Consider the following 115011-nt stretch of genomic DNA (forward strand, 5'->3'; position numbering starts at 1 on the left):
TGGGTCAAACCGATATTCATCGAAGAAAAATAGAGCCCAATCAGGTCCTTATCGCGCCAGCGCAGCGGCACGTGGCTGCGCATTTGTGCGCGATGCAGGTCGATAACCGAAATCTTCAGGTTCTCTTCGTGGCCATCAAACGGCAGATGCAGCAGGAAGTGGCAGATGTAGCAGTCTCGGTGATTAATCCCCGCCAGGTGCATCTTTCTCACCATCGTCGCGACACGGTTGATGATCATCCGTTTTACGCGCGGCTGCGGCGGATTGTTGACCCAATCTGCACAGTAATCTTCCAGACTGATGGTCGGGGTCAGATCTTCGGTGATGATAAACGACACTTTGCGCACCGGGTTCAGACCTTTTTCGCCATAACCCACACCGCACATGGTATCCACGCCGACATCGCGCAATTTATGAATCGCGTTCCACTCTCTGTCTGCGCCGAGCACCGGCATACGCAGGGAAAGCAGGTTTTTCACCACTTCTTTCATCGCGGTGCCGCGGTGCCACTTCAGGAAGTAGCTTTTCCCGGCCAGTTCAAAACGCAGCGTACGGCGCGTTTCCAGCTCTCTGAAAACTTCCCCCTGCAATTTTTTCACCTCTTCAAACGGATCTTTTCCGCGCCAGAGGGTCGCAAGAGGTTCTTTCAACTCAACCATGAACATCACCAATTATGATATCAGCCGCCTTCTCAGGCAGGCTGTAGAGATCCTGCGTATCCGCGTAATGGCGGGCATTTTCAGCCCATGCCTGGCGGAGTTGCGGATTCGTCAATGCATTGCGTAGCGCATCATTTAGCGCCGACTGCTTCCAGGGCTCACCCAGTACCTCGCCGCAGTTTGCCGCCGCGATGTAGTGCGCGTAGCCGCAAACTTCACTTACCAGCACCGGCAGCCCGCCGGTAATCGCCTCGAGCAGCACAATCCCGGCCGCTTCCTGATAGGCCGGATGCAGTAAAACATCGGCGGCGGCCATCAGTTCAGAGACGTCGTTACGCCCCGAGAAAAAGTGGACGTTCTCACGCACGCCTCGCTTTGTTGCCAGCGCCTCAAATCGCCCAGGTTTATCCTGACCCACAACATACAGCGTGGTTTTGCAGCGAAGGGCATCCGGTAACGCCGCGAGCGCTTCAATCGAGCGATCCACGCCTTTTCGGCTGAAATCGGAACCGACCTGAAGCAGCAGGAAATCGTGTTCGCCAATACCGTTTTTCGCGCGATAAACCGCGCGGGCGTCGGGAATTTGCTGACTATATTTACGATCCGGGTAAATCCCCGGCGGCAAAATATGAAAGCGCTCAGGTTCGGTTTGATAATGCTTCTGGAAATCGGCGATTTGCTTATTCGTCAGCATCAATAGTTGCGTTGGTTCGCCTTTCTCAAACGTGGCGCGTTCAAACGCCGCATAGTGACGATAGCGGGCCGTCAGGCGATAGAAAAAGCCTTTCTCCTGCGCCACTTTCTCGGCATAACAAACGTCGGCGGCGTAATACACATCCAGACCCGGCATTTTATTGAAACCAATAATACGATCCGCCGGATGCGCTTTCAGATGCGCCTGCACCCACGCGTAATACTCAGCGTTGCGCCCGTGGTTGGTCCGCGATTTCACCGGAACGGTGATCAGTTCAAACTCAGCCGGGCAGTCGCCCTGCCAGGATTGCGTATAAACGCGTACGTGATGACCGCGCGCCGCCACGGTTTGAGCAATGCGCAAAAAATCGCGCTGCAGGCCACCGAACGGAAAATATTTATAGAGACAGAAGGCGACAATCATAGCGCCTCTCCCGACGGCAACATTTTCTCCGTTGCCGCAATCACATCGGCAGCAGGAATAACGGACATATACTTTTTATTGCGATCGAGCTGCGAGCGCGGCGGCATCGCCTGATAATTCCCGGCCCAGAACTGAATAATGTCTTCGGTCCACGGACGCCAGAAAACATGGTCAGTCGCGCCAAACAGACAAATCACCGGCGTTTTTACCGCAGCGGCAATGTGACCGGGTGCCGAATCGACACCAATAAACAGTACGGCATGGTCGATTAACGCGCCCAGTTCGGGAAAGCGCGTTTTACCCGCAAGGCCCGTCACCGGGCGAGATGCACACTGTGCCGCGATATCTTCTACACAGGCGAGGTCTTCCGCGCCGGGCCCGGAGGTCAACACCACCTGATAGCCACGCTGCTGGAGCGAATCGATGACCTGCGCGAATTTATCGTTATCCCAGCACTTGAACGGCTGGCGCGCGGTCGGCTGAATGACGACATAGTTGTCACCCACTCCGAAAGCATCCAGTTGCTGTCGCATACGCTCCCAATGTTCCGGCGCATAGGGCATGGATGTTTCCTGACAGGTTTGGGTTAACCCCAGCGGTGCCAGCGCAGAAAGGTTGCGTAGCACGCAGTGTTCGCCCTGAAACGGCGCAAGATGGGTAAAGCTTTTTTTCCAGAATGCCGACTGGCGATGGGCGAAATCCTGGGAGATTTTGACATTGGCGTTCAACAAACGCACCAGCACCGCAATCATCCATTGATCGGTCAGATTGACAATCAGGTCATACTGATTCGCTCGCAGGGTTTTCACCAATCCGTAAAAATTCGCTATTTTCGCGGTTGCCGCTGTGCCTTTATTGCTGATGCCATATAACGCATTGATTTCCGGATTTTCCGAAATAATGGGGATCGTATCCTGATACAGCAGCATATCGATTTTCGCATCAGGGTAATTACGTTTCAGCGTGCTGATAACTGGCGTAGTCAGCAACATATCCCCATGAAAACGCATTTTAATAACCAGAATTCGGGTGAACGTTTTTTCCACAAGCGGCTCTTTATGATGATAATAACCAGTCGGAATTGAAAAAAAGGCACGCTACCGCCCCAGGCTCACAGTTACCTGAATACTGACGTCGTGCTCTAATTGCGGCTTAGTGTATCACTTATTCCTAAGCAAACCGAATTGAATATTTTTTAACCTTGCTTAAGTATATTCTCTGTTAAAACAATGAGTAATATGATTGCATAAGTGATTTTGTTTAAGGGCAAGACCGTTGGGTCGCACCGGAACAACCTCAATTAATCATATAAAAAAGCAAATATAGTTTAACGTTTAATGGCGCAAAGGCATTTTTCCCGCTAAATCAGCTCAAATCGGCAAAAATGATGGTAAAGGTTGGGCTAAATACTTAGAATCCTCAGCACATTCCTAAGCCAGCTGCGTACTATGCTCCAATTGCTCTACACATCACTCCTCTACCTTATTCAGCCTTTGATCTGGATACGGCTTTGGGTGCGTGGACGTAAAGCGCCGGCATACCGCAAACGTTGGGGCGAGCGCTACGGTTTTTATCGTAAGCCGCTGACGCCGGGCGGCATTATGCTGCACTCGGTTTCCGTCGGCGAAACGCTGGCCGCCATTCCGCTGGTGCGCGCACTGCGCCATCGCTATCCCGACCTGCCGATTACCGTGACCACTATGACGCCAACCGGCTCTGAGCGCGTCCTTTCCGCCTTCGGCAGCGACGTACAGCACGTTTATCTTCCTTACGATCTCCCGGACGCCATCAGCCGTTTTCTCGATAAAGTCGACCCCAAGCTGGTGCTGATCATGGAGACCGAGCTGTGGCCGAACCTGATTGCCGCACTGCATAAACGTAAAATCCCGCTGGTGATTGCCAACGCACGCCTGTCTGCGCGCTCTGCGGCGGGTTATGCCAAACTCGGCAAGTTTGTGCAGACGCTGTTGCGCCGTATAACGCTCATTGCCGCGCAAAACGAAGAAGACGGCGAACGGTTTATTGCGCTGGGTGCAAAACGCAATCAGCTCTCGGTTACCGGCAGCCTGAAGTTTGATATCTCCGTGACGCCACAGCTGGCGACGAAAGCCATTACCCTGCGCCGCCAGTGGGCGCCGCATCGGCCGGTATGGATTGCCACCAGCACGCACGAAGGCGAAGAGAGCATCATGCTGGAAGCGCATCAGCAACTGCTGAAAACCTTCCCCGACCTGCTGTTGATTCTGGTCCCGCGCCATCCGGAACGTTTCCCGGACACCATCAATCTGGTGCGCCAGGCAGGTTTAAGCTTTATCACTCGCTCCTCTGGCGAAGTTCCTTCGGCGGGCACCCAGGTTGTGGTGGGCGACACGATGGGCGAACTGATGCTGCTTTACGGTATTGCAGACCTCGCTTTTGTGGGCGGATCGCTGGTTGAGCGTGGTGGTCATAACCCGCTGGAAGCGGCGGCGCACGCCATTCCGGTGCTCATGGGGCCACACACGTTCAACTTTAAAGACATCTGCGCGCGTCTCGATCAGGCCAGCGGTCTGATCACGGTGACCGACGCCGCGTCGCTGGCGAAAGAGATTTCCTCTTTACTGACCGACGAAGATTATCGTAACTTCTACGGTCGACACGCAGTTGAAGTGCTCTACCAAAACCAGGGCGCGTTACAGCGCATGCTGCAACTGCTGGAACCTTATCTGCCACCCAGAGCGCACTGAGGCTGTCATGCAAAAACGGGCGATTTATCCAGGCACGTTCGATCCCATCACTAACGGACATATCGATATCATTACCCGCGCGAGCAAAATGTTCGATCGGGTGATTCTGGCAATTGCCGCCAGCCCCAGCAAGAAACCGATGTTTGATCTCAATGAACGCGTCGCGCTGGCACAACAGGCGATTGCGCATCTGGATAACGTAGAAGTTGTCGGTTTCAGCGATTTGATGGCCAACTTTGCTCGCGATCGGCAGGCCACTATTTTGATTCGCGGCCTGCGTGCGGTGGCGGATTTTGAATATGAAATGCAGCTGGCGCACATGAACCGTCATCTGATGCCGGCACTGGAAAGCGTGTTTTTGATGCCGTCAAAAGAGTGGTCGTTTATCTCCTCTTCTTTAGTCAAAGAGGTGGCGCGTCATCAGGGCGATGTCACCGACTTTCTGCCGCCTAACGTCCATCAGGCGTTAATGGAAAAACTCAAATAGCCGTTTGCCGGATGACGTCATCCGGCTCGCAACCCACTCATTTCTGACACTGACGACAATAAAATGTCGCGCGCTGTGCGTGTTTGGTGGCGATAATCGGCGTTCCGCAAACCCGACACGACTCTCCCTTGCGACCGTACACCTGCAACTCCTGGGCAAAGTAGCCCGGCTTACCATCGCTTTGCAGAAAGTCTTTCAGAGTGGTTCCGCCCTGTTCAATCGAACGCAACAAGACCGCCTTAATGGTGCTTACCAGCAGCGTGCACTCCTGCGGCGACAGCGACGAGGCGAGTCGGTCAGGATGAATCCCCGCCGCAAACAGCGATTCACTGGCATAGATGTTCCCCACCCCAACGACCAGCTTGTTATCCATTAGCCAGGGCTTAATCGCCGTTTTCTTCTTCGCGCACCTCTGTTGCAGGTACTCTGCGTTGAATTCGTCGCTCAGCGGCTCAGGACCGAGATGCGCCAGTACGTTGTGCCCTTCCAGCTCTTTGGTCCATAACCAGGCGCCAAAGCGGCGTGGGTCCGTATATCGCAGCACTTTGCCGTTGCTCATCACCAGGTCAACGTGGTCGTGTTTCTCTGCCGGGAGTTCTTCCGTCAATATGCGCAGGCTACCCGACATACCAAGGTGGATGATAATCCAGCCATCCGGCAGCTCCAGCAGCAGATATTTGGCGCGACGCTGGACGCTGAGAACGGGTTTGTCGCTCAGGCGGTGAATTTCATCGGAGACGGGCCAGCGCAGGCGTCCGTTGCGGATAATCGCATACTGGATGGTTGCGCCAACCAGATGCGGTTCAATCCCGCGGCGGCTGGTTTCAACTTCGGGTAATTCAGGCATAGCGTCTCCGACTGTTTAACTGATGTCTTCAATATGGGGACGGCCAGAAAACAAAAAACCCCGCCGAGGCGAGGTTTTTCGTGACATCGAATCTAAAATTATTTGATTTTAGCTTCTTTGTACAGAACGTGCTGACGGACAACTGGATCGAATTTTTTCAGTTCCAGTTTTTCCGGTTTAGTACGTTTGTTCTTCGTGGTGGTATAGAAGTGACCAGTACCAGCAGAAGAAACCAGCTTGATTTTCTCACGAATACCTTTAGCCATGATTTATTTCCTCTAAGTACTTAGTACTTTTCGCCACGGGCACGCAGTTCAGAAAGAACTGTATCAATGCCTTTTTTATCGATTACACGCATACCTTTAGCAGATACGCGCAGGGTGACAAAACGCTTCTCGCTCTCAACCCAGAAACGGTGAGAGTGCAGGTTCGGCAGGAAACGGCGTTTAGTCGCGTTCAGTGCGTGGGAACGGTTGTTACCGGTCACCGGACGCTTGCCAGTAACTTGGCAGACTCGGGACATGTCTATTCTCCAAAAATCAAATTAGCTCGAGCTTCGTATGGGGTATCGGCGCCTCGTCAGGCTTTACAGCCCGGTCATCGCATAGTTCTAAGTGAACTCTCGATTGCCAGGCCCAAATGCCAAACCCGAGATTCTCAAAGGTGGCGTAGTATACGCTGACCCGGCGTTATGCTCAAGTCCCGAACAGACAAAGATCCCGGTGGATCGCGTAATAATCGGCTAAATCCAGCCGCGTTCGGCAAAAGAGACATACTCACCACGCCCAATAACGAGGTGGTCAAGGACGCGTATATCCATGAATTGGCATGATTTTACCACCCTTTCGGTGATAAGTCTGTCTGATTTACTGGGTTCAGCACTTCCTGAAGGATGATTATGCGCCAGGATCACCGCCGCAGCGTTCACTTTGATGGCTTCTCGTACAATTTCGCGCGGATGCACTTCCACGTGGCTGAGTGTGCCGGCAAAAAGTCGGCTGTGTTTCAGCACCCGATTCTGGTTGTCGAGAAAGATCACGATAAAGATCTCGCGCATTTCGTCGCTGAGCTGACTTTGCAAAAATTCACGCGTCATCTCCGGGCTGAGTAACGCATTCTTCGCCAGTACCCGCAGGCTAAAATAGCGCCGCGCCAGCTCAGCAATGCCTTTTAGCTGCGCACACTTCGCCAGCCCCATACCGTATTGTTCGGTGATTTCCTGCTCCGAAGCCGAAAGCAGCTCATACAGCGAGCCAAAATGATGCAGTAAATCACGCGACCAGGTCATGACGTCTTTGTCCCGCGTGCCGGTGCGCAAAAACAGCGCCAGCAACTCCACATCGGACAGTGATTCGATGCCCATTTTCTGCATTTTTTCGCGCGGCATCAGCGTATCTGAGCTATCCATATCTCCTCCTCCCTGACAATGTTCGCCATCCTGCCACAGCAAAGCGCGGCCTGCGCGGGTCACTTTTTACTCTTGCGTAGCCCCTCGCAAAGTGGATACTCCCTAACCGCACGACCCCGAAAATATTGTGATAAAATCCCACTTTCAGATGAACTCGACAGGAAAGAATCATGATGAGCCTGGCCGGAAAAAAAATTGTTCTCGGCGTGAGCGGCGGTATCGCGGCCTATAAAGCCCCCGAACTGGTGCGCCGTTTGCGCGACCGTGGCGCCGAAGTGCGCGTTGCCATGACCGAGGCGGCGAAAGCTTTCATCACCCCGCTAAGCCTGCAAGCCGTCTCCGGTTATCCGGTATCCGACAGCCTGCTCGACCCGGCGGCAGAAGCGGCAATGGGCCACATCGAGCTGGGAAAATGGGCGGATCTCGTGATTCTCGCCCCCGCCACGGCGGATCTCATCGCTCGCGTAGCGGCCGGTATGGCTAACGACCTGGTTTCCACCATTTGCCTGGCGACGCCATCGCCGGTTGCCGTAGTGCCCGCGATGAATCAACAGATGTATCGTGCGGCAGCCACGCAGCATAACCTGTCAGTTCTGGCATCTCGTGACCTGCTTATCTGGGGCCCGGACAGCGGAAGCCAGGCCTGTGGCGATATCGGTCCAGGCCGCATGCTCGACCCGTTAACCATCGTCGATATGGCTGCGGCGCATTTTTCGCCTGTCAAAGATCTGCAACATCTGAACATCATGATTACGGCGGGCCCCACCCGCGAGCCGTTAGATCCCGTTCGCTATATCAGCAATCACAGCTCCGGCAAGATGGGCTTTGCTATTGCGGAGGCTGCCGCTCAGCGCGGCGCAAATGTCACCCTGGTGAGCGGTCCGGTGTCGCTCGCAACGCCCGCTTTTGTGCAGCGCATTGACGTGACAACCGCGCAGGAAATGGACGCAGCCGTGCAGGCTGGCGCGCAAAAGCAGCATATTTTCATTGGCTGTGCCGCCGTCGCAGATTATCGAGCCGCCATCATTGCCGATGAAAAAATTAAAAAGCAGGACACGCAGGGCGATGAATTTATTATCAAAATGGTGAAAAACCCGGACATCGTGGCAGGCGTTGCAGCGCTGAAAACGCACCGCCCTTACGTCGTCGGATTTGCCGCCGAAACGAATAATGTGGAAGAATATGCGCGGCAAAAACGCGCCCGCAAAAACCTCGATCTGATCTGCGCTAACGATGTATCACAGGCAAATCAAGGCTTTAATAGCGATAACAATGCATTACACCTTTTCTGGCAGGACGGCGATAAACGCTTACCGTTAAGCAGCAAAGCGCTGCTGGGCCAACTTTTACTGAACGAGATCGTTACCCGTTATGATGAAAAAAATCGACGTTAAGATTCTGGACCCACGTATTGGTCAGGAATTCCCGCTGCCGACCTATGCAACCCCTGGCTCTGCCGGGCTTGATTTGCGTGCCTGCCTTGATAGCGCAATCGTGCTGGAACCGGGTCAAACGACACTGCTGCCGACCGGTCTGGCGATTCACATCGCCGATCCTTCTCTGGCGGCGATGATGCTGCCGCGCTCGGGTCTGGGCCATAAACACGGTATCGTTCTGGGCAACCTGGTCGGTCTTATTGATTCTGATTATCAGGGGCAACTGATGGTCTCTATCTGGAACCGTGGGCAAACCACCTTCACCATCGAACCTGGTGAACGCGTCGCACAAATGATTATTGTCCCGGTCGTGCAGGCCGAGTTTAATCTGGTTGAAGATTTCGATGCCACCGAACGTGGCGAAGGCGGCTTCGGCCACTCCGGGCGTCAGTAACCGGTCCTGTCTCTGTCCGGCTTCATGCGGGGCAGAGACATTTAAACGCATCCCACAGCGTCATAATGCAATAACATCACTGCAAATTCGGATTTGCGGTCACTGTGTGGATGTCTGCCTGACGAGCATTTATTTTCAGGGGTATTTTAGAACATGGCAGAAAAGCAAACTGCGAAACGGAATCGTCGCGAAGAAATACTTCAATCTCTGGCGCTGATGCTTGAATCCAGTGATGGTAGCCAACGCATTACCACGGCAAAACTGGCAGCTTCAGTTGGCGTTTCCGAAGCGGCGCTCTATCGTCACTTTCCCAGCAAAACACGCATGTTCGATAGCCTTATCGAGTTTATCGAAGATAGCCTGATTACCCGCATCAACCTGATTTTAAAAGATGAAAAGGACACCACCGCGCGTCTGCGCCTGATTGTTCTGCTGATCCTCGGGTTTGGTGAGCGTAATCCTGGCCTGACTCGAATTCTCACCGGACACGCGTTGATGTTCGAGCAGGACCGCCTGCAGGGGCGCATCAATCAGCTTTTTGAACGCATTGAAGCCCAGCTGCGTCAGGTGCTGCGCGAGCGAAAAATGCGTGAAGGTGAAGGCTACGAGACGGATGAAACCCTGCTGGCAAGCCAGCTGCTCGCCTTCTGTGAAGGAATGCTCTCTCGCTTTGTCCGCAGCGAATTCAAATATCGCCCCACCGACGATTTTGACGCCCGCTGGCCGCTCATGGCCACGCAGCTTCGCTAACGTGTCTCAGGCAGAGCAATCTGCCTTATCATTTGCTGCACATCATGTAGCGCCTGCCTGAACGCGCGATCGTCCGGGTTAATCTGTAGCAGCCAGGCTATTTTCCCCTGCAAACGCTGAAGATAACGCAGCGCCGATTCTGTCGGCTGTCCGCTGCGGCTAAGGTGCGACGCAACACCAAATTTCCGGCAGAAATGCACTTCCTGACGCAACAATCGCCGCTGTTCGCGGGAAAGTTGCAGCTTTTCGTTCACCACGATACCCGTCACCGTCTGTTGTTTATGCGCGGGTATCTGCGCTGTTTTGCGTTGATTCAGCCGTAACCCCCTTTCAGCCAACAGCGCAGCGACTTTAATGCGCACCTGCCGGGCGGAAAACTCGCCGGAAAAGGTCATATCGTCGCAGTAACGCGTGTAGGCAATGTGGCGCTCCTGGCACCAGCGACCCATCCGTTCATCAAAACTCCGCATGACCAGGTTCGAGATCGCCGGCGAGGTGGCCGCCCCCTGCGGTAACGCATCGCGATAACAACAAAGGTGGGTCAGCATCGTCACCACCGCGTTGGGTAATGTGGTCTGCCGGAAAACCCGCCACACCTGTAACCCACTGATATTGTCGAAAAAACCTTCAATGTCGAGCTTCAGAATCTGCGATTGAGAAAGGTGAGGCCGCGCGTTGTGCACCACAGTACTGCCGGGGCGATAAGCCGTTGCAAAGGGGGAAACAGGGAAATGCGCGAGGACGTTCTTCAGGATATTACGCTGCACCGTTTTCAACAAATAATCGGGCGCCAGGATCTGCCGCTCGCCACCGTCGCGCTTCGACAACACGATAGCCCGGTAATGCTTCGACGTGCTGTTGCTGAGTGCATACAGCCTGCGTATCTCCTCGTTCGCGCTCCAGCCCGGAGAGCTAAATAAGTCCAGCGCCAGAAGGCAAACCCGGGTCGCATCCATTCAACGCTCCACATCGCTGAGAAAAGTGGGTGCCAACAGCGGCGATACTCGAAAACCATCCCGAAGGCGTGGAAATGTACTTCGCGCGACAGCGCGCGCACGTGAAACGTGCCGAGGTACAATGGAACGACTTTGGGTATATGAGTGAACTGCGGGCGTTAAGTCGGCGACTCGCCGACCCTTCTGGATAACTCCAGAAACGCTATCGCCACTGCTGACAAAGAAAGCATAGCATGGGCATTGCGGGGAAAACTATTCGGCACATCACGCTGCGGGCGGATACCCGCAGCGTGATGGATCAGACGCCGTACGCTTCGCGATAGGCGCGAACGGCGGCAAGATGCTCCGCCATTTCTGGTTTTTCTTCCAGATACGCAATCAGGTCTTTCAGGGTGATGATGGAGATAACTTTGCAACCGTAGTCGCGCTCCACTTCCTGAATCGCCGAAATCTCGCCACGGCCACGTTCCTGACGATCGAGAGAGATCAGCACACCAGCAAGCGTTGCGCCGTTGGCCTGAATGATTTCCATTGATTCACGGATCGCCGTTCCGGCGGTGATCACATCATCCACCAGCATCACACGCCCCTGGAGCGGGCTACCTACCAGGCTGCCGCCCTCGCCGTGATCTTTCGCTTCTTTGCGGTTAAAGCAGTACGGCAGATCGCGGTCGTGATGTTCCGCCAGAGCAACCGCGGTGGTGGTGGCAATTGGAATACCTTTGTAGGCCGGGCCAAACAGCAGGTCGAAATCAATCGCGGAATCGACCAACGCTTCGGCATAGAAGCGGCCTAACAACGCCAGATCGCGCCCGGTATTAAACAGCCCGGCGTTGAAGAAATAGGGGCTCTTGCGCCCGGATTTCAGCGTAAATTCGCCAAACTTCAGTACCTGCTTGCTAAGCGCAAATTCAATAAACTGGCGCTGATACGGTTTCATGGATTCGCTCCTTACTTACTTTTCTACGGACAAAAAAAAGGCGACTCATCAGTCGCCTTAATAATCAATTTTCCAGCGCCGCCTTCTGCGTCGCTACAATGGATTCGATACCCCCTCGGGCCAACGCCAGCAAGGTAAGTAGCTCTTCGTGGCTGAACGGTTCGCCTTCTGCGGTGCCCTGCACCTCAATCATGCGACCATCTTCCATCATTACTACGTTCATGTCGGTTTCTGCTGCCGAGTCTTCAACATATTCAAGGTCGCATACTGCTTCACCACCAACAATCCCGACGGAAACCGCGGCCACCATCCCTTTCATTGGGTTGGTTTTCAGTTTACCGGCAGCGACCAGCTTGTTCAGCGCATCGGCCAGTGCCACACAAGCGCCGGTGATAGACGCAGTACGGGTGCCGCCATCGGCCTGGATTACGTCGCAGTCGAGGGTAATGGTGAACTCGCCCAGTGCTTTCAGATCAACCGCCGCACGCAGCGCTCGCGCGATCAGACGCTGAATTTCCATGGTACGGCCGCCCTGCTTGCCCTTCGCCGCTTCACGCGCGTTACGGGTGTGCGTGGCGCGCGGCAGCATGCCATATTCTGCGGTGATCCAACCCTGGCCCTGACCTTTCAGGAAACGTGGCACGCTCTCTTCAACAGAGGCGGTGCACAGGACTTTGGTTTCACCGAATTCGACGAGCACGGAGCCTTCAGCGTGTTTTGTGTAATTACGGGTCAGGGTGACGGGACGCACCTGGTTAGCGCTACGGCCTGCTGGACGCATGATAAAATCTCCGGCTTGAAACGAATGTGGCTGCGCATTATACGGACTTCCGGCGGTTATTCCTATCCTGGCAGGTGAGGGATAGCTATAATCCCTCCATCACTCCTTTAAAAACAGGAACGTCTATGATCCGCAGTATGACCGCCTACGCCCGCCATGAAATCAAGGGCCAGTGGGGCAGCGCCGCCTGGGAACTGCGCTCAGTGAACCAGCGTTATCTTGAAACCTATTTCCGTCTGCCGGAACAGTTCCGCAGCCTGGAACCGGTGGTCCGCGAACGTCTGCGCACGCGTCTGACGCGCGGTAAAGTCGAATGCACCCTGCGTTTTGAGCCTGACGCCAGCGCGCAGGGCGAGCTGATCCTCAACGAGAAACTGGCTAAACAGCTGGTTAACGCGGCAAACTGGGTCAAAATGCAGAGCGATGAAGGCGAGATTAACCCGGTCGATATTCTGCGCTGGCCAGGCGTGATGGCAGCACAGGAACAGGATCTGGACGCCATTACCACTGAAATTCTTTCGGCGCTGGATAAAGCCCTCGATTCCTTCATCATCGCCCGTGAAACGGAAGGTCAGGCGCTGAAAGCGCTGATCGAGCAGCGACTGGAAGGCGTCAGCAATGAAGTCGCCAAAGTGCGCGCCCACATGCCGGAAATTCTGCAATGGCAGCGTGAACGCCTGGTCGCCAAACTGGAAGATGCCGAAGTTCAGCTGGAAAATAACCGCCTCGAGCAAGAACTGGTGCTGATGGCGCAGCGCATCGACGTTGCCGAAGAGCTCGACCGTCTGGAAGCGCACGTTAAAGAAACCTATAACATCCTGAAGAAGAAAGAGGCCGTGGGCCGTCGTCTCGACTTTATGATGCAGGAATTTAACCGCGAGTCGAATACCCTGGCGTCGAAATCCATCAATGCGGAAGTAACGAATTCTGCAATTGAGCTTAAAGTTCTGATCGAGCAAATGCGCGAGCAGATTCAGAATATCGAGTAAACTATCAGCAAGATTCAAGACGACGCATAAATCACATCAAGCCCGCAAACCAGCGGGCTTTTTTGTTATCATGGGCTATCATAACGACGCAACAAAGCGCATGATTGCCGTGTACACCTGGGTGTACCTACGGCGTTAGGTGTACTCAACTAGGTGTACACCCCTTATTAAACTTTTGGATATTCGCAAAATGCCAAAACTTACAGACATGCAGATCCGCGCATGGATAAAGGCCGGGGAGCGATTCGAGGGGCGATCTGATGGTAACGGGCTTTATCTTTCATACCGCGAAAACTACCAGACCCCCGTCTGGCGATTCCGCTATAAATTCGCTGGGAAACCCCGCGCAATGATGATCGGCTCATATGCTGAGCTATCACTATCAAAAGCCAGAGAGACAGCCAAAGAGCTATCGGCGCGTGTTGCGCTGGGTTATGACGTCGCGGGAGAGAAGCAGGAACGGAAAGCCGAAGCGCTGGCGAAGATGGAAGCAGAGAGAAACGCCATGCGCGTTTCAGAACTTGCCGCTGAATACTTTGAGCGTCAGATCCTGCCGCGCTGGAAGCACCCCGATATACTCCGCCGCCGTATCGACAAAGATATAAACCCCTGCATTGGCAGCATGAAGGTAGAGGACGTGAAGCCGCGCCATATCGACGACATGCTGAAAGGTATTGTTGACCGTGGAGCGCCGACCATAGCAACGGACGTGCTGAGATGGACACGCCGCATATTCGATTATGGGATTAAACGACACGCGCTGGAGATAAACCCCTGTTCTGCGTTTGAGGTTGCCGACGCTGGAGGGAAAGAGGTTGCCCGTGACCGATGGTTAACCCGTGAAGAACTGATCAGGCTGTTTCAGGCCATGCGTATGGCGAAGGGATTCAGCCGCCAGAACGAGCTTACCTTCAAGCTACTACTGACCTTATGCGTGCGTAAGATGGAATTGTGCGCTGCCCGCTGGGAAGAGTTCGACCTAGACCGGGCAATCTGGCACTTACCCGAAGAACGCAGCAAAAACGGCGATGCTATCGACATACCGTTACCCCCACCAGCAGTTGCATGGCTACGGGAGCTTCACACGTTCTCATGCAATACAGCATGGGTGCTGCCAGCCAGAAAGATGCAAAGCCGGATGATTCCCCATATTCAGGAAAGTACCCTGCCCGTTGCGCTGGCAAAGGTTCGCCATGAAATGCCGGACGTTCCTAACTTCACCATTCACGACTTCCGACGCACTGCCCGCACCCATTTAGCCGCGCTGGGCGTTGATCCGGTAGTCGCAGAAAGATGCCTCAACCACAAAATTAAAGGCGTGGAGGGTATCTATAACCGTCACCAGTATTTTGACGAACGGCGGGCAGCGCTGGCGCAGTGGTGTGATTTGCTGGTGGCACTGGAGAAGGGTGAGGATTACAACGTTACGCCATTTGACTTAGAGCGAAGGAAAGTATGAAAGATATCCTTAGAAAATCACCAATTGAAAGGCTTTGTGTATCTGTCTCAATAACCCCACAAGAGATGGCCTTAGCTCTTGCTGGGCTAAACCCTTTGACCAGAATAAGTGATGTTCCTGAAGAATATTATGATTACGTTGACCATACGAGAAGGGCAATTGCTAGAGCATTAAAGGTGTACAGAGATAAAAAGATATCTACAGATGAAGCATGTAACGCACTAGATATTCTTTTAGCCGCTTTCCCATTTGTGGAAGAGAGCACGCCAGAAATAATCACCCAAAAAGTGACTGAGGCTATCGACGATTTACGCGGAACCAAAGGATGGGAAGAGAAAGCCCGTAATTTAGGCGGCCTACATCTTGTGAACTACATTAAAGAGACGAACCGAAGCGGACGTGGGCAACACCGCAAACAGGATGAAGAAGACGGAACAATGAAAATGATGGGCCTACTTATCCAGTTACTGGTAAAAAAAACTGGCGCATCTTCATACATTAACTCAGGGAAACCGAATGTAACGGCTATCTATAAGGATGTGATCGATTTATTGGACTCAGAACGCATTTCCAAAAAAGGCATTAGTAGGGCAGCTTTTGCGGCAAAGGCCAGGCAGGCTCTCTTAGCTTTACACAATCCTGAGTAAAAATAAGCTGTACCTTAATAAATTGCATGCGCTCATTAGGGGCGCAAGCTCATATATTCGTTTTTCACTCTACTGGCATTACCTCGCCTTACCCGAGGTTACCACGACATAAATTCACCTTAGTTCATCTTAAAACGTCTCATTATAGTTCGTGGGAAGCCGTCTCATTCCGTCCCATTCTGTACCTTTTAACAATGATTGATTTCGCGTTGATGCGTGCTGTTATGCGTCGTTGCGTGTCGTTAAGTGCGGTTCACTGACACTCATATAACATCACTGCTATTAACCAGCGTTCAAAAAAACACTCCAAATCAATACATAACTAAAGATGCAAACACATGCCAAAACTTCGAAAAAGATGCAAAAACATGAGAAATCATAAATTTATGATTTGTGATAAGTCCTTGTTTATAAGCGTAACAGCAACCCATTCACCAAAGGCAATCTTTTAATGGAATATTAATCTTTCAAAAGAAATATCGTTTCTTTCAAAAGAATCCATTTTCACTGGAATAACTGGATAAATAGTCACTAAACTGCCCATAACTTCACCAGCTATCACGGGAGTTAATGAGCACATGACAGCACATCAAGCAGCACAATCAGCACTTCCCACCACTGGCTATATTCGCCGCTTCCGTATGCCGGAATTGCTGGGCGTTTCCATGCCTACTATTGATCGCTGGGTGAAGAACGGCACACTGCCGCGCCCGGTGAAACTCACCGATAACGTGACCGCCTTTGATGCGGTAGAGATTAATAACTGGCTGGCAGAACGTCGCGGGAAGGTGGCGTAATGGAAAAGAAAAACCGCCCCGTACAGCAGGCGGCTAACATAGATATTCGCGGATCTGATGTTACGCCACCAGCGCCCACCACACAAGCGCCACGCCGCACACCGAAGAAGCACCGCGCCCGCGTCTACATGCTACGCACTGGCGTAGAGGGATGGACAGAAAACGACATTCTTCGCTATTGCCGCCTTTCGTCCGGGCGTAATTATGCGTCTGAACTGGAGCGCCAGCTTGATATTCAACTGGAGCGTATCGACGAGAAAAACCCGGATGGTATCGGCGCACACCTGCGCTACCGCTTTTCCTGCCGTGGCGATGTTCTCAAGGTGATCCAGCTTGTGAACCATAACGCCGCAATTAATGAACATCACGGGTTATCTCAGCAGGATATTACCGACATTCTGAACCTCTACCCGGACGCGTTTAACGCCGCATAACGGAGCCGAAAATATGACTATCGAAAAAAGCCGATTCAATTCGGAGGCCGCCCCACAATCCAACGCTTGCCAGGGCGAACATAGCAATAATGACTTTGCCGCGATTGTTCCCGTTATTTCCGGTCAAATTGGCGGGCGTGAGGCCAGTATTGTTAGCGCTAAGGCACTGCATAAAGCGCTCGGAGTAGGTAACGACTTTTCAACCTGGATCAAACTACGCATTGATGAATATGGCTTTAGCCTGAGTGCTGATTACGTGGTTTTTGATTCCTCAGATTTCAGGAATCAAAGTTCAAATTTTGAACAGGGTAGCCCCGGATGGGTGACAAAGCGTGGCGGCGACCGTCGCAGTAAAGATTATGGCCTTTCTCTGGGAATGGCTAAAGAACTGGCAATGGTTGAGCGAAACGAACAAGGTCGCGCCGTTCGCCGTTACTTTATTCAGTGTGAAGAAGCCCTACAGCGCAGCGTGCCAGAGATTGCCGCTCAGTATCGCCGCCAGCTCAAAGCCCGTATCGGTGCCGCCAACCTGTTTAAACCGATGTGCGTAGCACTGGAAAGCGCCCGCGCAGAACAGGGTAAACAGACGCAGGCTCGCCACTACAGCAACGAGAGTAATATGATCGCCCGCATTGTTTTGGGTGGCATGACGGCGAAGCAGTGGGCGCAGGCGAATAGCATTATTGGCGAACCACGGGACAGCATGAACGCCGGGCAACTGGAGCACCTTACCTATCTGGAGAGTACCAACATTACGCTGATTGATATGGGCATGGGATATGACCAGCGTAAAGCCGAACTAATCCGCCTTTCTCAGCGCTGGTTAGCTAAGCATTTGGGGGCTAATCATGCTTAATGCCGCCGTCCAGAATAAAGTCTTTCCCTTGGCTGACCTGATATACGCCTTACGCGGGATCGCACATACGTGTGAGGGTAAAGCTGGCATAACAGTGCCAGCTAATGCCAGCTCCTCATTTTCTCGTCGTGGTGACGAGGAGAGTTTCGAGACCAGTACGCGCGCGAAGATTTTTGCGGGGTCACTACGCGAGGAAGATTTTTCCAACATCACAACACGAGGCGGGAAGATTTTTCTGACATCACCACTAGATGCAGGGAATTTATGCAACAGTACGCGCACGCGCGAAGGTGAGTTTCTGGAGTCCATAAAAAAGGGCTTGCTGACTATCGCCAACCCGGTTTATGGTTATAGCGCACCAGCAAAATCTGGTGCCGGGATTGGCGTCCCGATAACCTGTATAGTGCCGACACGCACTAAGCGTGTTTTTTTGTCGGCAAAATTCCTGCGCACCCAAATTATGGTGGGCTGGATGAGGCTTCCGAAAGGAAGGCCGGTGTCTATACAGGCCGGTTACGCCAACCTTGTTCAGCTCACCACCAGTCTGAGATTGGCGTCTCTTGGTGGTGAATTCAAAATTCACTGTATAGAGGCTGCCATCATGGCTACTACCCCTACCCAAAATTCTCAATTTATCTGGTTAATCGCAGCCGTTCGCCGCGATATGCCGACAATTACCGCCAAAATCCATCACATTGCTGCTGAAACTGAGCGCGAAGCCCGCCGCACTCTGGCGCGGGATCACGTCTGTTTCTTTGCAGGCCGCATCCGTCTGGAGGTGGCAGCATGAGCCAGTTACCTGACCAGATTGAGGAAGCAACAGCAGTAAGTAACCGCATTCGTGCCGCGCTGGGTTGCGGTGAAATCACCGAACTACACACCCCGGAGAATGTTTCACGCGCCCGCCTTTTGCGTGTACGTGCTGGCCTTTGCCATGTGCTGACGGAGATTATGCCCGGAATAACAGCGAGTGCGGAACGTGACGAGCTGTATGCGTGGTTGTTTGAGATTCACTCCGTGACAAGAGCTGAAGAGTGCCAGGCGAGACTGGAGGCGGACAAATGAAACAGTTCCGAATTACCGCAACCTGTTTTGATGGTTCAGGAGCGTCGATCCCGGTCACATGGTACGGCAATGCCGTCAGTTCGAGTGATGCCAAATTGCAAATGACCCACGAAGCACAGCGCAACGGCTGGAGCGTTGGGGCAATTATTTGTGTACAGCAGCGAAAAATCAGCAAGAGCATAGAGGTGGTGGCATGAATTATCGCGCAGAAGCCACACCGCACGGCGTCAATATCATGACCCGCAATGATGCCGGAATGTATGAGCATGTTTGCCTTGTTCCCTATTCAGACGCGGTAACTCATCTCGATAGCGGCAGGTATGACGAAATCCCCGATGAAGGATTTGCCCTGCATTTGGCAGTGGCTGACGGCGGGGCGCGTGGCTGGTTCGACTTCACCGCGCAGCATAACGTCACTATGTGGCGCTGGCTGATTGCTGCGACGTTCGTTTCTGAGATGAAGCGCGAGAACGGCACCACCTCCGTCACTGAACCTGACGGCACATCATCGCAGGTGGCGATTTACTCCAATGGTAATGCGGGCATGGTGATTTATCCGTTTGCTGAACGGCTGGCGATGGCAAACAACATCGAGGGCGCACTGATTGAACGCTACGGCACTGAGCAGGGGACGGAGAACGCCATTGTGTTCTATCAGGCCATGCTGGATACGGAGCGCGGAGAGCTGACCCCGTTCGGACGTGAAACGCTGGCAGAGCTACATGATGGATTCATTGCTGATCTGGATGAAAACGGCTGGCCTGAAATGCCAGCGGCGCACTGAGGGAGGTAACACGAATGCGTAATATCGACCTTATCCGCGAAGTGACCACCGCCGCCGCTGGTAACTGGCCTTATGTGCTGGCTGGCCTGTCTATCGACGTGCCTGATTCATCACGCCGTCATGCCCCCTGCCCTGCATGTGGCGGTACGGATCGCTTCCGGTTCGACGACAACGGTCGCGGTAGCTTTATCTGTAACCAATGCGGCGCGGGCGACGGCTTAGACCTGATTAAGAAGGTGAACAACTGCGACACCACAGAGGCGGCACAGCTTGCCGCTGATGTGCTGGGTATTGATTACCGGGCAGCGCAAACCGACCCGGCGGCAGCGAGCCAGAGAAGGGAGCAACTGGAAGCTGACCGCCAGCAGCGTGAGCAGGAGCGCCAGCAACAGGCAGCAGACGACGCAGAGCAGCGAAGGGCTACGTTTGCCCGTCTGTATGCCGGAATGCGCCAGAGTGTCGCACAGGGCGAATCTGAATATCTGATGGCTAAGGGGCTGGACGGATTCACTTTCCCGCTATTGCCTGATGGTTCAGTCCTGCTTGAGCTGGTGGATGAGTCCGGCGCAGTGGCAGCCGCACAGACCATCACCCCACAGGGAGAAAAGCGCCTCCTGACAGGTTCAGCAAAGCGCGGGGCATACCATGCCGTAAACGCGGCAGAATCGCCGCAGAGCGTTTTAATTGCCGAGGGGCTGGCTACCGCCCTGTCCGTTCACCTGATGCGCCATGACGCGCTCACAGTGGCGGCAATTGACGCCGGGAACCTGATCCACGTTGCCGGAGTAATGCGCCGGAAATACCCGCAGTCGCAAATTATTATCGCCGCAGATAACGACCACCCTACAGCAGCCTCCGAAACCGGAGCCACCAACATCGGGAAGGAGGCCGCAGAGAAAGCAGCTTTATCCGTGGCTGGCTGGGTATCGCTGCCACCGACTGACAGCAAAGCTGACTGGAACGACTACCACCAGCAACACGGGCTGGAAGTCGCTACGGCTGCGATTAACGATTCGATGTACCAGCCGCAGGGGGAATGCGTGAAACCACAACTACAGGCCATTGAGGGCGGTAAAACTGACCAGCCAGAGAAAGACCCGCTAAAACCCCGCATTGAGAGCCGCAAAGATGGCGTTTTCTGGGTGACTCCGAAGGTGGACAAGGAAAGCGGGAAGGTTATCAACGCTGAAAGCTGGCTGGCCTCACCGATGGAGGTTATCGGTACGGGACGCGACGACAAAGATCAGTATCTTATTATCTCATGGCTGGCATTCGGCGCAGGCATACCGACAACAGCAGCTATCCCGCTGGCTGATATTGGCGAGCGTGAAGGCTGGCGTACCCTGAAAGCGGGCGGCGTCAACGTCACCACGAAAAACAGTTTACGGGCGATTCTTGCAGACTGGCTACAGCGGAGCGGCTCGCGTGAATTGTGGCGCGTTGCTCATGCTACAGGCTGGCAGTGCGGGGCATACATCATGCCGGACGGGGAGATTATCGGCGCACCTGCACAACCCGTTTTATTCAGTGGCCGCAGTTCTGCCGCTGCCGGGTACACCGTGGCGGGAACCTCAGAGAGCTGGCGTAAGAGTGTTGCGCGTCTGGCATACGGTAACTACGCGATGATGACAGGCATTGCCGCCGCACTTGCAGCACCGTTAATCGGGCTGGCTGGCGCTGACGGATTCGGCATTCACTTCTATGAGCAATCGAGCGCGGGTAAAACCACCACAGCAAACGTTGCCAGCAGTCTGTACGGCAACCCGGACTTGCTACGCCTGACGTGGTACGGCACGGCGCTGGGGCTGGCGAACGAAGCCGCCGCACACAATGACGGGCTGATGCCACTGGATGAAGTCGGACAGGGCGCAGACCCGATAAGCGTTTCTCAGTCTGCCTATGCCCTGTTTAATGGCGTTGGGAAATTGCAGGGGGCGAAGGAAGGGGGAAACCGGGATTTAAAACGCTGGCGCACCGTGGCGATCAGTACCGGGGAAATGGACTTAGAAACCTTCATCGCCACCGCCGGACGCAAGACCAAAGCCGGGCAACTGGTGCGCCTGCTGAATATCCCGCTGAGTAAGGCGGTGCGCTTCCACGACCACCAGAACGGCAAACAGCACGCCGACGCGCTGAAAGACGCTTACCAGCACCATCACGGCGCTGCCGGGCGGGAGTGGATCGGGTGGCTGGCAGACCACCAGCAGCAGGCCATTGATACCGTTCGTGACTGTGAAACCCGCTGGCGCAGCCTTATTCCTGCTGACTATGGCGAGCAGGTACACCGCGTGGCCGCACGTTTTGCCATTCTGGAGGCGGCTTTATTGCTGGGTGAGGTTGTTACCGGATGGGACGATCAGACGTGCCGTGATGCGATACAGCACAGCTACAATGCCTGGCTGCGCGAGTTCGGCACGGGCAACAAAGAGCACCAGCAGATAATTGAGCAGACGGAGGCGTTTTTGAATGCTCATGGCCTGAGCCGCTACGCGCCGCTGGGTTATGACCCCCGTGATTTACCGATCCGTGATTTAGCCGGGTACAGGAAGAAGGGGAACCACGACAGCGACCCGATAATTTTTTACACCTTCCCGGCGACCTTCGAGCAGGAGATCGCACGGGGATTCAATGCCAGGCAGTTTGCCGAAGTTCTCAAGAATGCAGGAATGCTAACACCACCAACGAGCGGGCGAGGTTATCAGGGACGTGTGCGCGAGGATGGCAGGCAAATCCGCGTTTATGTGCTCAACTTCATGGCAGAGGAAACCAGCCAGCCAGAGGAGTGATCTTTTTTCACATACGTAGTTTTAGTGTTGTCTCAGTTGTCTTTGTTGTCTCAATTTGTAAATTTAATTGATTTATAAGGATTTTATTTCATTTTCTGAGACAACAGCGAGACAACATTTAGCTGTTTTGAGACAACATAGTGAAAGTGTGATTTTTTGCCTGGCTGGCAGTGAGACAACATTGACCCTGCGTGAGACAACACAAAACCATCAATGTTGTCTCAGCAAAACCCAGACGTGGCGCGGCCTGTAGCGCCGTGAGACAACAAAGACAACTGAGACAACACTATTTCTGCTTACTATGAAAAAAAATCGGCAGGTGTCTCACGTTAAGAAATCGTTATTAGCAAAACTAATAATCCAGTGAGGAGAAAATGACAGCACATATTTCAGCATACGGGCGGCTGGTGGCAGATCCCCAGACCAGCACCACAACGAACGGTAACAACATGGCTATGGCGCGGATGGCGGTGTCGCTCCCCTGTAATGCGGCAGAGGCGGGAGAGTCAACCTTCTGGCTGGGCGTTATTGCTTTTGGGAAGCAGGCCGATGCGCTGGCAAAGCACCAGAAAGGCGACCTTGTGAGCGTGGCAGGCAATATGCAACTCAACCAGTGGACAGGGCAGGACGGCGGTACACAGCAGGGGTATCAGGTAGTAGCCGACAGTGTGATCAGCGCCAGAACGGTACGCCCCGGCGGGAAGGCAGGACAGCAGGGACAGGCAACGGACGCGCTGAGACGTGCGCAGCAGCCATCCCGTGATGAATACGACCAGCGCCCACCATTCGACGATGAAACGCCATTATGAGGGAGATAAGCATGGTCAACGATAGTAAAGCAGAGGCTCTGGAAGCAAAGGGGCTGTATCGCAGGGCTGCGACGCGCTGGCAGGAAGTCATGATGCTTTGTGCTGAGGACGATGATCGGGAATGGGTAAAGCAGCGACGTGATACGTGTCTGACGAACGTGAAGCGCCCGCCAGTGAAAACCGATGATTACGGCGATCTGCATAAAGCAGTCACTGAGACACAACACCGCATGGGAATTGCCAGACCGAACGGCGAAGCATTCAGGCTGAAGGGCAAGGCTGTTTAGGCAATGGTAATGGAACGGGAAGCCAGTAAGTACGGGCTGTTTCCCGTTTAGCAAAACGCTGGTAGGCTTTATTCACATTTACATTGGGGGATAAGGACATGAAGGGGATTTGGGCTATATGCGCTATCGCTCTGACGCTTACTGGCTGCGGTGAGAAGACCGATGAACAATTAATAAAGAGTGCGCAAGAAGCTGTAAAAAAAGAACTAACGAGTAAATATAAGCCGGGCGAATGTGATAACTGGACATTCATGGCTTCCGGCGGTGCGGTCTCGAAGAGAGCGGCAATAGCCGTGTGCGATGATAACTTCAATGTCAGCAAGGGCCTCACGTTTTCTGACGTTAAGGTATATCGCCATGAAAGTGGGGGGGCGGTCTGCGGTATTGTTTCAGGCCACACAGACATTAGCCGTATTGGCGCTAGGTTTGTTTATCAGGATGGTGACAGCGAAAGCGTGGCAATAAAAAAATCAAAACATCCTATGCGTGAGCAGGAGAAAGACTCCAAAAGCCTTGAGCTTATTAAACTAGAAAACAAACTATTCGAATCGTGGTCAACCCTATGCCAGTAACGAAGAACCCCGCTCAGTCGGGGTTTTTTATTGTCTACGCATTAATAAATTCGATCGTGAGCATTAAATAATCATTTCAAAATACGCAATATAGCCATTAGATGTTGCTGATTATGCAAGTATAATTACTGTATAAATATCAGGAGGAACTAAAATGGCAACACCATCAGTAAAACCAGTCCTGCTCAGTCGTAATCAAATCGATAAGCTTAAAGCGCTACAGGAGCAGGAGCGAAGAAAATCCCCACTAGGCCTTGCCCCATCAATCCATGTTATCGCGCGTCAGATTATGGATCGCGCCCTGAATATGCCGAAGGAGGCTTAATGGAACAGTTAACGCGACTGGCGGATACAATTGCAGAAACGTATACCCGTGATTTGAAGCGAGAGACTGGCGGCAATACCGTTGAATATAACGGTGTATCGGGGCAGGTAGTACCACACCGTCTGTCATCCGGGCTGGTGGACAATGTTATCTCTGCTGTGCGTGATGACGCCGACAAAGAGGCAGCGGCTTATAAATTGCTGCTACGACTAATTGATATTACCGGACGTGAATATCGCTTGACGGAGCGTGGTGTTCTGGTGATGGAAAGTATGATCAGGAATGGCCTGATGGGTAGCAATAAACGTGTGGTTCACTAAGGGGAAATAATGGACGCCGGATCAGTTGTATACATCATCAAAGCCGAAACAGACCAACTGCTTAAGGCCAATAAGCAGGTCGATAAATTCCTTTCACAACTACAGTCATCTTTTGACGGCGCGGACAAAGCAGCGGATAACCTTGGCGATACGCTCAAGCAGGCTGGATCGGCTATTGATGATACCAGTAGCGCCGCTGGTGGTATGGCTAAGAATGTTGCCGCCGTAGAGGGTGCCATTGGCAAGCTAAATACCAATATCAACTCACTGACGCGGGCTATCCTTGAGTCTCGTTCTGGCGTCAGTGGGGCCAGTTCTGAATTTAGCCGGGCGGAGTCCATAATTGAATCGCTGGGTAATCAACTGGCAATTCTGGAAGAACAACAGGAAGGTAGCGCCAGAGGTGCTGCTATTCTTGCCGCCCAGCTTCGTGCCGGTTCCAACGCTACGGAAGCAGAGAAAAAGACCATCGCCGATCTGACTGGCCGTCTGTATGACATGAAGAACGGTACTGAAGCAGGTGCAAAGGGTACTAAAAACTGGAAATCCACCATGCAGCAGGCGGGTTATCAGGTACAGGATTTTATTGTGCAGGTTCAGGGTGGGCAATCCGCGTTGGTGGCATTTAGTCAGCAGGGTTCTCAACTGGCCGGCGCATTTGGTCCGGGCGGTGCTGTACTGGGTGCTGTGTTGGCCTTAAGCACTGTAGTAGCTGGCACGTTTATTACTTCTTTGAAGGGTGGGAAAAACTCAGTTGATGCCCTCAAGGATGCTATATCGGCCACGGATAAGGTTATTGCAACGTCTCAGAATGGCGTTAGTGCGCTATCCGATGACTTCGCCGCTCTTGCAAGAAACAATATAAAAGCTGCTACGCTCATGCGTAAATTAGCTGAATTAGAAGTACAGTCGGCTTTGTCGGAGGTCTCAAAGGAAGTACAAAAAACATCAAAGGACATCATATCTTTTGGTGACTCTCTGGTTTCCTCTTTAGGCGGGGGCTACGCAAGCGTCAAGCTGTTTAGCGGCTACCTTTCCACGCTAAATATAACGACAAATGATTTTAGCGAAGCCATGAAGCAAGCGGCCGCTTCGGGGGAAGGCGGGAAGACTGCAATGAATTCCATGATTGCGACAGTAGGCGCTCTTGCCAATAAATTCGACATTAGCGATCAGCAGGCCTATGAGTTTGCCAAGCAGTTGTCCGACATCGCCAACAATCCCACTGATGAAAAACTTAATCAGCTTATTGCCACGCTCGTGAGGGTGGGGCAAGGTCATTCTGAAGGGGCTAAGGCTGCCAGGGTGCAGGCAAAATCTCTTCTTGAGATAGTAGAGTCAGCCTCAAACGCTACTGATAGACTAAAGAGACTAAAAGAGATTACGGACAGCCTGACCTCCAGCCAGGATAGAGCGCTACAGCTGGCAAGGCAGGAGCTGTTTATTGCCAAGCAGACCGGTGACGAAAAGCTCAAAGCTCAGGCTTGGCGTGACGCCGAAACACAGGGGCTTAAAGCTGGCACCCAGGCATTTCGCGATTATTACAATGTTAGGCTGCAAACCTATCAGCAGCAGAAAGCTAATGCCGAGTCTGCAAAAAATGAACGAAAAGAGCAGAGTGCGTCTCTATCTGCTGCTAAAAAGGCCGAGTCTCAGGCGGAACGCAATGCAAGAGTGCTTAATGAATATCGACAGAAAGCAGATATATCGGCAGATTCAACCAGCGATCTATCCAGAGAACAGGCGATTCTTGCCGCTCGCCAGAAGTTAGCGAACCCCACCACTCAGCAAATTGCCCAGGTAGAAAAGGATGCCGCAGCAGCATGGGATAAAGCCGCCGCTCTCAAAGCTCAGAATGCTGTCCCTGAGCTAAAAGAGAACGCCAGTTATAATGCCCAGCGCAAGGCGCTGGATAGTCTCAAAGACCAGAAGGACGCCAACGGGAAGCTGATTCTATCGCAACAGCAATATAGCCAAGCGAGTGAGCAGCTTGAGCAGCAGCACAAGGTTAATTTAGCCAAAATCAGAGCAGAGCAGGCATCTGTTAATCCCATTGCCGAGGCTAGAGGACAGGTTGACCCGGTTCAACAACTGGCTAATGAGAATACTCAAAAACTGAAGCTCATGCAGCAGTACCAGCAGCAGGAGCAGGCCGTGCTAAGCCAGTCGTATAAAAACGGCCAAATGACTTATGCGGAATACATCGCTGCCAAACAGACAACAGACGCTCAGTATCTCGCGCTCAGAACCGCACAGGAAACACAGTACGAACAGCAGCGAATTGAAGCTCAATGGGAAATATTCCGCAATCAGAGCCAGGCTAACGAATTGCTGGCCGCATCGCTGGAAGGCCTGCAGAGCAGCACGTCAAGCGCTCTTACTGGCTTAATAAATGGGACTCAAAGCCTGCAAGAATCATTCGCAAATATTGGCTCGACAATCCTCAACAGTGTTGTAAGCGCCATTGTGGATATGGGTGTTCAGTATGTTAAGAGCCTGATTATTGGTAAGGCCATGTCATCTGCCGCAACTGCCGCACAAATTGCTGAGGCTGGCGCTCTAGCAACAGCTTGGGCTCCTGCAGCCATGGCGGCGTCTATTGCGACTCAGGGTAAAGCATCTGCTATCGGTTTGGCTGCTTATAGTTCATCTATGGCTGCAGGACAGGCGCTTTCTATTGCCGGGGCTCGTTATAACGGCGGGCCGGTTTCCGCTAACTCAATGTATCGTGTAGGTGAGCACGGAAAGCCTGAGATATTCCAGGCGGCCAATGGCAGCCAGTACATGATACCGGGCGACAACGGACGGGTGATAAGTAACAAGGATATGCAGGGAGGCGGTGGCGCAGTCATTCACCAGCAGATGAATGTGACTATTCACACGACAAATGGCATTACAGAGGAAAATTTACGGCAGATTGAATCCCGAATGTATAAAGTTGGGAGAAAAGCGGCCCTGGATGAGATGTTTAACCAACAGAGGCCGAAAGGGATATTGCCTCCAAGGAGATAGTTAAAAAAGCTGGCAGGGATGTTACCGCCAGCTTTTTTATTGCTTTACGCCTCCTGCCCCATGAAAGGGCTACAAAATATTAGACTGTTCTTGACGGATTGGACCGCCGAATAAATAGAGATCCGCACCAGCGGCGGGCTAGACGCCTGATCGTGATTTAGGCCGTCCAAAATATTCAGGTTCGCGCCACTGGTTCGCAGTACGCAGTCAGGTACGCGGCAAAACTGCGCATTCAGCGTGCGCACCACCTGATGATTTCTAACGTGGCATTGCGAATTGCGCAGTTAACAAAAAACCGCGCAAAACAAAACGGTTACCAATTAGCAAACCAGCCCACAGCCCGTACTATTGCTGGGCTTATTGGCGTGAAGTGCGCAAAAACGTGCGCAGTTTACAGTAAAATACGCTTATTATTTCGTATTCATTTTGCGCCGCGCTGGTCAGATTCGCACTTTCAGTGCTAAGAAAAGCTAAGTCTTTTCACAGGCGCAGTAATTCGCAGGAGGCCAGCCAGTGAGAGGCAGAACGCGCAGCTATACAACGGACTTACCCCGCATAGGATTGCCATTCCTTGCGAACATGCGTAGCAGACTGGCAGACGCTGAACCGGGGACGCAGCTTTATACCCAGACCGAAAGCGGAACGCTGTACACCTTCCGGCAAGACGACAGCTACGCCATGACAATCAACGGCGTGACGCGGGCGATTCGCTCCACGACCACACAGGCAGGGTATGGTGTGCGGGAATGGTACGTTTGCCCCCACTGTATGAATCGGGCTGCAAAGCTGTATATCGGCAGAAAAGATATTGGCTGCCGGGCGTGCTGGAAACTTCACTATAAAAGCCAGAGTGCCGACAGACTGGACAGGATGCGCATGAAGATACGCCAGCAGCGATACGCGATTTGGGGCAACAATGACCTTGCCAATAATCTGTTTAATGACATTCGCATGTTCCCGAAGCCAAAGGGGATGCGCTGGGCTACGTTTGACAGGAAGCGGGCAGAGTTGTCAGCAATGGAGGTGGCTTACTGGCAGGCATTCAGTCCGGTAGTAGATAGAATCACGGGCGTGATTGAGCGTAAGGCGGGGAAAGCGGCGCGAGCTATAGGGCTGGAGTTGTAGCGATATTCTGGTTTTCTGACATAATTATGTAAAATCAGCCAGTTACCCACCATAGCAGGAGCTGCCATAGTGACACCACAGGAGATAGCAGCACTGACAGCCGCTAAACTGGAGCATGAAGGCCGCCAGCTTACCCCGGCAGAGGTTCGGGAAATGGAGCGCATTATTGAAGCTGATACAGCCCGGCGCAAACGGTTCGGGGAGATGATGCGATCACCCGCCTACCAGTGGAGGAAGCCAGCGCCGCGCAGGTAGATACGGGATTATTCCGCATGTAACTTATGCGTATTAAGCAAATTTCCTTTATTCACCTTTACAGAATTGTGAGTGCGTCAGTATCGTTATCCTTCCGATTCGCATTTATTCAGGATTTGCATGTACCAGCTAAAGATAACCATCCGAGACAGCAAACCACCTATATGGCGGCGTGTGCTGGTTCCAGAGCAAATCCCCTTTAGTGAACTTCACACGGTGATCCAGTTGGCTTTTGGCTGGAATGACGAACATCTGTATATGTTCGAGAAAGGCCGTAAAGGTGATCTAGGTAGCGAGTATCGCGTATGGGGTGAGGGTGAAAGCATGGGTAATGCGGCAATCACGCCACTATGGGCGGCGATCCAGAATGAGGGTGACAAGCTGGTTTACACGTATGACTTTGGCGACTGGTGGGATTGTCTTATTGTGCTGGAGAAGCAAACCCATGATACCAGTATCCAGCCTGTTAGCTGTTTGCGTGGGAGGGGGACTACCCCGGCGGAAAATTCGGGGGGATTGCATGGTTACAATGAATTGCTCTTACAGGCCAGAGAATCTGATAATCCTGAACAAGCCGAGATCCGCAATTTCCTGATGCTGGATATTGAACGCCGGGTTTACGACCTGAACAACATTAACGACAGATTGCAGGCTCTTAACTGACCCGCATGTATTCGCCTGATATTGCGTTATCAGCGCCGCCAGTATCGCGCATAACAGCACAATGACCGGGTAAACCGTAACGCACGACCGTTGCGTTAGTCTCACCGCCGCGCCGTACCTGACGAGACTCATACACCGCCACACGCTCAAGCAACCCACCAGCAACCATACTTTCAAGAGTTCGCCGGGTTGATTCGAGCTGGTGGCGCTTATCGAACGACGCCATGCCATGAAGAAGGTAGGCCACGCCCGACACATCGAACGGCGGCGCACCAATCTCACCAGTAACCCAATCGAGGCTATCAGGTTCAAAATAGCTGAGTATATCTTTTTTGCGGCTGGTCATTCTCATGGCTGGCTGATTCCTTATTGTGGGATAGAGGTATCATACAATAATGCCCAAAAGACAAGAGCACGCAACAGGCAGCGTGAGAGCATAAAATGAGCAGACAAAGGCAGCACCTCAAAATACCGTGTACACAAGGGTGTACCCATTGAAAAAAGGCATTATCAAAAACACAGTAACCACGCGGCTTTAAGTCACATACTCAATAAACAGATCCAACATTGAGTGATTTTTGCCGCTCCTGAATGCTGCCAGGCCCACAGATTCTGTGGGCCTTTTTGTTATGCTTCAACTGTTCCAGGGAAGATTCTGGAGAGGTCTCTTATACAACACGCATATCAAGGAGTGAGCGATGAACGAACATCAGCCGTTTGAAGAAATAAAGCAGGTCGATCAGAATGGCGCAGAATTCTGGTCTGCACGGGCATTATCCAAATTACTGGACTACTCGGAGTACCGACACTTCACGCCGGTGCTCACGCGAGCCAAAGAGGCTTGTAAGCAAAGTGGACATGCCATTTCGGACCATTTCGAGGATGTGCTCGAAATGGTCCAAATCGGTTCAGGGGCTCAGCGAGAAATAAAGGATATTATCCTTTCCCGCTACGCATGCTACCTGGTCGTACAAAATGGCGATCCAACTAAGCCCGTTATTGCCGCCGGGCAGACCTACTTCGCTATCCAGACTCGCCGCCAGGAGCTGGCGGACGACGAGGCATTTAAACAACTCCGCGAAGATGAAAAACGTCTGTTTCTACGCAACGAATTGAAAGAACACAATAAACATTTGGTTGAAGCTGCGCAGCAGGCCGGTGTAGAAACTACTCTCGATTTTGCCGTATTCCAGAACCATGGTTATCAGGGGCTCTATGGCGGGTTGGATCAGAAAGCCATTCATCAACGCAAAGGGCTAAAAAAGAGCCAAAAAATACTCGACCATATGGGTTCAACCGAGCTTGCCGCGAATCTGTTCCGCGCAACCCAGACGGAAGAGAAGTTGCGCCGAGACCAGGTAAGTTCGAAGAAGCAAGCCAATGAAACCCATTTCGAGGTGGGCAAAAAAGTGCGTCAAACCATCAAGGAACTGGGTGGTACAATGCCTGAAAGCCTTCCCGTACCGAACAAAAGCATCAAGCAGCTGGAAACTGTGGCAAAGAAGCTGGATAAAAAGTAACAGCATGATGCCGATGTGGTTCATCCAAACCCGAACGTGAACCACATTTAAATATTCTAATCTGAATTTCAAGATTATTGACCAGCATGTCACATCAAACCTAATATTTATCACATTCACTCATTACTTTTTCTAAGCCAAAGCCCTTCACCTTAGAAAATCTCAATCGTGACGTCGCGCACAAATCGCTACCCTTCCGCCATCGATTTCGGGGGCTCATATGTTATTGCACGTTCTTTACCTTATCGGCATTACCGCCGAAGCCATGACCGGCGCTTTAGCCGCAGGGCGTCGACGCATGGATACCTTTGGCGTCATTATTATCGCGACGGCCACCGCGCTGGGCGGCGGTTCGGTGCGCGATATCCTGTTAGGTCATTATCCGCTGGGCTGGGTAAAGCACCCGGAATACGTGATTATCGTGGCGACAGCGGCAGTTTTGACTACCATCGTGGCCCCGGTAATGCCCTATTTGCGTAAACTGTTTCTGGTACTGGATGCACTCGGTCTGGTGGTGTTCTCTATCATCGGTGCGCAAATCGCGCTGGATATGGGCGAAGGCCCGGTTATTGCGACCATCGCTGCCGTCGTCACCGGCGTATTTGGCGGTGTGCTGCGCGATATGTTCTGCAAACGCATTCCTCTGGTGTTCCAGAAAGAGCTTTACGCGGGCGTGTCGTTTTCCGCCGCCGTGCTCTATGTTGCGTTGCAACACTATGTCAGCAACCAGGATATCGTGGTGATCGCCACCCTGCTGTTTGGCTTCACGGCCCGCCTGCTGGCACTGCGTCTGAAGCTGGGTCTACCGGTGTTTTATTACAAACACAACGCGCACTGAGATTAAAATCCGGGAATTTTCTGGCTGGTGAGCCACTGCGCCAGCCGGGAAATATCCGGATGATGCACCGCCTCCACCATCCGCTGCGCACGCAGGTTTCCCATCCCCGGCAGGCGTTGCCAGTCCTGAGCACTTCTCGACACCAACGTCTCCCAGCGGTTATCCGCCAGCGCATCCAGCGCAGCTCTGCTCAGCGGTAAACCGAACGCCGTCACCCAACGCTTAAACGGCTGCTGACGTACCAGATTGAACTGATGCCACAGCTGAGTCGCGCGAGACGGCGTGAACCCAGGCGTGCCGCGTAGCTGCTCCGGCGTCAGCGCCAGCCACGAGAAAAGATGATCCAGAGGTTGTGCCTGATGCAGCGTCTTCCAGCCCGCGCGGCCCAGGCCATCAATGTCAAAAACCGCCTTTGAACTCAGCCATTCCAGCCGCGCCATAAACTGTTCTTCGCAGCCCGTCGTGGCATAAAAGCAGGTGAGTGCATTGTATTTCTGCGCAGGCGGCGTGGGCTTGATACGCTGCGTACTGCGCCAGACCACGCTATCAATGCGTGGGATCCCCTGCCCGGCCAGGCTGACCAGCACCTGATCGCCCTCGGCGATATCCAGCGTTTGCCAGCGGGCGACTGAACCGATATTCACCCGCTGAACCTGTTTATCATCCAGCTTCACCGGAAAAAGCTGCGCGACGACGGCAATCTTTCCTGTGCGCCCCACCGTGAAACTTACGGTTTTGACCTCAGCCACCTGCTCCGCCGGAACATATTTCCAGGCGGCAACCCAACTCCCCTGCGTGGGCAGCCAGTGTTTGCCTTCTGGCTCATCGGCTGAGCGAATCACTACGCCATCGGTCACAAACGGCAGCGGCGTGGTAAACCAGCGATCGCGCCAGCTTGCGATATCGTCAACCCGCGTCACGGCTTTCGAATAGCGCTGCACTAACGAAAACCCAGCCTGGCTCAGCAAGGTCAGTCGCTCTTCCATAGGTTGTGGCCCATCGGGCCACGCCCAGATAAACGCACCCAGGTTCGCCAGCGTTTTGCTTTCACCCTGTTGCATCAGGGCGCCAGCGACCTTAGCACGGGCGTTCATGCCGCCCATCTGCTTTTGAATATGGTCGCTGCGTTGCAGGAATATTTCCCCCTGCAGCACGCTTTCCGCCAGCCTGCCCGTTACCGTTTTGGGGATAGCCGGAATGTGCCGCGCTTTCTCAGTCCAGTCCTCCCCTTTCAGGCCATCGCCACGGCTGATGGCCTGCTGCAAGCGCCCCTGGTGATAAACCAGCGTCACCGCGACACCATCCACCTTAGGCTGCACCCAGAGATGACGTTTGCCCGCCATCCACTGACTCACCGCCCGCGCATCCGCCAGCTTCTGCACACCCGTATGGGCGACCGGATGCATAACGCCGGAAGCCAGGCGCGGCGGCGCACTCTCGCCGCTCTCAGCATAACCAAAACAGCGCTGCCACTGCGCCAGTCGCGCCGAGAGCTGATCGTAAACAACATCGTTCACTTCGCTCGCGCCCTGCCGCCAGTATTCGTCGTTCCAGCGTGCGATTTGTGCCGTGAGCTGTGTAATTTCCCGTTCCGCTCGTGCGGGAGCCCAGGCAGGGCAAGTTGCCTGAGCCCCCGTTACGGTCGCGATGAACAGCAGTAGTATCCTTTTCACTTTCGCCCCTCCATTTGCGCTGTAGCGGTGTTTTACCGCCCGGCGAAAAAGATTGCGAACGCCTGATGCGAAATCCCCGAGGAGGCTTCCAGGGAAATTGATTTGTTGCAGCAACAGGTAAGGAAATCAGGAAAGTGACACGCAAAATGAAAGAAAGCAGCGCAAAAAGTGTGACAAAGACTACGTCACGATGCGCCGACGTGTATAATAAGCCCGTATGTAGAACTTCATTGCTGGCAACATACACAAATACTCATGGCTCAAGGCACGCTTTATATTGTTTCTGCCCCCAGTGGCGCAGGTAAATCCAGCCTGATTCAGGCTTTATTGAAAACCCAACCGTTATACGACACTCAGGTTTCTGTTTCGCATACCACGCGCGCGCCGCGTCCGGGTGAAGTGCACGGTGAACATTATTACTTTGTGAATCATGACGAATTCAAAACCATGATTGGCAGAGACGCGTTTCTTGAACATGCGGAAGTGTTCGGTAATTACTACGGCACCTCGCGTGAAACCATTGAGCAAGTGCTGGCAACGGGCGTCGATGTTTTCCTTGATATCGACTGGCAGGGCGCGCAGCAAATTCGTACTAAAATGCCGCACGCGCGCAGTATCTTTATCCTGCCGCCGTCCAAAATTGAACTGGATCGCCGCCTGCGTGGCCGCGGCCAGGACAGCGAAGAGGTGATCACCAAACGAATGGCGCAGGCAGTTGCAGAAATGAGCCATTACGCGGAATATGATTACCTGATCGTGAACGACGATTTCGATACCGCTTTAGGCGATCTGAAAACGATTATCCGTGCTGAACGTCTGCGCATGAGCCGCCAAAAGCAGCGACATGACGCTTTAATCAGCAAACTATTGGCAGACTGAACCCACTTTCAGTATCATGCCCAGTCATTTCTTCACCTGTGGAGCATTAAAGTATGGCACGCGTAACTGTTCAGGACGCTGTAGAGAAAATTGGTAACCGTTTTGACCTGGTACTGGTCGCCGCGCGTCGCGCTCGTCAGATGCAGGTAGGCGGAAAGGATCCGCTGGTACCGGAAGAAAACGATAAAACCACAGTAATCGCACTGCGCGAAATCGAAGAAGGTCTGATCAACAACCAGATCCTCGACGTGCGCGAGCGCCAGGAACAGCAAGAGCAGGAAGCCGCTGAATTACAGGCCGTTACCGCTATTGCTGAAGGTCGTCGTTAATTACAGAGCGGGTCGCCCTTGTATCTGTTTGAAAGCCTGAATCAGCTGATTCAAAACTACCTGCCGGAAGATCAAATCAAACGTCTGCGGCAGGCGTACCTCGTTGCACGTGACGCTCACGAGGGCCAGACACGTTCAAGCGGTGAACCCTATATCACGCATCCCGTCGCGGTTGCCTGTATTCTGGCCGAGATGAAGCTCGACCATGAAACACTAATGGCAGCACTGCTGCATGACGTGATTGAAGATACCCCTGCCACCTACCAGGACATGGAACAGCTTTTTGGCAAAAGCGTCGCCGAACTGGTAGAGGGGGTGTCGAAACTTGATAAACTCAAGTTCCGCGATAAGAAAGAGGCGCAGGCCGAAAACTTTCGCAAGATGATTATGGCGATGGTGCAGGATATCCGCGTCATCCTCATCAAACTCGCAGACCGTACCCACAACATGCGCACGCTGGGCTCACTTCGCCCGGATAAACGTCGCCGCATCGCCCGTGAAACCCTCGAAATCTACAGCCCGCTGGCACACCGTTTAGGTATCCACCACATTAAAACCGAACTCGAAGAGTTGGGTTTTGAAGCGCTGTATCCCAACCGTTATCGCGTAATTAAAGAAGTGGTGAAAGCCGCGCGCGGCAACCGTAAAGAGATGATCCAAAAAATCCTCTCGGAAATCGAAGGGCGTTTGCAGGAAGCGGGAATACCGTGCCGCGTCAGTGGTCGCGAGAAACATCTTTATTCGATTTACTGCAAAATGGTGCTCAAAGAGCAGCGTTTTCACTCGATCATGGATATCTACGCCTTCCGCGTGATCGTCAATGATTCCGACACCTGTTATCGCGTGCTCGGCCAGATGCACAGCCTGTATAAGCCGCGTCCAGGTCGTGTGAAAGACTATATCGCCATTCCAAAAGCGAACGGCTATCAATCTTTGCACACCTCGATGATCGGCCCGCACGGCGTGCCGGTTGAGGTCCAGATCCGCACCGAAGATATGGACCAGATGGCGGAGATGGGTGTTGCCGCACACTGGGCTTATAAAGAGCACGGCGAAACCAGCACGACTGCACAAATCCGCGCTCAGCGCTGGATGCAAAGCCTGCTGGAGCTGCAACAGAGCGCCGGTAGCTCGTTTGAATTTATCGAGAGCGTTAAATCCGATCTCTTCCCGGATGAGATTTACGTTTTCACACCGGAAGGGCGCATTGTCGAACTGCCTGCCGGTGCAACGCCCGTCGACTTCGCATATGCGGTGCATACCGATATCGGTCATGCCTGCGTGGGCGCACGTGTCGACAGGCAGCCTTACCCGCTGTCGCAGCCGCTCTCCAGCGGCCAGACCGTTGAAATCATTACCGCACCTGGCGCTCGCCCGAATGCCGCGTGGCTGAACTTTGTCGTCAGCTCAAAAGCGCGCGCCAAAATTCGTCAGTTGCTGAAAAACCTCAAGCGTGATGATTCCGTAAGCCTGGGGCGTCGCCTGCTCAACCACGCGTTGGGTGGCAGCCGTAAGCTCGCAGAGATTCCGCCAGAGCATATCCAGCGCGAACTTGAGCGCATGAAACTCACCTCGCTTGACGATCTGCTGGCTGAAATCGGCCTCGGCAATGCCATGAGCGTGGTCGTGGCGAAAAACCTGCAACAGGGCGAAGCCACACCTTCCGCACCGGGTGCTTCCGGCCATGCGCATCTGCCTATCAAAGGCGCAGATGGCGTGCTGATCACCTTCGCAAAATGCTGCCGTCCAATTCCTGGCGATCCGATTATCGCTCACGTCAGCCCAGGCAAAGGCCTGGTTATCCACCATGAATCCTGCCGTAACATCCGTGGCTATCAGAAAGAGCCAGAGAAGTTCATGGCCGTAGAGTGGGATAAAGAGACTGAGCAGGAATTTATCACCGAAATTAAGGTGGATATGTTCAATCATCAGGGTGCGCTGGCTAACCTGACGGCGGCAATCAATACAGCGACGTCTAATATTCAGAGTCTGAATACTGAAGAGAAGGATGGCCGCGTTTACAGCGCCTTTATTCGCCTGACGGCGCGCGACCGCGTGCATCTGGCGAATATCATGCGCAAAATCCGCGTAATGCCGGACGTCATTAAAGTCACACGTAACCGAAACTAGTTTTATGAATTCTAAACGTTATGCGCGTATCCGCGAGATGCTCGCCAGGCGACAGCCTGACCTGACCGTCTGCATGGAGCAGGTCCACAAACCTCATAACGTTTCAGCGATTGTGCGCACCGCTGACGCCGTGGGCGTACATGAAGTTCACGCCGTCTGGCCAGGCAGCCGCATGCGCACCATGGCTTCAACGGCGGCGGGCAGCAACAGCTGGGTTTCGGTTAAAACGCACCCGACGATTGGCGAGGCGGTTTCGCATCTGAAAGGGCGCGGTATGCAGGTGCTGGCGACCAATCTCTCTGATAAAGCCGTCGATTTTCGCGAAATCGATTATACCCGCCCAACCTGTATTTTAATGGGTCAGGAGAAAACCGGCATCACTCAGGAAGCGTTAGCACTCGCAGACCAGGACATCATCATTCCGATGATCGGCATGGTGCAGTCGCTCAACGTCTCCGTGGCCTCCGCGCTTATTCTGTATGAAGCGCAGCGCCAGCGGCAGAACGCCGGTATGTATCAGCGTGAAAACAGTATGCTGCCGGACGACGAACAACAGCGTCTGCTGTTTGAAGGCGGATATCCAGTGCTGGCAAACGTCGCGAAGCGCAAAGGCCTTCCCTACCCGCACGTCAACGATCGCGGCGAGATTGAAGCCGACGCGACCTGGTGGGCCACCATGCAGGCCACGAGGTAATCCATGCAAAGTCGCCTGTTAGATGCTGTTCCGCTCAGTTCGCTAACGGGCGTTGGTGCAGCGCAAAGTCAGAAGCTCGCTAAAATTGGTCTGCACACGGTGCAGGACTTATTGCTTCATCTGCCGTTGCGCTACGAAGACCGCACTCAACTCTATCCCATTGGCGAACTACTGCCCGGTATCTATGCCACGGTAGAAGGCGAAGTTCTCAACTCAAACATTACGTTCGGTGGACGGCGAATGATGACCTGCCAGATTAGCGACGGCACGGGCATCCTCACCATGCGCTTCTTCAACTTCAACGCGGCAATGAAAAACAGCCTCGCAACCGGACGTCGCGTGCTGGCCTACGGCGAAGCGAAGCGCGGCAAATTTGGCGCGGAGATGATCCACCCGGAATACCGCGTACAGGGCGATTTGAGCACGCCGGAATTGCAGGAGACGCTTACGCCGATTTATCCAACCACCGAAGGCATCAAGCAGGCGACGCTACGCAAGCTGACCGACCAGGCGCTGGATCTCCTCGATACCTGCGCCATCGCCGAGCTGTTGCCGCCAGAATTAGCCTCCGGCATGATGAGCCTGCCGGAAGCGCTACGCACCCTGCACCGCCCACCGCCATCGCTGCAACTCAGCGACCTGGAAACCGGCAAGCATCCGGCCCAGCGGCGCTTAATTCTGGAAGAGTTACTCGCCCATAACCTGAGCATGCTGGCGCTCCGTGCCGGGGCGCAGCGCTACCATGCCCTGCCGCTGAATGAACAGGGCGAGCTGAAAAATCAGTTCCTCGATTCGCTGCCGTTCAAACCCACCGGGGCGCAAACCCGCGTGGTCGCTGAAATTGAACGCGATATGACGCTCGACGTGCCGATGATGCGTCTGGTGCAGGGCGATGTGGGTTCCGGTAAAACGCTGGTCGCCGCACTGGCAGCATTAAGGGCGATTGCCCACGGCAAGCAGGTGGCGCTGATGGCACCCACCGAACTGCTCGCTGAACAACACGCCAATAACTTCCGCACCTGGTTTGAACCGCTCGGTATCGAAGTGGGCTGGCTTGCCGGGAAGCAAAAAGGGAAAGCGCGGCTGGCGCAGCAGGAAGCCATCGCCAGCGGCCAGGTGCAGATGATTGTCGGCACCCATGCTATTTTCCAGGAGCAGGTGCAGTTTAACGGCCTCGCGCTGGTGATTATCGATGAACAGCACCGCTTTGGTGTCCACCAGCGTCTGGCGCTGTGGGAGAAAGGCCAGCAGCAGGGCTTCCATCCGCATCAGCTGATTATGACCGCGACACCAATTCCGCGAACGCTGGCAATGACTGCCTATGCCGATCTCGATACTTCGGTGATTGACGAACTGCCGCCAGGCCGAACGCCGGTCACCACCGTCGCGATTCCGGACACGCGTCGCAGCGACATCATCAATCGCGTGCGTCACGCTTGTACCGAAGAGGGTCGTCAGGCGTATTGGGTCTGTACGCTGATTGAGGAGTCAGAGCTACTGGAAGCACAGGCGGCAGAAGCCACGTGGGAAGAGTTAAAGCTGGCGCTGCCGGAACTCAACGTCGGCCTCGTTCACGGGCGTATGAAACCTGCCGAAAAGCAGGCGGTAATGCAATCCTTCAAGCAGGGTGAGCTGCATCTGCTGATTGCCACCACGGTGATTGAAGTCGGTGTCGATGTGCCCAACGCCAGCCTGATGATTATCGAAAACCCGGAACGTCTGGGTCTTGCGCAACTCCATCAGCTGCGTGGCCGTGTGGGCCGTGGCGCGGTGGCCTCGCACTGTGTGCTGCTCTACAAATCGCCGCTGTCGAAAACCGCGCAAATGCGCCTGCAGGTGCTGCGCGACAGCAACGACGGCTTTGTGATTGCGCAAAAAGATCTCGAAATTCGCGGTCCTGGCGAGCTGCTTGGTACACGCCAGACGGGCAATGCTGAGTTCAAAGTGGCGGACTTACTGCGCGATCAGGCGATGATCCCCGAAGTTCAGCGCATCGCTCGCCATGTTCACGAACGTTATCCGCAGCAGGCCACCGCGCTGATTGAGCGCTGGATGCCGGAAACGGAACGTTATTCCAACGCGTGACCCGACTCGTCACGCGACAAATCCAGCAGCAAGTCTTCAATTTGAATGGTGATGATATCGTGGGCATTCAGCGCATCGCTCGCGATACGCGCCGCCATTGCGCCTTCCGGTTCGCCACGCAATCTTTCGGCGGCGGCCTGAACACCCGCCAGTAGAGCATCGGTAGTTAGCACTCCGCGTAAAAACGCGCGATTTTCCGCGGTCCACGCATGCTCATCGCTTAACGGGTGATACCACAAGCGCGGCTCATCCGGCCAAAGCGGATTATCACCTTGCGGGTAGATCAGATAAGCGGCGTACTGAAGCGCACAAATGGCTCTGCCCGGTGTTTCCAGCGCCCACCACTGCGTCCAGATAGCGCGTATCACCGTAGCCGCGCCGCCCAGGCCATTGAAAGTGGTTAGCCATCCGCAGGGATGCCTGTCAAAGCTGCGTCCGTTATCCATCTGCACCAGCATCGTCTCAATTAAAAAGTGACGAACGTTTTGGCGCTGTTGACTATCCATCATCTCCTGCCACAGATAAGGCCGTCGCAGCGCTTTCAATAACGACTCTTCAAAATAATCACCGTAGCCGTCATACAGCAGCGCTTCATGCCACTCGGCAAGACACAGGGGAAAGAGATAGCGAAACAGCTCTGGCTGCATCGGTTCGTGATAAACCAGATTTAATACGTAATAGCAGCCTAGTTGATGCCCCGTAATCTGCTGCCACGGCGTCTTTGCCAGCTTACGCAACGATTCCGTATCGTAATCAAACTCTGGCTCCCAGACGTACTGCACCGGTGGCTCATTCTGAAAGATGGCCCGGCATCGTTCACGCAGCGTTGGCTCCAGCACTTTTCCCCGTTTCATAAAGCCTCCCTGATTTTTCCACACAGGATACACCCGTCATTAATAGGGCTGTCTGGTGCCGCTGTGCTAAACTTCGCGCAATTTTTCTTCTGAAACGAGTTTGCTATGAGACGAGAACTGGCTATCGAATTTTCGCGCGTCACGGAAGCGGCGGCGCTGGCAGGTTACAAATGGCTGGGCCGGGGCGATAAAAATGTCGCTGACGGCGCGGCGGTAAATGCGATGCGCATCATGCTCAACAAGGTCAACATTGATGGCACCATCGTCATTGGCGAAGGCGAAATTGATGAAGCGCCGATGCTCTACATTGGCGAAAGCGTCGGGACCGGAAAAGGTGATGCGGTAGATATTGCCGTCGACCCGATTGAAGGCACCCGCATGACCGCAATGGGCCAGGCAAATGCGCTGGCGGTGCTGGCGGTGGGCGATAAAGGCTGCTTCCTGAACGCGCCGGACATGTACATGGAGAAGCTGATTGTCGGGCCGGGCGCGAAAGGTGTTATCGACCTCAACAAGCCGCTGGAAGAAAACCTGCGCAATATTGCAAGCGCGCTGAATAAACCGTTTGAAGAGCTGACGGTCACTATTCTGGCGAAACCGCGCCACGATGCGGTGATTGCCGAGTTGCAGAAACTGGGCGTGCGCGTGTTCGCCATTCCTGATGGTGATGTCGCGGCGTCCATTCTGACCTGCATGCCGGACAGCGAAGTTGATGTGCTTTACGGTATCGGCGGCGCGCCGGAAGGCGTGGTCTCTGCGGCAGTGATCCGCGCGCTGGATGGCGATATGCATGGCCGCCTGCTGGCGCGTCATCACGTGAAAGGCGATAGCGAAGAGAACCGCCGCATTGGCGAAGACGAACTGCGCCGTTGTCATGAGATGGGTATCGAAGCCGGGAAAGTGCTGACGCTGGATGATATGGCACGCAGCGACAACGTTATCTTCTCCGCCACCGGGATCACCAAAGGCGACCTGCTGGACGGCATCAGCCGCAAAGGCAATATCGCCACCACCGAGACGCTGCTGATTCGCGGAAAATCGCGCACCATTCGTCGCATTCAGTCGATTCATTATCTCGATCGTAAAGACCCTGAGATCCAGAATCACATCCTGTAAATCATTTGTTCAATTGAGCTTTCCGGCCCCATGGGGCTGGAAATCTTCTCCTGACACAGCGAAGATAGGGTAACAACGCGCAGAGGAGACGATCATGGCCGATTGGGTAACAGGTAAAGTCACAAAGGTGCATTTCTGGACCGATGCACTGTTTAGCCTCACCGTTCACGCCCCCGTTAATCCTTTCACCGCCGGGCAGTTTGCCAAGCTGGGTCTGGATGTTGACGGCGAGCGCGTGCAGCGCGCGTACTCCTACGTTAACGCACCCAGCAATCCCGATCTTGAGTTCTATCTGGTCACCGTACCAGAGGGAAAACTGAGCCCGCGCCTTGCCGCGCTGAAGCCGGGTGATGATGTACAAATTGTCAGCGAAGCGGCGGGCTTCTTTGTGCTGGATGAAGTACCTGACTGCGAAACCCTGTGGATGCTGGCAACCGGTACCGCGATTGGCCCGTATCTGTCGATTTTGCAGGAAGGGAAAGATTTAGAGCGCTTTAAGAATATCGTACTGGTTCACGCCGCGCGCTTTGCCGCGGACTTAAGTTATCTGCCGTTGATGCAGGAGCTTGAGAAACGCTACGAAGGGAAGTTGCGCATTAAAACCGTTGTCAGTCGCGAAACGGTGGCTGATTCCCTGACCGGACGCGTGCCCGCATTGATTGAAAGCGGTGCGCTGGAAGAGGCGGTTGGCCTGCCAATGAATGCCGAAACCAGCCACGTGATGCTGTGTGGTAATCCGCAGATGGTGCGCGATACCCAGCAGTTGCTGAAAGATACCCGCCAGATGACCAAACATCTGCGCCGCCGTCCAGGCCATATGACGGCGGAACATTACTGGTAATCAGCGGTATTTCACGTCCTGCGTATCTTTACCGTACTTGTTTTCCCCCTGGGTGCCGACAAACGCGCCCAGGTCAATCAGCATCATCACGATAATCAGAGTCGGAATAAACCGCCCTACGCCCCACTGCCAGACACCCGGCAACATCGCCCAGTTACCGGCCAACAGCATCCACGCCAGCACCATCAGCAGGGCCCAGATGCCAGATTTACCGCGATCGTGCAGACGTTTCACCGTGACCGCCGCCGTTGGCCACAGCAGACAAACCAGGATAAACGCCGCGGTCTGAATACTTAGCATCTCACCGCCAGCCAGCGTAAACAGAATCACCATCGCCAGCAGCCAGATCCCCATCCAGATCCAGAAATCACGGCGACCAATGCGGCCCTTAATTGAAAACAACCATTGTTGTAGGGTCATGTCTGATTCCTTATTCTCATCATGCGGCGTAGTGTACCCTGAAACGCTCTCTTTTTGACAAGCGAGGCCGTTCCCGTTTTAATCGTCTGCTGGAGAATATGAGGACGACAAACATGAAGAAGTGGATCGCTGTGTGTCTTGCAGGCGTCATCGCCCTGAGCGCTGGCCGCTTCGCGTTTGCCGTTGAGTCTCCGGATACCACCGCGCCCTATTTGCTTTCCGGCGCGCCCACGTTCGATCTCTCCATCAGCCAGTTTCGCGAGCGGTTTAATATTGATAATCCGTCGCTGCCACTTAATGAATTTCGTTCAATTTCCTCCAGCCGCGACAAGCTGAATCTGACGCGCGCAGCGAGCAAAATTAACGAGAATCTGTATGCGTCCACCGCACTCGAGCGCGGAACGCTGAAAATCAAGTCGATACAGATAACCTGGCTGCCCATTCCAGGCCCTGAACAGAAAGCGGCGAAAGCCAAAGCGCTGGAGTACATGACGGCGGTGCTGCGTCTGTTCACGCCCACGCTCACCAAAGCGCAAAGCCAGCAGAAGCTGCAAAAACTGTTGGCTCAGGGAAAAGGAAAGCACTACTTCACCACCAGCGAAGGCGCGATTCGTTATGTTGTCGCCGATAATGGCGAAAAAGGGCTGACCTTCGCTGTTGAACCGATTAAGCTGGCGCTATCTGAAAATCTTGAAGGAGGCGAATAAATGATAAAAAGCAAAGCCTTCAGGATGAACACTCTCTATACTGATTCACAGACCATGCTGCCCTTACGGGCGGCCATATTCCTTAATTCGCTAACAAGCGTGGAGAATTAAAATGCGACATCCTTTAGTGATGGGTAACTGGAAACTGAACGGCAGCCGCCACATGGTAAACGAGCTGGTTGCTAACCTGCGTAAAGAGCTGGCTGGCGTTGCTGGTTGTGGCGTAGCGATCGCGCCGCCGGAAATGTACATCGACATGGCGAAACACGCTGCTGCCGGTAGCCACATTGCTCTGGGCGCGCAGAACGTTGACCTGAACCTGTCTGGCGCATTCACCGGTGAAACCTCCGCAGAAATGCTGAAAGATGTCGGCGCGCAGTACATCATTATCGGTCACTCTGAGCGTCGTACTTACCACAAAGAGTCTGACGAACTGATCGCGAAAAAATTCGCTGTGCTGAAAGAGCAGGGTCTGACTCCGGTTCTGTGCATCGGTGAAACCGAAGCAGAAAATGAAGCGGGCAAAACTGAAGAAGTTTGCGCACGTCAGATCGACGCGGTCCTGAAAACTCAGGGCGCTGCGGCATTCGAAGGCGTGGTTATCGCTTACGAACCCGTATGGGCAATCGGTACTGGTAAATCTGCGACCCCAGCTCAGGCTCAGGCGGTTCACAAATTCATCCGTGACCACATTGCTAAAGCTGACGCGAAAATCGCTGAACAGGTTATCATCCAGTACGGCGGTTCCGTTAACGCAAGCAACGCAGCAGAACTGTTCACCCAGCCGGACATCGACGGCGCGCTGGTTGGCGGCGCATCCCTGAAAGCAGACGCTTTCGCGGTGATCGTTAAAGCAGCAGAAGCGGCTAAACAGGCTTAATCCTGTTTACGCGCCGGATGGCGGCTTCGCCTTATCCGACCTACAGTCCTGACGATGTAGGCCGGATAAGCGCAGCGCATCCGGCAAAAACTCACAACTTTCCCAACACCTGATACCAAAGATAATCCAGCGGCAACAACAGCAGATAACTCGCCGCCGCCAGCGCCAGACACAGCATCATCCCCGCCCTTGCAGGCACTTTCCCTAACGCCATCGCCACCACAATCGGCGACGCCTGATACGGCAGAAGCGGCGTGGAATAGCCTAATACCTGAATCATAATCACGCTCAACAGCGGGAAATTTGTCGCCTCAGCAAAACTTTGCGCAAAGGTGGTGTAGAGCGCCGGCACGCCGTTGGCGGTCATAATGAAGTTGAGCGCGGTCGTGATCCCCGTCAACGCCACAAAACTGGTGAACGGGCGTTCCGGGTCGAGCGGCATCACGCGCAGCAGCGCCTCGCCTACCGCATCGCCAATCCCCGTCTGGGTCACGGTGATAGCCAGCCCCAGAATCCCGGCGACGTAAATACAGGTACGAATGTTCACGCCCGCCGAGAACTCCTCGCCGCTGATAAACCCAACACGCGGTAGCAGCGTCACGCACGCCGCCGCCAGTCCTGTCCACGCCGGGCCGATGCCGTGCCAGCTCTCCGTCACCCACAGGGTTAACACTATTGCCAGCAACCAGGCCAGGCGCTTCTCTGCCGCGCTCATAGGCGGCGCCGCCTGTACCGATTTCGGCGGCTGCGGTTTTCCGGGGAAGAGCCAGCAAATCAGCCCGATAAGCAGTGCGCCTTTCAACCAGCCGAGCACCGGCGTATGCAGCAGCAGATAGGGCAAATAGTTCAGATGAATGCCCCATGCCCCCTCCGCTGCGCCGCTCATCACCAGGTTAGGCACGTTGGCAGGCAGGATGGTGGCGGAAAGCTGGAACGTACCGAAACCGACCGCCAGCGCCAGCCCGTACCACGGTCGCGTGCCCTCTTTAATGCCTGCACGCGAGGCCATCGCCGCGACAATCGGCATCAGCAACGCGATTCGCCCCATATTTGAGGGCATCACAAATGCCAGCGCATAACTCAGCAGCACCACGCTCGCCACCATGCGCAGCCACGAATCAGTTAGCCTTGCCGACAGCGCCCTCGCCGCCCGGTCGGCAAGCCCCGTTTTGCGGATCGCCACGCCGAGCACAAACCCGCTGAACACCAGCCAGAAGGCTGATGAGGCAAAGCCGCCGAAAATGACCTCCGGCGGGGCGATTTTCGCCGCCATCGCAACGGTAAAGAATAAAAGCGCAGTGATAAATTCAGGCAGCAGCGAAGTCGCCCAGAGGATGATGGTGATGCCAACAACCAGCGATGGAAGGAACAGAGGATGGGAAAACCAGAGCGTCATACCTGACTCCTGTCGTTTTTTTCAGCAAGAATACGACGGCAGGCAAGTCAGGTAAACGCCAGAACGGGTAGGGTTACTTCAGAATATCACATTGATGATCCTGAATTTCCTCGGCCGACGCGCGGTTCAGCGCCAGTAAATTACGCTGCGTTGCCAGCAGGACAAAGCTTTCATCGCTTAAGCGAACCATCGCCAGAGCGTAGCTTCCCATGTGGTCGCGCGCGTCGGGCACCTCTTCCGCCAGCATCATAAACGGGCTGCTTTTCACCATTTCGCTTTCGGTGACACGGCGCGCCAGATACTCATTCCCTCGCAGGCCACCCGGCAGTGGCAACCAGCGGGTGCTGATTTTCGCCATATTCGTATCCAGTTGATGACGCACGTCCGTGCGCAGACAAGAGATGTGAATGTGGAAGTGATTTTGCGTACGCCCAGTGCGTGAATTAATCGCCAGCGACACGGCGCTGTCCGGGATCTCTTTGCCATATTTCTGGCTCATAAAGCTGCGCGCCTGCCAGGCCAGCCAGAAGAAATTCGGCGTATAAGGCTCCAGCAGCATCGGGCTTTCAGTACCGTTGATACGATAAGTGGGCATCAGAAGATATTGCAGCGGGCCGTTGCGGTCTTTGAAAACCACGTATCCGGCATCCGGTTTCACATCCGCACACGGCGCGGGATTCTGGTGTTGGAGCTGACCAGGAAGGCACTGTTCGAAGACGATGGTGCGCAGCGCGTTCGGGTTTCCGGCCCACTTCCAGTAGCCTGCGCCCGCCGCGAGAGCCATGACGATCATCGCCAGAATAAGATAGCCAGCTTTTTTCATTGTGCGTTCCCTGTAATTCGATGACTGGCAAGGGTACCGCATAATCGTGACAAATAAAAAAGCCCGGTATGATTACCGGGCCATCTCGCGCTAACCGTGATTAACGCTTGCTAATCTGATCGAAGGTACCGCCGTTAGAGAAGTGCGTCTGTTGCGCTTTCGCCCAACCGCCAAACTCTTCGTCGATAGTGAACAGTTTCAGTTTCGGGAACGCGCTTTCATACTTCTTCGCCACTTCCGGGTCACGTGGGCGATAGAAGTTTTTCGCCGCAATCTCCTGGCCTTCTGGCGAGTACAGGTACTTCAGATAGGCTTCAGCGACTTCTTTAGTGCCTTTTTTATCAACCACTTTGTCGACTACAGAAACGGTTGGCTCTGCCAGAATCGACTCGCTCGGCGTGACGATTTCAAATTTATCTTTACCCAGCTCATTTGTCGCCAACAGCGCTTCGTTCTCCCACGCAATCAGCACATCGCCAATGCCGCGTTCAACGAAGGTATTGGTTGCACCGCGTGCGCCAGAATCAAGCACTTCAACGTTTTTAAACAGCGATTTCACGAAATCCTGCGCTTTGGCCTGGTCACCATTATTGTGGTGCAGCGCATAACCCCATGCAGCAAGGTAGTTCCAGCGAGCGCCGCCAGAGCTTTTCGGGTTCGGCGTGATGACAGACACACCCGGTTTCACCAGGTCGTTCCAGTCATGAATCTGTTTAGGGTTGCCTTTACGCACCAGGAAAACGATGGTGGAGGTGTACGGCGCGGAGTTATCCGGCAGGCGTTTAATCCAGTTTTTATCGATGCGCCCGCGCTCAGCAATCGCGTCAACGTCATAGGCCAGCGCCAGCGTCACCACGTCGGCTTCGATACCATTGATAACCGATGTCGCCTGTTTTCCGGACCCGCCGTGTGACTGACGAATCACCACGTTATCGCCCGTCTCTTTTTTCCAGTGCGCGCTGAAGGCTTTATTGTACTGATCGTACAGTTCGCGCGTCGGATCGTAAGAAACGTTAAGTAATTGAATATCCTTAGCCAGTACGCTGGTGGAAGCCAGCAAAAGAGTTAAACCCACGCCCCACTTGTTCATCGCCCGCTCTCTTATGTTGTGTCGTTGATGAGGCTAGCGTGCCAGAAAGCAAATCGAACATTAAAGAATAAAAAAAGATTGATTATGTGATTTTGAAATATACAGCGGGGAAATAATGCGAAGAGAAGTCGCTGCCTTCCTGGCATAACGCCCGATGAAGGCAGCAAACTTAATGGAAGATTAAACTTCTTCCATACGGCCCAGCAGCGCCTGCAGACGATCCTGCCAGCCGTTCTGCTGTTCTTTCAGCTGGTTGTTTTCGCGTTCCAGCTCTTCACGGCTGTGCTGTGCAGACTGAACGTCCTGCGCCAGCGCGTTGTTCTTTTCTTTCAGTTCTTCGATTTCCATCTGCAACAGGGTGATGGTATCAATCGCCTGCTGAACTTTTGCTTCCAGTTTCTCAAATACTTCTAATGACATCGTCATACCTCTCCTGATCTTGCAAGGCGTTGATATCGTCCCGGGAACCCGGCGACGCCTTAACGAAAATAAGCGCACTTCTGACCTTCGATTGTATGGAGCCCCGCTCCCCCTGTCCAGCGCCAGGGCACGTAGATTGCGGTTTGCAACAATTTTCAGTCTAGACCTGGAGCTTTCGGCGCATTTACCCCTTATTTGTTAACACGGAAGGTTCATGAAATGATTCAGCTCTCTTTTTTTAGTTCCGTAAAGACACACAATGTAGCGCGAAATCGCTCATTTTATGACGCAGTACACACATTTTGATTTCGATATTTCTCGTTTATGTTCGTTAACGATAAATTAACACCATGCCTACATGGCAGCGTGGGTGTCTTCGACCACCACGACACTATAACTAGCAAACTGTCTTCAGGAACCGATTATGAGCCAAACTTCAACCCTAAAAGGCCAGTGCATTGCAGAGTTTCTTGGTACCGGGCTGTTGATCTTTTTCGGCGTGGGATGTGTTGCGGCATTAAAAGTCGCAGGGGCCAGCTTTGGCCAGTGGGAAATCAGCATCATTTGGGGTCTGGGCGTGGCGATGGCCATCTACCTGACCGCAGGGGTTTCCGGCGCACATCTTAACCCGGCGGTCACCGTTGCGCTGTGGCTGTTCGCCTGTTTCGAACGCCGTAAAGTGGTCCCTTTCATTCTTTCTCAGTTTGCCGGTGCGTTTTGCGCAGCGGCGTTGGTTTACGGGCTTTACTACAATCTTTTCTACGACTACGAATTAACCCATCATATGGTGCGCGGCAGTGTAGAAAGTCTTGATCTTGCTGGAATATTCTCCACTTACCCGAACCCACATATCAATTTTGTGCAGGCCTTCGCGGTAGAAATGGTGATAACCGCTATTCTGATGGGCGTGATCATGGCGCTCGGCGATGATGGCAACGGCATTCCGCGCGGGCCTCTGGCACCGCTGCTGATTGGCCTGTTAATCGCCGTTATCGGCGCATCGATGGGGCCGCTGACCGGCTTTGCGATGAACCCGGCGCGTGATATTGGACCAAAAACCTTCGCCTGGCTGGCAGGCTGGGGCGACGTTGCCTTCACCGGCGGCAAAGATATTCCTTATTTCGTGGTGCCGATGTTCGCACCCGTGGTGGGCGCGGCGCTGGGTGCATTCAGCTATCGCAAACTGATTGGCCGCCATTTGCCGTGTGATACCTGTGTGGTTGAAGAGAAAGAAACCACCTCCGGTAGCGCTCAACACAATGCTTCGCTGTAATCTGACTATGGAACACGCATTATGACTGACAAAAAATATATCGTTGCGCTCGACCAGGGCACCACCAGTTCCCGCGCCGTGGTGATGGATCACGATGCCAATATCATCAGTGTTTCACAGCGCGAGTTTGAACAAATTTATCCTAAGCCAGGCTGGGTTGAGCACGACCCGATGGAAATCTGGGCGACCCAGAGCTCCACGCTGGTCGAAGTGCTGGCAAAAGCCGATATCAATTCCGATCAGATTGCCGCGATTGGTATCACCAACCAGCGCGAAACCACCGTGGTATGGGAACGTGAAACCGGGAAACCGATTTATAACGCGATTGTCTGGCAGTGCCGCCGTACCGCTGATATCTGTGAGCAGTTGAAACGCGACGGCATGGAAGAGTACGTGCGCAGCGCGACGGGTCTGGTGGTAGACCCGTACTTCTCCGGCACCAAAGTGAAATGGATCCTGGACCACGTTGAAGGCTCCCGTGAACGCGCGAAGCGTGGCGAACTGCTGTTCGGTACCGTCGATACCTGGCTTATCTGGAAAATGACCCAGGGACGCGTGCACGTCACCGACTACACCAACGCCTCACGTACCATGCTGTTCAACATCAACGAGCTGGACTGGGATGACAAAATGCTGGACGCTCTGGATATCCCGCGCGCCATGCTGCCAGAAGTACGCAAATCCTCGGAAGTGTATGGCCAGACTAACATCGGCGGGAAAGGCGGTACGCGTATTCCGATCGCCGGGATCGCAGGCGATCAGCAGGCCGCACTGTTCGGCCAGCTGTGCGTGAAGGAAGGGATGGCGAAAAATACCTACGGCACCGGCTGCTTTATGCTGATGAACACCGGCGAAAAAGCGGTGAAATCCGAGCATGGCCTGCTGACCACCATTGCCTGCGGCCCGCGCGGCGAAGTGAACTATGCGCTGGAAGGCGCAGTGTTTATGGCTGGCGCGTCTATTCAGTGGCTGCGTGATGAGATGAAACTCATCAGCGACGCGTTCGATTCCGAATATTTCGCCACCAAAGTAAAAGATACCAACGGTGTGTATGTGGTTCCGGCGTTTACCGGCCTCGGCGCGCCATACTGGGACCCGTATGCGCGCGGCGCGATTTTCGGCCTGACGCGCGGCGTCAACTCGAACCATATTATTCGCGCCACGCTGGAATCCATTGCTTATCAAACGCGCGACGTGCTGGAAGCGATGCAGGCTGACTCCGGCATTCGTCTGCACGCCCTGCGCGTTGACGGCGGCGCGGTTGCCAATAATTTCCTGATGCAGTTCCAGTCAGACATTCTGGGTACCCGCGTAGAGCGCCCGGAAGTGCGTGAAGTCACCGCGTTAGGGGCTGCGTATCTTGCAGGCCTGGCGGTAGGCTTCTGGCAGAATCTGGATGAGTTGCAGGAGAAAGCGGTGATTGAGCGTGAATTCCGTCCGGGGATCGAAACGACCGAGCGTAATTATCGTTACAGCGGCTGGAAAAAAGCAGTGAAACGCGCGCTGGCGTGGGAAGATCACGGAGAGTAAAAAACGATGGCGGGGGCGCTTCGCTTGCCCGCCCTACAAAGAATTGCGATCGATGTAGGGCGGGCAAGCGAAGCGCCCCCGCCACATCCGCCACATTCCCCGCACTGATTAGCCAAACATCGGCAACATCAAATAGAGCTTAATCACCAGCGCATTGACGATATCGAGGAAGAACGCCCCCACCATCGGTACCACCAGAAACGCCGTATGCGACGGGCCGAAACGTTCGGTAATCGCCTGCATATTGGCAATCGCCGTTGGCGTCGCACCCAGCCCAAAGCCACAGTGACCCGCCGCCAGCACCGCCGCATCGTAGTTTTTACCCATCATCCGGTAGGTGACAAAAATGGCGTACAGCGCCATTGCCAGCGTCTGCGCGCCCAGAATCGCCAGCATCGGCAGCGCCAGTGAAGCCAGCTCCCACAGTTTCAGGCTCATCAAGGCCATCGCCAGGAATAACGACAAGCTGACGTTGCCAAGCACCGACACCGCACGTTCAAAGACGCGATAGAATCCCACCAGCGCCAGGCCGTTACTCAGGATAACGCCAATAAACAGCACGCATACAAAGGTTGGCAATTCAAACATGGTGCCGGTAATCAGTTGCGCAACGACTCGCCCGACCGTCAGACAAATCGCAATCAATGCGATGGTTTCAATCAACACCAGCGAGGTGATAACGCGCCCAACGTCCGGCTTTTCAAATGCCGTCGGCACTTCCTGATCCTCCGGCGTACCGTCCGGCGAGGAAGAGTGTTTAACCAGATAACGCGCCACTGGCCCGCCAATCAGGCCGCCCAGCACCAGGCCAAACGTTGCGCAGGCCATCGCGACTTCCGTTGCGCTGGTAAAACCGTAGCGTTCGGTAAACAGTTTGCCCCACGCCGCCCCGGTGCCGTGGCCGCCAGAGAGCGTAATCGAGCCTGCCAGAAGGCCCATCAACGGGTCCAGTCCCAGCATTTTCGCCATGCCAATGCCGATGGCGTTCTGCATCAGCAGCAGCCCCACCACCACAATCAGAAAGGTGCCTAATACTTTACCGCCCGCACGCAGGCTGGCGAGATTGGCATTCAGGCCAATCGTGGCGAAGAAGGCCAGCATCAGCGGGTCTTTCAGACTCATATCGAAGTCGATTTCCCAGCCCATGCTTTTTTTCAGCACCAGCAACGCCAGCGCGACCAGCAGCCCACCGGCGACCGGTTCAGGAATGGTATATTTTTTAAAGAAGGGAACGGAGTGAACCAGTTTGCGCCCTAACAGCAGCACCATTGTCGCCGCGACCAGCGTAGATAACGTATCGAGATGAAACATATTTAAAGCTCCTTACCAGACGCATGATTCATTCATACGCGACGTATTTCCTGTGTCGTTGAGATCTCATCGTAAGATCAGGGAGCAGATTGTAATCAATAAATGCGCAAAAATGACAGAAAAAGGTTAATCACGCTGATAAACCATTTATGCAATGAATAATTGATAAAAATTAAGGTCCGGTAATTTTTTAACGCCATCACAAAGCAACCGTTTGCTTTTACCCACCAGTCCGATAAAATCGCCACTTTTCCACCACGAGATCGCCCCTGATGTCCGCCAACACCCTTGAGTCAGAAAATGCGCAACCGGTTGCGCACACTCAAAACAGCGAATTGATTTACCGCTTAGAAGACCGCCCGCCGCTGCCACAAACCCTTTTTGCCGCACTGCAACACCTGCTGGCGATGTTTGTCGCGGTGATCACGCCCGCCCTGCTGATTTGTCAGGCGCTGGGTCTGCCGGCGGCCGATACTCAGCACATCATCAGCATGTCGCTGTTTGCATCCGGTGTGGCATCCATTATCCAGATTAAAGCCTGGGGCCCGGTGGGTTCAGGTCTGCTGTCGATTCAGGGCACCAGTTTCAATTTCGTTGCGCCGCTGATTATGGGCGGTACCGCGCTGAAAACCGGCGGTGCCGATGTGCCGACCATGATGGCGGCGCTGTTTGGTACCTTAATGCTGGCGAGCTGCACCGAGATGGTGTTGTCACGCGTGCTGCACCTTGCGCGACGTATTATCACGCCGCTGGTTTCTGGCGTGGTGGTAATGATTATTGGCCTGTCGCTGATTCAGGTCGGCCTGACATCCATTGGCGGCGGTTATGCGGCAATGAGCAACAACACCTTTGGCGCGCCGAAAAACCTGCTGCTGGCGGGTATCGTGCTGGTACTGATTATTCTGCTTAACCGCCAGCGCAACCCGTACCTGCGCATTGCGTCGCTGGTGATTGCCATGGCGGCGGGATATCTGATGGCCTGGTTCCTGGGTATGCTGCCGGAAAATACCGCGCCGACTAACACCGATCTGCTGATGATCCCGACGCCGCTGTACTATGGTCTGGGCATTGACTGGAACCTGCTGCTGCCGCTGATGCTGGTGTTTATGATCACCTCACTGGAAACGATTGGTGATATTACGGCGACATCTGACGTCTCTGAGCAACCGGTCTCCGGCCCGGTTTACATGAAACGTTTGAAAGGCGGCGTGCTGGCCAACGGCCTGAACTCGTTTGTCTCGGCGGTATTCAACACCTTCCCGAACTCCTGCTTCGGCCAGAACAACGGCGTGATTCAGTTGACCGGCGTCGCCAGCCGTTACGTTGGTTTCGTGGTGGCGTTGATGCTGATTGTCCTTGGTCTGTTCCCGGCGGTAAGTGGTTTTGTGCAGCACATCCCTGAGCCGGTTCTGGGTGGCGCAACGCTGGTGATGTTCGGCACCATCGCCGCGTCCGGCGTGCGTATTGTCTCCCGCGAGCCGCTGAACCGCCGCGCAATCCTGATTATTGCCCTTTCACTGGCCATCGGCCTGGGCGTCTCCCAGCAGCCGCAGATCCTCCAGTTTGCGCCGGACTGGCTGAAAAATCTGCTCTCCTCGGGTATCGCCGCTGGCGGTATCACCGCGATTGTTCTGAATCTGGTCTTCCCGCCAGAGAAAGCGTAATCCGCTTTGCCGGATGGCGGCGACGTCATCCGGCATTATCCCCACACGCTGACACCGAATTTCACCCTTCTCACCTTGAGCATTGCGCATAATTCGTGCATAACTGCCTTATGTGCCCTTCTCAGGATGGAAGATCATGAAATTTATTGGAAAGCTGATTCTCTGGCTCCTCGTCGCACTGCTGCTGGTCATTCTCGCCTTCTACTTCCTGCTGCAAACCCGTTGGGGCGCGCGCGAAGTCAGTCAGTGGCTTACTGAGAACACCGATTACCAGGTGACGTTCGATGCGATGGATCACCGTTTCTCATCACCCTCTCATATCTTGTTCAGGAATGTGACCTTCGGGCGTGATGGCAAACCCGCGACGCTGGTCGCTAAAGCTGTCGATATCGGCCTGAGCACCCGCCAGGTGACCGATCCGCTACACGTTGACACTATCCTGCTGCAAGACGGAACGTTAAATCTCTCGCCGTCTAACGCGCCGCTTCCCTTTGCCGCCGATCGCCTGCAGCTCAACAATATGGCTTTCAACAGCCCGGAAACCGGCTGGGAATTAAGTGCGCAACGGGTTAACGGCAGCATTGCGCCATGGACGCCGGAAGCAGGCAACGTGCTGGGCAAGAAAACGCATTTGCAGGTGAATGCCGGTTCCCTGACGCTCAATGGCGTACCCACCAGCAACGCGGTTATTGAAGGGGATATTGATAACGGTGTAGTAACGCTGACCAGCCTTGGCGCGGAGGTCGCGCGCGGCTCGCTGGCCGGAAATGCCCGCCGCAACGCCGACGGAAGTTGGGTGGTGGATAATCTGCGCCTGAACGATATTCGTCTGCAAAGCGACAAAACGCTGATCGATTTCTTCGCCCCGCTCAGCACCGTTCCGTCGCTGCAAATTGGCCGCCTTGAGGTCGTGGATGCCCGTTTACAGGGGCCAGACTGGGCGGTAACCGATCTCGATATGAACGTGCGCAACTTGTCCCTAACCCAGGGCGGATGGCAAAGTACGGACGGTAAAATCACCCTGAACGCCAGTGAGTTTATCTACGGCTCGCTACATCTGCTGGCCCCCATTTTCAACGGCGAGCTCTCAGACCAGGGCATCGCCCTGCGCCAGTTTACCACCCGCTGGGAGGGCAGCACGGTGCGAACGTCCGGTTTCTGGTTGCGCAACGGGCAGGCGCTGACGCTGGATGATGCGTCGATTGTGGGCCTTGAATACACGTTACCCAATAACTGGAAACAGTTATGGATGGACGCATTGCCGGAGTGGCTCAACAGCGTGACCCTGAAGAAATTTACCGCCAGCCGCAATCTGGTTATCGATATCGACCCGGCTTTCCCGTGGCAGATCACGGCGCTGGAAGGCAGCGCCACCAACCTGCAACTGGTGAAGAATCGCCTGTGGGGCGTATGGGGCGGAAATGCGCAACTCAATGCGGCGGCGGCGACGTTTAATCGCGTAGACGTCAATCGACCGAGCCTCGCGCTGTCGGCAAACGCCTCGACGGTCAATATCAGCGAACTTACGGCGTACACAGAGAAAGGCATGCTCAAAGCCACCGCCACGGTTTCTCAGTTGCCGCAACGGCAGGTGAACGTCAGCCTCGACGCACGCGGCGTGCCGCTGAATACTTTGCAGGCCTGGGGATGGCCAGCGCTCCCCATCAGCGGCGACGGTAACCTTCAGCTCACCGCCACCGGCGCAGTGCAGGCAGACGCACCGCTCAAGCCAACGGTAAACGGACAGCTGAGCGCGGTGAATATGGCGAAGGAGCAGGTAACGCAGACGATGCGGGGCGGGGAGATTACCACCCCGTAATTGCCCGGTGGCGCTACGCTTACCAGGCCTACAATGACATAACCAAATTCATCGTAGGCCGGATAAGCGACAGCGCCATCCGGCGTTTTTAAAGTGTGATCGTCAGCGTATTACTCTGCGCTTTCACCACCACACCCAGCTCACTTCCCGCATGTGCGCCGCCCTTAATACCGCTGATCTGCTGCACGTTACGCAGGCACAGCGTCCAGTCACGCGCGTTACCTTCGCCAGTTACGGTGATGGTGTTGCCCGCGCGCACCGCTTTCAACGTAAACGCGGCTGAACCATCCGTTGCCGGAACAGTGCAGACTGCTTCGCGGCCATCATCCAGACAGAAGAGCTGGAATTCAGTGCCTTCATGCCACTCGTAGTTCGGTTTCTGGTTGTTGTTGCCCAGTGCCAGCAAGGTGTTGTCGCGGACATACACCGGCAGGCTCAGGAAGTCGTGCTGCTGTTTATGCCAGCGGCTGCCCTGTACTTCATCGTTGTGCCACAGGTGCGTCCAGCGGCCTTCCGGCAGATAGAACTGCACGTCGCCCGCTTCCGAGAACACCGGTGCCACCATCACGGAATCGCCCAGCATATACTGGCGATCGAGGTAGTCGCATGCCGGGTCGTTCGGGAACTCCAGCATCATGGCGCGCAGCATTGGCGTGCCCTGCTCATGCGCCAGCGCAGCCTGGCGATAGAGGTACGGCATCATGCGGCACTTCATTTCCGTGAAGAAGCGCACCACGTCGCAGGACTCTTCGTCGTACGCCCATGGTACACGGTAGGATTTGCTGCCGTGCAGGCGGCTATGGCTGGAGAAGAGGCCGAATGCACACCAGCGTTTGTAGACATCGGCAGGCGCGGTATTTTCGAAGCCGCCGATATCGTGACTCCAGAAGCCGAAGCCGGAGAGGCCAATCGACAGGCCACCGCGCAGGCTTTCCGCCATTGATTCGTAGTTGGCGTAGCAGTCACCACCCCAGTGAACCGGGAACTGTTGCGCCCCCACGGACGCGGAACGGGCAAACAGCACCGCCTCTTCCTCGCCAACGGTCTCTTTCAGCACGTTCCACACCAGTTCGTTGTAGATAAAGGCGTAGTGGTTGTGCATTTTCTGCGGATCGGAACCGTCAAACCATTGCACATCCGTTGGGATACGTTCGCCGAAGTCGGTTTTGAAGCAATCTACGCCAATATCCACCAGCCCTTTCAGCTTGTCGGCGTACCACTGGCAGGCATCCGGGTTGGTGAAGTCATAAATCGCTAATCCAGGCTGCCATTTATCCCACTGCCAGATCGAACCGTCCGGGCGTTTAAGCAGATAGCCCTTCTCTTTCAGTTCCTGGAAGATCGGTGATTTTTGGCCAATGTACGGGTTGATCCACACACAGACCTTCAGCCCTTTCTCTTTCAGGCGCTGAATCATGCCTTTCGGGTCAGGGAAGGTCACCGGGTCCCACTCGAAATCACACCACTGGAAGGCTTTCATCCAGAAGCAGTCGAAGTGGAAAACGTGCAACGGCAGGTTGCGCTCGGCCATGCCATCGATAAAGCTATTAACGGTCGCCTCATCGTAGTTAGTGGTGAACGACGTGGTGAGCCACAGACCAAAGGACCACGCTGGCGGCAGCGCCGGGCGACCGGTAAATTGCGTGTAGCGATTGAGCACCTCTTTTGGTGTCGGACCGTCGATGACGAAATATTCCAGATACTCGCCTTCCACGCTGAACTGCACTTTCGAGACTTTTTCTGAGCCAATCTCGAACGAGACGTTTTCCGGGTGATTCACCAGCACGCCGTAACCGCGGTTGGTAATGTAGAACGGGATGTTTTTGTAGGACTGCTCGGTACTGGTGCCACCGTCACGGTTCCAGGTTTCAACCGTCTGGCCGTTACGCACCAGCGCAGTAAAGCGCTCACCCAGGCCATAAACCGTTTCACCCACGCCGAGGTCCAGGCGCTCAAACAGGTAGTTTTTACCGGTGTTGCCGTCCTGCACGTAGCCGTTGTTTTTCACCTGAGAACCGGTAATACGCACGCCGTTGCGCAGGAAATCGAGCGACCAGAATTCACCTTTGGTTACGCGCACGCTCAGGTTGCCGCTTTTCAGCTCGGCAAATTCAGCGGTGTTCTGCATTTCAACTTTGACGTCTTTCAGGACATTCAGCGGATAGTGCGGGCCGTTATTTAACGCGCCCTGGAAGTGTTCGATACGTACGCCGACCACCCCTTCCTGCGGGGCGAAAAAGCGCAGCGTAAACATTGGAGTATCCAGTTGCCAGGTACGCTCACGCACATCGCGCGGCGCGGCATAAACCACCATCTCATTACCGTGCTGCTCGACATCGAACACCTGGATGGGGTGGATAAGATTGAGACCCGGTTGGATCAGCCAGTTTCCATCACTGATTTTCATAGTTCGTCCTCTTAACTCTGTAATGATTTTGATTCGGGTACGTGTTCAAATTCTTGTTGATTGCGACGTGCGCCCTGCGCCAGCTCGCCCATAATTTTCAGCAAGAACGGCGTTTTCAGGGTGTAGTAGCGCTTCGCAATGATGGCGCTCAGCAGATAGCAAACCGCAGGAACGATAGTGAACAGGGCGATAATGATGCTGATGGTGGTGCTGTTCTGCGCTTTCGCGGCCGCATCGTAGCCCCCGCCCGCCAGCATCCAGCCAATCATCGCGCCACCCAGCGCCAGGCCCAGCTTCAGCACGAACAGCGTGCCTGCGAAACTGATGCCGGTAAGACGTTTACCGTTACACCACTCACCGTAATCGACGGTGTCGGACATCATCACCCACTGAATCGGCGTCACCAGTTGGTGCAGCACGCCAATCACGAAAATAAAGCCGAACATCAGCACGTTGGCATTCATCGGTACAAAGAACATCGCCAGGCTCAGCACCGCCAGAATAGCGTTGGTCCACCAGAAGACGCTCACTTTGCATTTCCAGTCGGTGAGCGGTTTGGCCATCGCGGAGCCAATCAGGTTGCCGACGCAATAGGTGGTCAGGAATACGGTAAACAGCGCCGGGGAGCCCATAATCCAGGTCACGTAGTACATCATCGCGCCACCGCGCACGCAGACGGCAAGAATATTCAGAATGGTGAGCAAGCCGACAATTCGCCACTGATCGTTCTGCCAGATATCGCGCAGATCTTCACGCATACCGGTGGTGCTTGGCGGCACCTGAATACGTTCTTTGGTGGTGAAGAAACAGAACGCCAGCATCAGGAACGCAACCACCGACAGCACGGCTATCCCGCCCTGGAAGCCGAACGCTTTATCCTCGCCGCCGATTAAATTCACCAGCGGCATCATCAGCACGGTAGAGAGCATGCCGCCCGCCGTCGCCAGCACGAAGCGCCAGGATTGCAGCGAGATACGCTGCGTTGGGTCGTTAGTGATTACGCCGCCCAGCGCACAGTAAGGAATATTCACCACGGTATAGAGCAGGGTCAGCAGCGTGTAAGTTACTGCGGCGTAGATCATTTTGCCGTTAAGGCTGAGATCTGGCGTGCTGTAAGCCAGCACACACACCACACCAAACGGCAGCGCGCCAAATAGCACCCACGGGCGGAACTTACCCCAGCGACTGCGGGTACGGTCAGCCAGCAGGCCCATGCAGGGGTCGGAAATGGCATCCAGCGCGCGCGCCAACAGGAACATGGTGCCGACAAAGCCGGCAGGAATACCGAAAATATCGGTGTAAAAAAACATCATGTACAACATGACGTTATCAAAAATGATATGGCTGGCGGCGTCGCCCATACCATAACCAATCTTCTCTTTGACGGATAAAACTTCGCTCTTCATGTCGAAATCCCTTCTTGAGCCGACGCCACGCTGGTACCGGTTACGGTTTTTGTAAACCATCCGACCGCTAAGATGAATTCCGATATCTCGTTATCAAATTACGTTTCTTAATTTCTGTGATCGCGGTAGGACTAGAGAGTGTGTCGAAGTGTAACTTGCGGATTTTATGGGGTTTTGTTCTGAGGCGGACATTCACACGCGTGATATGTACCAAATGAATCCAAAAAAGGTGCATTAAAAGATGTGGTAAATGCCTGAAAGTAGCTATAATGCGCCCCGCCTCCATGTAGCAATCGAGGCGCGGAAGATCGTCATCTCCGGTGAGGTGGCTGGACTTCAAATCCAGTTGGGGCCGCCAGCGGTCCCGGGCAGGTTCGACTCCTGTGATCTTCCGCCAATTAACCTCTTCTGAGCTCTCTCGAAGTCAATAACTCTTTCTTAACCCCTTGTATATCAGGCTTCATCGTGTCCCAAACTCAATCGAACTAAACCTACATCAAGCATTTTTTGGGGGTGCATTAGGGGGTGTTATTTCCCTACCGAAACTTCGGAACCCCCATAATGTGAAAAATATGATATATAATAATAGGTTTAAACAACACCTTTGTTATACAAGGGGTGGGGGTATCAGATAGGTTACTAGTGTAAGTCCCCATGGAGGATGAACTCATCAAAAACCGGAGGGCGTGATGGCACTAACTGATGTTAAAGTCAAAACAGCAAAACCAAAAGAAAAGCCTTATAAGCTAGCTGACGGTGGAGGTATGTATCTGCTGACTAATACCAATGGCTCAAAGTACTGGCGTATGAAGTATCGTTTTGCTGGTAAAGAAAAAATGCTTTCTATTGGTGTCTACCCTGATATATCTCTGGCTGACGCACGTGAAAAACGTAGTGAAGCTAGGAAAATCCTTGCCGCAGGAGGCGACCCGGGCGAAGTGAAGAAAGAGGGGAAAATAGCCAAGCAAATGAGTCTGAAAAGCACTTTTGAGGCTGTCGCACGTGAATGGCACCAGTCTAAAGCCGACCGTTGGTCACTACGTTACCGCATTGAAATCATCGAGACCTTCGAGAAAGACATCTTCCCCTACATCGGCAAGCGCCCTATTGCTGAAATTAAGCCAATGGAACTACTGGAAACTTTGCGTAAAATGGAGAAACGCGGAGCGCTCGAGAAGATGCGCAAAGTCCGTCAACGTTGCGGTGAGGTGTTCCGCTATGCAATTGTCACTGGTCGGGCCGACTACAACCCCGCCCCCGACCTTGCTAGCGCTTTAGCTACGCCGAAAAAAGTACATTTCCCCTTCCTTTCTGCCATTGAACTTCCTAACTTCCTTAACGATCTAGCGGGCTATACCGGCAGTGTTATCACGAAGACAGCGACTCAAATCATTATGTTAACCGGTGTACGCACACAGGAGCTGCGTTTCGCCCGTTGGGAGGATATCAATTTTGAGGCAAAGTTATGGGAAATCCCAGCAGAAGTGATGAAAATGAAACGGCCCCATGTTGTACCGCTCTCAGAGCAGGTCATTGCGCTGTTTAAACAGCTTGAACCGATATCGAAGCATTATCCGCTGGTTTTTATCGGTCGAAACGATCCTCTCAAGCCTATCAGCAAGGAAAGCGTTAATCAGGTGATTGAGTTGCTGGGGTATAAAGGCAGGATAACTGGGCACGGTTTTCGCCACACAATGAGCACTATTCTGCATGAGCAAGGCTTTAACTCGGCGTGGATTGAAACACAGCTTGCGCATGTCGATAAAAACGCGATTCGTGGAACATATAACCATGCTCAGTATCTGGAAGGGAGAAGAGAGATGATGCAGTGGTATGCGGATTATATCAATAGCCTAAAACAACCGGCATAATAGCACAGCCCAAAGCGGGCTGTGCTTCACCTACACCGTTCTTTTTTGGTAAATCACCGAAGAAAATAACATTGTAATATGCTGTTTTTAAAGTATTTTTTAATTAACTCGCCATTTACAAAAACATCGAGACCAAACAGCCAGTTATGTTATCAGGTAAAAATTAGTTGAGACTATCCCTGTTAAAACAGGCATAGCTAATTAACTGCTAACTTGAGAGAAAAAGTGTTTTAATTACGTCGAGTGTAATTACAATCGCTGGCGACGCCAGCAGTGCCAGTGGTGGTCTCAGCCCGGAACAATTTGAAAAAACAGATCTTCGCTTAAGATGGTATCCACCTTACGTGGGTAGGATCAGCGTTCCTCGCTGACTATAGAGTGGAATAAGCGTTGCACTAAAATCCATAAAACAGAGTCCATTTAGTCGGGCATCTTCCGACAACAGCACCAATTCGACGGGTTACGTTTCCTTATCTAAGTCCTAAGCGAGCTAGTTTGTACCATCATACAAACACCTAGAGACACATGATGGTAAGATTTTTACAGCTGGTTTCTCATACCCCATACAGAGCCCTAGTTAAAGTTCAGAACCTTTACCCGTAAGTACGCCTATTCCATGCTCCCGGTAGGCATAAACCTATTTTCTTACTGTGCAGGGGCTGATGCCGTACATCCTGGCTACAGATTTCAAACTCAACTCATCTTCCAGGTACTTCACTGACACTTCCTTTTTGAATTCCAATGAAAATTTTGCCATACGCCCTCAGTTTTTGATCTGGTGTCTAACTTTTGAGGCTCACAGCATCCTCTCAGGAATTTCAGGAGCTGCTAGACGGTGCTGGAACAACGCTTATTCTCAATGACAGTGGTTTATGTTACAAAAAAACGCTCCCGGAAAGGAGCGTAAACCAGTGACTTCGGCATCAAATGAGGGTCTGACAAGTGGAGCAGCGGGTTAATTCTGGGTAACCTGGCTACGATGCTTTTCCGCCTGCTGCTGATGAATAACGGAAGACTGGCCATTTTTCGCGTTCTCATGCACAACAGCAGCTTTCTCATGCTCGCTCATTTCGGAAAATGGCTTAGCAGTTTCTTGGGTGTTCTCAGGTTTGGCTTTCATCATTTTTTTATGCATTTCAGCCATGTCCTGATGGGCGGCAGAATTGCCGTTTTGCATCATTTCATGGGACATAGCGGCCTGATCGTGACCGCTCATATCCATCATTTTCATGCTCTCCCCCTGAACTGCACTTTTTTCAGCGGATGACTGCATCTGATGGGCAGGCGCCTGGGCATTATTTACCTGGTCATGCATGTTCATTGTCTCTGCAGCCCAGGCAGATGAAGCGACAGCCATCATGGCAATAAAGGATACAAGAATTTTTTTCATGGTTGGGTCTCCGGTGTTTTCATACCCGAACAATCAATGCTTATAACAGAGAAAGCATTTGATCTCAGGGCTGGTTAATCATCACGCCAGGAACCGGGCGATTGAATTATCACGTTGCTCCTGATTTATGACTGATTATAAAAAACCGCCTCTGTTTATCGCGTGACTAAATGATGACATTTTTGTCACCTTCCGGATTTTTACTGAATAACAGTATTAATCCGTTAACAGACGCACACTGAACACAATTTCCCGCCCCTGCTGTTCTGCTGACAGCTCGCCGCCGTGAGCATGAATGATCGACCTTGTAATTGATAATCCCAGCCCCGCACCTTCCGTATTGTGGACCCTAGATGAGTCTGCGCGATAGAACCGGTCAAACAGGCGTTCCAGATTAGCGGGAACCGGGCCAGACATCGTATTCGTAATCATCACGTTCACACAGTCACTGTCACGCTCAAGGTGTATCGCTGTACAGGTGTTATCGGGAGAATACTTGATTGCATTGGAAAGCAGGTTACTGAAAGCACGTCGCAGCATATCGCTGTCTCCGGCAACAACGCCCTCTCCTTCAACCGTGATTGTCTTTCCTGTTTCGTCTGACAGGGGCTCGAATAACTCACGTAATTCATTCAGTTCGGCTGCCAGATCTACATCATGTTTATCCAGCTGCAGCAGACCATGCTCTGAACGTGCCAGAAAAAGCATGTCACTGGTCATTCGTGACAACCTTTTCAGTTCTTCTAGGTTAGCGAATAAAATTTCGCGGTAATGCGAAACATCCCTTTCCTTAGCCAGTGCAAACTGCGTCTGCATCATCAGATTACTGACTGGTGTGCGCAGCTCATGCGCGATGTCAGACGAGAAATCTGACAGTTTCCGAAATGACCCCTCCAGGCGATCGAACATGTTATTGAATTCCTGCATGGTCTCAGAGATTTCCGGTGGAGCCAGATCGGGATTAAGACGCTGATCAAGGCTGTGTACGGTCATGGAGGAAGCCAGACTGGTCATTTCCCGTAACGGTTTCAGACCAATACGTGTGGTCAGCCAGCCCAGAAAAACAGAAATAAAGACCAGACCGATATTGAACCAGAACAGCCAGGTACTGAGCTTATCCATAAACAGGGTGTGATACCCAGTATCCGTGGCAACCGTAATGATGAAATGTTTACTTTTACCCTGTTCCGGCGTCACGGCAACCCGCCGCGAGATACTGCGGTACACGGTGTTATTTTCTTCCGTCTGGATCATATAGTCGAGAATATCACCCGACTTATTAAGCAGGACCGCTGGAACAACAGAATTTTTGGCATAAAGTTCAACAATTTTTTCATTTTCCATGTTTTTTATAGAAATGAATAAACCATTGTGCCCTACCATCGCATCGTTTATTTTTTCTGATAATGACTTAATATCCGTTTTGTTCCGGAACGTCTCTGTTTTAAGAAACTCTTCGGTGAGCTGAAGTTTACCTGTCAGAAAATCGCGGTCCTGATTATCGAAATAGCCATTCAGGGTGCTCACCAGCATAAAACTGGATAACCACCATACCGTAAGCATCACTGCAGAAAAAATCAGGCTCAGGCGCGTGGTCAGGGAAATTTTGAACCTCACTCTTCTCTGATCTCCAGGACATATCCGGCACCACGAACGGTATGGATCAGTTTTGGCTCAAAGTCATCATCAATTTTACTTCTCAGGCGTCTCACGGCGACATCAATCACATTCGTGTCACTGTCAAAGTTCATATTCCAGACCAGGGACGAGATAAGACTCCTGGGTAACACTTCTCCGGTGCGTTGCAGCAGCAACTCAAGCAGAACGTATTCTTTACCGGTGAGATGGATCTTCTTCCCCGAACGGATCACGGTCCGGCGCACCATATCAACGGTCATATCGGCGATAGTGCAAACTGTGGCGGCCTGCGAGCGGGCGCGTCGCAGCAAGGTTCTTACACGTGCAACAAGCTCTGTAAAATCGAAGGGCTTAATCAGATAGTCATCTGCGCCAAGCTCCAGTCCTTTCACTTTGTCCCGCACGTTGTCCTTTGCGGTTAAAAACAGGACCGGTTCTTCATGCCCGGACTCCCTCAGTGCGCTGATGATTTGCCACCCGTTGAGGAAAGGCAGCATCACGTCCAGTATTATCAAATCATACTGTCCCTTCGACGCGGCCCCGAGACCATCGCGGCCATTATTAAAGAGATCGGCCTGATAGCCTTCCTCAATCAGTCCCTGCTGCAGGTAACGACCTGTTTTTTGTTCGTCTTCAACGATTAAAATACGCTGCATGGTCAACTCGCTGATATGAAAGTAAAAATCTCACGCATGAGCTTTGGCTGTCCCCTAGCTGACCTGAGACGGAGCAAGCATTCCGAGCCACGCAACGGCGCCCAGAATGATAATCGCAACAACGAATTCTGTCAGGATGCTGTTTCGCATCAGGGCAACGCTGCGATCATAATTCCCTTCCCTGACCATAACTTCAAGCCGGGGACCCAGGTGAAACCGGTTTGCTGCAGCCAGAAGAAGCATCAGAACAAACAGAGCCGTCTTAGCAAGCAATATCCCCCCCCAGGAGCTGTTGAATAAGGGGTTTAAGTTACCCTCAGCAATATACAGATAGTTGACCAGCGCACTCAGGATCAGGGCTACAACAATCACCGTACCTGCCGTGGCAAATTTTGCCAGGGAGTCAGATATCACAATGACGCTCTGTGCATTATGCGCGTTTCTGCGCATCAGCAGGATAGCAAATGCAACCAGAGCACCTGTCCAGGCACCTGCAGCGCCGAGATGAGTCAGATCGCTCAGTAAATGGAGATAGTAATGCAGACCGTCATGCATGACGGCGTGTCCTCCCCAGGCAAGTGTAGCCAGCGCCACGCCCCCACTCATCGTCATCAGCAGGCAGGACAATACTCTCTTATTAGTGTAAAGGAACAAAGCACCGAGAGTGGTAAACAGGGCACAGAGTCTGACAATCCAGCTAATACCTACATCCGTTTCTTCTATCACCATCTCGATAATATGGATAGATAATTCTCTGAGATCAGTTACTCCGCTCATGGCATTAGATACCAGGAGCATATTAATGCCAGTAAGAATGATGCCTGCAACAACAGCAAAGGTTATAAACGACCTGAAATTAGTCAGGTTATACGTTTCATGTCTGACACTGCTTATTCCATATATCTGAAAAAATGGCAATCCAAATATTACCATCAAATCAAGATAAAGAAGAAAACGAATAACAATCATAATCAGGTCGTTCATAATATTACTTCACTGTAAAAGTGTAATTGCCGGTAATAGGGTGTGTATCTGCAGAAACCGCGCGCCAGTCAACACGATAAGTGCCGGCTGGCAGAGGTTCTCGTGGGATAATGACCATTGATTTAGGGTCAGCACCTGGTGCCACTTTTGCCGCGACTGGCATTGGCGAATGGGATGACATGCCTTTCATCCCGGTCATTGTTAATTTAGCCCCTGAGAATTTCACAGTCAGATCTTCTGTGAAATTAAGCTGGATCTTTTCCGGGGCCGCTATGGCTGAATCTGCCTGCGGGACAGAACTTTTTAATTCAGGATGGGCCATAGCAGAGAAAGCAACGCCCATAACGAGGCCACCTGTAAGAATGGCTTTATTTAAAATCGACATTTTATTTACCTGTTTAGTTGAGTGTTTTATATCGGTGCGTTAAAACCAGATTCTGGCTCCCGCCAGGAATACTACCTGATGGTCTTTCTCACCTTCTCTTTTCGCCATATCGGATGTTTTCCCGTAAAGTTGATTCCAGGAAACGCCTATATAGGGTGCAAACTCACGGCGTATTTCATAGCGCAGCCGGAGCCCCAGTTCTGTGTCAGTCAGTCCCCTGCCGCGACCCCGCGATTCATCATCCTGACTGTAGAAATTCACCTCATAGGATGGCTGGAGTATGAGCCGGTTAGTCAGTAAAACGTCGTATTCTCCTCCCAGACGAAGGGCTGCTTTTCCGCCATTACTGACAAACCCCGTAATTTCAGATTCAAAATTATAGAGTGCCAGCCCCTGAAAACCGACAGCAGCCCAGGTCTGGGCAGAAGCAGGTCTGAAATCCTGCCTGACACCCGCAACCAAATCCCACCAGGGGCCAACCGCATGTCCCCAGAGTAACTGCGCTTCAGCCGCCTCCGTTTCCCCATTGCTTCGTTCGCCTTCGCTCTTTAGCCAAAGCCGGTCTGTGTCGCCTCCAATCCAGCTGTTAACACTCCAGCTGAAATTGTTGGTGTTATCCGACCGTTGCCATTCCAGTTGATCCAGCAGAACCAGATAATTAATCGCACTGTCGTGAATCGCATGCCCCTGTAAATTGCCGAATGCAGCCTTCCGGTCGGCATCGGTAACAGGCGGAATTGGCGTTCTGCTCTCGGTTACAATGGGCTCCATTGACGTCATCTCAGTGAAATTCTCATCTGCTGGCATCTGCATGGCAGACATGTCGTGCCCGGCGTGGGGATCTGCAGAGACGAAGCCCGCCGCAATAGAAAGCTGTGAGGTAAACAAACCGGCGACCAGAACAGGTATGGCCTTCAAATTTCTCTTCATTCGCATCATTCCTCCACCCGGACTTCACGAAACATTCCCATTTCCATGTGATAGAGCAAATGGCAGTGATACGCCCAGCGTCCAAGTGCATCTGCTGTCACTCTGTAACTGCGTTTTGTACCAGGGGGAACATCTATTGTGTGTTTACGAACCATGAAATTACCGTTTTCATCTTCCAGATCGCTCCACATACCATGCAGGTGAATGGGGTGAGTCATCATGGTATCGTTGATCAGCGTGATCCTGAGCCGCTCACCGTATTTCAGCAGCACCGGTGCGGCATCTGAAAACTTGATTCCGTTAAATGACCAGGCAAACTTTTCCATGTGGCCGGTTAAATGCAGTTCTATAGTGCGGCCAGGTTCACGTCCGTCAGGATCCTCAAAGCGGCTTTTCAAATCCGCGTACGTGAGAACCTTTCTTCCGTTATTTCGAAGACCAATACCCGGATCGTTTAATTTCGGAGAGACGCTCATCGCCTGCATATCAACCAGTGGGTTATCCGTTTCTGACGCAGGATGACTTTGCATACCCGGCATTCCGGCCATCTGGGAATGATTCATACCGGCCATGCTACTGTGATCCATGGGCGCGGAGGATGTCCCGCTATCCGGAAGGTCAGCACCGTCCATAGACATCATCTCTCCGCTGTTATCCATGCCTCCCATCTGGCTGTGGTCCATTCCTGCCATATCATGTCCCATTCCTCCCATACCCATATCTTCCATGGTCAACAGAGGGCGGGGATCGAGGGCGGGAACGGCAGCACTTAACCCCTCTCTCGTGGCCAGTGTCCCCCGAGCGTAACCGGTCCTGTCCATGGATTGTGCGAAGATGGTATAGGCCTCACCCTGAGGCTCCACAATGACATCATAGGTTTCGGCAACGGCAATCCTGAATTCGTCAACGGTAACCGGGTTTACATACTGGCCATCTGCAGCCACGACCGTCATTTTCAGCCCGGGGATACGGATATCGAAATAGGTCATCGCCGAGCCGTTGATAAACCGTAAGCGTATCTTTTCAGCGGGACGGAACAGTCCGGTCCAGTTTTTCAGCGGGGCCTGCCCGTTCATGAGATAGGTGTAGGTGTAGCCACTGACATCCGCGAGGTCAGTCGGATTCATTTTCATTTCAGCCCACATTTTCCGATCGGCAATGGTGGCTGACAGCCCCCGGGTATTCACGTCACGGAAAAAAGAGCCAACGGTTGGTTTATTGAAATTGTAGTAATCCGACTGTTTTTTTAATTTTTTCAGCAGGCTGTGAGGATTTTCATCGGTCCAGTCAGACAACATGACCACATGCTCACGATCGTAAGCAAACGGTTCTGGCTCCCTGGCATCGATGATAATGGCACCGTATACCCCCTCCTGTTCCTGCAGACCGGAATGGCTGTGGTACCAGTAAGTCCCGTTCTGCTTAACCTTAAAGGTGTAAGCGTAGGTATCATCAGGCTCTATGCCCATAAAACTCAGCCCCGGAACACCATCCATATTGGCCGGAAGAATAATGCCGTGCCAGTGAATGGACGTCTGTTCATTAAGACGGTTTTTGACCTTCAGGGTAATGGTGTCACCTTCTTTCCAGCGAAGAACGGGCCCCGGCAGGCCTCCATTGATTGTTTTGGCCTGACGCTCACTGCCCGTGATATTGACGGCCGTTTCACCAATGGTCAGGTCAAACTGAGTACCCTGCAGGGATGCGGCAACTGGCAGGCTCAGACTGGAACGCGCATTGAAACTCCATACGCCAAGACTTCCGGCTACGCCAGAGAGGGTTAACCCCTTCAGGAAAGTTCGTCGAGACGTTTTCAACAGCATGCGCGTTCCCTTATTTAAAGTATGGTTACTGACAGAATTCGAGAACCGATTTAAATTAAATTACTGGTTCATCCTCTTACAATGAAATGAAGCTAGCACACCTTAAGAAACAAATTCATTACAATCGTGTAATGTACATAGCTGTATTACATTTACGTCATCTTCCCCACAGGTTGATTATTTTTATATATGATCGTAAGGACATCTTTTATGTACCTCAGAAGGTAATTACACATGAATATATTAATCACAACCACTGCGTTTACAGCTTTATTTTGTGGGGCAGCTTTTGCTCAGTCCAGTGATATTGCCCATGAAGCACATCGATTTGTTAATAATGCCTCAGCCGTCAGTCATGTGAATTCCTCGACGCATGAAAATTTGCCGGACATGATTAATAAAAACAGCACGCCCTCATTCTCTGAAATGAATGAACATGAAAGGGCCATTGTTGCTCATTCATTTATGAACAACAGCGCGTCCTATGCACATCAGAAAATGATTGAGGAACATAAAAAAATGCTGTCCGACAGTGGTGCAAATTCAAAGACCTCCTCTTCTTCTTTTAACGAACTGAATGCCGGAGAGAAAGCCGCCCTCGTGCATGAGCAGGTCAATAATGCCGGTGCGGAAGCTCATCAGACGCAGGCAAGAAAGCTTCGCGGCCTTTATTCGTCCAGGTAACGGCAGGCGAGTTAGTGCTTAGCGTCAGGTGCGCAGCAGGGCTTCACTGACGGGTTACGTCGCAGGACATGAGCCTCATATTGCTCTGCCGTAACCTGTTTCAGACCCGTTAATCATCACCGTCGGGCTGGTCATACAGTTCCCAGAGCTTCAGGAGCAAACGGGAAACAAGATATGTTACAAAAATGACGACCATCAACGGTGCTCCCGATTAACTGACAGATGACACGCCTCCTGAAAACCCCTAGCATACGCCGCAGTGTTCATGCTAACGGCGAATTCCAGTAAATGTATTCTACCGATGTCGTAAAAGAAAATGCTTACCTTTCAGCCACGCGCTCGGGGCTGGAATCGAACGAGATCGCTATCCTTCAGCGCTCTTTGCCTTCCCGGTTTAATCTTCGGCATTTGAAAAAAAATGAATCATTAAAACTCGTACTGCAAAAGAAAGCGGGAAAATCACGTGTAGTGGCCTATAAATTTACGTCCGGTTCATTTAATTACACGGCGTATCGTATATCAGACAAAAAGTTCTATAACCTTTCCGATACTTCCGGGAAAGGCAGTCTCGATTATCCGTTACCAGCCGCAGCAAGACTCAGCTCGCCTTTCAATCCTGCAAGACTTAACCCTGTATCGGGAAAAGTGAGTCCCCATAATGGCATTGATTATTCCATGCCCATGAACACAAAAATAGTCAGTGTCATCGACGGAAAAATCACCCGGGCCGAATACAACAGTACCATGGGATATTTTGTTGAAGTAACGGGAAAAGCCGGTGTTAAAACTCGCTATCTCCACCTCAATAAAATACTCGTTACCAAAGGGGCCAGGGTTACCCGGGGAGGCGCTATTGCGTTATCCGGTAACAGTGGACGTTCATCCGGTCCTCATCTGCATTACGAGCTGGTCATCAATAACAATCCTGTTAACTCACTGGCGTTCCGGGCAGCGGCACCCGCTGATAACAAACTTGAACAGCATGCCTTTGCGCATGCCAGAGACTACGAACGATACCTGGACTGATAACGGGACCGCGACGCGGCCCCGTTTGCCGGATTAATTTTTTTTATCGTTTTCACTTCCGTGATGTTGATGATCTCCATGCCCTCCGTGGCCGTGGAAAAGATGCATTAGCGGGCAGACCAGCAATAACAGATATGGCCAGTAACCTGCCACATGTGACCAGTGTTCGCGCAGGAGGGCAAATGCCGCGATCGCGGCGACAGCAATAAGCGCATAGGTGGTACTTTTCATACTGGACTCCTTCTGTTCGTAACAACCCCTTCACCAGTGTTATTTCCCGAGCCTGACACTTTTCAGACGCAACGCATTCACAATGACGCTGACGGAAGAAAGAGCCATGGCCGCCGCCGCAATAACTGGCGACAGCAGTATTCCATACACAGGATAAAGCAGACCTGCAGCCACAGGCACACCAAGTGCGTTGTAGATAAATGCAAAAAACAGATTCTGTCGGATATTTTTCATGGTGATCTCTGACAGATGACGGGCCCTGTTCAGTATCATCAGGTCGCCTTTGAGAAGGGTGACTCCGGCACTTTCAATTGCCACATCTGTACCCGTTCCCATGGCTATACCCACGTCAGCCGCTGCCAGAGCCGGGGCATCATTCACACCGTCTCCGGCCATCGCAACCACATGGCCAGACTCTTTCAGTCGGGTTATCACTGCTTTTTTGCCATCCGGCAGAATCCCTGCTTCAACCTCATCTATTCCCAGTTTCCGTGCGACTGCTTCAGCAGTAAGCTGGTTATCCCCGGTGAGCATAACAATGCGGATCCCCGCCTGACGCAACGCTTTAAGCGCATCCGGCGTGGATGCTTTCACGGGATCCGAGATAGCTATCAGGCCTGCAAGGTCCCCGTCCGTGGCCACATAGATAACGGTAGCGCCTTCCATCCGCAACGTATCCGCAATGGCCTTTTGATTTTCAATAACGATACTGTTTTCCTGCATAGCCAGTTCATTACCAATAACAACCCATTGACCTTCGACATCGCCTGTGACACCTTTACCCGACGGCGCATCGAAATGAGTGACTGCGGGTATTGCGATCCCCTTTTCCTGCGCTGCTTTAACTACTGCCATACCCAGCGGATGCTGCGAGCCTTTTTCCACTGCGGCCGTTACACGCAAAAGAGATGTTTCCCCACCCGGATTGAGACTGATAATCCCTGTCACCGTCGGCGAACCTTCCGTGAGCGTGCCTGTTTTGTCGACAACCAGCGTGTCCACTTTTTCAAGACGCTCAAGGGCTTCGGCATTCTTAATTAACACCCCGGCCTGGGCTCCTTTGCCCACCCCCACCATTATCGACATCGGCGTGGCCAGCCCCAGCGCGCAGGGACAGGCAATAATCAGGACCGACACAGCCGCAATGAGACCGTGCGCCATCCTGGGCTCGGGCCCCCAGACAGACCAGATCATGAAAGCAACAACCGCGATAAGTATCACCAGAGGAACAAACCAGCCTGAAACGCTGTCAGCCATTCTCTGGATGGGGGCCCGCGAACGCTGTGCATCAGCGACCATCTGAACAATTCGTGAGAGCATCGTTTCATCACCGACTTTCTCTGCACGGATGATAAGACTACCTGTCTGATTAATCGTCCCCCCAATGACGGGTTCACCCTCCGTTTTGGTAACCGGCATAGACTCCCCGGTCACCATCGATTCATCCACGGTTGTTTTGCCTTCGACCACGATACCGTCGACCGGAATACTCTCTCCAGGTCTGATGCGGAGCTTATCGCCAGGCAGGACATCTTCCGCATTAATATCCGTTTCATGACCGTCATGATCCAGCCGCCTGGCGGTTTTGGGGGCAAGGTTCAGAAGCGCAGTAATGGCACCTGAGGTTTGTTCCCGTGCCCGCAGCTCAAGAACCTGTCCCAGCAATACAAGCACCGTAATTACTGCCGCGGCTTCAAAATAAACGGCCACCAGGCCATCCATGTTTCTGAACGATGCAGGAAACCAGGAGGGGAAGACGGTTGCAATGACGCTGTAAACCCAGGCTACGCCGGTCCCCATAGCAACAAGGGTAAACATATTCAGGGAGCGGTTACGTAACGACATTCCGGCCCGGGCGAAAAATGGCCAGCCACACCACAACACGACAGGAGAGGCCAGAAGCAGCTGCAGCCATGTGTTGTACTGTGGTGATACTGTATTCCTCAAAGCGGGAAACAGATGAGATCCCATTTCGAGTATCAGAACCGGAAACGCCAGCAACAACCCCAGCCAGAAGCGTCTTGTCATGTCGCGAAGTTCATCACTCGGCCCCGTGGATGCCGTGGCTACGAGCGGTTCCAGTGCCATTCCACAGACAGGACAGCTTCCGGGACCACTGCGGCGTATCTCCGGGTGCATCGGACATGTCCACACACCTTCAGAAATATCGTTCTCCGCCTGGTGGTGAGGCTGTTTTATCTGATCAGGGATGACTTCGTGGTGATGGTGATGGGAATGTTCACTGGCATCTTCTGTAAGATAACGATCGGGATGGGCTTTAAATTTACTCTCACAGCTGGCGGAGCAGAAATAAAGCTGATGCTCCTGGTATCGAATGCTGCTGTGCGTCTTGTCGGGCAGGATTTCCATCCCGCACACGGGATCTCTCACCTTATGCAATACGTGACTCTCGTCCGGGGATAATGTCTGTTCAGAAGCAGTCTGGTTGTTGTGTTGCACTGCATTGTCATTTTTCACAGTAACTCTCCTTATGCAAACCTGAAGCATCTTCTGTATTCAGGTTATGTCATGGATGCGATTACCACGAATGTCGCCGGCACAGGAGTGCCTGCTGCCGGCGTCCCGTTATCAGCCGTTCCGCTGACTATTCGATTCGCTGGAAGACCTTTTTACTGCCCTCCGGTGAGAATGCGATAACATCGTAAGCCTCTTTACGGGCCCCCATCTCCATTCCCGGGCTCCCCGCAGGCATGCCGGGGGTGGCAAGGCCATAAATCCCTGAACCAGACTGCATTGCCTTATGTATCGTGGCTGCAGGCACATGGCCTTCAATGATCAAATTACCAGCAACCGCGGTATGACAGCTTCTCAGTCCAGCAGGAACAGCATATTTTTCTTTCAGGGCTGACAGAGCCTGATCATTCATGACGTGGGTCCGCACCTCAAACCCGTCATTTTCCATCGCCTTACCCCACAGGGAACAGCATCCACAGTTTTCAGATTTATACATATCAATCACTTTTTCACTCGCCATCGCGGGCAGTGAAAGGCCAAAAGCCAGGGTCATTAAAATTATTTTTTTCATACTCACCTCTGTATGTTATCGATATAAACCCTGACGTCAGGGTGAATTTATGCAAAAGGACACCCGCAGGGGTGCCCTTTCAGGGTTATGACACGCTCTTTTTATGTCTGCGCAGCCAGATGAGTTTATAGGCGGCAGGTATAATGAACAGGGACAGCAGCGGAGCCGTGATCATCCCACCAATCATGGGGGCCGCAATACGGCTCATGACTTCTGAACCTGCGCCGGTTCCCCAGAGTATCGGCAGCAGACCCGCGATGATCACCGCCACGGTCATGGCTTTCGGCCGGACACGCAGCACGGCACCATGATAAAGGGCTTCATCAAGACCTTCCGGTGTGAACGTTTCTTTGTTTGACAGTTCCGGATGCGCTTCAATGGCATGACGCAGATACATCAGCATGACCACGCCAAACTCTGCTGCCACACCGGTCAGGGCGATAAACCCGGTTCCGGTTGCGACTGACATATGGAAGCCCTGCCAGTACAGGAACCATATCCCGCCAACCAGGGCGAACGGCAGACTCATCAGGATAAGTAAGGCCTCATCAACCCGACGGAATGCCAGATATAACAGGATGAAAATGATCATCACCGTCATCGGCACCATCAGTTTCAGTTTCTTGTTGGCGTGTTCAAGTAATTCAAACTGTCCGGAGAATGACACGCTGGTACCTGGTTTCAGTTTCACTTTCTGACTGATAGCTGTCTTAATATCATTGACCACCGACACCATATCCCTGTCGCGTGCATCGATATAAATCCAGCTGGCTGGTCGGGCGTTTTCCGTTTTCAGCATGGTTGGCCCGGAAACTACTTTAACGTCAGCAACATCTCCCAACGTGATTTGTTGCTTCATTGGCGTCAGGATTGGCATTTGTTTCAGAGCCAGAGGGCTATTCCGGTAATCCTGCGGGTAGCGGATATTGATTGGGTACCGGGCCACACCTTCAACGGTTTCACCTACCATTGCGCCACCTATAGCTGAGGAGACGAACAGCTGAACATCTCCTACAGTCATTCCATAGCGGGAGGCTTTCTCACGGTTAATATCGATGTCAATGTAGCGCCCACCCTCCAGACGTTCAGCGAGAGCAGAAACCACGCCCGGCACGGTTTTGGCTACCGCTTCGATACTCAGTGCCGTCGCATCGATATCGGACAGAACAGTCCCGGATACCTTGATACCTATCGGGCTTTTGATACCGGTAGAGAGCATATCAATACGGTTACGAATTGGCGGCACCCAGAGGTTAGCCAGACCAGGCAGACGGACGGTCTTATCAAGTTCGTCGATAATCTTGTCAATAGTCATGCCTGGCCGCCACTGATCCTCAGGTTTCAGCTGAATGGTGGTTTCCACCATTTCGAGTGGCGCGGAATCCGTTGCGGTCTCTGCCTTACCGGTCTTGCCAAATACAGAGGCCACTTCAGGAACGGTTTTGATTAACTTATCCGTGGTCTGCAGTAGCGCCGCTGCTTCCGCCGGAGAGACGCCTGGCAACGTTGACGGCATATACAGCAGGTCACCTTCGTTGATCTTCGGCAAAAACTCACCGCCGACCTGGCTCAGTGGCCAGATAACCGTGAAGATGGACAAGGCCGCAACCAGCAGGGTTGCTTTTGGCCAGTGCAATACCCGTAACAGCAACGGATGATACGCTTTAATCAGCATCCGGTTGAGGGGGTTACTGGTCTCGGCAGGGATTTTCCCGCGGATCCAGAATCCCATCAGAATAGGAATGACGATAATAGCCAGCGCGGCCGCTCCTGCCATGGAATAGGTTTTCGTGAACGCCAGCGGGCCAAACAGACGCCCTTCCTGTCCTTCAAGGGTAAAGATAGGAATGAACGAAAGGGTGATAATCAGCAGACTGATGAACAGTGCAGGTCCCACTTCCACGGAGGCGTCAGTAATGACTTTCCAGCGGGTGGCGTTATCAATCTGCTCTCCTGGATGTTGATGATCCCACTCCTCCAGCCGTTTGTGCGCATTTTCAATCATGACAATAGCGGCATCCACCATTGCGCCGACGGCAATGGCTATCCCTCCCAACGACATAATATTGGCGTTCAGTCCCTGGAAGTGCATGACGATAAAGGCGATACACAGGCCAAGTGGCAGAGAAATAATTGCCACCAGGGCAGAACGAACATGCCAGAGGAACAGGGCACAGACAATGGCAACAACGATGAACTCTTCAAGGAGCTTATAACTGAGATTGTCAATTGACCTGTCGATAAGCTGACTGCGATCGTAGGTGGTCACGATTTCGACCCCCTCAGGCAGGCTGGCCTTCAACGTTTCCAGTTTGTCTTTTACTGCTGTGATAACGTCTCGCGCATTTTTACCCGACCGCAGAATCACCACGCCGCCGGCAACTTCTCCCTGACCATTAAGCTCTGCTATCCCGCGCCGCATTTCTGGCCCGATCTGTACGCGAGCGACATCACGCAGATAAACCGGTACACCGTTCTCGCCTGTTTTCAGAACAATATTATTAAAATCATCAATGGACTGAAGATATCCGCTGGCACGGACCATGTACTCTGCTTCTGCAATTTCAACGGACGAACCACCGGCCTCCTGGTTAGACGATCCAAGAGCCTGTTTAACTTCAGGCAGGCTGACACTGTACTGGGACAATTTCTCCGGATTAACCTGGATCTGATACTGTTTCACCACGCCGCCAACCGAAGCGACCTCAGCCACGTTCGGAATGGTTTTCAGTTCAAATTTCAGGAACCAGTCCTGCAGAGAGCGCAGTTCTGAAAGGTCGTGTTTCCCGCTGTGATCAACCAACGCATATTCAAATATCCAGCCCACGCCTGTGGCATCTGGACCGATTTCTGAACTTACGCCGGCAGGAAGTTTACCCTGAACCTGATTAAGATATTCCAGCACGCGCGAGCGGGCCCAGTACAGATCTGTTCCATCTTCAAAAATGACATACACATAAGAGTCACCGAACTGAGAAAAACCGCGCACGGTCTTTGCGCCCGGCACCGACAGCATGGTAGTCGTGAGCGGATAGGTGACCTGGTTTTCAACAATCTGAGGAGCCTGGCCGGGATAGCTGGTTTTAATGATTACCTGCACATCTGACAGGTCAGGCAGGGCATCAACCGGCGTGTTAATAATCGTCCATGTGCCCCAGATGCTGAGAAACAGGGCACCCATCATGACCAGGAAACGGTTGGCGACAGAGCGCCGGATAATCCATTCAATCATCGTCGTCTCCTCAGTGTCCTGAATGCATATTTGCAGGCTGCTCAGGCATTACTGGCAAACTGTTTTCTGCTTTTTCAGGATTACGCATACGTTCCAGCGCGCCCGTAATATTGGCTTCAGAGTCAATGAGGAACAGGCCGCTGACTACCACGTTATCCCCTTCATTCAGGCCGGAACCAATGCCGGACTGTTGCTGTGATTCATGCAAAACGTGGATCTGTTTTGGCACAAAATGGCCTTCATCATCGACCGTAATCACGCGCTGTTCTTTGCCGGTATCGATAACGGCCTGGCTTGGTATCAGCAACATTTCCTGGCTTTGGGTATTCAGTTTCAGGTAGGCATTCATGCCCGGCTTAAGAAACTCATCCTTATTAGAAACCTGGAGACGGACCTGAAGCGTACGGGTTGTCTGATCCACGCTGGGAAGAATGTTCCATTTTTCGACATGGAATGTTTTATCCGGATAAGCCGGTACCGAAATTTCAAATTGCGACGTATCTTTCAGCAGATAGGCGATAGATTCCGGCACTGCAGCGCTGATCCAGACCGGGTCCATCCCCTGAATCTGAGCCACCACCTTATCTTTCGAAATATTCATGCCGGTGCGCAGGTCAAATGCAGTAATGACACCATCAATAGGTGCTTTAATGGTAAAACGGGTCTGGATTGTACGGGTTGAACGCAGCCTTTGAATATCCTCTTCCGGCATACCGGCCAGGCGAAGCCGTTCAAGAACGCCTCGGGTTTGCGTTGGCGTTCCACCGGTACCGGATAACAGCAGGAACTCACTTTGTGCCTCAACCCATTCAGGAATGGTGATATCGATAAGCGGAGTGCCTTTCTTTACATGATCGCCAATCGTCAGGGGATACACTTTTTCGACAAAACCGTCAGAACGCGCCTGTACAATGACAAACTGATATTCGTTATAACTGACGTTAGCCGGAATAGTCTGGGAGTAATTCAGTGCTCCACGAGCGACTTTTTGTGTTTTTAATCCCAGGTTCTGAACCTGAGTTGGGTTAATGCGGATCCCGCTACTGCTTTTATCGCCACTTTCATCAGCATATTTTGGCACCAGGTCCATATCCATAAAGGGAGATTTTCCGGGTTTATCAAATTTGGTATCCGGTTTCATCGGATCATACCAGAAAAGTACCTTTTTCTCCGGTGCCTTTTGTTCTGTTTGTACTGTTTTTTGTGATGAGTTTACATACTGCCAGGCAGTAACCGATATCAGCCCTCCTGCTATGAGGCTGCTGATAATTATTGCAGCATATTTTATCTTTAAAGAAGCCATACAATTTCTCGCTGAAAAATCAAAACACCTGGCATATGCGCCCGATCATTCATTCACAGTGATCCCATAATGAATGTTCAGGCGCACTGGATGTATCCGCTCCGGACTGTTAATCAGGATTGCGTAACGTTAATGCTTTTGAGTAAGGAGATATTGCCCTGCTGAATAAACGAGAAATCGACATGGTTGCCGGTTTTCAGGGCATTGATAGCGTCGTCTGCATTAACAAAAGTGAAGCGCATGGTCATTGCAGGCCAGCCCACCGCCGGGATTGCTTCGTGCGAAATGGTAATCTTTTTACTATTCATATCAATTTCTTTAACGATACCGGTGCCCTTGATAACCTGCTGTACCGAAGCATCACTGGCAGCATTCATATCGCCATGCTGATGTGTCTCAGCATGAAGACCGGTAGAAAACATGACAGAGAAGGCACCAAATAAAACGGCTTTAAGTGAATTACGCATTTTTAATTTCCTGATTAATTGAATAAATTTACTCTACCCAGCCGCCACCCAGCGCGGTAAACAGATTAATTTCGTTAACCTGTCGGGAATAGGTAAGATCGAGGATGGTTTGCTGTGTCGCGAAGAGGGAACGTTCTGCATCCAGCACTTCGATGTAACTGACAGCACCACTTGCATACAATCCTCTGGCACGCTGCAGGGTTATCTGAAGTGAATCAAGATAACGCTGCTGTGACTCAAGTTGCTGGCTAAGGCTATCGCGCAGCGCAAGCGTGTCGGAAACATCCTTAAAGGCTGACTGAATTTTTTGTTCGTAATTAACCACCGACTGTTGCTGGCGAATTTCAGCCAGCTTCAGATTGGCTTTGTTCCTGCCAGCATTAAAAATAGGAATTTCAATTTTAGGAATAAAATTCCACATTCCGCTTCCTGACGTAAAGAGGCTGGACAACTCCGTACTGCTTGCGGAAAGGCCACTGGTCAGGGTAATGGACGGGAAAAAGGCCGCTCGCGCTGCGCCAATATTGGCATCAGCTGCTTTTAGCTGGTATTCAGCTTCCAGGATATCCGGGCGCTGCAGTAAAATTTGTGAGGACAGGTTTGGTGGCAGTTTTACTGGCGCGATCTCACCGCCCTTCATCCCTTTTTCTGACGGAAGTGCACGGTACGTTCCCAGTACAAGCTGCAGGGCATTATTTGCCTGTGCCAGATCGCCTTCTCGTTTGGCTATCTCTGCGCGGGTACTTTCGATTTGTCCCCTTGCCTGTTCAAGCGCCAGGACATTCGTACTCCCGGTCACCAGCTGTTGCTCAACGAAAGCATAGGACTGTTCATAATTTTTTAGCGTTTCACGCGCGATACGGAGTTGTTCATACGCCAGTTGCTGGCTGAAATAGCTCTGTGAAACGTTGGAAACCAGCAGGATATGCACGGCCCGACGGGCTTCTTCACTGGCAAAGTAGTTCTGACGGTCAGCTTCACTCATGTTCTTAAGCTTGCCGAAAAAATCGAGCTCATAGCTGAGCTCCAGACCCGCGTCATACTCCTGTGTCGTCGGCTTGTCGCCTTTCAGTCCACCGCTGTATGTGATCCCTGATGAGGCATTCAACTGCGGATAACGATCTGCATCCGTGACGTTGAACTGGGCTCGGGCCTCTTCAACCTTCAGGGCAGCCATTCTCAAATCACGGTTATTATTCAGAGCTTCAGTAATCAGCCGTGTAACCTGGGGATCGACAAAAAAGTTACGCCAGCCCGTATCCTGATAACCATTCACTGCTGGCGTCAGGCTGTTTCGGGACAGCGAAAACTGCTGGGGTACCGGTGCTGCCGGGCGCTGATATTCTGGTGCCAGAGAGACACAACCGGCCAGGATGAATATCGTGCTAATGCTGAGTAATTTTAATTTGAACATAACGCTTCTCTTCCAGGCAGACCTGGTAAATGGTTCAAATGAAGTCCAGAGTATTGATAGGGGTACTTTACCGAACGCTCTCTGTTTGCCGGGTGACAGGATAATGACAATGTTGTCATTTTTGCTGTAATCCGTTGATAACGATCGTGAGCGCAATAGAATGACCTTAGCAGCCAGCCGGGGAGCAAGATGAAAATATTGATCGTCGAAGACGAAATTAAAACAGGTGAATATCTCAGCAAAGGGCTTACAGAGGCAGGGTTCATAGTGGATCACGCTGATAATGGTCTTACCGGATATCATCTCGCCATGACAGCCGAGTATGATTTAGTCATTCTGGACATCATGCTGCCTGATGTGAACGGCTGGGATATCATCCGCATGCTGCGCACTGCCGGAAAGGGGATGCCGGTATTACTGCTGACGGCCCTTGGCACGATTGAAAACAGGGTCAAAGGACTTGAGCTGGGGGCGGATGATTACCTGGTTAAACCCTTTGCATTTGCCGAACTGCTCGCCCGGGTGAGAACTCTTCTGAGACGGGGGAACACGGTGATCACAGAAAGCCAGTTTAAGGTGGCTGACCTCTCGGTTGATCTCGTTTCCAGAAAAGTCAGCCGCGGGGGGAACCGCATTGTACTCACCAGTAAGGAGTTCAGCCTGCTGGAATTTTTCATTCGCCATCAGGGCGAAGTATTACCTCGTTCGCTGATTGCTTCCCAGGTCTGGGATATGAACTTTGACAGTGATACCAACGCGATTGATGTCGCTGTAAAGCGGCTTCGCGCGAAAATAGACAATGATTACGAGGCAAAACTGATCCAGACAGTCCGGGGCGTGGGCTACATGCTGGAGGTTCCGGATGCGTAACAAGTTTTCCAGACGCCCATTTTCACTTGCCCTGAGGCTGACCTTTTTCATCAGTCTGTCCACAATACTGGCTTTTATTGCGTTTACCTGGTTTATGCTGCATTCCGTTGAAAAGCATTTTGCCGAGCAGGATGTCAGCGATCTGCAGCAAATCAGCACCACACTGAACCGAATACTGCAGTCTCCGGCGGATGCGGATGAGAAAAAAATAAGTAAAATAAAGGAGTCGATTGCCAGTTACCGTAATATTGCCCTTTTGCTCCTTAGCCCGCAGGGAGAGGTGCTGTTTAGTTCAGCGCAGGGATCAGCATTACGATCGGCCCTGAATTCAGCAGACTTTAGCGAGCACACTCGCGTCCGGGACGTGTTTCTCTGGACGGTGGAAGATCCGGCTGAACCGATGTTTTCCGGCTCCGGAATGAAAATGGAAACCTACAGAATTATCGCCTCCTCTGGTCAGGCGATATTTCAGGGTAAACAGCAGCACTATGTCATGCTGACCGGACTCTCTATTAATTTCCATCTTCACTATCTCGATGCGCTGAAAAAGAATCTGATTGCCATTGCCGTCGTGATAAGCTTGCTGATTATTCTGATCATTCGAATTACTGTCCACCAGGGGCATCTGCCCCTTCGCAATGTCAGCAACGCCATTAAAAATATTACTTCTGAAAACCTTGATGCGCGGCTGGAACCCGCTCGCGTTCCTATTGAACTGGAGCAACTGGTTATCTCGTTCAATCACATGATTGAAAAGATAGAGGATGTTTTTACCCGTCAGGCCAATTTCTCTGCCGATATTGCGCACGAAATCAGAACCCCGATCACCAACTTGGTGACGCAGACTGAAATTGCACTGAGTCAGGATCGATCGCAGCAGGAGCTTGAGGATATTCTCTACTCCAGCCTTGAAGAATACAACCGGATGACCAAAATGGTCAGCGACATGCTGTTTCTGGCTCAGGCGGACAATAATCAACTGATTCCTGACAAGGTCATGTTTGACCTGAGTGCCGAAGTCATGAAAGTCTTTGAGTTCTTCGAAGCCTGGGCGGAAGAACGCAATATCACACTGAGGTTTAACGGGATGTCCTGTCTAGCAGAAGGGGATCCACAGATGTTCAGAAGAGCAATTAATAACCTGTTATCCAATGCCTTGCGCTATACGCCGGAGGGACAGGCGATCGACGTCTCAATAAGTGAACAGGACTGCTGTTTTAAGCTGATGATTGAAAATCCCGGAAGGCCAATCCCTGAAGAACATTTACCACGGCTGTTTGACCGGTTTTATCGGGTGGATCCGTCCAGACAACGAAAAGGCGAAGGCAGCGGCATAGGCCTTGCTATTGTAAAGTCAATCGTGGAGGCCCATCACGGAAAAGTACACGTGGAATCGGATATACACTCGACTCGTTTCATTTTATCTGTACCAAGACTGAGCAAAATGAATCCGATCATACCCCACTGATAATATTACAAAGATGTCATCAGCCTGTCATGCTACGAACAGAAGCCATTCGGTATAATTTTTGCAACTTATCAGGAAGTCTGGACGACTCCATCATTACATAGCGTCAGAGTACCTCAGGTAATGAATGTACAGTCACTTGCCAGAGAAGACTGGCATTTTCAGAGATACAACTGAAGAAACAGGTCGTGATTTCCCGGACATCATTGATTTAAAAATGGAGAGTTACCATGAATAATATCGTAATAGCTTCGGTGTTAGGTTTTGGATTAATTTCTGCGACATGGGCCGCTGAAACCGTGAATATCCATGAGCGTGTCAATAATGCACAGGCACCTGCTCATCAGATGCAGTCTGCTTCCGCTCCTGCCCAGATTCAGGGGGGGGATTCCCGTATAGCTGGTATGGATCAGCATGAACAAGCCATTATTGCCCATGAAACTATGAATAATGGTTCAGCTGATGCGCACCAGAAAATCGCGGAAAGTCACCAGAAGATGATGGGGAATAACCCCGTTTCCGCTACCAGCCCGTCGACCTCATACGCGGCGATGAATGACCATGAAAGAGCGGCTGTTGCCCATGAATTCATGAATAACGGTCAGTCCGGCCCGCATCAGGCTATGGCCGATGCACACCGCCGCATGATGAATGCTGGCTGAATGTGACTGTGATACCCGTGCATTTACCCTTTCCTTGGATTATTCCTTAAGCGGAATATGTTGTTATGTTGCTGTATTTTGGCCCCCGTCTGGGGGCTTTTTTATCTGACTCTGCTACAATTAAACAATACCTACTCGAAAAGGATTTATTTTATGAAAATAAAAAAAAACTCTTTCTGTTATATTGTTGCTGTCGCTGCCAGCAATTTCCGCATAACATTCAGAAATGAAAATTTCTGAATGTGTCCTCATCGGCATCTTCACAGAAATATATGTCAGGGATGAAAAGCATGCATGACAAAATGATGGGTTCCGTTAATGAATCCGATCCCGACAAGGCTTTTGCAAAAGGCATGGTTGCACACTATGAAGGGGCAATAGCAATGGCTGAAACCGAGCTGAAGTACGGGAGAGATCCTGAAATGAGAAAACTCGCGCAGGACATCATTAAAGCACAAAAGGAGAAATTGAGCAGATGAATAAATGGCTTAGCAGTCAAAAATAATGATTGTGGAAATATTATATTGCGCGTATAGTCAGATTGTTCCCAGGTACGGGAACCTGTTAATCGTTAACTAATCAAAACCCGATTAATTTCGGGTTTTTCATTTTAACCCCCCCAACGCATGCACTGCACCGAGTGAAATTCACCTGAGCCAATTCTGCTTGCTTATTATTTCGATGGGAATTGCTGATTTTAATTAAGTCTATGTTTTAAAGGTGTTTCTCATGCCTGGGTTTGGCAGGGGGTCGTCCTGTTCTCTGGTCATGCGCAATGGCAATTCGCAGTCAGGGCTCAAGACTACTTTTACCTCTTTTTTAACAGAAAGTTTCTGAACCAGATACTTGCCGGAAACATCATCTGCTGTTCATCCCGACCAATAAAACGAAGGTATCACTCTCGTTTGAAACTCACTTACTTTCCATTTTGTAATAAAGAATCAAGTTTTCCAGTGATATATCAATACCAACTTTTTTTAATAACCTTTTTCTCGCAGTGTATATTTCTTTCAGCATATCTTCATAACCCTGTCCAAGGTGAATTTGTTTATGGCAATTGCAACACAGAGATATTATATTTTCTTCGACATCAAGAGAGGTGTCGAAATCATCTTGCCTGGACATAGGTACAATGTGATGAGGTTCAGTATAATTTAAGGATGAGTTTCGCCTTCTGAAGGTTGGGTGATCGCTATTGATTTCACATATGTAACCTGCTTTATTCAGTGCATTTTTGGATACCCCTTTACTCCTGGGATACGAGAGGCCATTTTTTACTTCTATTGCATTTTTCTTTGGTTTGGCTTCTCCTGTATATTCAAACGTCTGAGCGTCGTCGAAGATATTACTTTCCTCTATGGCATTGATCAACTCAGCGTCAGAGTAATACTCACTGCAGGCCATTTCTGTTGTACCAAAAAAATCAAGTTCATTAATTGCCTGAACAAGTTCCTCACGAATTGTCCATAAATTTCTTTTGGGTTTCCCGACGATTTCTTTACTCTTCATGACTGTAATAAATTTTGTACCGGACGCGATATTTCCGATACCTTCAACTTCAAATCGACCAAGTTCTTTTTGAACTCTCCCACCCAGTCCGTTAATAACACCATTAGCACTCATACTGTGCAGTTCGTACTTTTTACCAATATCGAAGCATGTGCAAGAATGATTTGGTTCAATGAACCATTTTTTTAACGCTGTAATACTCTTTTCATCAAAAACTTTTTCATTCACTAATAAATCTTTCCATTCCTCCACGCTGATATCAATATCACAGACGTACTCCCCGTCAATCACCTGGCAAATTTTTTTTATCACGGCCATCCCCCTAAAATATAAAAATCATCATGAAAATATAAAGTGCGGTATCTAGCATGGTTGCAAAGGACGATTGTCTGCAAGATCACGTATTTTCCGTTATCTTCATCCCTAGAAAATCAAGGAAGCCATTGTACCTCAAAAAATTTATTACGGGGATCGCTCATTCAGATGATCATCCGCTTGATCATACCTGATTAGCAGACAGCACCCCAATATTAAAGCTTTACGGTATTATGGGAGATAATCGGTTCTCTGGCTATTGCACGAATGCTCAGCCCCCTGCTTATGCAAGATTTTAATGTCCATAACTGTCTCAAAAGTAACCATAAGCTCCCCCAAATCAGGAGAGCAGATTTATCCCCCTAGCTCTGGTTTGTACGGTCCGAGGACATGGTGAACACTTTTTAACATCCTTTACCCATGGTGATCGACTTTTTCTTCAGGTCGATCACCCCCACCTTTGTACTGCACCACCACACTTCATAGCAGCCATCCTCCAGCGTCTCCTTCAGCCCGACCCGCTCCCCCCTGAACGCTTTGCCTGCATTTAGACTGATACCTTTTATGCTCAGCGTCCCGCTGATATCGCGAGGTAGGAACGGCCATACCCAGTGCTTCATGGGGCCGTTCAAGGTTATACACCGTACGCCAGTGGTCGAAAGCACGCTGCAGCTCACCGCTGTCTGTGAACCACTTACCCTGTGTCTGCAGATGATATGGCCGGGAATGCCCCACCCGGATACCCTGGCGCATCAGCCACAACTCCAGTGCCGTCCAGGTGCCGGTGGTGTCGCCCCACGGTGAGCCGTTGTCCATCGTCATCCGGTCTGGCAACCCGTAGCGTTCAAACACGCTGACCAGCTGTTGCTGCACGGTCTCACGGCGTTCATCGGTGCAGGGTGCCAGACACAGGGAGAAACGGGAGTGGTCATCCAGCAGGGTGAACGGAAGGCACGGCCCCCGCCGAAGGGGAAGTGGCCCTTAAAATCCATCTGCCAGAGCCGGTTCGGCGCGTCATGTTCGAAGCGTCCTGCGGCCGGAATACCCGGAGCCGTACCCGGCAGCAGACCGTGACGGGCCATCAGGTTATGGACGGTGCTGAAGGAGGGCATACGGTGCCCCTGGTCTTCGAGCCAGCGTTTTATCTTGCGCGCGCCCCAGCGCTCATGACGGACATGGGCGATACGCAGCAGGTCAGTGATGTCGTCGGGCGAGCGGTTGGGAGAATAATGAGGCGTCCGGGGACGGTCCAGAAGACCGGATGTGCTTTCCTCAGCCCAGCGGCGAAGCCACTTGTAGCCAGTGGCGGGAGAAATGCCGTAGTGACGGCAGAGGGAACGGATGTTCGCCCCGTCTTGTGAGGCGGACAGAACAAACTCGGAACGTAATGACATGGTATCTCTCGCATCCCAGGGCATAAGCGACTCCATAAACGGGTTCTTATGCCTTAGTTGTAAGTGTCTACCATGTCCCCGAACAAGTGTTCACTATGTCCCCGGACTGTACAGATTTCAGGTGTCGGATATGGATCACTTTCGCACCGTTGGTAACACTCAATGCCACCAGCATGGGATAAGGGTCAACTGCCTGCTACAGAAAAGTTCGCAGGGTTACCGCATTACCCGCATCAGAAATGGGGGAGTAATAATTCATAAAGGGTACTCTCTGTTCTTTTAGCGGAAGACAAGATGCCGGCGAATGGACACCAGCAGGGTGGGGAGATATCGGGCGTATTTTGACGGTGTGTCTATACAGGTCATACTGGCCAGAGTTCGGCTAATTGCATCTGGCTCTCGCTGAACACGGCATGTCGGCATTCTGTATCGACGCACTGTCCAGTGATGATGACTTACAATCCCCGGATCCCTGTCGAAAATGTGGGAGGACGGTAACAACAGCGAATCACCCGCCGTCTGTCGGCTTCTGAACGCGGTCGGTGAACCAGCTGCCAGCCATTATCACCCTGCGTCACGGTGGCTGGCGTATGGCAGGATCCACATAACAGCGGCTTGGTATGCTGATATGAGAGCGCATCAACAGCCACCCATTCGCCATCAGCAGTAATCACATATTCTGTTGGTCTGAACCGTATCGCCATGGTCAGTATCCTCCCAGGTCTGCTGGTGGGCACTGTGCCGGATCTTCAATTGGATGGATGTCACCCTGCCCGACCGTGTCTTCGATGCTGTAGATACCGGTGTTACAGACCGCGCAATGCTTCTCGCCCTCGTAATGACATCCGCACCAGACACAGTACCAGGACTCCGTCGCCATGCGGATATCCTGTCCATGAACGGAGTACAACATCACTCTGAAGCGTTCACCCGGCAATCCGTCACGGTGCTGACGATACTGGCAGTATGCCAGAGCAGATGCATCTGCTGACGTCTGGTCATGCTCAAACCAGGGAGGGGTATCATCGTCTCCCGGGTGCAGCACCAGACGACATCCGCAGGACGTACAGCGCCAGCCATCAGCAGATTCGCTAATGGCGTCCCGGGAGCGGCTCATCGCCCCCTTGCTGTTGAGAGCGAGGTGGCACGACATCATAAGCATAAGACCTCCCCGGCCCTGCGGTATTCATATAACGGGCAGTGATGCACACCAGGCCCTATCACCGGCATTGCATTCGGTACGTAACGTCGTAGCTGGAGTATTAACAGAACTTCATCAATGTCTGGTTGGATGTACGGACAGCCTTGCCTGCCTACAGTGAGTGCAGCATCGGTATGCGTAAACCACGGGCGCTCAGCGTCAGTGTGCAGCACCAGGTCACTCCCACAGTGATGGCAGGTGTATCGTTCGCCGGGAGAGCGCAGTGCGGTTCTGGCACCGGTCAGGCGACCAGCACTGTTACAGGCCAGGAAACATTTTGCGTACATAGTAATAGTCCTTACCGCCATATGACACGCAGGCACAGGCCGTCCCGGTATGGGCAGCATCATGCGTGGTTACTGGCGGGGTATAGATTTACGTGTATGAGTGAGTAATGCTGAGGGGGATGATTCAACCAGCTGTGGCAGCTATCACATTGGCCGTGCCGTAGCAGTGCGGGCACATACGCTCACCACAGTACTGGCGATGACACTGCAGACAAATCCAGCGTACCGGAGCCTGCCATGTCTTACGGTTATGTTTCTTCTTCATGCGTGCTCAGCCCCGTGATTCAGCGATACGCAGCTGTAACCAGGCTTCCACTTCGCTCTGCAACCATCTGGAGCTACGCCCCAGTTTGATAGGCTTAGGGAATACCCCATCCTGAATAAGCTTGTAGAACCATTTATCCGTTAAGCCGGTTAACCGGGTAATAAACTTCATGTCGACAAACTGGTCATTCAGGACAGGGATATCGGTATTCATCATCTTGTTCTCCGTAAAGTGAATGGAGAAGGAATTACGAGTGAGATGTGATTCCTTCAGATGATGAGTGCGGGGTATAAATTTTGATATTCACGATATCCCCCGGTTTAAATGGTGTCTGATATTATTACCAACCAGTGATTTCAGATTCTGACTTTCGCCTTGGCCTTCCTCTCCTGCTTCGTTCAGGAATATCACTGAACTGATAAATTAATCTGTCCTCTTTCTGGTCCACTTTGCTCAGATAGCTGAGGATATAGGTCATCCCATTGCGACCTTTATCGTCATCATGACAGATAACCCTCTCCCCACGAACCCGATAATGCTCCTGAGGTTTACACCATTGTGCATGCCCTTCACCATTAGTTATGTCCCCCCATAAGCATTCAACTGCCTGCCAGGTATTCCAGACTTTACGGTGCCGTTGTCCATCGAGATAAAAGGTGGCGTGGATATGTATCCCGTGTTTCTCTGAGCGTTCCATTACCCATGCAAATCCAATGATATCAGTATGGATATTCAGTTGTTCAGTCAGGAGTGTCATCTGCCAGGCCATGTCCTTTTCGTCTTGTAGACTGAATGCTTCACTGTATTGCAGATACCCAAGGTCAATACGTAGCATTAAGATCTTGGCGTAATTATCAAAGAGTGTATCAAGGTGAGTGAATAGTCTGTTCTTCAGATGATTGTAGTGGATGTAACGGTTATTTTGCTTCATGGGTAGAATATCTCGTGTGTGTGAGTCATGAGATACGTATGGGATGTTATTTTTGATTGGCTGTAACTTAGGGGGATAAGTGTGGGATTGATATGGCGTTACAGGTGACCAATGAGTGAGGTGATGTGAATGGGTTTCATGGATTTAAAAACTGTTTCCATATAAAATAACAATAATTACCTAAATTAATTATTAGGTACCACTTTACAGTCATCAACAGCACCCTCTATCCTGATATTCCAATCTGTCACTTTTATCCAGTGGTTCGCTTACCATAGCATCTGAAGCACTGCTTGCCACTTTTCAAATTCAGAAACGATTTCAATCGATATCTTTTTCGGATATGTCTCGATACAACCAGGGAGCAGTGAGGCATCCAGATAATAGCATTCATATGTATTTTTTGAATCGGTATCTCACATAGTCTGCCCTTATCTCCTGTTATCCATTACGGTACCCCAAAGATCTCCGGATATGGCCCTTTCCTGCGCTGTGGATGCTGTGCAGTCGGGGAGACATCATGACCAGGAATGGCTTCTGATAAGCCATGATTGTTCTTATCTGTTTTATGAGATAAAACAACGGATTCAAAATGAATATTAGCGATAATTATATACACTACCAATAATTCACATCATTGTTACTAACCCATTGTTTTTAGTGACTTGTTAACCAAAAACGCATACTCTTAATTATTTGATTTTTACACTTAATAAATACTATTAAAGCTTCATTTATAGCCATATAATTAATAGGGTGATAAAATAACTAAAAACCACCTCTGTAAGGAAGTTTCATGCGAAAGGATGGAATGAATGATTTTTACGAAGTGAATTTCCTCAGGCTTCGTGAGAAAGACAACACATATCCGGCACCTGAAATCAAATATAATAAACTTGCTGGCATCTACAGCTTTATCAGCTTTGATGATGTAAAAATTGAAAAGGGGAAGGAGCTTAGCGATGATGAACTGAATGACACTGACAGTGAAGTTCAAATACAGGGGCACGCCACAAACAGACTGCGTGAAATACTGGCATCAGAAATAGAAAACATACCACTCTCAGAACGCAATACTAATCCTAATATACCTGATGACATAATACACCTGCGCCATCCGGCCCGGCCTGTGCAGAGAAATTTTCTCAAGGCGTCACTTATTCATAAAGAGACCGTTTACAATAAACTGCTGCAAAAATATGCAAAAATAAAAAAGAAAGCAAATCATCAGAAATTAACACTATTTGGTATCAGCCTTCGTCTGGGGAAAAAGACTGAGGGTAAAGCCAGGCATATCGTCGATGATCTACGTATCATGAATCGCGCACTGAATTTCATGATCAGTAAAATCAGATACCGTGCCATGTATAAACGAATAGCAGGTTATCAGCGCATAGCGATAATTGATGAATCTTTCTTACCCTGCGCACATGTGCTTTTTTACATTCGGGATGGTGTTATTAATGAGAGTTTCATACAGGAACTTATTCTTACATGGTGTTCATTTATCCCGGCAGAGCATAACTGCTACGCAGGCATTTACAGTTTCGATTTTAATTTCACCATGGGATTACAGAAACACCTGATCGAGAATAAAACCAATACATACCGGGCTAAAGATACTGAAGGACATTCGTCTGATAAGCAGGTTCATATCTTTATTAATGATATTCTGGTTCCGTTTCCTGATGCATCCGTCCACGGGTATGACTTCAGACAAACGTTCAGCCTTCCCGACCAATTAATACGGAAAATGGCACGTGATGACAGCGAGAACAAATCATCTCAGGCGTCAAATTCAGGAAAGAACAGCTATCTTAAAGGATACGAAAAAATAAAAAACACCCCAGCAGAACATAAAGATTTCCTACTGAGGATTGCAAAGAAAACAAATAAAATCCCTTTAATTCGTACCGTGGACTAACCTCCTTGATACAGCAAGGAGAGATGCTTCCTCTCCTTTTTAAATATTTTTCAGATATATATTACATCATTGAATAACAGACTATTTGCTCATCAGGCTATCCTCCGGGATGGCCTGTTTTATTTCTGAGGAATATTCAATGAAACAACCATCAGGATATCAGATTATCCGCCGCCATTTACGCCGCTATCCCCGTACATTACGCCACACGCTGATTAAGGAGCTCAGCCAGCTTATTACTTACGAACCAGTCATCGGTATTATGGGAAAAACAGGTGCAGGTAAATCGTCGCTCTGCAATGCCCTGTTCCGCAGTGAAGTCTGCGCAGTGAATGCTGTGGAAGCCTGTACCCGTAAACCACAGCGTGTACGCCTGCGATTCGGCCAACATTATCTGACGCTGGTGGACCTGCCCGGTGTGGGCGAGAGCCAGAGTCGGGATAAAGAATATCGTGAGCTCTATCGGGAGCAGCTCCCGAAGCTGGATATGGTGCTGTGGGTACTAAAGGCGGACGACCGGGCATTCTCCGTGGAAGAGACGTTTTATCAGTTCATTCAGGCCCGGTGCGGTAACACCATGCCGCCGGTACTCTGGGTGCTCAATCAGGTGGATAAAGTCGAGCCATCCGAGCAGTGGAACCGACACACTGCGATGCCATCACCCGGCCAGCTTGAACACATTAAACGTAAACAGCAGGCCGTCGCCAGTCAGTTGGGTATACAGAAAGATGCTGTCATTCCTGTTTCAGTGAAGGGGCGTTATCACCTGGCCCACATCGTGGAGCGGATGATAAATCGCCTCCCAAAGCAGGCACGCAGCCCGCTGCTGCCCCACCTGCATCAGTCCTATCACTCAACCCCCATACAGGATACCGCCCGCAGCAGCTTTGGCGACGCCGTTGTTGATACCCTTGACCACGTCATTGACAGCGTACCACTGCCACTGCTTGTCCGGCAGGCCTTGCAGGCTGTGACACACACCGTTGCCCATGTGGCCCGCAGCGTCTGGTCCTTCTTTTTCGATTAGTTTTGCACGTCCAACGATAAAGAGTTTTGCTTGTTCATGATCGATTTTGTCGATCGTTCCGATCGGTTTTATTCATTATCCCTTCATCTATCATGGTTATAAACTTGAGCTGAAATGCTGCTATCTGATTGAAATAAAACAGATATGGAGACGCACGTTAAAACATTGTAAGGAGATGACATGCCACTGGTTTTGTTATGGATTTTTCTGGCCGTTGTGCTGGGGTTTCTGGCCAAAGGTGCCGGAAGGTCATTCTGGGGATGGTTTATTCTCGCAATGATAATTGACCCGATTCTTGCCGGGTTGCTCTTCTTTCTCATTGTCAGAGACTGAGGTTCCCGATGGCATTCCCGCACCGACTGGCACGGAAAATCTTCCGCTGCTTAATCATCAACGTTCTGCTCACGATATTCATCGTGTTCGCCATGATTTTCCTCGTCGATACCTTTGCCCCATAGGGAAATAAACATGAAGAAACTGACCCTGCCTGCACTGGCTCTTCTGGCTCTCTCATCCGCACCGGCTATAGCCGACGGAGGCTGGGGATATGCCAGTGGGGAGTATTACTACACGATTAACCGAAACAGCACGTTTTCCATGGATGACACACCCGGATATGAATATATCCAGGTTCAGACCAATGAGAGAAACAAGAAGGCCTGCCAGACGCCGGAGGCTGACAGCGTCACACTGACGCTGAATGAACACCCGGTTCAGGGTGAGCGCCATATATGGCAGAAAAAAGGCGAATGCCAGATATCCCTGATTATTCGGGGTAAAGCCACTCAGCAATGGCTGGTGAATTATCTGCGCGAATATGGTCATGTCGTCACGCTCACTGATATTACCGGAGAATTTAAAATCAGCGGACGTGGCTTTAAAGATTTCTGGGACGCCAATCAGTGAGGTAAATAATGAAAAGTTTAATGAATGTGGTGTTGAGTGCCGCGATATTGCCCCTGGCAGTCCCTGCGGTTGCCGCCACCATCACAACCCAGGTCAGTATCCCTGACAGCACCTATACGCTGGCCAGTACCGTCAACGGTGATGGTCTGTGGTGCAATGGCTGCGGCGGAAAACAGGGCTGGGTCCATATCGACAGCGATGAAATGATGACGCTGGGCGCAGGAACGTCTGTCACAGCCTCCGGAGGCAAATTCGCTATTCTGCATACCGATATGGGCATGTCCTGCCCGGCGGGCAATATCGCTGTCCTGAACCTTGAAACCGGAAAATACGTCGGCCCCGAAATTGATGAATGTAATGACGAAAAAGTTGATTACAAAATCAGTAACGGTAAATGGTGGGTGAAAGTCCGCAACCACATGTACTCCGGAAAATAACCTGTCGCCATCTGACTGAATACCGTCTCTTTTACTTCCGCTTCTGAAACTTCCACCTTTAAGGATAAACCATGCCTGTCATTACCGACCTCAGCGCCCGACTGAACACAAAAACGCTGAATTTTGTCTTACTCTCTTTCGTTACCTTCGGTATCTATCCACTGATGTGGCTCTACCGAAAACAAGGCATCATCATCGACACCACGAAGGTTTCGTTTTCCTCTGACCTTTATGTTCTGTGGATAGCCATCTGCTACGGTATTTCGCGCCAGCTCAGTGTGATGGGCACCACCGACCCGGAACTCTATGGTTATGACCCGACCATGGATGCCATTGCCATGCTCGGCGGCGTGTTGTCCATTGCCAGTGGTGTGATGTATATCATCTGGGCCTTTAAAGCCCGCACAGCGCTGCAGAGCTACGTGCTGAACACCTTTAAGTTCGAACTGAAGATGAATGTGTTCTACGTCATTATCTTCAATGTCTTTTATATCACTTACTGCATCAACACGATGCCGGAGGCTTTTGCTAAACACAAAATTATCCAGGGTGGCTTAACTACAGCCCCTGCTGAAGCCACTTTACCGACGGGAAATAGCCAGGCCGACACGGACCCGAAATAACCGCGCGGTAACGTTCGCTGTCATTACAGAATCCCGCCATTCCCTGATACACCCCCTCTGAAGCCCTGCTCGTATGAGCAGGGCTTTTTCGTTTATGTCATCCATAAAGGTAACCCCATGAAATTAGCCAGCCGTTTTGGTCGTGTGAACCTGATCCGTCGCGACTGTCCCTTAACACACGAAGAACTGATGTTGCACACCCCGAGCGTGTTTGGTGAAAACAAGCATGCCTCCCGCAGCGAGCGGTATGCCTATATCCCCACCATCACCCTGCTGGAGAGCCTCCAGCGCGAAGGTTTTCAGCCGTTCTTTGCCTGTCAGACCCGAGTGCGCGATGCGTCCCGCCGGGAGCACACGAAGCATATGCTGCGCCTGCGCCGTGCCGGGCAAATCACCGGTCAGCAAGTCCCGGAAATTATTCTGCTCAACTCACATGACGGCTCCAGCAGTTATCAGATGCTGCCGGGGCTGTTCCGTAGCGTCTGCTGTAACGGCCTGGTCTGCGGGACGTCCTTTGGTGAAGTACGCGTACCGCATAAAGGCGATGTGGTGGAAAAAGTCATCGAGGGTGCTTATGAGGTACTCGGCGTATTTGACCGGGTGGAGGAGAAGCGAGATGCCATGCAGTCTCTGTTGCTGCCCCCTCCGGCGCAGCAGGCGCTGGCGAAAGCGGCCCTGACGTACCGTTTTGGAGAAGAGCATCAACCGGTCACAGAGACACAGATTCTGGCACCACGCCGCTGGCAGGATGAGCAGAATGACCTGTGGACGGTCTTCAATCGTCTGCAGGAAAACCTGCAGAAAGGCGGGTTATCCGGTCGTTCAGCACAGGGCAAACGCAGCCGGACGCGGGCAGTGAACGGTATCGACGGTGACATAAAGCTCAACCGCGCGCTGTGGGTGATGGCTGAAGAGCTGCAGCAGGCACTGAGCTGATGCCCGTTCTTCCTGAAAATACCCACAAGGCCGGCGTTTATCCGGCTTCCCTGAGCGATACCGCTTTCTGCCGTTCCATCTCCGATGATGACCTCTGTGCCTGGTGCGCATACCTCTGTTACCGGCCTGGCGAACTCAGCTTGTGCAGACTGGCAGATGCCGGTGGCGTATGGCCCTGTCTGAGCGATATCGATGGCTATGCACAATCCTGCCCCCGGTTATGTCTGCTGTTAATGCCAGACTGACGCGCTGCGGTTTCTTTCCGCACATATGCGCATATCTGCTCTTCTCCCCCTGATTTTCATTATTGCTCGCGCCACCGCCCTTCTCTGAACGGCGTACTCATACTCTTACACAAGGAACACCCATGAACATGAATCATTCGTCCGTGACAGCGGACACAGAACAGGTCCCGACCATCACCGCCACGCTGCTGCCTGATGCACAGCGGCTTCATTTCTGGCCGCAACATTTTGGCGGCATTCCACAGTGGATACTGCTGGAGCCCCGCATCTTCGCGTGGATGGACCGGCTTTGTGAGGATTACCACGGCGGCATCTGGAATTTTTACACACTCAGCAACGGCGGCGTGTTTATGGCACCGGAGCCGGATGGAGACACTGGTGATAAATGGACACTGTTCAATGCCATGAATGGCAACAGTGCTGAAATGAGCGCTGAGGCGGCGGGTATCGCGGCCTGTCTGCTGGAGTATAGCCATCATGCCTGCCGTACGGAATGCGACGCCATGACAGAGCACTATTACCGTCTGCGGGACTACGCACTGAACCATCCCGAATGCGACACCATTATGCACATCATCGACTGAGGTCAAAATTATGGAACAACAACTTCCGCTGTTTGCCCGTGAACTGGCCCCCACAGAACAGCAGACGGTCAGGACGGCACTGACCCTGCTGGAGCAACAGTTACGTGAACCCGGGGCGTCATTTACCTCCAGCCATGCCCTTCGCGACTGGCTGCGCCTGCAGCTTGCCACACAGGAGCGCGAAGAGTTTGCTGCGCTCTTCCTCGATAACCAGCACCGGTTGATTGCGCATGAAACGCTGTTCACCGGCACCATCAATCATACACAGGTTCATCCCCGGGAAATTGTAAAAGCCGCCCTGCAGCATAATGCCGCTGCGGTGGTGGTGGTGCATAACCATCCCTCAGGGTATGCAGAGCCCAGTCAGGACGACCGGAATATTACCGGGCGCATCAGTGAAGCCCTGGCGCTGGTTGATATCCGCCTGCTGGACCACATGGTCATCGGCGGGATGGAGATTGTGTCCTTTGCCGAACGCGGCTGGCTGTAGGGGGAAATAAATGAAGATTATCAGCAAGCGTCAGGCCATGGCGATATACCGGCAGCATCCGCAGTCCCGCTTGTTTCGCTTCTGTACCGGCAAATATAAGTGGAGTGGCAGTATATGCCATTACGCCGGTCGCGAGGTACAGGACATCGGTGGTGTGTTGGCCGTCTTCGCTGAACGCCGCCAGGACCGTAACGGCCCGTATGTCGTATTGCGCAGCGTCACACTGAATTAACACACGTTTAAGGAAGGCTAAAATTGTCGAATAAAATACCGGCAGAAAACCACGATATCACTGAACCCTGGTGGGGACTTAAACGCAGTATCACTCCCTGTTTTGGCGCTCGCCTGGTGCAGGAGGACAACCGGCTGCACTATCTCGCTGACCGCGCCAGTATCACCGGACAGTTCAGCGACGCGGATTTACGCCTTCTCGACCAGGCATTCCCGGTACTGCTCAAACAACTGGAACTCATGCTGGTTTCCGGTGAGCTCAGTCCCCGCCATCAGCACTGTGTCACGTTATACGCAACAGGGCTGACCTGCGAGGCCGACAGCCTCGGCTCGCATGGATACGTGTACGTAGCGATTTACCCGACACCATCTGAAGCAACCGCGTAAACCTTCGCACTATTTTCCCTCGTTTTAACCCGTCAACGAAGAGATCCCACTATGCAAACCCAACCACTATCCTCCACGCAGGAGGATTCGCCACGTCCGACGCCCGTTGAAATCTGGCAGCAACTTCTTGTATATCTGCTGGAACAGCATTATGGCCTTTCACTTAACGACACACCGTTTGGCAACGATGGTGTCATTCCGGAACATATTGACGCAGGCATTTCACTGTGCGACGCGGTGAATTTCATCGTCGAAAAATACGATCTTGTCCGTATCGATCGTCGCAGTTTCAGTGCAGAAACACAGTCCCCACTCATCAGCAGTATTGATATCCTCCGCGCCCGTAAGGACTGTGGACTGATGACGCGTAACGGCTACAGAATGGTAACCGATATCACCACCGGCAAATACAGCGGAGCGACTCAATGAAGCTGTCTCTGACCGTGGAGGCTGATGCCGTCAATATACTGGCCCTCAACATGGGCCGGATCGCTGTTGATATCGACGGTATTGAACTGGCCAACCTGATCGATGTGGTCTGCGATAACGGTTATTCACTTCGCATTGCTGACGCCCCCGGGAAGTTGGTTGTTGAAGATCCTCTGCCACGTGTCGCCCGTCTGAACTGGATCCAGTGTAGCACCGCCCGTATTACCTGTGAGGATAACGCTATCCTTGACCAGGTAACACTTCAACGTCATGACGGCGGCAACTACGACTGGATACTGTATACCGGCTACGGATTTATTCTCAGGCTGAATGCCCGTTTACATCGCGTACTGGAACTAAAGCGACTGGGGTTATCAAAAGCCTGTCGTCGTCTGGTTGTTACGCTTATGCATCGTTATTCCCCCGACATAATCCATTTTGATGCTGCAGGGTAAATGCTGCCCGGATTAGAAATCTTCGACTGGTAACCCACGTATCCTCCTCTGATACGGTTTTCCCGTGCAAGCCTTAACCTCCGAAGAAACCCTGCAAATTCTGTTCGGCTGGCTGCGCGACAATATTTGCAGGGGCACGGAAATAATCTCCAACAACGTCGAAGACAATACCCCACGATAACACTGTTATCCGGTTTAAAGGACAACTGCTCCACTTAAAAACAGCCTAAAGCAATAAGGGGTTGTCATTTTGCTATCATAGAAAACACAGGTCAAAACGTAGCACTGGGTTCCCCCTCTCCCCACAAACAAATCCATTTGGGGGTGCTTATGGGGGTTACTCATTTGCCAAACATAAAATATCATCATTTAATCAATTAATTAACTATCGAATACGACTCCTGTGATCTTCCGCCAAAATGCTCCCTTTTTGCCCTGACTTATCAACCTCGTCTCTTTTCCCCACACCACCATTACTCATAGTGACGCGAAAATTATTCGAACTATCACCGCGCTAAAATTAAGTCAAAAAAAAGCCCTCCCGGAAGGGAAGGCCATTTTATTACGTCGGGCAGTACGCCCTCCGTTAACCCACGCGGATTAGTACAGCATTTTCGCGCAGTCTAACCAGTCACCTTTGAACGGACGCTTCATATTTTCGATAGCGTCGATAATGTCATGGTGAACCAGTTTCTCGTTCTGAATACCGACGCAGCGGCCACCGAAGCCCTGCTGCAGCAGTTCAATGGCGTACGCGCCCATACGGGAAGCCAGAATACGGTCGTAAGGCACCGGGGAGCCGCCGCGCTGGATATGGCCCAGAACGGTTGCACGGGTTTCACGGCCGGTTTCTTTCTCAATGAAATGCGCCAGTTCGTCGATATCGCACATGTGTTCAGTGATGGCGACGATTGCGTGTTTTTTACCTTTCGCGATGCCGGCTTTAATTTCATTCACCAGATCGTCACGGTTGAATTCAACTTCCGGCAGAACCACGAATTCACAACCACCGGCAATCGCTGCCGCCAGGGTCAGGTCACCGCAGTAACGGCCCATGACTTCCACTACGGAGATACGCTGGTGAGAAGAAGAGGTGTCACGCAGACGGTCAATCGCTTCAACCACGGTGCTCAGTGCGGTGAAGAAACCGATGGTGTAGTCAGTGCCTTTGATATCGTTGTCGATGGTGCCCGGCAGGCCGATGCACGGGAAGCCCATTTCGGTCAGACGCATGGCGCCCATGTAGGAGCCGTCACCGCCGATAACGACCAGCGCGTCCAGACCGCGTTTTTTCATGTTTTCGATAGCCACAGCGCGGATATTCTCATCACGGAATTCCGGGAAACGCGCTGAACCGAGGAAGGTACCGCCACGGTTGATCATATCGGAGACGCTGTAACGGTCGAGCTGAACCATACGGTCTTCGTACAGACCAAGATAACCGTCATAGATACCAAAGACTTCCAGACCTTCCGTTAACGCAGCGCGCACAACACCACGAATGGCAGCGTTCATACCCGGCGCATCACCGCCGCTTGTCAACACACCGATTTTCTTAATCATGACTACCTCTGAACTTAGGAATGCTAATAATTAATTCTTCTGCCCGAAGCGCTCCCTGTAGGGAGAGAACGACCTTATTACAGATAGTATATCAAGTGCTTCGTGCTGAATTGATTCAGGTCAGGCCGAATGGCGGTTATTTGAACAAAAAATGCCGATCGACCCCACACTTTTACAACGACTTACGAAAGTTCAAACGCTCCTGCCACCATCCGGGACAACTGAGCACGGATCCTGGTGAATAATCACATCGGATCCGGGGAAGCGACGCAAAATAGCCTGCTCCACCTGTTCGGCAATCACATGTGCCTGAACTAAGGGTAGGTTATCTTCCATTTCCAGATGGATCTGAATAAAGCGGGTCGGCCCTGACTGCCGCGTTCTGAGATCGTGTGCACCGCTTACCCCAGGCCAGGCGGTCACGATGTCGATAATTTCCTGACGTTCTCCGTCGGGTAATGCACGATCCAACAAAGACTGAACCGCCTCATAACCCATACGTAATGCGCTATATAAAATATAGATGCCAATTCCTAAAGCAAACAGCGCATCTGCGCGATGCCAGCCGTACCAGGAGAGCCCCAGAGCGACCAAAATTGCACCGTTCATCATAACATCAGACTGATAATGAAGCATATCCGCCCTTACCGCCTGACTTTGCGTTCTTCGCACCACCCAGCGCTGGAAAGAAACCAGCACTAATGTACTCACCAACGCAACGATCGTCACAATGATGCCAATACCCGGTTTATTCATCACCTGCGGCTGAGCCAGATGCTGGATGCCGGTTAAGAAAAGAAACAGCGCCGAACCAGAAATAAACATGCTCTGCGCCAGCGCCGCCAGCGATTCTGCTTTGCCGTGACCGAAGGTGTGCTCGTCATCTGCGGGTTGCAGCGAATAACGCACCACCCACAGGTTAGTCAACGATGCCGCAATATCCACCAGGGAATCCACCAACGCCGCCAGAATACTGACGGAACCGGTGTACCACCACGCAAAAATTTTGATCAAAAGTAACACCGAGGCCATCACCGTCGCGGCAAGCGCTGCGCGGCTGATGAGCTGGCCATATGATTGATTCATAAACGCTCCTGCCATTCATTCTGCGGCTAGTATAGCGGAGGCGGTGGCAAAATTTGGGCAAAAAAAACCCCCACATCATGTGGGGGAAGACAGGGATGGTGTCTATGGCAAGGAAAAACAGGGTTTGTTACTGGTTGCTACGGGTACTACTAAATAACATTGTCGTTGGGTTTTTCTGCATCCCGGCAACCTCACGCAACTGGTCCATACGTTGCTGGTGTTTCTCATTTAAAGCCGCTTGCTGCTCTGGCGTTAGCAGGCGATACATCTGGTTGCGCACTTTCGCCATTTCTACCTGGCGGGCAACCTGCTCCTGCGCCATTTTTTCTGCCTGAGCGCGTACAGCGGCTTCATCAAATTTTTCTGCTGTGATGAGACGATGCATCGTCTCTACTTCGCTAACATTAACGGGCGGCTGGTCATGCCGGGCACGTTGCATCAGATCTCGCATCTGCTGACGTTGATGTTCGGTTAAACTTATGCCGTCAAACATATGACCCTGACTGCTACGCTGCGTGCTACCCTCAGCGGGGTGCCAGTTAACGCTGGTGACGACTTCAGCTGCCTGGCTATAAGCACTTAGCGCCAGTGTTGAGGCCATGACGGCAGCGATAACATTGCGCATCACTTGCTCCCAAAAACTTTTGTGTCGCGATTCAACGAGAGACAGTTTACGATTCAGGCTGCAAACATGCGTCAGGGGGTGTAAAACAACGTAAAGTCATGGATTAGCGGGCCTTGATGACGTAATTTCTGCCTCGGAGGTATTTAAAATATGAATAAAATTTTATTAGTTGATGATGACCGCGAGCTCACTTCCTTGTTAAAGGAGTTGCTCGACATGGAAGGGTTCAACGTTCTGGTAGCCCATGACGGTGAACAGGCGCTGGCACTTCTGGACGACAGCATCGACCTGCTTTTGCTCGATGTGATGATGCCGAAGAAAAACGGTATCGACACGCTTAAAGAGCTTCGTCAGACACACCAGACCCCCGTTATTATGCTTACCGCGCGCGGAAGCGAGCTGGATCGCGTTCTGGGCCTTGAACTGGGCGCAGATGACTACTTGCCTAAGCCGTTCAACGATCGCGAGCTGGTTGCGCGTATACGCGCAATTCTGCGTCGTTCCCACTGGAGCGAACAGCAGCAAAACAGCGACGTCGGTTCCCCAACCGTTGAAGTTGATTCCCTGAGCCTGAATCCGGGCCGTCAGGAAGCCAGCTTTGATGGGCAGGTCCTTGAACTGACCGGCACTGAATTCACCCTGCTTTATCTGCTGGCACAGCATCTCGGCCAGGTAGTTTCCCGTGAACATCTGAGTCAGGAAGTGCTGGGCAAGCGCTTGACCCCGTTCGACCGCGCTATCGACATGCACATCTCCAACCTGCGCCGCAAACTGCCGGAACGTAAAGATGGGCATCCGTGGTTTAAAACCCTGCGTGGTCGCGGTTATCTGATGGTGTCGGCTTCATGATAGGAAGTTTGACCGCACGCATCTTCGCCATTTTCTGGTTAACGCTGGCGCTGGTGCTGATGCTGGTTCTGATGCTACCGAAGCTCGATTCTCGTCAAATGACTGAGCTGCTGGACAGCGAACAGCGCCAGGGCATGATGATTGAGCAGCACGTTGAAGAAGAGCTGGCGGCAGATCCACCGAACGATTTGATGTGGTGGCGTCGTCTGTTCCGTGCCATTGATAAGTGGGCGCCGCCCGGCCAACGCCTTCTGCTGGTGACCAGCGAAGGCCGCGTGATCGGCGCAGAACGCAGCGAAATGCAGATCATTCGCAACTTTATCGGGCAATCAGATAACTCAGATCACCCGCAAAAGAAAAAATATGGCCGCGTTGAGCTGGTTGGCCCGTTCTCCATCCGCGATGGGGAAGATAACTACCAGTTATACCTGATTCGACCTGCCAGCAGTTCACAGTCCGATTTTATCAACCTGCTGTTTGACCGCCCGTTATTGCTGCTCATCGTGACGATGTTAGTCAGTTCGCCACTGTTGTTATGGCTCGCGTGGAGCCTGGCAAAACCGGCGCGTAAACTGAAAAACGCCGCCGATGAAGTCGCCCAGGGGAACCTGCGTCAGCATCCTGAACTGGAGGCCGGCCCGCAGGAGTTTTTAGCCGCAGGCGCCAGCTTTAACCAGATGGTGACGGCGCTGGAACGCATGATGACGGCGCAGCAACGTCTGCTTTCTGATATCTCCCACGAGTTGCGCACGCCGTTAACGCGTTTGCAGCTGGGCACCGCATTGTTGCGTCGCCGCAGCGGAGAGAGCAAAGAGCTGGAGCGTATTGAAACCGAAGCGCAACGTCTGGACAGTATGATCAACGATCTGCTGGTGATGTCGCGTAATCAGGCGAATAACGCGCTGGTCAGCGAGACGATGAAGGCCAACCAACTGTGGGGTGAAGTGCTGGACAACGCCGCCTTCGAAGCCGAGCAGATGGGCAAATCCTTTAGCATCGATTATCCGCCAGGCCCGTGGCCGTTGTACGGTAACCCGAATGCGCTGGAAAGCGCGCTGGAAAACATCGTGCGCAACGCCCTGCGTTACTCACACACCAAAATCGCCGTGGCATTTGCAGTCGATAAAGATGGCATCACCGTAAACGTTGACGATGATGGCCCGGGTGTCAGCCCGGAGGACAGAGAGCAAATCTTCCGACCGTTCTATCGCACCGATGAAGCACGTGACCGTGAATCCGGCGGCACCGGGCTTGGCCTGGCGATTGTTGAAGCCGCTATTCAGCAGCATCGCGGCTGGGTTAAGGCCGATGACAGCCCGCTGGGTGGTTTGCGGTTAACGATTTGGTTGCCGTTGTATAAGCGGACGTAATCAGCACTATGCCCGGTGGCGCTTCGCTTACCGGGCCTACTTACCCCACAATCTCCGCGAATTATCCTCAATCTTGCCGCTAAGTACCCGCTTCTGCATTGTTCTCGTCCAGCTTGTCGATAGCCCTGCCGCCGACATCAACCGATGATACTGCTCTTCATCAAACGGCATATGCCACGCAATTGCTGCCGCTTCATGTACGGAAACCTCGCTCAGCCGCGAAACCAGCTCCAGCGGTGCATCGCTCGACACCTGCCCCGGCGCGACCACGCGATACAACCAGCCCACTTTGCCACGGCTTTGCATCTGTGAAGACATATCGGCAATACCAAAATGGTAGTTCAGCTTGAAGCAGGGTGAACGCGGCTGGCTGATCTGAATCAACGCCTCGCCCCAGCGGAAAATATCGCCGATAAAGGCCTCTTTTTCCGTCAAACCGTGCGTTGAAATATTTTCGCCAAACGCAGGCGCATAGAAGAGATCGGCCTGATCGGGAAATTCGCGCATCCACTCTGCGTAATGTTCGCGAGGATAGTGGCACAGCGCGCGCTCCGGGCCACCGTGGATTTTTTTCTCTGCCTGCTCATCGCCCGCCAGCCCCAGTTCGGTCAGCGTCAGCTCGCCGTCTACCTGCACCTTAGCAATCGCACTTGGGCGGCTACCGTCGTAGTCGCGGATGGTGCCAATAAAAACCTCAACCGGATAATGCATCTCGTCACCCTGTTTCACGGAAATCACTGCCTAAAGGCTCGCTGGTTGCAGGGGGAAATTCAATCTTTTTTTGCTATTAAAAAACCGGCCATAAAGGCCGGTTTCTACGCGCAAAAGCTATTTCACGCGGTGACGTAAGTCCATCTGCACTCTTTCCGCTTTCGCATAGCGAGACCAGATGGAGGTAACAATCGGCACCAGAATCGAGGTCACAATTACCGACGTTGCGACCAGCGATGTGGCGGCTGGCGCCATCGGTTTAAATGCCGGTACCATCTCTGCAATCAACACTGGCGTGGCGACCGCGGCCCCAGCCGAACTGGACGCAGCAATTCCCGCTGTGCCGTCACCGCCGCCGATGAATTTATCCGCCAACATCAGTGGGATACCGGTGATGATAATCACTGCCACCCCGAGCAGAATGCCCAACAGCCCGGTTTGAGCAATCACACTCAAATCAATGGTATTCCCTAATGCGAAAGCGAAGAACGGAATCAGCGTCTGCACCGCTTTGGTAAAGAAATCGCGCAGCTCAGGGTCAAGATTACCGAGCGCAAAACCAATCAGGAACGGCAATACCGCGCCAACAAACACATGCGGTTCAAACGAGGCAATCCCCGCTGTACCGAGAATAATCATCGTCATCAGCGGGCCGGACTCCAGCGACATCAATACAAACGCGCCCGATTCCTCTTTGGTGCCGTACTGTTGCATGATAGACGCGTAAAGCCCGCCGTTGGTCATATCCATCGAGGCGACCAGAGCCAGCGTTGATAACCCAGCAAAGAATCCCACTTCAACGCCGTGGACAGGCAGCAAGCGAGAGGTCACCGCAGCGACAACCCAGGCGACCAGAATTTTGGTGATGACCAGCGTACCCGATTTACGCAGCACCGTACCGGTCGCGCTGAGTTTGATGGAGGCGCCCATACAGAAAAACCATACCGCCAGGATCGGTACCGTTCCGGTGATCATCCCGTTGGTGAACGAGCCAAAATATTTACCCGCGCCCGGAGAGAAAGTGTGGCAAAGCGCCCCTAAAAACAGTGGCACCAGCATCATGCCGCCAGGAATTTTTTCTATCGCACGTTTAATTTGCATCGTCATCATCCTCATCCAGGATCGCTAATTTTTTGCCTGGCGGGTTTTCCTGAAACGGCTGAAAAACTCGTCTTCGATGATGAGATGCTAGACATTCATCGTACGAATAAAAGTGACCCAACATACAAATTAAAACAATATTTCATTTTTTACGGGATCGCGTTTCTTAGATGAGTTCCTGATAAAAAAAGCCCCCGCAGGCTTACCCAACGGGGGCTTTCGTACCTCACCTTACGGCAAGGCTATGGATAAAAACTTATTTTTTAGCCGCGAAACGTGCAGCAGCTTCGTCCCAGTTCACCACGTTCCAGAACTCTTTGATGTAGTCCGGGCGGCGGTTCTGGAATTTCAGGTAGTAAGCGTGTTCCCAAACGTCCAGGCCCACAATCGGGAAGCCAGATGCGCCAGAGATAGCTTCACCCATCAGCGGGGAATCCTGGTTAGCGGTAGAAACAACAGCCAGTTTGTCGCCTTTCAGCACCAGCCATGCCCAACCGGAACCGAAACGGGTTGCAGCCGCTTTTTCGAATTCTTCTTTGAATTTGTCAACGGAACCGAAATCGCGCTCGATAGCCGCTTTCAGATCACCCTGCAGGGTGGTGCCTTTTTTCAGGCCTTTCCAGAACAGGCTGTGGTTAGCGTGGCCGCCGGCGTTGTTGCGCAGGAACGTTCTTTTTTCAGCCGGGATCTGGTCCAGTTTGGTGATCAGTTCTTCAGCAGACAGGGAAGCGAACTCCGGCAGGCTTTCCAGCGCGGTATTCGCGTTGTTCACGTAGGTCTGGTGGTGTTTAGTGTGATGGATTTCCATCGTCTGCTTATCGAAGTGCGGTTCCAGGGCATCGTATGCATAAGGCAGTGATGGCAGGGTATAGCTCATAATCTTCTCCATTATTGTCGGGCGGCAAAGTGTTAACGCCGCGTAAGCAGTTGGTTCATTATAGTTAATTAAATGATATTGAAAATGATTATCAATGCCGTAGTTTTTATAAGGTTATAACTTTTTGTTATGTGACTGATTTTACGGGGCTTACAGGTCATAAACGCGTTGCCTATCAATGAAAAAGGCACAACCGCCTCGCTTTTTACACAGAATGTAAAAGTGTGAAGCCACTCACTACGACTTTGCTCTGATGGTCATTTTTTGAATCTCAGTGGCAATTACCGGAAGGTTATTAAATCGCATACTTTTTAAGCTCAATGGGTTGGCAGGAAGCCTGAACCAACAACAACCCGTTGAGGAAACAATAATGAATAATGCGATTATGATGGGCATTTTTTGGCATTTGATAGGCGCAGCCAGTGCAGCCTGTTTCTATGCCCCCTTCAAGAAGGTCAAACACTGGTCCTGGGAGACGATGTGGTCCGTTGGCGGCACCGTATCGTGGCTTATTCTCCCCTGGACAATCAGTGCCCTGCTGTTACCCAATTTCTGGGCCTATTACGGCTCATTTAGCGCCTCAACCCTGATGCCGGTCTTTCTCTTCGGCGCGATGTGGGGCATCGGCAATATCAACTATGGCCTGACGATGCGCTATCTCGGCATGTCGATGGGCATCGGGATTGCGATTGGCATTACGCTGATTGTTGGCACGCTAATGACGCCGATTCTGAACGGTAACTTTGATGTGCTGATTAACACCAAAGGCGGCCGCATGACGCTGCTGGGCGTGCTGGTTGCGCTGATCGGCGTGGGCATCGTCACCCGCGCGGGCCAGTTGAAAGAGCGCAACATGGGCATTAAAGCGGAAGACTTCAACCTCAAGAAAGGGCTGGTGCTGGCAGTGATGTGCGGCATCTTCTCAGCGGGGATGTCATTCGCCATGAGTGCTGCAAAACCGATGCACGAAGCGGCGGCTGCGCTGGGCGTTGACCCGCTCTACGTCGCGCTGCCTAGCTACGTCGTTATCATGGGCGGCGGCGCGCTGATTAACCTCGGTTTCTGCTTCATTCGTCTGGCAAAAGTTAAAACCCTGTCGGTAAAAGCTGACTTCTCGCTGGCAAAACCGCTGATCATCACCAACGTATTGCTCTCCGCGTTGGGCGGCCTGATGTGGTATTTGCAGTTCTTCTTCTACGCCTGGGGCCACGCCAAAATTCCGGCGCAGTATGAATACATCAGCTGGATGTTGCACATGAGCTTCTACGTGCTGTGCGGCGGTCTGGTTGGGCTGGTACTGAAAGAGTGGACCAATGCAGGTCGCCGTCCGGTCGGCGTGCTGAGCGTCGGCTGCGTGGTGATTATCATCGCGGCGAATATTGTTGGGCTGGGTATGGCCAGCTAATCAGGCAACCACTCCGGTACGATGACGCCACTGACCTGGCGTCATCCCCACCTCGCGGTTAAACACCACCGAAAAGTAGTTACTGTCCTCAAAACCGCACTGCATCGCCACCTCTCCGATCATCAAATCTGTATGCTGCAACAAATACTGCGCGTGGCAGATGCGTAACTGACGCAGATAGTGATTCACGGTCATGCCTGTCTGTTGGCGAAACTGCTGACGCAGCGCGCGTTCGCTGCAACCTTCCTGCGAACAAAAGAGATCCAGCGAGAAAGGGCGGTTCAGGCTTCCGGCAAGCGCACTCAGCAATCGGTCGAGCATCGCTTCGCTTTGCGTCGCTTCCAGATTATCGGTGGCGTAGCGATAACGTTTGAATGAGACCACCAGTTGGGCAAAAAGCAGCTCGGCCATTTCATTCGCCAGCGGTTCATCTTTGCGGCTTTCATGTTCCAGTTGGGTGATGATTTGCCGCGTCTGGGTCATTCCGCTGCTGCCAATGCGCCAGTGCGGCGTCCAGGCGCTGCCGTTCAGGCCGGGCAGGTAGTTTTGCCAGTCCAGATTAAGCTTCAGCCGCTCGGGGCAGTAGATAATATTCTGTAAAACCAGATCGTTAACCGAGGCGTAGGAGTGTTTATCTTCCGCGCGGATGTAGAAGAGATCGCCACGCGTGATGCGATAAGGGCGATCGTTGAGCATATGCAGGCCGTTTCCGCGCCAGACCAGCACCAGCTCGCTAAATTCATGGGTATGCTCCGCAAAGACGTTTTGCGGATAACGATCGGCGACCGCCACCGCTTGCCCAGGGCGGGCAAAGAATTCCTCTTTTCGCAGAACTAAGTGACCCGACACAGCCATACCTCACGACCTATAACGCACTATTGTCGCAGTTCTACGCTGAGAAAACGTTGATAGCCGCCGCGTTACTGCAAGGTGGCATCACGGCCCTGGCGAATATCGCGCGGTGACCAGTCGAATTCCCGGCGGAACAGGGTGGAAAAGTGGTTGCTGTCGCCAAAGCCACAGTGGTAGGCAATATCCGTTACGCTTTCGTCGCTGTGGCGCAGCAGATGGCGGGCCTTAATCAAACGCAGGCGATTGAGATAACGCTGCGGAGTCAGGCCCGTCGAGTGTTTAAGCTGGCGATGGAGCGTGCGCAGCGACAGCGAAAACTGCTCGGCCAGCGCTTCCCAGCAAACATCTTCCGCAAAATGATCTTCCAGCCAGGCCATCAACTGATTCAGACGCGCGTCGTTATCAACACTGCCCGCAACCTGGGTTCCACGACGCAGCAACACCAGCAGTTGCATAAAGAGAATTTCGCGGTTGGCGAGCGTTGCCGCGTCCATGTTGTCATCCACCTGCGCCATCTGATCGAGGATAAAGCGCACCTGTTGCAGCGTGCTCTGGCTCACCCGCCAGTGGGAAGGATAATTACCCTCTTTCTCCTGCGGCAGCAGTTGATCGAGCCCGGAAAGAAACTGGAACGCTTCCGGTGAGCGATAAAGGACATTGGTCAGACAAAGATTATCGGTGTGCTCATAAAGATGGCGATCCGTATCGCGAACAAAACAGACCGTGCCGCCGCAAATGGTATGTGGCTGACCATTGAAAACATGAATACCGGTCCCCTGCTCAACAATCACAATTTCATGAAAATCATGATGATGCTCAGGAAAAGCGGGCTGCGGAAGTCGCGGTTCAATCGCTACAGGTAATCGCCCTGAACGGAAAAAATCCACACTGTGCAATACGGTCATAACGCCCCCACTAAATGAGAAAAGTTATCAGGATAGTAATCGGGGGTGGCTGACCTCACCTTAAAGTTTCGACAGCAAAGGGCGCAAACCCGGTCGTTTTTTCAAGAAAGGCCGGGAAAGATCGGGAATTGCGGAGAGCGTCACACCCGCGCAATACGGGGCAATTGGCGGAAATTGTGAGCTCTCTCACGTCTACCTTTGCTTTCTTGCCAGCCGCCCATTTTGCTGTCAGTGATGAGAAGGTCACGTTCGTACGCGCTTCTTAGACTGGGTCCAATGACATTAAGAAGGACTCCAGCCATGACTCTTCGCCATTGTGTGGCCGTCGATTTAGGGGCATCCAGCGGACGCGTGATGCTTGCCCGCTACGACACCGGGCAACACACACTCTCTCTGCACGAAATCCACCGTTTCGTGAACTGCCTGCAAAAACAGGATGGATTTGATACCTGGGACATCGACGGGCTTGAGGCGGAGATCCGCACCGGCCTGAACAAGGTGTGCGAACAGGGCATCCTGATCGACAGCATCGGCATCGACACCTGGGGCGTGGATTACGTTCTGCTTAACCGCGACGGTCAGCGCGTTGGCCTGCCGGTCTCCTACCGTGACAGCCGCACCGACGGTGTGATGGCGCGGGCGATTGAACAGCTCGGGAAAGCGCAAATCTATCGCCGCAGCGGTATTCAGTTCCTGCCGTTTAATACGCTCTATCAGCTACGCGCGCTGGTTGAACAGCAGCCGGAAATCGCCGCCGAAGTGGCCCATGCCCTGCTGATCCCCGATTATTTCAGCTATCGCCTGACCGGCAAAATGAACTGGGAATATACCAACGCCACCACCACGCAGCTGGTCAATATTCAGACCGATAACTGGGATGAAGACCTGCTGAACTGGACCGGCGCATCGCCGAAATGGTTCGGTACGCCAACGCATCCTGGCAACGTGATTGGTCACTGGATTTGCCCGCTGGGCAACAAAATCCCGGTGGTGGCCGTCGCGAGCCATGACACGGCAAGCGCAGTCATTGCTTCGCCGCTGGCGAACAAAGACGCCGCTTATCTCTCTTCCGGTACCTGGTCGCTGATGGGCTTTGAAAGCACCACGCCGTATACCAGCGAGTATGCACTGGCAGCCAATATCACTAACGAAGGCGGCGCAGAAGGGCGTTATCGGGTGCTGAAAAACATTATGGGGTTGTGGCTGCTTCAGCGCGTGATTAAAGAGCAGAACATCACTGACCTGCCTGCATTGATTGCAGAAACGGAACAACTCAGCGCCTGCCATTTCCTGATCAACCCCAATGAAGACCGTTTTATTAACCCGGACAACATGAGCGCTGAAATTCAGGCCGCCTGCCGCGAGACCTCGCAGCCGGTGCCGCAGCGCCCTGCCGAACTGGCGCGCTGTATTTTCGACAGCCTTGCCCTGCTTTACGCCGACATTCTGAATGAACTGGCGCGCCTGCGCGGCAAACCGTTCAGCCAGCTGCATGTCGTCGGCGGCGGTTGCCAGAACCACTTACTCAACCAGCTTTGTGCCGACGCCTGCGGCGTGACGGTGGTGGCGGGCCCGATTGAGGCCTCCACGCTCGGCAATATCGGCGTGCAGCTGATGACGCTGGAAGAACTGGGCACCGTAGATGATTTCCGTCAGGTGGTAACCGGCAACTACGGCCTGACCACCTTTACACCTAATTCTGAACATGAAATTGCCCGCTACGTTGCGCAGTTTCAGCAAAAACGACTGACAAAGGAGCTTTGCGCATGACCACTCAACTTGAACAAGCCTGGGAACTGGCGAAACAGCGTTATTCCGCCATTGGCATCGACGTCGAAGAGACCCTGCGTCAGCTCGATCGCCTGCCGGTATCCATGCACTGCTGGCAGGGCGATGATGTCGCCGGTTTTGAAAACCCGGAGGGCAATCTGACCGGCGGTATTCAGGCGACGGGTAACTATCCAGGAAAAGCGCGTAATGCAACGGAATTACGTGCCGATCTGGAACAGGCACTGAGCCTGATCCCGGGGCCAAAACGTCTGAATCTGCACGCTATTTATCTGGAATCCGATACGCCGGTTTCCCGCGACAAAATCAAGCCGGAACACTTTAAAAACTGGGTGGAATGGGCGAAAGCGAATCACCTGGGTCTCGATTTCAACCCGTCCTGCTTCTCGCATCCGTTGAGTGCCGACGGTTTTACCCTCTCCCACCCGGACGCGAAAATTCGTCAGTTCTGGATCGATCACTGCAAGGCCAGCCGCCGTATCTCCGCTTACTTCGGCGAGCAACTGGGCACGCCGTCGGTGATGAATATCTGGATCCCGGACGGCATGAAAGACATCACCGTAGACCGTCTGGCACCGCGTCAGCGTCTGCTCAATGCGCTGGATGAAGTGATTAGCGAAAAACTGGACCCGGCACACCACATTGATGCAGTGGAGAGCAAGCTGTTCGGTATCGGCGCAGAAAGCTACACCGTGGGCTCCAACGAATTCTATATGGGCTATGCCGCCAGCCGCCAGACCGCGCTGTGCCTGGATGCGGGCCACTTCCACCCGACGGAAGTGATCTCCGACAAAATCTCTTCCGCCATGCTGTACGTTCCGCGTCTACTGCTGCACGTCAGCCGCCCGGTGCGCTGGGATAGCGATCACGTGGTACTGCTGGATGACGAAACTCAGGCTATCGCGAGCGAAATAGTGCGCAACGATTTGTTCGACCGCGTGCACATCGGCCTCGACTTCTTTGATGCTTCCATCAACCGCATCGCGGCGTGGGTTATCGGTACCCGCAACATGAAGAAAGCCCTGCTGCGCGCCCTGCTCGAACCCGTGGATGAGCTGCGTCAGTTGGAAGCGGAAGGCGATTACACCGCACGCCTGGCGCTGCTGGAAGAGCAGAAATCCCTGCCGTGGCAGGCGGTGTGGGAAATGTATTGCCAGCGCCACGATACGCCAGCAGGCAGCCAGTGGCTGGAGAACGTGCGTGCGTATGAAAAAGAGATTTTGAGTAAACGCGGGTAAACAACCCTCACCCCGGCCCTCTCCCACAGGGAGAGGGTGAATACCGAAACCGGACAATCCCCTCTCCCTGTGGGAGAGGGTTAGGGTGAGGGGTAAACCCCGCACCACCTAACAGGAACTCGAATACTATGCAATCCATCACTCAATCCTGGTTCGTCCAGGGCATGATCAAAGCCACCTCTGACGCCTGGCTGAAAGGCTGGGATGAACGTAACGGCGGTAACCTGACGCTGCGTCTGGACGAAGCCGACATCGCCCCTTACGAGGCTGATTTCCATAAAGAACCGCGCTATATCGCGCTCAGCCAGCCGATGCCCCTGCTGGCGAATACGCCGTTTATCGTCACTGGCTCCGGTAAATTCTTCCGCAACGTTCAGCTCGACACCGCCGCAAACATCGGCGTGGTAAAAGTGGACAGCGACGGCGCGGGCTATCACATCCTGTGGGGTTTAACCCATGAGGCGGTGCCAACATCTGAATTACCGGCCCACTTCCTGTCGCACTGCGAGCGCATCAAGGCAACCAACGGCAAAGATCGCGTGATCATGCACTGCCACGCCACCAACCTGATCGCCCTGACCTACGTGCTGGAAAATCGCACCGACGTGATCACCCGCCAGTTGTGGGAAGGCAGCACCGAATGTCTGGTGGTGTTCCCGGACGGCGTGGGCATTCTGCCGTGGATGGTGCCGGGTACAGACGAAATCGGCCAGGCGACTGCCGTCGAAATGCAGAAACATTCGCTGGTGCTGTGGCCATTCCACGGGGTATTCGGCAGCGGGCCGACGCTGGACGAGGCGTTTGGTTTGATCGATACCGCCGAGAAATCCGCAGAAGTGCTGGTGAAAGTCTATTCCATGGGCGGCATGAAGCAGACCATCACCCGTGAAGAGCTGATTGCCCTTGGCAAACGCTTTGGCGTCACTCCGCTCGCCAGCGCCCTCGCGCTCTAACCTATCCGCTCACGCCCGGCGACAGTGGCTGCCGCCGGACATAGGGCTTTTAATTTAAGGAGAAATATCATGAGCTTTATGTTGGCGCTTCCCAAAATCAGCCTGCACGGCGCGGGCGCGATTGCCGATATGGTCAACCTTGTTGCGAACAAACAGTGGGGCAAAGCGCTGGTGGTCACCGACGGGCAACTGGTGGAGCTGGGTCTGCTGGATAGTCTGTTTACCGCGCTTGATGCGCAGAATATGTCTTATCATCTTTTCGATGAGGTGTTTCCTAACCCCACCGAAGAGCTGGTGCAAAAAGGCTTTGCGGCGTATCAGGACGCGAACTGCGATTTCATCATCGCCTTTGGCGGCGGCAGCCCGATCGACACCGCCAAAGCGATCAAAATTCTGACCGCCAACCCTGGCCCGTCTACCGCCTACTCCGGCGTGGGCAAAGTTAAAAATGCCGGCGTGCCGCTGGTTGCCATTAACACCACCGCAGGCACCGCCGCCGAGATGACCAGCAACGCAGTGATCATCGATACCGCGCGCCAGGTGAAAGAAGTCATTATCGATTCCAATATTATCCCGGACATCGCCGTAGATGACGCCAGCGTGATGCTGGAAATTCCGGCGTCCGTCACCGCGGCCACCGGTATGGATGCGCTGACCCACGCGATTGAAGCTTACGTTTCCGTTGGCGCGCATCCGCTGACTGACGCCAACGCGCTGGAAGCCATTCGTCTGATCACCCAGTGGCTGCCGAAAGCGGTCGATGATGGCCATAACCTGGAAGCCCGCGAGCAGATGGCATTTGGTCAGTATCTGGCAGGAATGGCGTTCAACAGCGCCGGTCTTGGCCTGGTACACGCACTGGCGCATCAGCCGGGCGCAACGCACAATCTGCCGCACGGCGTGTGCAATGCCATCCTGCTGCCGATCATCGAAAACTTTAACCGCCCGAACGCAGTCGCCCGTTTTGCACGCGTCGCGCAGGCAATGGGCGTCAATACCCAGGGCATGAGCGACGAAGCGGCCAGCATGGAAGCTATCAACGCCATTCGAAAACTGAGCGCGCGTGTTGGCATTCCGGAAGGTTTCAGCAAGCTGGGCGTAACGAAAGCAGATATCGAAGGCTGGCTGGACAAAGCGCTGGCTGACCCTTGCGCGCCGTGCAACCCGCGCACCGCCAGCCGCGATGAAGTACGCGAGCTGTATCTGGAGGCGTTATGATCCGCAAAGCCTTTGTAATGCAG

Annotated in this window: 116 protein-coding genes, 1 tRNA gene and 3 pseudogenes (2 of these 120 only partly in view); 69 read left to right on the forward strand and 51 right to left on the reverse strand. The window is 52.5% G+C overall.

Going from position 1 to position 115011, the window contains the following annotated elements; genetic code table 11:
* The 3 genes in view from rfaP to rfaQ are tightly spaced (each overlapping or abutting the next) and all read right to left on the reverse strand, a layout consistent with a single transcriptional unit that may run on beyond the window.
* A protein-coding gene (gene rfaP / locus AC1MKH_RS23770) for a lipopolysaccharide core heptose(I) kinase RfaP (protein WP_276219115.1) crosses the window boundary here: on the reverse strand, positions 1-659 show its 5' portion. It extends 139 nt beyond the left edge of the window; the window shows 659 of its 798 coding nt (coding positions 1-659); its start codon is at positions 657-659; the stop codon falls past the left edge of the window.
* Positions 652-1776: a glycosyltransferase family 4 protein gene (locus AC1MKH_RS23775; protein ID WP_276219117.1), complete on the reverse strand. Its 1125-nt coding sequence runs from the start codon at positions 1774-1776 to the stop codon at positions 652-654. Before AC1MKH_RS23775 ends, rfaP begins: the two co-directional genes overlap by 8 nt.
* The gene (gene rfaQ / locus AC1MKH_RS23780; protein WP_276219119.1) at positions 1773-2822 is read right to left on the reverse strand and encodes a lipopolysaccharide core heptosyltransferase RfaQ; all 1050 of its coding nucleotides are present in this window, start codon (positions 2820-2822) and stop codon (positions 1773-1775) included. Before rfaQ ends, AC1MKH_RS23775 begins: the two co-directional genes overlap by 4 nt.
* Before the next feature lie 402 nt (positions 2823-3224).
* Here rfaQ and waaA point away from each other — a divergent pair, with 402 nt between their 5' ends.
* Both waaA and coaD read left to right on the forward strand, forming a co-directional pair.
* Positions 3225-4502: a lipid IV(A) 3-deoxy-D-manno-octulosonic acid transferase gene (gene waaA / locus AC1MKH_RS23785; RefSeq protein ID WP_231825904.1), complete on the forward strand. Its 1278-nt coding sequence runs from the start codon at positions 3225-3227 to the stop codon at positions 4500-4502.
* A 7-nt stretch (positions 4503-4509) separates the two neighbouring features.
* Positions 4510-4989 (forward strand): pantetheine-phosphate adenylyltransferase, encoded by a 480-nt coding sequence (gene coaD, locus AC1MKH_RS23790; RefSeq protein ID WP_276219122.1) that lies wholly within the window; start codon positions 4510-4512, stop codon positions 4987-4989.
* 37 nt (positions 4990-5026) lie between these two features.
* Here the strand turns inward: coaD and mutM are convergent, their stop codons facing one another.
* The 4 genes from mutM to radC (AC1MKH_RS23810) all read right to left on the reverse strand — a co-directional run bounded on the left by mutM (position 5027) and on the right by radC (AC1MKH_RS23810) (position 7244).
* Entirely contained in the window at positions 5027-5836 is an 810-nt protein-coding gene (gene mutM / locus AC1MKH_RS23795; RefSeq protein ID WP_276219124.1) for a bifunctional DNA-formamidopyrimidine glycosylase/DNA-(apurinic or apyrimidinic site) lyase, read from the reverse strand.
* A gap of 98 nt (positions 5837-5934) precedes the next feature.
* Positions 5935-6102 carry a 50S ribosomal protein L33 gene (gene rpmG, locus AC1MKH_RS23800; protein ID WP_003024094.1) on the reverse strand — a complete coding sequence of 56 codons (168 nt, stop codon included), beginning with the start codon at positions 6100-6102 and terminating at the stop codon, positions 5935-5937.
* A gap of 20 nt (positions 6103-6122) precedes the next feature.
* Positions 6123-6359 (reverse strand): 50S ribosomal protein L28, encoded by a 237-nt coding sequence (gene rpmB / locus AC1MKH_RS23805; RefSeq protein WP_002436699.1) that lies wholly within the window; start codon positions 6357-6359, stop codon positions 6123-6125.
* Positions 6360-6578: 219 nt separating this feature from the next.
* A complete protein-coding gene (radC, locus tag AC1MKH_RS23810; protein ID WP_276219128.1) occupies positions 6579-7244 on the reverse strand; it encodes a RadC family protein in 666 nt (221 codons plus the stop codon).
* Between the two features lie 173 nt (positions 7245-7417).
* Here radC (AC1MKH_RS23810) and coaBC point away from each other — a divergent pair, with 173 nt between their 5' ends.
* The 3 genes from coaBC to slmA all read left to right on the forward strand — a co-directional run bounded on the left by coaBC (position 7418) and on the right by slmA (position 9824).
* Positions 7418-8638, forward strand: coding sequence for a bifunctional phosphopantothenoylcysteine decarboxylase/phosphopantothenate--cysteine ligase CoaBC (gene coaBC, locus AC1MKH_RS23815; RefSeq protein ID WP_108476561.1), 1221 nt, complete (start codon positions 7418-7420; stop codon positions 8636-8638).
* Positions 8616-9074: a dUTP diphosphatase gene (gene dut, locus AC1MKH_RS23820; protein ID WP_015962466.1), complete on the forward strand. Its 459-nt coding sequence runs from the start codon at positions 8616-8618 to the stop codon at positions 9072-9074. The genes coaBC and dut overlap by 23 nt, the downstream gene beginning before the upstream one ends.
* 153 nt (positions 9075-9227) lie before the next feature.
* Positions 9228-9824, forward strand: coding sequence for a nucleoid occlusion factor SlmA (gene slmA / locus AC1MKH_RS23825; RefSeq protein ID WP_108476537.1), 597 nt, complete (start codon positions 9228-9230; stop codon positions 9822-9824).
* Here slmA and AC1MKH_RS23830 read toward each other — a convergent pair.
* The 3 genes from AC1MKH_RS23830 to rph form a co-directional block, all read right to left on the reverse strand.
* Entirely contained in the window at positions 9821-10780 is a 960-nt protein-coding gene (locus AC1MKH_RS23830) for a reverse transcriptase family protein (protein ID WP_276219133.1), read from the reverse strand. The genes slmA and AC1MKH_RS23830 overlap by 4 nt on opposite strands.
* A 298-nt stretch (positions 10781-11078) precedes the next feature.
* Positions 11079-11720, reverse strand: a complete 642-nt coding sequence (gene pyrE / locus AC1MKH_RS23835) for an orotate phosphoribosyltransferase (RefSeq protein WP_015962462.1) — start codon at positions 11718-11720, stop codon at positions 11079-11081.
* 64 nt (positions 11721-11784) lie between these two features.
* Positions 11785-12501, reverse strand: coding sequence for a ribonuclease PH (gene rph, locus AC1MKH_RS23840; RefSeq protein ID WP_276219136.1), 717 nt, complete (start codon positions 12499-12501; stop codon positions 11785-11787).
* Between the two features lie 125 nt (positions 12502-12626).
* Here rph and AC1MKH_RS23845 point away from each other — a divergent pair, with 125 nt between their 5' ends.
* The 19 genes from AC1MKH_RS23845 (at position 12627) to AC1MKH_RS23935 (ending at position 29686) form a co-directional block, all read left to right on the forward strand.
* Positions 12627-13490, forward strand: a complete 864-nt coding sequence (locus tag AC1MKH_RS23845; protein WP_276219138.1) for a YicC/YloC family endoribonuclease — start codon at positions 12627-12629, stop codon at positions 13488-13490.
* Positions 13491-13680: 190 nt separating this feature from the next.
* The gene (locus AC1MKH_RS23850; protein WP_327621824.1) at positions 13681-14949 is read left to right on the forward strand and encodes a tyrosine-type recombinase/integrase; all 1269 of its coding nucleotides are present in this window, start codon (positions 13681-13683) and stop codon (positions 14947-14949) included.
* Positions 14946-15596 (forward strand): hypothetical protein, encoded by a 651-nt coding sequence (locus tag AC1MKH_RS23855; RefSeq protein ID WP_210943555.1) that lies wholly within the window; start codon positions 14946-14948, stop codon positions 15594-15596. The genes AC1MKH_RS23850 and AC1MKH_RS23855 overlap by 4 nt, the downstream gene beginning before the upstream one ends.
* Before the next feature lie 578 nt (positions 15597-16174).
* Positions 16175-16393 (forward strand): helix-turn-helix transcriptional regulator, encoded by a 219-nt coding sequence (locus AC1MKH_RS23860; RefSeq protein WP_045620576.1) that lies wholly within the window; start codon positions 16175-16177, stop codon positions 16391-16393.
* Positions 16393-16827: a hypothetical protein gene (locus AC1MKH_RS23865; protein ID WP_327621823.1), complete on the forward strand. Its 435-nt coding sequence runs from the start codon at positions 16393-16395 to the stop codon at positions 16825-16827. Before AC1MKH_RS23860 ends, AC1MKH_RS23865 begins: the two co-directional genes overlap by 1 nt.
* A gap of 13 nt (positions 16828-16840) precedes the next feature.
* Positions 16841-17683, forward strand: coding sequence for an antA/AntB antirepressor family protein (locus tag AC1MKH_RS23870; protein WP_327621822.1), 843 nt, complete (start codon positions 16841-16843; stop codon positions 17681-17683).
* Entirely contained in the window at positions 17676-18473 is a 798-nt protein-coding gene (locus AC1MKH_RS23875; protein WP_327621821.1) for a host cell division inhibitor Icd-like protein, read from the forward strand. Before AC1MKH_RS23870 ends, AC1MKH_RS23875 begins: the two co-directional genes overlap by 8 nt.
* On the forward strand, positions 18470-18748 hold the full coding sequence (locus AC1MKH_RS23880) for a hypothetical protein (protein WP_252074797.1): 279 nt from the start codon (positions 18470-18472) through the stop codon (positions 18746-18748). Before AC1MKH_RS23875 ends, AC1MKH_RS23880 begins: the two co-directional genes overlap by 4 nt.
* Positions 18745-18945, forward strand: a complete 201-nt coding sequence (locus AC1MKH_RS23885; protein WP_213720911.1) for a hypothetical protein — start codon at positions 18745-18747, stop codon at positions 18943-18945. The genes AC1MKH_RS23880 and AC1MKH_RS23885 overlap by 4 nt, the downstream gene beginning before the upstream one ends.
* On the forward strand, positions 18942-19532 hold the full coding sequence (locus AC1MKH_RS23890) for a hypothetical protein (protein WP_327621820.1): 591 nt from the start codon (positions 18942-18944) through the stop codon (positions 19530-19532). The genes AC1MKH_RS23885 and AC1MKH_RS23890 overlap by 4 nt, the downstream gene beginning before the upstream one ends.
* Positions 19533-19546: 14 nt before the next feature.
* Entirely contained in the window at positions 19547-22318 is a 2772-nt protein-coding gene (locus AC1MKH_RS23895; protein ID WP_327621819.1) for a DUF927 domain-containing protein, read from the forward strand.
* Positions 22319-22692: 374 nt separating this feature from the next.
* On the forward strand, positions 22693-23127 hold the full coding sequence (locus tag AC1MKH_RS23900) for a single-stranded DNA-binding protein (protein WP_327621818.1): 435 nt from the start codon (positions 22693-22695) through the stop codon (positions 23125-23127).
* A gap of 11 nt (positions 23128-23138) precedes the next feature.
* Positions 23139-23414, forward strand: a complete 276-nt coding sequence (locus tag AC1MKH_RS23905) for a PerC family transcriptional regulator (RefSeq protein ID WP_000245846.1) — start codon at positions 23139-23141, stop codon at positions 23412-23414.
* A 98-nt stretch (positions 23415-23512) separates the two neighbouring features.
* Entirely contained in the window at positions 23513-23986 is a 474-nt protein-coding gene (locus AC1MKH_RS23910; RefSeq protein WP_327621817.1) for a hypothetical protein, read from the forward strand.
* Between the two features lie 154 nt (positions 23987-24140).
* Positions 24141-24311 (forward strand): hypothetical protein, encoded by a 171-nt coding sequence (locus tag AC1MKH_RS23915; RefSeq protein ID WP_022651577.1) that lies wholly within the window; start codon positions 24141-24143, stop codon positions 24309-24311.
* Positions 24311-24631: a hypothetical protein gene (locus AC1MKH_RS23920; RefSeq protein WP_000436982.1), complete on the forward strand. Its 321-nt coding sequence runs from the start codon at positions 24311-24313 to the stop codon at positions 24629-24631. Before AC1MKH_RS23915 ends, AC1MKH_RS23920 begins: the two co-directional genes overlap by 1 nt.
* Before the next feature lie 9 nt (positions 24632-24640).
* Positions 24641-27643: a coiled-coil domain-containing protein gene (locus AC1MKH_RS23925; protein ID WP_327621816.1), complete on the forward strand. Its 3003-nt coding sequence runs from the start codon at positions 24641-24643 to the stop codon at positions 27641-27643.
* Positions 27644-28156: 513 nt separating this feature from the next.
* On the forward strand, positions 28157-28768 hold the full coding sequence (locus AC1MKH_RS23930) for a hypothetical protein (RefSeq protein WP_327621815.1): 612 nt from the start codon (positions 28157-28159) through the stop codon (positions 28766-28768).
* A 375-nt stretch (positions 28769-29143) separates the two neighbouring features.
* Positions 29144-29686 carry a plasmid pRiA4b ORF-3 family protein gene (locus tag AC1MKH_RS23935; RefSeq protein WP_327621814.1) on the forward strand — a complete coding sequence of 181 codons (543 nt, stop codon included), beginning with the start codon at positions 29144-29146 and terminating at the stop codon, positions 29684-29686.
* Here AC1MKH_RS23935 and AC1MKH_RS23940 read toward each other — a convergent pair.
* Positions 29679-30038, reverse strand: a complete 360-nt coding sequence (locus AC1MKH_RS23940; RefSeq protein ID WP_327621813.1) for a hypothetical protein — start codon at positions 30036-30038, stop codon at positions 29679-29681. The two genes, AC1MKH_RS23935 and AC1MKH_RS23940, sit on opposite strands and share 8 nt — an antisense overlap.
* Before the next feature lie 346 nt (positions 30039-30384).
* On the opposite strand from AC1MKH_RS23940, the gene dinD reads away from it, so the two are divergent.
* The gene (gene dinD, locus AC1MKH_RS23945; RefSeq protein WP_276219140.1) at positions 30385-31206 is read left to right on the forward strand and encodes a DNA damage-inducible protein D; all 822 of its coding nucleotides are present in this window, start codon (positions 30385-30387) and stop codon (positions 31204-31206) included.
* A 220-nt stretch (positions 31207-31426) separates the two neighbouring features.
* Complete coding sequence (locus AC1MKH_RS23950) at positions 31427-32044, forward strand: trimeric intracellular cation channel family protein (RefSeq protein ID WP_015962459.1); 618 nt, start codon at positions 31427-31429, stop codon at positions 32042-32044.
* Positions 32045-32046: 2 nt separating this feature from the next.
* Here the strand turns inward: AC1MKH_RS23950 and ligB are convergent, their stop codons facing one another.
* The gene (gene ligB / locus AC1MKH_RS23955) at positions 32047-33717 is read right to left on the reverse strand and encodes an NAD-dependent DNA ligase LigB (RefSeq protein ID WP_276219142.1); all 1671 of its coding nucleotides are present in this window, start codon (positions 33715-33717) and stop codon (positions 32047-32049) included.
* Positions 33718-33972: 255 nt separating this feature from the next.
* Here ligB and gmk point away from each other — a divergent pair, with 255 nt between their 5' ends.
* Genes gmk through recG form a run of 5 tightly spaced genes read left to right on the forward strand, consistent with a single transcriptional unit; the run spans position 33973 to position 39834 of the window.
* The gene (gene gmk, locus AC1MKH_RS23960; RefSeq protein WP_015962457.1) at positions 33973-34596 is read left to right on the forward strand and encodes a guanylate kinase; all 624 of its coding nucleotides are present in this window, start codon (positions 33973-33975) and stop codon (positions 34594-34596) included.
* Positions 34597-34649: 53 nt separating this feature from the next.
* Complete coding sequence (rpoZ, locus tag AC1MKH_RS23965) at positions 34650-34925, forward strand: DNA-directed RNA polymerase subunit omega (RefSeq protein ID WP_000135058.1); 276 nt, start codon at positions 34650-34652, stop codon at positions 34923-34925.
* Positions 34926-34943: 18 nt separating this feature from the next.
* A complete protein-coding gene (gene spoT / locus AC1MKH_RS23970; RefSeq protein WP_015343999.1) occupies positions 34944-37055 on the forward strand; it encodes a bifunctional GTP diphosphokinase/guanosine-3',5'-bis pyrophosphate 3'-pyrophosphohydrolase in 2112 nt (703 codons plus the stop codon).
* Positions 37056-37059: 4 nt separating this feature from the next.
* Complete coding sequence (trmH, locus tag AC1MKH_RS23975) at positions 37060-37749, forward strand: tRNA (guanosine(18)-2'-O)-methyltransferase TrmH (protein ID WP_276219147.1); 690 nt, start codon at positions 37060-37062, stop codon at positions 37747-37749.
* 3 nt (positions 37750-37752) lie between these two features.
* The gene (gene recG, locus AC1MKH_RS23980; RefSeq protein WP_276219148.1) at positions 37753-39834 is read left to right on the forward strand and encodes an ATP-dependent DNA helicase RecG; all 2082 of its coding nucleotides are present in this window, start codon (positions 37753-37755) and stop codon (positions 39832-39834) included.
* Here the strand turns inward: recG and AC1MKH_RS23985 are convergent.
* Positions 39819-40688, reverse strand: coding sequence for a hypothetical protein (locus AC1MKH_RS23985; RefSeq protein ID WP_276219149.1), 870 nt, complete (start codon positions 40686-40688; stop codon positions 39819-39821). The two genes, recG and AC1MKH_RS23985, sit on opposite strands and share 16 nt — an antisense overlap.
* A gap of 105 nt (positions 40689-40793) precedes the next feature.
* Between AC1MKH_RS23985 and glpX the strand changes: the two genes are divergently transcribed.
* Both glpX and fpr read left to right on the forward strand, forming a co-directional pair.
* The gene (glpX, locus tag AC1MKH_RS23990; protein ID WP_276219150.1) at positions 40794-41804 is read left to right on the forward strand and encodes a class II fructose-bisphosphatase; all 1011 of its coding nucleotides are present in this window, start codon (positions 40794-40796) and stop codon (positions 41802-41804) included.
* Positions 41805-41898: 94 nt separating this feature from the next.
* Positions 41899-42645, forward strand: coding sequence for a ferredoxin--NADP(+) reductase (gene fpr, locus AC1MKH_RS23995; RefSeq protein WP_108476548.1), 747 nt, complete (start codon positions 41899-41901; stop codon positions 42643-42645).
* Here the strand turns inward: fpr and AC1MKH_RS24000 are convergent, their stop codons facing one another.
* Positions 42646-43065, reverse strand: coding sequence for a DUF805 domain-containing protein (locus AC1MKH_RS24000; protein ID WP_015343994.1), 420 nt, complete (start codon positions 43063-43065; stop codon positions 42646-42648).
* A gap of 113 nt (positions 43066-43178) precedes the next feature.
* Between AC1MKH_RS24000 and AC1MKH_RS24005 the strand changes: the two genes are divergently transcribed.
* Together AC1MKH_RS24005 and tpiA are read left to right on the forward strand one after the other, a co-directional pair.
* A complete protein-coding gene (locus tag AC1MKH_RS24005; RefSeq protein WP_276219151.1) occupies positions 43179-43772 on the forward strand; it encodes a YiiQ family protein in 594 nt (197 codons plus the stop codon).
* Positions 43773-43884: 112 nt separating this feature from the next.
* Positions 43885-44652, forward strand: a complete 768-nt coding sequence (gene tpiA / locus AC1MKH_RS24010) for a triose-phosphate isomerase (protein WP_276219152.1) — start codon at positions 43885-43887, stop codon at positions 44650-44652.
* Between the two features lie 91 nt (positions 44653-44743).
* On the opposite strand, the gene AC1MKH_RS24015 is transcribed toward tpiA, so the two are convergent.
* The 4 genes from AC1MKH_RS24015 to zapB all read right to left on the reverse strand — a co-directional run bounded on the left by AC1MKH_RS24015 (position 44744) and on the right by zapB (position 48387).
* Positions 44744-46048, reverse strand: a complete 1305-nt coding sequence (locus tag AC1MKH_RS24015; RefSeq protein WP_276219153.1) for an SLC13 family permease — start codon at positions 46046-46048, stop codon at positions 44744-44746.
* A gap of 73 nt (positions 46049-46121) precedes the next feature.
* Positions 46122-46871, reverse strand: coding sequence for a CDP-diacylglycerol diphosphatase (locus AC1MKH_RS24020; protein WP_276219154.1), 750 nt, complete (start codon positions 46869-46871; stop codon positions 46122-46124).
* A gap of 100 nt (positions 46872-46971) precedes the next feature.
* Positions 46972-47961: a sulfate ABC transporter substrate-binding protein gene (locus AC1MKH_RS24025; protein WP_253897218.1), complete on the reverse strand. Its 990-nt coding sequence runs from the start codon at positions 47959-47961 to the stop codon at positions 46972-46974.
* 180 nt (positions 47962-48141) lie between these two features.
* Entirely contained in the window at positions 48142-48387 is a 246-nt protein-coding gene (gene zapB, locus AC1MKH_RS24030) for a septal ring assembly protein ZapB (RefSeq protein ID WP_108476554.1), read from the reverse strand.
* A gap of 418 nt (positions 48388-48805) precedes the next feature.
* On the opposite strand from zapB, the gene AC1MKH_RS24035 reads away from it, so the two are divergent.
* On the forward strand, positions 48806-49654 hold the full coding sequence (locus tag AC1MKH_RS24035) for an MIP/aquaporin family protein (RefSeq protein WP_231825892.1): 849 nt from the start codon (positions 48806-48808) through the stop codon (positions 49652-49654).
* Positions 49655-49675: 21 nt separating this feature from the next.
* On the forward strand, positions 49676-51184 hold the full coding sequence (glpK, locus tag AC1MKH_RS24040; RefSeq protein ID WP_149463732.1) for a glycerol kinase GlpK: 1509 nt from the start codon (positions 49676-49678) through the stop codon (positions 51182-51184).
* Positions 51185-51292: 108 nt separating this feature from the next.
* Here glpK and gltS read toward each other — a convergent pair whose 3' ends face one another.
* Positions 51293-52495 (reverse strand): sodium/glutamate symporter, encoded by a 1203-nt coding sequence (gltS, locus tag AC1MKH_RS24045; protein ID WP_276219155.1) that lies wholly within the window; start codon positions 52493-52495, stop codon positions 51293-51295.
* Positions 52496-52767: 272 nt separating this feature from the next.
* On the opposite strand from gltS, the gene AC1MKH_RS24050 reads away from it, so the two are divergent.
* Together AC1MKH_RS24050 and AC1MKH_RS24055 are read left to right on the forward strand one after the other, a co-directional pair.
* Entirely contained in the window at positions 52768-54159 is a 1392-nt protein-coding gene (locus AC1MKH_RS24050; protein ID WP_276219156.1) for a nucleobase:cation symporter-2 family protein, read from the forward strand.
* 136 nt (positions 54160-54295) lie between these two features.
* Positions 54296-55978, forward strand: a complete 1683-nt coding sequence (locus AC1MKH_RS24055) for an AsmA family protein (RefSeq protein WP_276219157.1) — start codon at positions 54296-54298, stop codon at positions 55976-55978.
* Between the two features lie 88 nt (positions 55979-56066).
* On the opposite strand, the gene yicI is transcribed toward AC1MKH_RS24055, so the two are convergent.
* Complete coding sequence (yicI, locus tag AC1MKH_RS24060; protein WP_276219158.1) at positions 56067-58385, reverse strand: alpha-xylosidase; 2319 nt, start codon at positions 58383-58385, stop codon at positions 56067-56069.
* Between the two features lie 11 nt (positions 58386-58396).
* A complete protein-coding gene (locus AC1MKH_RS24065; RefSeq protein ID WP_276219159.1) occupies positions 58397-59791 on the reverse strand; it encodes a glycoside-pentoside-hexuronide family transporter in 1395 nt (464 codons plus the stop codon).
* A gap of 302 nt (positions 59792-60093) precedes the next feature.
* On the opposite strand from AC1MKH_RS24065, the gene AC1MKH_RS24070 reads away from it, so the two are divergent.
* Both AC1MKH_RS24070 and AC1MKH_RS24075 read left to right on the forward strand, forming a co-directional pair.
* Positions 60094-60188 (forward strand) — tRNA-Sec (locus AC1MKH_RS24070).
* Positions 60189-60480: 292 nt separating this feature from the next.
* Positions 60481-61662, forward strand: coding sequence for a tyrosine-type recombinase/integrase (locus tag AC1MKH_RS24075; protein WP_253897211.1), 1182 nt, complete (start codon positions 60481-60483; stop codon positions 61660-61662).
* A gap of 955 nt (positions 61663-62617) precedes the next feature.
* On the opposite strand, the gene AC1MKH_RS24080 is transcribed toward AC1MKH_RS24075, so the two are convergent.
* The 7 genes from AC1MKH_RS24080 to pcoA form a co-directional block, all read right to left on the reverse strand.
* Positions 62618-63052: a copper-binding protein gene (locus AC1MKH_RS24080; protein WP_253897210.1), complete on the reverse strand. Its 435-nt coding sequence runs from the start codon at positions 63050-63052 to the stop codon at positions 62618-62620.
* A gap of 216 nt (positions 63053-63268) precedes the next feature.
* Entirely contained in the window at positions 63269-64669 is a 1401-nt protein-coding gene (gene pcoS / locus AC1MKH_RS24085) for a copper resistance membrane spanning protein PcoS (RefSeq protein ID WP_276219160.1), read from the reverse strand.
* Positions 64666-65346 (reverse strand): copper response regulator transcription factor PcoR, encoded by a 681-nt coding sequence (gene pcoR, locus AC1MKH_RS24090; protein WP_061284930.1) that lies wholly within the window; start codon positions 65344-65346, stop codon positions 64666-64668. Before pcoR ends, pcoS begins: the two co-directional genes overlap by 4 nt.
* Before the next feature lie 54 nt (positions 65347-65400).
* Positions 65401-66279, reverse strand: coding sequence for a copper resistance inner membrane protein PcoD (gene pcoD, locus AC1MKH_RS24095; RefSeq protein ID WP_327621812.1), 879 nt, complete (start codon positions 66277-66279; stop codon positions 65401-65403).
* Between the two features lie 55 nt (positions 66280-66334).
* The gene (gene pcoC / locus AC1MKH_RS24100; RefSeq protein WP_253897208.1) at positions 66335-66715 is read right to left on the reverse strand and encodes a copper resistance system metallochaperone PcoC; all 381 of its coding nucleotides are present in this window, start codon (positions 66713-66715) and stop codon (positions 66335-66337) included.
* Between the two features lie 39 nt (positions 66716-66754).
* Positions 66755-67645, reverse strand: coding sequence for a copper resistance outer membrane transporter PcoB (gene pcoB / locus AC1MKH_RS24105; RefSeq protein ID WP_253897207.1), 891 nt, complete (start codon positions 67643-67645; stop codon positions 66755-66757).
* A 5-nt stretch (positions 67646-67650) separates the two neighbouring features.
* On the reverse strand, positions 67651-69468 hold the full coding sequence (gene pcoA, locus AC1MKH_RS24110) for a multicopper oxidase PcoA (protein ID WP_276219162.1): 1818 nt from the start codon (positions 69466-69468) through the stop codon (positions 67651-67653).
* Positions 69469-69702: 234 nt separating this feature from the next.
* Here pcoA and AC1MKH_RS24115 point away from each other — a divergent pair, with 234 nt between their 5' ends.
* Together AC1MKH_RS24115 and AC1MKH_RS24120 are read left to right on the forward strand one after the other, a co-directional pair.
* Positions 69703-70152 (forward strand): copper resistance protein, encoded by a 450-nt coding sequence (locus AC1MKH_RS24115; protein ID WP_276219163.1) that lies wholly within the window; start codon positions 69703-69705, stop codon positions 70150-70152.
* A 288-nt stretch (positions 70153-70440) separates the two neighbouring features.
* On the forward strand, positions 70441-71178 hold the full coding sequence (locus AC1MKH_RS24120; RefSeq protein WP_253897205.1) for a peptidoglycan DD-metalloendopeptidase family protein: 738 nt from the start codon (positions 70441-70443) through the stop codon (positions 71176-71178).
* Positions 71179-71211: 33 nt separating this feature from the next.
* Here the strand turns inward: AC1MKH_RS24120 and AC1MKH_RS24125 are convergent, their stop codons facing one another.
* From AC1MKH_RS24125 to silC, 7 genes are all read right to left on the reverse strand, one after another.
* Positions 71212-71409, reverse strand: coding sequence for a DUF2933 domain-containing protein (locus AC1MKH_RS24125; protein ID WP_000843494.1), 198 nt, complete (start codon positions 71407-71409; stop codon positions 71212-71214).
* A 39-nt stretch (positions 71410-71448) separates the two neighbouring features.
* Positions 71449-73917 (reverse strand): Ag(+)-translocating P-type ATPase SilP, encoded by a 2469-nt coding sequence (silP, locus tag AC1MKH_RS24130; protein WP_253897204.1) that lies wholly within the window; start codon positions 73915-73917, stop codon positions 71449-71451.
* 97 nt (positions 73918-74014) lie between these two features.
* Positions 74015-74455, reverse strand: a complete 441-nt coding sequence (locus AC1MKH_RS24135; RefSeq protein WP_253897203.1) for a DUF411 domain-containing protein — start codon at positions 74453-74455, stop codon at positions 74015-74017.
* An 85-nt stretch (positions 74456-74540) separates the two neighbouring features.
* Positions 74541-77687, reverse strand: a complete 3147-nt coding sequence (gene silA, locus AC1MKH_RS24140; RefSeq protein WP_253897202.1) for a Cu(+)/Ag(+) efflux RND transporter permease subunit SilA — start codon at positions 77685-77687, stop codon at positions 74541-74543.
* A 10-nt stretch (positions 77688-77697) separates the two neighbouring features.
* Complete coding sequence (gene silB, locus AC1MKH_RS24145) at positions 77698-78990, reverse strand: Cu(+)/Ag(+) efflux RND transporter periplasmic adaptor subunit SilB (protein ID WP_253897201.1); 1293 nt, start codon at positions 78988-78990, stop codon at positions 77698-77700.
* 113 nt (positions 78991-79103) lie between these two features.
* Positions 79104-79457, reverse strand: coding sequence for a cation efflux system protein CusF (gene cusF / locus AC1MKH_RS24150; RefSeq protein ID WP_253897200.1), 354 nt, complete (start codon positions 79455-79457; stop codon positions 79104-79106).
* Positions 79458-79485: 28 nt separating this feature from the next.
* The gene (gene silC, locus AC1MKH_RS24155) at positions 79486-80871 is read right to left on the reverse strand and encodes a Cu(+)/Ag(+) efflux RND transporter outer membrane channel SilC (protein ID WP_253897199.1); all 1386 of its coding nucleotides are present in this window, start codon (positions 80869-80871) and stop codon (positions 79486-79488) included.
* Between the two features lie 189 nt (positions 80872-81060).
* On the opposite strand from silC, the gene silR reads away from it, so the two are divergent.
* From silR to copM, 4 genes and pseudogenes are all read left to right on the forward strand, one after another.
* Positions 81061-81741 (forward strand): copper/silver response regulator transcription factor SilR, encoded by a 681-nt coding sequence (gene silR, locus AC1MKH_RS24160; protein ID WP_253897198.1) that lies wholly within the window; start codon positions 81061-81063, stop codon positions 81739-81741.
* Positions 81734-83209: a Cu(+)/Ag(+) sensor histidine kinase gene (locus tag AC1MKH_RS24165; protein ID WP_253897197.1), complete on the forward strand. Its 1476-nt coding sequence runs from the start codon at positions 81734-81736 to the stop codon at positions 83207-83209. Before silR ends, AC1MKH_RS24165 begins: the two co-directional genes overlap by 8 nt.
* A 230-nt stretch (positions 83210-83439) precedes the next feature.
* Positions 83440-83871 carry a silver-binding protein SilE gene (silE, locus tag AC1MKH_RS24170; protein ID WP_253897196.1) on the forward strand — a complete coding sequence of 144 codons (432 nt, stop codon included), beginning with the start codon at positions 83440-83442 and terminating at the stop codon, positions 83869-83871.
* Between the two features lie 226 nt (positions 83872-84097).
* A pseudogene (copM, locus tag AC1MKH_RS24175) lies at positions 84098-84376 on the forward strand (CopM family metallochaperone).
* Between the two features lie 407 nt (positions 84377-84783).
* Here the strand turns inward: copM and AC1MKH_RS24180 are convergent.
* From AC1MKH_RS24180 to AC1MKH_RS24215, 8 genes and pseudogenes are all read right to left on the reverse strand, one after another.
* The gene (locus AC1MKH_RS24180; RefSeq protein WP_253897195.1) at positions 84784-85692 is read right to left on the reverse strand and encodes an HNH endonuclease; all 909 of its coding nucleotides are present in this window, start codon (positions 85690-85692) and stop codon (positions 84784-84786) included.
* Positions 85693-85916: 224 nt separating this feature from the next.
* A pseudogene (locus tag AC1MKH_RS24185) lies at positions 85917-86022 on the reverse strand (helix-turn-helix domain-containing protein); the annotation flags it as partial.
* A gap of 77 nt (positions 86023-86099) precedes the next feature.
* A pseudogene (locus AC1MKH_RS24190) lies at positions 86100-87113 on the reverse strand (DDE-type integrase/transposase/recombinase).
* Between the two features lie 682 nt (positions 87114-87795).
* Entirely contained in the window at positions 87796-88251 is a 456-nt protein-coding gene (locus AC1MKH_RS24195; protein WP_253897194.1) for a zinc-ribbon domain-containing protein, read from the reverse strand.
* Positions 88242-88577 carry a DUF7828 domain-containing protein gene (locus AC1MKH_RS24200; protein WP_253897193.1) on the reverse strand — a complete coding sequence of 112 codons (336 nt, stop codon included), beginning with the start codon at positions 88575-88577 and terminating at the stop codon, positions 88242-88244. The genes AC1MKH_RS24195 and AC1MKH_RS24200 overlap by 10 nt, the downstream gene beginning before the upstream one ends.
* A 124-nt stretch (positions 88578-88701) precedes the next feature.
* Positions 88702-88842 carry a hypothetical protein gene (locus tag AC1MKH_RS24205; protein WP_253897192.1) on the reverse strand — a complete coding sequence of 47 codons (141 nt, stop codon included), beginning with the start codon at positions 88840-88842 and terminating at the stop codon, positions 88702-88704.
* A 6-nt stretch (positions 88843-88848) separates the two neighbouring features.
* The gene (locus AC1MKH_RS24210) at positions 88849-89055 is read right to left on the reverse strand and encodes a helix-turn-helix transcriptional regulator (protein ID WP_253897313.1); all 207 of its coding nucleotides are present in this window, start codon (positions 89053-89055) and stop codon (positions 88849-88851) included.
* Between the two features lie 127 nt (positions 89056-89182).
* Positions 89183-89773: a YagK/YfjJ domain-containing protein gene (locus AC1MKH_RS24215; RefSeq protein WP_253897191.1), complete on the reverse strand. Its 591-nt coding sequence runs from the start codon at positions 89771-89773 to the stop codon at positions 89183-89185.
* Between the two features lie 796 nt (positions 89774-90569).
* Here AC1MKH_RS24215 and AC1MKH_RS24220 point away from each other — a divergent pair.
* From AC1MKH_RS24220 to AC1MKH_RS24285, 14 genes are all read left to right on the forward strand, one after another.
* Entirely contained in the window at positions 90570-91697 is a 1128-nt protein-coding gene (locus AC1MKH_RS24220; protein ID WP_253897190.1) for a hypothetical protein, read from the forward strand.
* 139 nt (positions 91698-91836) lie between these two features.
* On the forward strand, positions 91837-92724 hold the full coding sequence (locus AC1MKH_RS24225) for a GTPase family protein (protein ID WP_253897189.1): 888 nt from the start codon (positions 91837-91839) through the stop codon (positions 92722-92724).
* A gap of 180 nt (positions 92725-92904) precedes the next feature.
* Positions 92905-93057 (forward strand): hypothetical protein, encoded by a 153-nt coding sequence (locus AC1MKH_RS24230; RefSeq protein WP_167809833.1) that lies wholly within the window; start codon positions 92905-92907, stop codon positions 93055-93057.
* A 135-nt stretch (positions 93058-93192) separates the two neighbouring features.
* Positions 93193-93630 carry a hypothetical protein gene (locus tag AC1MKH_RS24235; RefSeq protein ID WP_276219173.1) on the forward strand — a complete coding sequence of 146 codons (438 nt, stop codon included), beginning with the start codon at positions 93193-93195 and terminating at the stop codon, positions 93628-93630.
* 8 nt (positions 93631-93638) lie between these two features.
* On the forward strand, positions 93639-94067 hold the full coding sequence (locus AC1MKH_RS24240; RefSeq protein ID WP_253897187.1) for a hypothetical protein: 429 nt from the start codon (positions 93639-93641) through the stop codon (positions 94065-94067).
* A gap of 71 nt (positions 94068-94138) precedes the next feature.
* On the forward strand, positions 94139-94690 hold the full coding sequence (locus tag AC1MKH_RS24245) for a DUF4234 domain-containing protein (protein ID WP_253897186.1): 552 nt from the start codon (positions 94139-94141) through the stop codon (positions 94688-94690).
* 117 nt (positions 94691-94807) lie between these two features.
* On the forward strand, positions 94808-95626 hold the full coding sequence (locus tag AC1MKH_RS24250) for a DUF932 domain-containing protein (protein WP_253897185.1): 819 nt from the start codon (positions 94808-94810) through the stop codon (positions 95624-95626).
* Complete coding sequence (locus tag AC1MKH_RS24255; RefSeq protein ID WP_253897184.1) at positions 95626-95871, forward strand: hypothetical protein; 246 nt, start codon at positions 95626-95628, stop codon at positions 95869-95871. Before AC1MKH_RS24250 ends, AC1MKH_RS24255 begins: the two co-directional genes overlap by 1 nt.
* 122 nt (positions 95872-95993) lie before the next feature.
* Complete coding sequence (locus tag AC1MKH_RS24260) at positions 95994-96455, forward strand: antirestriction protein (RefSeq protein ID WP_253897183.1); 462 nt, start codon at positions 95994-95996, stop codon at positions 96453-96455.
* 10 nt (positions 96456-96465) lie between these two features.
* Positions 96466-96945: a RadC family protein gene (radC, locus tag AC1MKH_RS24265; protein WP_253897182.1), complete on the forward strand. Its 480-nt coding sequence runs from the start codon at positions 96466-96468 to the stop codon at positions 96943-96945.
* A gap of 10 nt (positions 96946-96955) precedes the next feature.
* On the forward strand, positions 96956-97177 hold the full coding sequence (locus AC1MKH_RS24270) for a DUF987 domain-containing protein (RefSeq protein WP_253897181.1): 222 nt from the start codon (positions 96956-96958) through the stop codon (positions 97175-97177).
* Positions 97178-97200: 23 nt separating this feature from the next.
* Positions 97201-97563, forward strand: a complete 363-nt coding sequence (locus tag AC1MKH_RS24275) for a type IV toxin-antitoxin system YeeU family antitoxin (protein ID WP_276219177.1) — start codon at positions 97201-97203, stop codon at positions 97561-97563.
* Between the two features lie 51 nt (positions 97564-97614).
* A complete protein-coding gene (locus AC1MKH_RS24280) occupies positions 97615-97992 on the forward strand; it encodes a TA system toxin CbtA family protein (protein WP_253897180.1) in 378 nt (125 codons plus the stop codon).
* Positions 97989-98447: a DUF5983 family protein gene (locus AC1MKH_RS24285; RefSeq protein ID WP_327621811.1), complete on the forward strand. Its 459-nt coding sequence runs from the start codon at positions 97989-97991 to the stop codon at positions 98445-98447. Before AC1MKH_RS24280 ends, AC1MKH_RS24285 begins: the two co-directional genes overlap by 4 nt.
* A 600-nt stretch (positions 98448-99047) precedes the next feature.
* Here the strand turns inward: AC1MKH_RS24285 and pfkA are convergent.
* From pfkA to cpxP, 3 genes are all read right to left on the reverse strand, one after another.
* On the reverse strand, positions 99048-100010 hold the full coding sequence (gene pfkA, locus AC1MKH_RS24290) for a 6-phosphofructokinase (RefSeq protein ID WP_231825884.1): 963 nt from the start codon (positions 100008-100010) through the stop codon (positions 99048-99050).
* A gap of 192 nt (positions 100011-100202) precedes the next feature.
* On the reverse strand, positions 100203-101096 hold the full coding sequence (fieF, locus tag AC1MKH_RS24295) for a CDF family cation-efflux transporter FieF (protein ID WP_189624120.1): 894 nt from the start codon (positions 101094-101096) through the stop codon (positions 100203-100205).
* A 127-nt stretch (positions 101097-101223) separates the two neighbouring features.
* Positions 101224-101721: a cell-envelope stress modulator CpxP gene (gene cpxP, locus AC1MKH_RS24300; protein ID WP_231825883.1), complete on the reverse strand. Its 498-nt coding sequence runs from the start codon at positions 101719-101721 to the stop codon at positions 101224-101226.
* Between the two features lie 150 nt (positions 101722-101871).
* Between cpxP and cpxR the strand changes: the two genes are divergently transcribed.
* Complete coding sequence (gene cpxR, locus AC1MKH_RS24305) at positions 101872-102570, forward strand: envelope stress response regulator transcription factor CpxR (protein WP_015966513.1); 699 nt, start codon at positions 101872-101874, stop codon at positions 102568-102570.
* Positions 102567-103940: an envelope stress sensor histidine kinase CpxA gene (cpxA, locus tag AC1MKH_RS24310; RefSeq protein WP_276219235.1), complete on the forward strand. Its 1374-nt coding sequence runs from the start codon at positions 102567-102569 to the stop codon at positions 103938-103940. Before cpxR ends, cpxA begins: the two co-directional genes overlap by 4 nt.
* Before the next feature lie 36 nt (positions 103941-103976).
* Here cpxA and yiiM read toward each other — a convergent pair whose 3' ends face one another.
* From yiiM to sodA, 3 genes are all read right to left on the reverse strand, one after another.
* Entirely contained in the window at positions 103977-104651 is a 675-nt protein-coding gene (gene yiiM / locus AC1MKH_RS24315) for a 6-hydroxyaminopurine reductase (protein ID WP_276219334.1), read from the reverse strand.
* Positions 104652-104768: 117 nt separating this feature from the next.
* Positions 104769-105752: a 2-keto-3-deoxygluconate transporter gene (gene kdgT / locus AC1MKH_RS24320; RefSeq protein WP_231825880.1), complete on the reverse strand. Its 984-nt coding sequence runs from the start codon at positions 105750-105752 to the stop codon at positions 104769-104771.
* 256 nt (positions 105753-106008) lie between these two features.
* A complete protein-coding gene (gene sodA, locus AC1MKH_RS24325) occupies positions 106009-106629 on the reverse strand; it encodes a superoxide dismutase [Mn] (protein ID WP_015966516.1) in 621 nt (206 codons plus the stop codon).
* A 370-nt stretch (positions 106630-106999) separates the two neighbouring features.
* Between sodA and rhaT the strand changes: the two genes are divergently transcribed.
* Positions 107000-108034, forward strand: a complete 1035-nt coding sequence (gene rhaT / locus AC1MKH_RS24330) for an L-rhamnose/proton symporter RhaT (RefSeq protein WP_276219238.1) — start codon at positions 107000-107002, stop codon at positions 108032-108034.
* Here rhaT and rhaR read toward each other — a convergent pair whose 3' ends face one another.
* A complete protein-coding gene (gene rhaR, locus AC1MKH_RS24335; protein WP_276219240.1) occupies positions 108035-108883 on the reverse strand; it encodes an HTH-type transcriptional activator RhaR in 849 nt (282 codons plus the stop codon).
* A gap of 71 nt (positions 108884-108954) precedes the next feature.
* Entirely contained in the window at positions 108955-109791 is an 837-nt protein-coding gene (gene rhaS, locus AC1MKH_RS24340) for an HTH-type transcriptional activator RhaS (protein WP_276219242.1), read from the reverse strand.
* Positions 109792-110091: 300 nt separating this feature from the next.
* Here rhaS and rhaB point away from each other — a divergent pair, with 300 nt between their 5' ends.
* The 5 genes from rhaB to rhaM all read left to right on the forward strand — a co-directional run.
* Positions 110092-111561, forward strand: coding sequence for a rhamnulokinase (gene rhaB / locus AC1MKH_RS24345; RefSeq protein WP_276219244.1), 1470 nt, complete (start codon positions 110092-110094; stop codon positions 111559-111561).
* A complete protein-coding gene (rhaA, locus tag AC1MKH_RS24350) occupies positions 111558-112817 on the forward strand; it encodes an L-rhamnose isomerase (RefSeq protein WP_276219246.1) in 1260 nt (419 codons plus the stop codon). The genes rhaB and rhaA overlap by 4 nt, the downstream gene beginning before the upstream one ends.
* A gap of 128 nt (positions 112818-112945) precedes the next feature.
* Positions 112946-113770 carry a rhamnulose-1-phosphate aldolase gene (rhaD, locus tag AC1MKH_RS24355; RefSeq protein ID WP_276219248.1) on the forward strand — a complete coding sequence of 275 codons (825 nt, stop codon included), beginning with the start codon at positions 112946-112948 and terminating at the stop codon, positions 113768-113770.
* A gap of 69 nt (positions 113771-113839) precedes the next feature.
* Positions 113840-114988, forward strand: a complete 1149-nt coding sequence (fucO, locus tag AC1MKH_RS24360; protein WP_276219250.1) for a lactaldehyde reductase — start codon at positions 113840-113842, stop codon at positions 114986-114988.
* Positions 114985-115011 carry the start of an L-rhamnose mutarotase gene (gene rhaM, locus AC1MKH_RS24365; protein ID WP_276219252.1) on the forward strand. The gene runs 288 nt beyond the window's last position, so the window shows 27 of its 315 coding nt (coding positions 1-27); it begins with the start codon at positions 114985-114987; its stop codon lies beyond the right edge, outside the window. Before fucO ends, rhaM begins: the two co-directional genes overlap by 4 nt.

Source organism: Pseudocitrobacter sp. CD920760 (assembly GCF_057782505.1).

Coding starts and splice junctions, on each gene's coding strand:
- AC1MKH_RS23775 (WP_276219117.1), bottom strand. CDS start 1,776: ATGATTGTCGCCTTCTGTCTCTATAAATATTTTCCGTTCGGTGGCCTG.
- waaA (WP_231825904.1), top strand. CDS start 3,225: ATGCTCCAATTGCTCTACACATCACTCCTCTACCTTATTCAGCCTTTG.
- coaD (WP_276219122.1), top strand. CDS start 4,510: ATGCAAAAACGGGCGATTTATCCAGGCACGTTCGATCCCATCACTAAC.
- mutM (WP_276219124.1), bottom strand. CDS start 5,836: ATGCCTGAATTACCCGAAGTTGAAACCAGCCGCCGCGGGATTGAACCG.
- rpmG (WP_003024094.1), bottom strand. CDS start 6,102: ATGGCTAAAGGTATTCGTGAGAAAATCAAGCTGGTTTCTTCTGCTGGT.
- rpmB (WP_002436699.1), bottom strand. CDS start 6,359: ATGTCCCGAGTCTGCCAAGTTACTGGCAAGCGTCCGGTGACCGGTAAC.
- radC (WP_276219128.1), bottom strand. CDS start 7,244: ATGGATAGCTCAGATACGCTGATGCCGCGCGAAAAAATGCAGAAAATG.
- coaBC (WP_108476561.1), top strand. CDS start 7,418: ATGAGCCTGGCCGGAAAAAAAATTGTTCTCGGCGTGAGCGGCGGTATC.
- dut (WP_015962466.1), top strand. CDS start 8,616: ATGATGAAAAAAATCGACGTTAAGATTCTGGACCCACGTATTGGTCAG.
- slmA (WP_108476537.1), top strand. CDS start 9,228: ATGGCAGAAAAGCAAACTGCGAAACGGAATCGTCGCGAAGAAATACTT.
- AC1MKH_RS23830 (WP_276219133.1), bottom strand. CDS start 10,780: ATGGATGCGACCCGGGTTTGCCTTCTGGCGCTGGACTTATTTAGCTCT.
- pyrE (WP_015962462.1), bottom strand. CDS start 11,720: ATGAAACCGTATCAGCGCCAGTTTATTGAATTTGCGCTTAGCAAGCAG.
- rph (WP_276219136.1), bottom strand. CDS start 12,501: ATGCGTCCAGCAGGCCGTAGCGCTAACCAGGTGCGTCCCGTCACCCTG.
- AC1MKH_RS23845 (WP_276219138.1), top strand. CDS start 12,627: ATGATCCGCAGTATGACCGCCTACGCCCGCCATGAAATCAAGGGCCAG.
- AC1MKH_RS23850 (WP_327621824.1), top strand. CDS start 13,681: ATGCCAAAACTTACAGACATGCAGATCCGCGCATGGATAAAGGCCGGG.
- AC1MKH_RS23855 (WP_210943555.1), top strand. CDS start 14,946: ATGAAAGATATCCTTAGAAAATCACCAATTGAAAGGCTTTGTGTATCT.
- AC1MKH_RS23860 (WP_045620576.1), top strand. CDS start 16,175: ATGACAGCACATCAAGCAGCACAATCAGCACTTCCCACCACTGGCTAT.
- AC1MKH_RS23865 (WP_327621823.1), top strand. CDS start 16,393: ATGGAAAAGAAAAACCGCCCCGTACAGCAGGCGGCTAACATAGATATT.
- AC1MKH_RS23870 (WP_327621822.1), top strand. CDS start 16,841: ATGACTATCGAAAAAAGCCGATTCAATTCGGAGGCCGCCCCACAATCC.
- AC1MKH_RS23875 (WP_327621821.1), top strand. CDS start 17,676: ATGCTTAATGCCGCCGTCCAGAATAAAGTCTTTCCCTTGGCTGACCTG.
- AC1MKH_RS23880 (WP_252074797.1), top strand. CDS start 18,470: ATGAGCCAGTTACCTGACCAGATTGAGGAAGCAACAGCAGTAAGTAAC.
- AC1MKH_RS23885 (WP_213720911.1), top strand. CDS start 18,745: ATGAAACAGTTCCGAATTACCGCAACCTGTTTTGATGGTTCAGGAGCG.
- AC1MKH_RS23890 (WP_327621820.1), top strand. CDS start 18,942: ATGAATTATCGCGCAGAAGCCACACCGCACGGCGTCAATATCATGACC.
- AC1MKH_RS23895 (WP_327621819.1), top strand. CDS start 19,547: ATGCGTAATATCGACCTTATCCGCGAAGTGACCACCGCCGCCGCTGGT.
- AC1MKH_RS23900 (WP_327621818.1), top strand. CDS start 22,693: ATGACAGCACATATTTCAGCATACGGGCGGCTGGTGGCAGATCCCCAG.
- AC1MKH_RS23905 (WP_000245846.1), top strand. CDS start 23,139: ATGGTCAACGATAGTAAAGCAGAGGCTCTGGAAGCAAAGGGGCTGTAT.
- AC1MKH_RS23910 (WP_327621817.1), top strand. CDS start 23,513: ATGAAGGGGATTTGGGCTATATGCGCTATCGCTCTGACGCTTACTGGC.
- AC1MKH_RS23915 (WP_022651577.1), top strand. CDS start 24,141: ATGGCAACACCATCAGTAAAACCAGTCCTGCTCAGTCGTAATCAAATC.
- AC1MKH_RS23920 (WP_000436982.1), top strand. CDS start 24,311: ATGGAACAGTTAACGCGACTGGCGGATACAATTGCAGAAACGTATACC.
- AC1MKH_RS23925 (WP_327621816.1), top strand. CDS start 24,641: ATGGACGCCGGATCAGTTGTATACATCATCAAAGCCGAAACAGACCAA.
- AC1MKH_RS23935 (WP_327621814.1), top strand. CDS start 29,144: ATGTACCAGCTAAAGATAACCATCCGAGACAGCAAACCACCTATATGG.
- AC1MKH_RS23940 (WP_327621813.1), bottom strand. CDS start 30,038: ATGAGAATGACCAGCCGCAAAAAAGATATACTCAGCTATTTTGAACCT.
- dinD (WP_276219140.1), top strand. CDS start 30,385: ATGAACGAACATCAGCCGTTTGAAGAAATAAAGCAGGTCGATCAGAAT.
- AC1MKH_RS23950 (WP_015962459.1), top strand. CDS start 31,427: ATGTTATTGCACGTTCTTTACCTTATCGGCATTACCGCCGAAGCCATG.
- gmk (WP_015962457.1), top strand. CDS start 33,973: ATGGCTCAAGGCACGCTTTATATTGTTTCTGCCCCCAGTGGCGCAGGT.
- rpoZ (WP_000135058.1), top strand. CDS start 34,650: ATGGCACGCGTAACTGTTCAGGACGCTGTAGAGAAAATTGGTAACCGT.
- trmH (WP_276219147.1), top strand. CDS start 37,060: ATGAATTCTAAACGTTATGCGCGTATCCGCGAGATGCTCGCCAGGCGA.
- recG (WP_276219148.1), top strand. CDS start 37,753: ATGCAAAGTCGCCTGTTAGATGCTGTTCCGCTCAGTTCGCTAACGGGC.
- AC1MKH_RS23985 (WP_276219149.1), bottom strand. CDS start 40,688: ATGAAACGGGGAAAAGTGCTGGAGCCAACGCTGCGTGAACGATGCCGG.
- glpX (WP_276219150.1), top strand. CDS start 40,794: ATGAGACGAGAACTGGCTATCGAATTTTCGCGCGTCACGGAAGCGGCG.
- fpr (WP_108476548.1), top strand. CDS start 41,899: ATGGCCGATTGGGTAACAGGTAAAGTCACAAAGGTGCATTTCTGGACC.
- AC1MKH_RS24000 (WP_015343994.1), bottom strand. CDS start 43,065: ATGACCCTACAACAATGGTTGTTTTCAATTAAGGGCCGCATTGGTCGC.
- AC1MKH_RS24005 (WP_276219151.1), top strand. CDS start 43,179: ATGAAGAAGTGGATCGCTGTGTGTCTTGCAGGCGTCATCGCCCTGAGC.
- tpiA (WP_276219152.1), top strand. CDS start 43,885: ATGCGACATCCTTTAGTGATGGGTAACTGGAAACTGAACGGCAGCCGC.
- AC1MKH_RS24015 (WP_276219153.1), bottom strand. CDS start 46,048: ATGACGCTCTGGTTTTCCCATCCTCTGTTCCTTCCATCGCTGGTTGTT.
- AC1MKH_RS24020 (WP_276219154.1), bottom strand. CDS start 46,871: ATGAAAAAAGCTGGCTATCTTATTCTGGCGATGATCGTCATGGCTCTC.
- AC1MKH_RS24025 (WP_253897218.1), bottom strand. CDS start 47,961: ATGAACAAGTGGGGCGTGGGTTTAACTCTTTTGCTGGCTTCCACCAGC.
- zapB (WP_108476554.1), bottom strand. CDS start 48,387: ATGACGATGTCATTAGAAGTATTTGAGAAACTGGAAGCAAAAGTTCAG.
- AC1MKH_RS24035 (WP_231825892.1), top strand. CDS start 48,806: ATGAGCCAAACTTCAACCCTAAAAGGCCAGTGCATTGCAGAGTTTCTT.
- glpK (WP_149463732.1), top strand. CDS start 49,676: ATGACTGACAAAAAATATATCGTTGCGCTCGACCAGGGCACCACCAGT.
- gltS (WP_276219155.1), bottom strand. CDS start 52,495: ATGTTTCATCTCGATACGTTATCTACGCTGGTCGCGGCGACAATGGTG.
- AC1MKH_RS24050 (WP_276219156.1), top strand. CDS start 52,768: ATGTCCGCCAACACCCTTGAGTCAGAAAATGCGCAACCGGTTGCGCAC.
- AC1MKH_RS24055 (WP_276219157.1), top strand. CDS start 54,296: ATGAAATTTATTGGAAAGCTGATTCTCTGGCTCCTCGTCGCACTGCTG.
- yicI (WP_276219158.1), bottom strand. CDS start 58,385: ATGAAAATCAGTGATGGAAACTGGCTGATCCAACCGGGTCTCAATCTT.
- AC1MKH_RS24065 (WP_276219159.1), bottom strand. CDS start 59,791: ATGAAGAGCGAAGTTTTATCCGTCAAAGAGAAGATTGGTTATGGTATG.
- AC1MKH_RS24075 (WP_253897211.1), top strand. CDS start 60,481: ATGGCACTAACTGATGTTAAAGTCAAAACAGCAAAACCAAAAGAAAAG.
- AC1MKH_RS24080 (WP_253897210.1), bottom strand. CDS start 63,052: ATGAAAAAAATTCTTGTATCCTTTATTGCCATGATGGCTGTCGCTTCA.
- pcoR (WP_061284930.1), bottom strand. CDS start 65,346: ATGCAGCGTATTTTAATCGTTGAAGACGAACAAAAAACAGGTCGTTAC.
- pcoD (WP_327621812.1), bottom strand. CDS start 66,279: ATGGTAATATTTGGATTGCCATTTTTTCAGATATATGGAATAAGCAGT.
- pcoC (WP_253897208.1), bottom strand. CDS start 66,715: ATGTCGATTTTAAATAAAGCCATTCTTACAGGTGGCCTCGTTATGGGC.
- pcoB (WP_253897207.1), bottom strand. CDS start 67,645: ATGAAGAGAAATTTGAAGGCCATACCTGTTCTGGTCGCCGGTTTGTTT.
- pcoA (WP_276219162.1), bottom strand. CDS start 69,468: ATGCTGTTGAAAACGTCTCGACGAACTTTCCTGAAGGGGTTAACCCTC.
- AC1MKH_RS24115 (WP_276219163.1), top strand. CDS start 69,703: ATGAATATATTAATCACAACCACTGCGTTTACAGCTTTATTTTGTGGG.
- AC1MKH_RS24120 (WP_253897205.1), top strand. CDS start 70,441: ATGTATTCTACCGATGTCGTAAAAGAAAATGCTTACCTTTCAGCCACG.
- AC1MKH_RS24125 (WP_000843494.1), bottom strand. CDS start 71,409: ATGAAAAGTACCACCTATGCGCTTATTGCTGTCGCCGCGATCGCGGCA.
- silP (WP_253897204.1), bottom strand. CDS start 73,917: ATGCTTCAGGTTTGCATAAGGAGAGTTACTGTGAAAAATGACAATGCA.
- AC1MKH_RS24135 (WP_253897203.1), bottom strand. CDS start 74,455: ATGAAAAAAATAATTTTAATGACCCTGGCTTTTGGCCTTTCACTGCCC.
- silA (WP_253897202.1), bottom strand. CDS start 77,687: ATGATTGAATGGATTATCCGGCGCTCTGTCGCCAACCGTTTCCTGGTC.
- silB (WP_253897201.1), bottom strand. CDS start 78,990: ATGGCTTCTTTAAAGATAAAATATGCTGCAATAATTATCAGCAGCCTC.
- cusF (WP_253897200.1), bottom strand. CDS start 79,457: ATGCGTAATTCACTTAAAGCCGTTTTATTTGGTGCCTTCTCTGTCATG.
- silC (WP_253897199.1), bottom strand. CDS start 80,871: ATGTTCAAATTAAAATTACTCAGCATTAGCACGATATTCATCCTGGCC.
- silR (WP_253897198.1), top strand. CDS start 81,061: ATGAAAATATTGATCGTCGAAGACGAAATTAAAACAGGTGAATATCTC.
- AC1MKH_RS24165 (WP_253897197.1), top strand. CDS start 81,734: ATGCGTAACAAGTTTTCCAGACGCCCATTTTCACTTGCCCTGAGGCTG.
- silE (WP_253897196.1), top strand. CDS start 83,440: ATGAATAATATCGTAATAGCTTCGGTGTTAGGTTTTGGATTAATTTCT.
- AC1MKH_RS24195 (WP_253897194.1), bottom strand. CDS start 88,251: ATGCTTATGATGTCGTGCCACCTCGCTCTCAACAGCAAGGGGGCGATG.
- AC1MKH_RS24200 (WP_253897193.1), bottom strand. CDS start 88,577: ATGTACGCAAAATGTTTCCTGGCCTGTAACAGTGCTGGTCGCCTGACC.
- AC1MKH_RS24205 (WP_253897192.1), bottom strand. CDS start 88,842: ATGAAGAAGAAACATAACCGTAAGACATGGCAGGCTCCGGTACGCTGG.
- AC1MKH_RS24210 (WP_253897313.1), bottom strand. CDS start 89,055: ATGAATACCGATATCCCTGTCCTGAATGACCAGTTTGTCGACATGAAG.
- AC1MKH_RS24215 (WP_253897191.1), bottom strand. CDS start 89,773: ATGAAGCAAAATAACCGTTACATCCACTACAATCATCTGAAGAACAGA.
- AC1MKH_RS24220 (WP_253897190.1), top strand. CDS start 90,570: ATGCGAAAGGATGGAATGAATGATTTTTACGAAGTGAATTTCCTCAGG.
- AC1MKH_RS24225 (WP_253897189.1), top strand. CDS start 91,837: ATGAAACAACCATCAGGATATCAGATTATCCGCCGCCATTTACGCCGC.
- AC1MKH_RS24230 (WP_167809833.1), top strand. CDS start 92,905: ATGCCACTGGTTTTGTTATGGATTTTTCTGGCCGTTGTGCTGGGGTTT.
- AC1MKH_RS24235 (WP_276219173.1), top strand. CDS start 93,193: ATGAAGAAACTGACCCTGCCTGCACTGGCTCTTCTGGCTCTCTCATCC.
- AC1MKH_RS24240 (WP_253897187.1), top strand. CDS start 93,639: ATGAAAAGTTTAATGAATGTGGTGTTGAGTGCCGCGATATTGCCCCTG.
- AC1MKH_RS24245 (WP_253897186.1), top strand. CDS start 94,139: ATGCCTGTCATTACCGACCTCAGCGCCCGACTGAACACAAAAACGCTG.
- AC1MKH_RS24250 (WP_253897185.1), top strand. CDS start 94,808: ATGAAATTAGCCAGCCGTTTTGGTCGTGTGAACCTGATCCGTCGCGAC.
- AC1MKH_RS24255 (WP_253897184.1), top strand. CDS start 95,626: ATGCCCGTTCTTCCTGAAAATACCCACAAGGCCGGCGTTTATCCGGCT.
- AC1MKH_RS24260 (WP_253897183.1), top strand. CDS start 95,994: ATGAACATGAATCATTCGTCCGTGACAGCGGACACAGAACAGGTCCCG.
- radC (WP_253897182.1), top strand. CDS start 96,466: ATGGAACAACAACTTCCGCTGTTTGCCCGTGAACTGGCCCCCACAGAA.
- AC1MKH_RS24270 (WP_253897181.1), top strand. CDS start 96,956: ATGAAGATTATCAGCAAGCGTCAGGCCATGGCGATATACCGGCAGCAT.
- AC1MKH_RS24280 (WP_253897180.1), top strand. CDS start 97,615: ATGCAAACCCAACCACTATCCTCCACGCAGGAGGATTCGCCACGTCCG.
- AC1MKH_RS24285 (WP_327621811.1), top strand. CDS start 97,989: ATGAAGCTGTCTCTGACCGTGGAGGCTGATGCCGTCAATATACTGGCC.
- pfkA (WP_231825884.1), bottom strand. CDS start 100,010: ATGATTAAGAAAATCGGTGTGTTGACAAGCGGCGGTGATGCGCCGGGT.
- fieF (WP_189624120.1), bottom strand. CDS start 101,096: ATGAATCAATCATATGGCCAGCTCATCAGCCGCGCAGCGCTTGCCGCG.
- cpxP (WP_231825883.1), bottom strand. CDS start 101,721: ATGCGCAATGTTATCGCTGCCGTCATGGCCTCAACACTGGCGCTAAGT.
- cpxR (WP_015966513.1), top strand. CDS start 101,872: ATGAATAAAATTTTATTAGTTGATGATGACCGCGAGCTCACTTCCTTG.
- cpxA (WP_276219235.1), top strand. CDS start 102,567: ATGATAGGAAGTTTGACCGCACGCATCTTCGCCATTTTCTGGTTAACG.
- yiiM (WP_276219334.1), bottom strand. CDS start 104,651: ATGCATTATCCGGTTGAGGTTTTTATTGGCACCATCCGCGACTACGAC.
- kdgT (WP_231825880.1), bottom strand. CDS start 105,752: ATGCAAATTAAACGTGCGATAGAAAAAATTCCTGGCGGCATGATGCTG.
- sodA (WP_015966516.1), bottom strand. CDS start 106,629: ATGAGCTATACCCTGCCATCACTGCCTTATGCATACGATGCCCTGGAA.
- rhaT (WP_276219238.1), top strand. CDS start 107,000: ATGAATAATGCGATTATGATGGGCATTTTTTGGCATTTGATAGGCGCA.
- rhaS (WP_276219242.1), bottom strand. CDS start 109,791: ATGACCGTATTGCACAGTGTGGATTTTTTCCGTTCAGGGCGATTACCT.
- rhaB (WP_276219244.1), top strand. CDS start 110,092: ATGACTCTTCGCCATTGTGTGGCCGTCGATTTAGGGGCATCCAGCGGA.
- rhaA (WP_276219246.1), top strand. CDS start 111,558: ATGACCACTCAACTTGAACAAGCCTGGGAACTGGCGAAACAGCGTTAT.
- rhaD (WP_276219248.1), top strand. CDS start 112,946: ATGCAATCCATCACTCAATCCTGGTTCGTCCAGGGCATGATCAAAGCC.
- fucO (WP_276219250.1), top strand. CDS start 113,840: ATGAGCTTTATGTTGGCGCTTCCCAAAATCAGCCTGCACGGCGCGGGC.